The organism is Salininema proteolyticum (genome assembly GCF_042685645.1).
Lineage (GTDB): Bacteria > Actinomycetota > Actinomycetes > Mycobacteriales > Micromonosporaceae > Salininema > Salininema proteolyticum.
Genome location: NZ_JBHUNX010000001.1, coordinates 1,698,019 through 1,812,246, shown reverse-complemented (window position 1 = coordinate 1,812,246; position 114,228 = coordinate 1,698,019). Strand labels below are relative to the sequence as shown.

Genomic DNA, 114,228 nt, shown 5'->3' with positions numbered 1-114,228 from the left:
GCTGCGCGACTCGGCGAAGGCCTGAGGCGATAAGCCGACGACGACGGGCCCCGCTCCACCGTGGAGCGGGGCCCGTCGTCGTCGGCGGTGGAAGTGCGGGCCTACCATGTCGCCATGTTGAGATCTCCGTTCATCCGGGTCCTGTCGTGGATCCTGAGCGCCCTGGCCGTCGCCTTCGTCGTCATCCGCCTCGCCGGGTGGGACCGGGGTTTCGTCCTGGTCGCGCTCGTGGGGTTCGTCCCGGCCGCGGCGCTGTGCCTCCTCCTGCTGGGAGGCGGGCAGGCTCTGGCGAGGCACTGGTGGCAGGCGGCGGTCTCGGGGCTGTGCGGCCTGGCGCTGGTGGCGGTGTGGGTTCCGCGCGGGATGGAGGGTTCGCCCGCGAGCGAGGGCGATCTGACGGTGCTGAGCGTGAACCTCCTGGTGGGCGCCGCCGACGTGGAGAAGGTCGTCGAGTACGTCGAGGAGCGCGAGGTCGACGTCATGGCCGTCCAGGAGCTCACTCCGCACGCCGAGGACCGCTTCGGGGAGCTCGGGCTGGACGCGGTCATGCCGCACTCGATCAGGGAGACCGGCTGGGACGCGTCGGGTTCGGCCCTGTACTCCCGCCACCCGCTGGAGCGCCTGGAGGGGGCCGAACCCGACGGGATCTTCCACCAGTTCGCCGCGAGGGTCAGCGTGCCGGGCGAGGGGGCGTTCAACTTCATGGCCGTGCACACCGCCGCGCCGCGCTTCACCTGGCGCGTGCCGCTGTGGGAGGAGGACATGGACTCCTTTCCCGAGCCGGGCGGGGATCCGTGGATCCTCGCGGGGGACTTCAACTCCACCCTCGACCACTCCGCGCTGCGCAGGGTGCTCGACCAGGGATATGACGACGCGGCCTCGGTGACGGGCGGGGCGATGGCCGCGACGTGGCGCATGGAGGGCTATCTGGGCGGTTGGCTGCGCGCTCCGGGCATGACGCTGGACCACGTCCTGGTCAGCCGCGACACGGTCGCCGTCGCCGATTACGAGGTCCTCGACGACATCGGCTCGGACCACCGTCCGATCCTGGTGGAGGCGGCGGTGTTCTGACCCGTCCGCGGACCGGAACGGTCTAGCCGGGCGGCTAGGGCGGCGGGTAGCATTCCCACATGTGAATCACACACGTGTCGGATACCTCTACGCCTTCGCGGCGTACTTCCTCTGGGGGCTCTTCCCCCTGTACTGGAAGCTCCTGGAACCCGCCTCCCCGCTGGAGGTCCTCGCCCACCGCGTCCTCTGGTCGGCCGTCCTGGTCATGCTCATCCTCGTCACCCTGCGCCGGGTCGGCACGCTCAGGGACATCCTCGCCACGCCCCGCAAGCTCGCGGGAATCGCCCTGGCCGGGCTGCTCATCTCCGGCAACTGGGGTGTCTACATCTACGCCGTCCACACCGACCACGTGCTCGAGAGCGCACTGGGCTACTACATCAACCCGCTCATGTTCGTCATCGCCGGACTGCTCGTGTTCGGCGAGCGCCTGCGCCCGCTGCAGTGGACCGCGGTGGCCTTCGGAGCGGCCTCGGTAGCGACGTTGACGGTCGACTACGGGCGGCTGCCGTGGATCGCCCTGGTCCTCGCCGCCTGCTTCGCCCTCTACGGCGTGGTCAAGAAGCGCCTGGGCCTGCCCGCCGTCCAGGGCATGTTCTGGGAGACCGCCGCCGTCGTCGTGCCCGCGATGGCGTTCCTCGCCTGGCTCAACTCCACCGGGGAGGACACCTTCGCCCGCCTGGGCTGGGGCCACGCCCTGATCATGGCGTCGGCCGGCGTCGCCACGGCCGTGCCGCTGCTGTTCTTCGCCGGGGCGGCCAACCGCATCCCCATGGTCGCGATCGGCATCATGCAGTACATCGCGCCCAGCATGCACATGGTGATCGGCGTCGCCATACTCGGCGAGCCCATGACCCCCGTGTCGTGGGCGGGGTTCGCCCTGATCTGGACGGCCCTGGCCGTCTTCACCGTCGACGCGGTGCGCGCATCGCGGGCCGTGAGGGAGTCCACAGTGAAGATACCGGCCGCGGTCGAATAGGTGTCGAACGGCACTATCGGTGGAGCGCACGACCCCTGCTCGGATAACCTGGGGGCATACGAATTCTCTTAGATGCGCTACCCAACGATGAGGCGCGCGCCCCACCGATCCCAGTCTGGAATCAGTTTGAACACTAAGACACGCACACCTCGCTTCGCCCTGCCCAAACCACTGGTCCCGTTCGTGCGCACCGAGCTTCTGGCCGGCCTGCTCGTCGCCGTGGCGCTGATCCCGGAGGCCATCGCCTTCTCGATCATCGCCGGCGTCGACCCGAGCGTGGGACTGTTCTCCTCGGTCATCATGGCCGTCTCCATCGCCTTCCTCGGCGGACGCCCCGCCATGATCTCCGCCGCGACCGGCGCCATGGCCCTGGTCGTCGCCCCGCTGGTGGCCTCCCACGGCGTGGGTTACATGATCGCCGCGACGCTGCTGGCCGGCGTCATCCAGGTCGTACTGGCGCTGACCGGAGTCGCCAAGCTCATGCGCTACATCCCGCGCAGCGTCTTCGTCGGCTTCATCAACGCCCTGGCGATCCTCATCTTCCTCGCCCAGTTGCCGCACCTCAAGGGCCAGCCCTGGCCGGTGTGGGCGATCGCGATCGGCGCCCTGGCCGTCATCGGCCTGTTCCCTCTGCTGACCAAGGCGATCCCGGCCCCGCTGGTGGCCATCGTCATCCTGACCTCGATCACCGTCGTGTTCGCCATCAGCGTCCCGACCGTCTCCTCCATGGGCGAGCTGCCCTCCGGCCTGCCGTGGCTGACCCTGCCGGGCGTGCCGCTCACCCTTGAGACGCTCCAGGTCATCGCGCCCTACGCGCTCGGACTGGCCCTGGTGGGCCTCCTGGAGTCGCTCATGACCGCCAAGGTCGTCGACGACGCCACCGACACCCGCTCCTCCAAGACCCGCGAGTCGCTGGGCCAGGGCATCGGCAACGTGCTCGTCGGCGCCTTCGGCGGCATGGCCTCCTGCGCCATGATCGGGCAGACGATGATCAACGTGAAGTCCGGCGCCCGCTCGCGCCTGTCGACCTTCGCGGCCGGAGGGTTCCTCCTCATCCTCATCGTCGCCCTGCACGACGTGGTAGGCGTCATTCCCATGGCCGTCCTCGTCGCCATCATGGTGTTCGTGGCGTTCGTGACCTTCGACTGGCACTCCATCAGCCCCAAGACGCTGAAGAACATGCCGATCTCGGAGACGGTCACCATGGTCGCCACGGTCGCGGCCACCGTCGCCACCCACAACCTCGCCATCGGCGTGGGAGTGGGAGTCATGGTCGCCATGGTCGTCTTCGCCCGAAAGGCCTCCAACCTCGTCGAGGTCACCAGCGTGACCGACCCCGACGGCTGCACCGAGGTCTACGCCGTGACCGGCGAGCTGTTCTTCGCCTCCTCCAACCAGCTGGTCGAGGCCTTCGACTACCACTGCGAGCCCGGCACGGTCGTGATCGACCTGAGCGACGCCCACATCTGGGACTCCTCCGCGGTCGCCGCGCTCGACGCCGTCCGCGAGAAGTACCACAAGGCCGGCAAGGACATCGAGGTCATCGGCTTCAACAAGTCCTCCCAGGAGATCCACGAGAAGCTCTCCGGAGAGCTCACCTCGGCCCACTAGACGCCGATGGAGCCGGAAGGGGCCCCGCCGCGCGGCGGGGCCCCTTCCGTATATCAGGAGGCTCACCGGCCCTGCGGAGGTATTCCCATTGACGGGCCCCGGGGACCTGCCCATACTGATCCGGTGACCAATCCTTACGACGACCCCGAGATCGCCGACATCTACGACCACACCTTCGGGTGGGCGCCGGACAACGAGTTCTACTTCGCCTACATGCAGCGGGCCGACCGGGTGCTGGACATCGGCTGCGGAACCGGCCACCAGTTCCGGGGGGCGTGGGACCGCGGCTGGAGGGGCCGGGGCACCGGGATCGACCCGGCCCGGGGGATGCTCGACCGGGCCCGCCTCCACCCCCAGTTCGAGTGGCTGCAGGGCACCGCCCCCGAGTTCGACTGGGCCGACGAGTTCGACTTCGCGCTGATGACCGGGCACGCCTTCCAGTACCTGCTGTCGGAGGCCGAGATCCTCGCGACGCTCAAGGCCGTGCGCCGCTTCCTCAAGACCGGCGGCCGCTTCGGGTTCGAGACGCGCAACCCGCTGGTGAAGGGATGGGAGGGCTGGCCCGAGCGCTACGGCGGCTCCACGACCAACTCGCGCGGGGAGGTCATCGAGAAGGAGTACCGCGTCGCGAAGAACGTCGAGGACCGCTGGATCACCAACTCCTGGATCGAGACCAGTCCCGCCTGGCCCCGCCCGCTCTCCGGCAGCGAGACCCTCTACTTCGCGCGGAAGGAGGAGCTCGACCGCCTCTTCGACAAGGCCGGACTCGAACTGGTCTCCCAGTACGGCGACTTCGCCCTCAACCCCTACTCCCCCGACAGCCCCGAGATCATCTCCGTCGTCAGAAAGGCCTGACCCTTGAACACGGCCACCGACGCCGGCACCGGCGCGCAGCCGCCGACGCTGCGCCTGCGCGCCTGGAAGGCCGCCGACTTCGACGAAGTCCGCCGCTCCTTCGCCGACGACTCCATGCGCGGGCAGTTCCACGCCCGGGACACCCTGGAGGCGAGCACCGCCGCCTGGCTGGAGGGAGCCTCCAAACGCTACAGCCGCGCCGGGACGTTCTTCCACTGCGTCACCGGACCCGACGGGCGCGCGCTGGCCAATATCGCCTGCGCGCCGATCGACGAGCACGACTGCGGGTGGGTGTCCTACTGGACCGTCCCTTGGGCGCGGGGGAAGGGCGTGGCCTCGCGGGCGCTGTCGTTCCTCGTGCCCTGGTGGCACGACGAGGCCGGCGTCGCCAGGCTCGAACTGGGCCACCGCGCCAACAACCCCGCCTCCGGGGCGGTCGCGCTCAGGGCCGGCTTCCGGGAAGAGGGCGTTCAGCGAGGCAAACTGCGCTATGACGGCGTCCGCTACGACACCGTGGTCTACGGCCGGTTGAGCGAGGATCCGCGGCCCGGGACCGACGACCGCGTGGCCTTCGTCGAGGAGCCCCTCGTCTGAGTGGCGGCACGGCGCCTTGGAGCTCGCACCGGCTCCCCAATCACTGGCAGCACCCGCGAGTGAGCGCCGCCCGCGACCGGGCGGCGCTCACTCGTCGGATCCGTTCGCGGATCAGGTCTGCATGTTGTCGTGTATGGCCGTGATCAGCTCGCCGTCGGCGGTGTCGCCGGACAGCTCCCAGAAGAACGCCCCCTTGAGCCCGAGGCCCTTGAGGTAGTCCATCTTGGAGGCGACCGTGGCGGGAGTGTCATAGCCCCACCACTGGTTACCGCACTGCCCGTAGGCCGAACCGCCGATCTCGCCGGTCGCCGGGCAGCGGTCCTTGATGAGCTTGTAGTCCTCGATGCCCTGTTCGTAACGTCCCGGCGCGGGCCCGTTGCCCTTGCCGGCCCCGGCTTCGGTGGCGTACCAGCCCCTTCCGTAGAAGCCTATGCCCATGAGCAGTTTGTCCGGCGGTATGCCCAGGGAGATGTACTTCTCCAAGGCCGCGGTGGTGTGGAACTCGGGGATCGGGATCCCGTCGTAGCCCTGCTTGGGCGAGTGCGGAGCGACATCGTCGTTCCATCCTCCGAAGAAGTCGTAGGTCATGACCATGAAGAAGTCGGAGGGTTCGGCGGCCGCAGCGTAGTCGGTGGCGTCGATCTTGCCTCCGGGAGTGGCGTCGGCGGTGACCGCGGCGGTGACCAGGTCGCCCCCGAAGCGGCCCCGCAGCGCGTTCATCAGGTCGGCGAACGCGTCGGGACCGGAGTCGTCGCAGGTCAATCCGCAGGCGTTCGGGTACTCCCAGTCGATGTCGATACCGTCGAAGAGCCCTTCCCAGCGCGGGTCGTTGACCAGGTCGTAGCAGGAGTCGGCGAAGGCCTGCGGGTTCTGCGCGGCCTGCCCGAAGCCGCCGGACCAGGTCCAGCCGCCGAAGGAGTAGAGGATCTTCAGGTGCGGGTACATCGCCTTGAGCTTCAGCAACTGGTTGAAGTTGCCGCGCAGCGGGTCGTTCCAGCGGTCGCCCTCGCCGTCGACGGACTCGCCGGGCTGGTAGGTGCGTTCCATGGCGGCGAACCGGTCGCCCATGGCGCACCGTCCCCCTTGGACGTTGCCGAAGGCGTAGACGATGTGGGTCAGCTTCTCGGCCGATCCCGAGGTGACGATGTTCTTGGCGTGGTAGTTGCGGTCGTAGACGCCCCATTCGGTGAAGTAGCCGATGTTGTAGTACGGCCCCGGGTCGATCGGGTCGGGCGGGTCGCCGCCGCCGTCGTCGCCGCAGGTGCCGACCCGCTCCCACACGCCCCATTCACCGCCGGTTCCGGGCTCGTCGCCCTGGGTCCACCAGCGGGCCTGCCAGGTCGCGGCGGAGTGGCTGACCCGCTCGCCGCCGTTGTAGACCGTCGCGGCCGACCAGGCCGGGTCGGTGCACTCGGCCTCCGCTCCGGGTTGCCGCGCGCTCGCGCCCGTGGCGGCCAAGGCCGTTCCCATGATCATGAGCGCCGTGCTCAGTGACGCCAGCAGGCGTCTCGTTGTCTTCTGTCCCACCATAGCCCCCTTTTGGTTAAGACAGTTTTACACTGTGATATTTATCATTATCTATATACAGGGGCGGTGTCAAGACCTATGGGAAGGTTTCCTAAAAAGAAACGGGGGCGCCCGGGATCAGGAGGTCTCCACCCCGAGCCTCTCGGCGGCCCGGGCGAAGGCCTTCAGGGCCTTCGGGGAGAACAGGACGAACCTGACGTCAGCTACCGTGGTCTCCGACGTGGCGACGGCCTCCACCGCCACGCGGGCGGCATCGGTCAGGGGCCAGCCGAAGGCGCCGGCGGAGAGGGCGGGAAAGGCGACCGACGCGGCGCCGAGCTCGGCGGCCACGCGCAGCGACTCGGTGTAGGCCGAGGCCAGGGTGTCCGAGCGGTCCTCGGCGGCGTCGTACACCGGGCCGACAGTGTGGATGACCCAGCGGGCCTTCAAGTCCCCCGCCGTCGTCGCCACGGCCTGACCGGCGGGAAGGCCGGTCGGGAACGCCGTGGCGCGCAGTTCCTTGCAGGCGGCCAGGATCGACGGCCCGCCCGCGCGGTGGATCGCTCCGTCCACACCCCCTCCGCCCGACAGCCCCGAGTTGGCGGCGTTCACGACGGCGTCGACATCCTGCTCAGTGATGTCGCCCTCGACCAGTTGAATCCGGGCCACAGTGACCTCCCGACTCTCGAAACTCCGGCGCCGCAGGCACATCGGCGCCCCTTTGAGAGGGTACCCCAAGGCGTGCTCCCGCACACCGCCGCCGGACGCGTCCGGTCAGGCGATCCCGTCGGCGAAAGCCTCCTGGACCGCCTCCAGGTTCTCGCACCACCAGTCGCAGAACCGCGCCTCCGGGGCGAAGAACAGGTCGCAGTCGTACTTGGCGCGGTCGAAGTGGAAGACCAGCATCCAGAAGTGCGTCAGCCCCTCCCACCACTCGTGGGCCACGGCGAAGGCCAGATCCTCGGGGTCCAGCGGCCGGACGGAATGGTAGCCGCGCACGAACGCCGTCACCGAGTCCAGGTCGAGCCGGTCGCCCGGCGAGTTCATGCCGAAGTCGACCGTGCACGTGCGGGCCACCTCGTGTGAGACCGGCCCGTACTGCAGGCGGTCCCAGTCGATCACGGCCGCTACCCGGTCGCCCTGCCACAGCAGGTTCTGGGAGAGGAAGTCGCCATGGAGGAGACCCTCCTCCCGGCGGGCCGGGGCCACGGGGCGGTGAGAGGCGAAACGGTGCAGCAGCTCCCTCTTGCGCCCGATGACCTCCCGTGCCAGGGCGTCGAAATCGTCGGCTACGTCCTTGGCATCGATGACGCCCGCGAACCGGTCCAGCTGCGCCAGCGCGTCCTCCACCGCTATGGGGCTGCGGCGGTAGCGCCCCAGGGAGCCCGCGTCGAGGAACCCGGCGTCCATCTCCCGATGCAGGCCGGCCATCGCCGCACCGTAGGACTCCGCCTGGGACAGGGTCAGGGTGCCCGCCCGCCGGTGCTCGCCCTCGGCCCATTCCACCAGGTAGTGCTCGCTGTCGCCGTCGATCCAGACGTATCGCCCGTGCGCCGCCCTCCGCGGCCTCGGAACGGGGAGGCCCCGGTCGGCCATCGCCCAGGCCATGGCCAGCTTCGTCTCGACCCGTGCCACGGGCGGCCGCATCTGTTTGAGCGCGTAGGCCCCCGTCTCGGTCGTCACCTTCCAGCTGCGGTGGTAGTGGCCGTCGAACAGCTCGTCCCGGCCCAGGACCCCGCCTATCCCGTAGGCCTCGGAGAGGGATTTCTCATCGAAGGGCATTGGGGCACTGTACTACCCGTTCCACCGCGGGAAGGGCTCCGGGGCCGGGTCCGGTCCGCTCTCGGTGCGGCCCAGGCCGTCCACCACCGGGCAGGACGCCCCGCCCGGAGGCCGCCGCAGGTTCCGGAAGAACGCGTCCACATAGTCGTCGACGCACCCGCTCCCCTGCGAGTACACGGTGTGCCCGTAGCCTTCGTAGGTCACCAGCGCCGCCCCGTTCTGGTCGGCGGCCGAGACGTTCCACGGATAGACCGTGGCGTGGTCGAACCGGGTGCCGACCATGAGGATGTTCGCACCGGCCCGGGTGCTCGTCGGACGCGGCGGATTGGTCGTCTCCCCCGTGTAGCCCTGACAGATCAGGGAGTAGGAGTTGTAGGGCGTCCACTGCATCGTCGGGAAGCGCTCGGCCAGGTCGTCGCGCAGGGCCCGGAACTCGGCGAAGGTCTCGGTCGTGAAGCCCCAGTCCTGGCACCACACGGCTTGGGACACGAAGTTCGACTCCCCGCCCCGCTCGCGGTCCGCCGAGACCGACTCGGCGGGGGTCTCCCCCTCTTCCAGGAGGCGCAGGGTCTCGGCGAGGAAGGACCACTGGCCGGGGTCGATCAGGTTGGCGAAGGTCATGGTGTTGAACCAGTCGAAGCCCTTCGGCTCGCCGGTGGAGGCCAGCAGTTCGTTCCGCAGGGCCGCCTCGCGCAGGCGGCCGTAGACCGCGGTGACGTCCTCGCCGTGCAGGGCGCACTCGGCGTCCTCACCGCACCAGGCGGCGAACTCCCCGAACAGCTCCTCCACCGCGCGGGTCTCGTCGGCGGCGAACCGCTCGACGGTGTCCACCGAGTGGTCCATGTTCCCGTCCAGGACCATGGCCCCCACGTTCTGCGGGTAGAGCTCGGCGTACTGCTGGCCCATGAGCGATCCGTAGGAGAGGCCGAGGTAGTTCAGCGGTCCCTCGCCAAGGGAGGCGCGCACGGCCTCCATGTCCCTGGCGACCTGCATCGTGTCCACATTGTCGAACAGCGGCCCGGTCCGCCGCCGGCAGTCCTCCCATAGCTCGGCCCCGGCCCGGCGCCACCGGTCGAACTCCTCCTCGTCGCTCGGCGCGGTCATCCGCGAATAGCGGTCGACGACATCGGCGTCGCAGGCGATGGCCGACGAGGAGCCGACGCCCCGCGGGTCGAATCCGACCACGTCGTAGTTCTCGTGGAGCCGCTCGGTGATCCAGGGACCGGAGAGGACCATGTCCACTCCCGACCCGCCCGGGCCGCCGGGGTTGACCAGGATGGTGCCGAGCCTCTCCCCGCTCGCCTCGCGGCGGGCCAGGGCAATGGAGATCTCCCCGCCGTCCGGGTTCCCCCATTCCAACGGCACTTCCACGGTGCCGCAGTCGGCGTCGGACGCGGCTTCGCACGGTTCCCAGTCGATCGGCGCCGCGGCGGCGGCCGCTGGGGAGTCCAGGGCCAGTGTCCCGGCGGTCAGGGCGGTGGCGGTCAGAATGGCGAGAGAGGATCGTCCGGCTAGCACCGTCGGCCTTTCGGTCGCAGGGATCGGTGCCCGGATCCTAGCAGTCCGGCGGGGCCCGCCGACCCTCTAAAGAGAAAACCCGCTCCGAAACTATTTCCTCTACTGTGGATGAAACTCGGCGTCGCCGTCGCGGTACAGCCAGCGCCCTTCCTCCTTGACGAAGGAGCTGCGTTCCTCCAGGTAGCCGCGCCCATCCGAGTTTCGAAAGTAGGCGCGAAACGTAACCGTGCCTTGATCGTGGAAGGGCGACCCGTCGGTCTTGTCGACGATTTCGAGGCGGGTCCACCGCTCCCCCGGATCGAACTCCACACTGTCCGGACGGGTTCGCGGGTGCCAGGTCCGCATGACGTAGTCCGCGTCGGCGAACGCGAAGGCGCTGAAGCGCGACCGCATCAGCCCTTCGGCCGTCGCCGCCTCCCTCTCTCCCCTGTGGAGCGGCTCGCAGCACTCCCCGTAGACGTCGCCCGTGCCGCAGGGACAGCGCTTCTCCGAGCGTTCCATATCGTTCACCCGGCCAGGATACCCGGAGAAAACGGCTTGCCCCGCACCGAGCACCCGCCTAACATCGGTCCATGACCGGCATCGATGCCCGAATACGGGAGTACTACGAGAAGGGCGGCGAGACCGATAGGCTCACCGCGCACGCCCGGGGACGGCTGGAGTTCGCCCGCACTCAAGAGCTCGTGCGCCGCCACCTGCCGGAGGGGCCGGCCCGCATCGCCGACGTCGGAGGGGGCACCGGCGTCCACGCAGGGTGGCTCGCCGCCGACGGCCACGACGTCACGCTCGTCGACCCCGTGGAACGGCACGTCGAGGCCGCCTCCGCCCTCGACGGCGTCACGGCCGTCCTGGGCGACGCGCGGAAACTGGAACTGGACGACGACGCCGTCGACGTGGTCCTCCTGCTGGGCCCCCTCTACCACCTCACTGAACGCGCCGACCGGGTTCGTGCCCTGGCCGAGGCCCGGCGGGTGGCCAGGAGGCGCGTCATGGCCGCCACCATCAACCGGCCCTCGCTGTGGTGGAACCGGTTCCGCTCCGATATCAAGTCTCGACCCATGACCGTGGAGGAATCGGTCCGCGTGCTGGACGACGGCGTCCTCGACCTGCACGAGCGGGGGATCTTCACTCGCAGCTTCCTGCACTGGCCCGCGGAGATAGCCGCCGAGTCGGCCGAAGCGGGGCTGGAAGTCGCCGGGCAGTTCATGATCGAAGGAATGCTCTACGAGCATGAAAGGCTCCAGGAGGTCTGGGACTCGCCCGCCGAGAGGGAGAGCATGCTCGCCATGGTCCGGTCGGTCGAGTCCGAGCCCACCCTGCTGTCGTGCGGTCCCCACCTGCTGACCGTCGCCGACGTCTGAGCGTCGCGTTCCCACCCGCCGGCGGGGCCTGAGCGCCGTGCCGGCGCCGGGCGGGTTCCCGTGCGCTGCGCAGGTCCGGAGTCGTCGGCCCGGGCCGCAGACTCTGAACTCGACCGCGGGCGTCAGTCCACTCGCGGGAAGGCCTCGGCCAAAGCCTCCTCCACCGTCCGGTGCTCGAAGGCGAAGCCGGCCTCCCGCAATGTCTTCGGCACGACCTTGGCGCCGCGCAGCAGCTCCACGGCGGCCTCTCCGGCGGCGATCTTCGCCGCCCAGCCGGGTATCACCCACGGCGCGGGCCGTCCCAGCGCGTCGGCGAGCGCCCGGGTGAAGTGCCGGTTGGTGACCGGGGTTGGGCCGACCATGTTCACCGGTCCGTCCACCTCGTTCTCCAGGAGGAAGATCGTCGCCGACACCCAGTCGTCGAGGGAGATCCAGGGGAAGGCCTGGCGTCCGTCGCCGAAGCGGCCGCCCAGGAACAGTCGGAAGATCGGGGCCATCTTGGCCAGCAGGGGGCTGCCGCGGCCGATGACGTGGCCGGTGCGCAGTTTGACCACGCGTGTCCCGGCCTCGGAGGCGGCGTCGGCGGCCAGTTCCCACTCCGCGCAGGTGCGGCCCAGGAAGTCGGAGCCGTGCGGGGCGGTCTCGTCCACCTCGTGTCCGCCCGTGTCTCCGTACCAGCCGACGGCGGAGGCGTTGAGGAGGACGGGGACTTCGGCCTCCGCGACGGCGGCGGCGATCTCCTGGGTGGGGATGATGCGGCTGCGTCGGATGGCGTCCTTGTACTCGCGGTTCCAGCGTCGGCCCGCGATGGGGGCGCCGCACAGGTCGATGACGGCGTCGGCTCCCTTGAGGACCTCAGAGTCGAGGCCGTCTCCGTAGGGGTCCCACGGGATCTCGTCGTCGGTGCGCCGGGAGCGGCGCACCAGGCGGACTATGTCGTGGTCGTCCAGTCCTCCCCTGAGGGCCCTCCCGAGGTACCCGCTCGCTCCGGCCATGATGATGCGCATGCTGTCACTCTATGCCTTCCGGTCGCCGTTGTCCGTCTAAGCGGCCGGGCTCGGGTGGTGCGGATGGTCGGCCTGGTCGGCGGGGCGGTCGGGGGATACCGCAGGCGCCGCTGTGGCCGCCGGGTCCGGGGCGGGCCGGCTCAGCGCTATGGTGTCGTACATCCCACCATCGTACTAGAGTCGGCCCGCCTTGGCACGCTTCGGAAGCGGCTGGATCGGGCATCGGACAGGACCTCGGGGCGGGTCCGTGGGGAGGGTCATGCGAGCGTGTAGGTGAGCCCTACGATGCCGGAGTCGAGGCGTTGGAGCTCGACCAGTTCCATCGCGGCGGTTTCGATGCCTTCGAAGAGGCGTCCTCCGCTGCCGGCGATGACGGGGAAGAGCCAGAAGCGGTACTCGTCGACCAGCCGGTGCTCCATGAGCAGGCGACTGAAGGGGCCGCCGGAGCCGACCTTGAGGATGTCGCCGCCGGGGCCGGACTTGAGGTCGGCGACCGCTTCGGCGACGTCGCCTTCGAGGAGGCTGCCGTTCCAGCCGAGGTCGGTTCCGGTGAAGGTGGAGGAGGCGACGTGTTTGGGGACCGTGTTCATCTTGACGGCGTAGTCGCCGAAGGCGTCCTCCAGGCCCGGCCAGATCAGGGAGTGCTGTTCGAAGCTGACGCGTCCGTAGAGGAGTGCGTCGCAGGAGAAGAGGAGGTCCTGGGAGACCTTGCCGAACTCGCCCTCCCAGGCGGGGCCGACCCAGTTCTGGGGTGTGCTGATCTGGCCGTCGAGGGTGATCGCGGCCTGTTCGATGATCTTGCGCATGGGTGTCCGTTCTTCTCGGGGTTCTCGGCCGTCGGCCGATTCGCTTTCGGTGTGGTGACGACGTCCGCGCGCAGGATTCATCGGTGTCCGGCCATCCCGTCGGGTGCGGTGGGCTCTCGCCGGGACGCGCCGCCCCTGCTCGCTAGTACAGCGGGCGTTCGCTGACGCTGCGCTCCACGCAGAACTCGTTGCCCTCGGGGTCGGTGAGGACGACGAAGCCGGTGCCGTCGTCGGCGCGGTGGTCCCGGTGCAGTTCAGCGCCGATACCGAGCAGCCGGTCGACCTCCTCGTCGCGGGTGCGGTCGGTGGGGACTATGTCGAGGTGCAGGCGGTTCTTGACCGTCTTGCCCTCCGGCACTTGGAGGAAAAGGAGGTTCGTGCCCTTCTCGGGGTTGACGAGGTAGGCCTCTTCCTGGCCGGGGAGGTTCGGGTCGTGGTCGTATTCGCGGAAGCCGGTGACCTGCTCCCAGAACTTTGACAGCCCGTAGGCGTCGTGGCAGTCGAAGGTGACCTGGCGGATGAAGGAGACCATGGAGGTCCTTTCCTGATTATGTACACATGCTAATCCGATCATCCCAGTGTGGACGCGGGCGTTCAACACCTTTTCCCCGGGCGGCCGCCGAATTCCACTGATGTCATTACCAGCGTCCGGACGGGGTGGGGAAACACTGGAAACGCAGAGCCGAAGCGGCCGGAATCCTACGATCGGCCGTAGGGGCCGCCTCAGCCGGTGCGGACCGGATCCGAGGTCGCGGGCCTCCGCGACGGTGAATCGGCCGGCGGCGAACAGCGATCGATACTACGGAGGAACCATGTCCGCGACGCAGTACGGCCGGACGACCACCAACGCCGGCGCCCCGGCGCCGAGCGACGAGAACTCCCTGACAGTCGGGCCCGACGGCCCCATCGTTCTCCACGACAACTACCTGATCGAGAAGATGGCCCAGTTCAACCGCGAACGGGTCCCCGAGCGGGTCGTCCACGCCAAGGGCGGCGGCGCCTACGGGGCCTTCACGGTCACCGGCGACGTCAGCCGCTACACCAAGGCCGCGCTCTTCCAGCCCGGCGCGACCACGAGGATGCTGGCGCGGTTCTCCTCCGTCGCCGGGGAGCTCGGCAGCCCCGACACCTGGCGCGATCCCCGCGGCTTCGCCCTCAAGTTCTATACCGACGAGGGCAACTACGACATGGTCGGCAACAACACGCCCGTGTTCTTCATGCGCGATCCGCAGAAGTTCCAGGACTTCATCCGCTCGCAGAAGCGCCACCCGGTGACGCACCTGCGCGACAACGACATGCAGTGGGACTACTGGAGCCTCTCCCCGGAATCGGCCCACCAGGTCGCCTGGCTCATGGGCGACCGGGGCGTCCCCAAGACCTGGCGGCACATGAACGGCTACAGCTCCCACACCTATATGTGGACCAACGCCGAGGGCACCAAGTTCTGGGTGAAGTACCACTTCAAGACCGACCAGGGCGCCGACTTCCTCACCCAGGGGGAGGCCGACCGGCTTGCGGGGACCGATCCCGACCACTATCTCAAGGACTTGCACGCCGCTCTCGCGGCCGGGGACTTCCCGACGTGGACGCTGCAGGTGCAGATCATGCCCTTCGAGGAGGCGGAGGACTACCGTTTCAACCCGTTCGACCTGACCAAGGTCTGGCCGCACGGGGACTATCCGCCCATCGAGGTGGGCCGGATGCAGCTCAACGAGATCCCGGAGAACTACCACGTCCACATCGAGCAGGCCGCGTTCGAGCCGTCGAACCTGGTGCCGGGCATCGGCCCGTCTCCGGACAAGATGCTGCTGGCGCGCATGTTCTCCTATCCCGACACCCACCGCCACCGGATCGGCGTCAACTACGGCGAGCTGCCGCCCAACCGGCCGAAGGCCGGGGTCCGCTCCTACTCCAAGGACGGGGGCATGCGCCACTTCCCGGCGGAGACGGCGCGGCCCTACCACCCCAACTCGTACGGGGGCCCCGACGCCGAGGTCCAGGCCGGGGACGACCCGACCGGGTGGAGCTCCTCGGGCGACCTGGTCCGCAACGCCTATACGCCGAGGAAGGACGACGACGACTTCGGGCAGGCGCACGCGCTCGTGCGGGAGGTGATGGACGATGCCGCCCGAGACCGGCTGGTGTCCAACGTCGTGGGCCATCTGAGCAAGGGCGTCTCCGAACCGGTGCTGAAGCGCGCGGTGGAGTACTGGAGGAACATCGACGCCGAGGTCGGCGATAGGATCGCTTCGGGCATGGGAGTCTCTTAGCCTTCCCGTCAGCTCTGCGAACTGCGGAGGCCGTCGGCGGCGTCACCTCTTCCCGGGGACGCCGCCGACGGCCTCTTCGGCGAAGGACCGCCTCGTGCGCAGCGGTGTGGCCGCGATCGGCAGGCACGCGGTCAGCGCCACCGCCCCCGCCGCGCACAGCGCCGTCCGGGTGTCCCAGAGGGCCGCTATCGCCCCGCCCGACAGGGCGCCGACGGAGGCGGCGAGGGCCCCGGCCACGCGGAAGGTGGCGTTGACCCTCCCCAGGACGGAGTCGGGGGTGATCTGCTGGCGGGCGCTCACCTGGGTCACGGCGAACACCGCCGTGCAGAACCCGACGCCCGCCCCTCCCGCTCCCACGGCCCAGACCAGCCAGTCCGCGTGCACGGCCGGGACGGTCAGAAACGCCGCGGGCAGCGCCGCCAGGCCGCCCACCATGGTCGGGCCCTGGCCGTAGCGGTCGGAGAGGCGCCGTGCGGCCAGCGCGCCGAGCACGCCCCCGGCGGCGGACATGGCCAGCACCAGTCCGGTCGTCTCGGGGTCGGCGTGGAGGGTGCGGGCGATGAAGACGATGTGGACGGCGGCGTACATCGCCGCGCAGAGGTGGAGCACCATGTCCGACAGCGCCATGGCGCGCAGCGCGACGCTGGAGGCGACTCGGCGCACCCCGTCGGCGATCTCGCGGCGCAGGTCGGGGTTTTCCGTCCTGTGGCCGGTGTCCTCTTCGACCCTCACGCCAAGAAGGAGGAGGGTGGACGCCAGCGCTCCGGCGGCAGTGGCGAGGACGGCGACGGGGGCGCCGAGCCGGGCCGCCAGCTCCCCGCCCGCGGACGGGGCGGCCAGGACGGATATCTGGGCGGCCCCCTCGATCTTGGCGTTGCCCTCGACGAGGCGGCGGCGCCCGACGAGGACCGGCAGGAGGCTCTGCCGGGCGGTCTCGTAGAGGACGGTGAGGGCGCCGACCGCGAAGACCGACGCGGCCAGGTACCAGAAGGTCAGCTCGCCGATCGCCCACAGGATCGGGATGACCGACATCGCCGCCGCCCGCACGAGGCCCGTGGCGATCATCAGGGGTTTGAGCGCCATGCGGTCGGTCCACACCCCGGCCGGCAGGCCGAAGACGAGGACGGCGACGGTGCTCAGCGCGGTCGTCACTCCGATCTGGAACTCCGAGGAGCGCAGGACGTAGACGGAGACCATGGGTGCGGCGACGGCCATGGTCCGGTGTGAGAGCGATCCGAGCGCCGCGGAGAGGAAGTAGGTCCGGAAGGACCGGTCCCCCAGCAGTCGGGGGCGGGTCGTTCCGGAGGGCATAGTCCCAGTGTACGAACGCGGCCGGTACGCCCGGCACGGTGGAGGCCCTGCGGCCGGTTCCGTCACGGCGACGATGCTCCCTATAGGAGGTACCAGAAGTAACGTCCATGCATGCCATGAGTTAGAATCTTCGGCGCACGCACCGCAGACCGTCTCCCCGACCGCCCCGCTAGCAAAGGCATTCCCCCGTGTCGTACTCCCAGGCCACCGTGCCCTCCTCCCCCGCCCGCCGTTCGCCGTTCGTCCTCTTCGCGGGGGTCCTGGCCGTGCTCGCGGTCCTCGCGCTCGGGGGCAGCGTCGACCTCCGCGAACCCCCGGGAGACAACGCGGCCGGCCTGGAGCTGGTGAAGTCTCTGGACCTCGCCGGCGAGTACAGCGTCGTCCTGCACGAGCACGCCACCGGCGAGAGGGTCGTGGCCTACCGGGCCGATGAAGCGCACCCCTCCCAGTCGACGGTCAAGATCCTCATCGCCGTCGTGGCCCTCGAACAGGGCACCGATCCCGACACCGTCGCCGAGATGCTGACGGCCAGCGACGACGAGATCGCCTCGCGCCTGTGGTCGGAGTTCGGCGGCCCGGACATCGTGTCCACCATGGCCGTGCGGATGGGCTTGAAGCACACCTCCGGACCCGCCGACTGGGGCCGGTGGGGCGACACTCGCGTCTCCGCCGCGGACATGGTGCGCGTCTACGCCTTCCTCCACGGAAGCCTCGACGAAGACCTGCGGAAGGTCGTCATGGACGCCTTGGTCGGCATGGCTCCGACGGGCGCCGACGGCTTCGACCAGACCTTCGGGCTCCCGCGGGCGGGAGGGCCCGGGCCCTGGGCGGTCAAGCAGGGCTGGGCCTGCTGCGCGCCGGACCGCAACCTCGTGACCACCGGGACCCTCACCGGGGACAGGCGCTACACCGCGGCGGTCTTCGGCTCGTGGGACTCCGACGAGGTCGGTTGGGAAGAGGCCGCCGAGGAGATCTCCGCCGTCTCCGAGGCCCTCGTGGAGCGCGTTCCCGCCGTCGAGTAGACGTCTTCTAGACGCCCCTGGACTGTCACCGAATCGACAACGGCAGGTACACCAGGTATTCCATACTCCGATTCACGGGCGCCTCCGGAATCCCGGCTAGATTTCACCAATTTCACAAAACTGTGAATTATACTGGGCAACAAGGGAACGAACGCTCAATGAAGAGGAGGCACCATGTCTCAGAACACCGCGAACCCCGCCCCCGTCCGCCCGGTCGACGAGGTCTACACCGAGTTCGTCCGCGCCGGCAGCGGCAGGCAGTCGGAGGAATGGGTCCGGCTGATCCGCGAGATGGCCGCCCACGGCCCCATCGCGGACCTGGGCCGCAACCGCTTCGCCGTGATCGGCTTCGACGAGGTCGACGAGGCGCTGAAGAACCCCGAGATCCTCATGATCGACTTCGAGCACCAGCAGAGGTTCCTGGAGGACGTGCCCGACAGCGTGTCGGTGCGGGCCTTCGCCGACACCATGCTGATGCAGAACCCTCCCAACCACACCCGCATGCGCAAGGTCTTCCGCCGCGCCTTCACCCCCCGCCGCCTGAACCTCCTGCGGGACTCCATCGAGGCGATCGTCGACCGGGCGCTGGACGCGCTGCCGGAGAAGACCGGGCCGGACGGCACGGTCGACCTGGTCGACAACTTCACCTACCGCATTCCGATCCAGGTCATCTCCGACCTCATCGGGATCCCCGAGGCCGACAGGCCCCGCGTCGAGGCCGACGCCGAGCTGTTCATCAAGGCCACCGAGCTGGGCGACGGGGACGACGGAGAGCGCCGGAGGCTGGCCGACGAGGGCACGGAGCGGCTCCAGGAGTACTTCCGCGGATTCATCGCGACCCGGAGGGCCGAACCGGCCGAGGACCTGGCCAGCGAAGCCATCGCCAACTCCGACGCGATGGAGGACCCGCTCACCGAGAACGAGATGACCTCGAACTTCCTGCTGCTCTACTTCGCCGGGTTCTTCACCACCGTGCACCTGATCGGCAACGGCATCGTGCACGGGGACCGCGAACGGCACTGGATGCCGCTGGTGGCCTCCGGCGGCACCGTCGCTGACGGCTACGTCGGCGAGACCCTGCGGGCGTGGCCGTCGATCCTGTTCACCGCGCGCCGGGTGGCCGACCCCGTCGAGCTGGGCGGCACCACGCTGCCGGCCGACTCCGACCTGGTGGTGATGACCAGCGTGGCCAACCGCGACCCGGCCGTGTACCCCGACCCCGACCTCTTCGACCCCTACCGCGACCACGGGCGGGTCCTCACCTTCGGGGGCGGGGCCCACTTCTGCATCGGCGCGGCGCTGGCGAAGATGGAGGCGCGAGTGGCCCTGTCCAAGCTCTGGGAACGCCATCCCGACATGCGCCTGTCGGGCGAGCCGGAGCTCGCCCAGGTTCCCGGCGTCATCGGCTACAACCGCCTCCCGGCCCGCCTGTGAGCACAGGCCCGGCGCGTTCGTCCCATGATACGGACGCACCGGGCCTGTCCGGGCATTACGCGTGAGCAGGACCGCGGCACGATACTGAACGAAATGACGAATCCTGATCACTCAGGCGACCGCCCACTGTTGGATTTGCGCAGAAACCGCGGAAAGCATTGACAGTTGTGCCCAGCCGTGATGAAGTTTGCACATGTTCGAAGAAGCACAGTACTTCGCGCCGGTCAACACCAAAGACGACGGATCCGTCGAGGTGGAACTGGCCTCCAGCCACCCGGGGTTCTCCGACTCCGACTATCGCGATCGCCGCAACAAGCTGGCGGCCCTCGCCGTGGACTGGTCCCCGGGCAAGCCCGTGCCCGTGGCGCCCTACACCGACACCGAGCACGAGGTGTGGCGGAAGGTCAGCACGGAGCTGGCCGTCAAGCACCGCGGCCTCGCCTCGCAGGAGTTCCTGGACGGCGCAGAGGAGCTGTCCCTGCCCGGAGACCGCATCCCCCAGCTCTCCGAGGTGAGCGAGAAGCTCTCGCCCATCACCGGCTTCTCCTACCGCCCTGCCGCCGGACTGGTCCCCCTGCTGGACTTCTACGGCGTCCTGGAGGACAGCCAGTTCCACTCCACCCAGTACATCCGCCACCACTCGGTGCCCTTCTACACGCCCGAGCCGGACGTGGTCCACGAGGTCATCGGGCACGCCAACGCCCTGGCCCACCCGCGGTTCGCCGCGCTCTACCGCCTGGCCGGGCAGGCCGCCCGCCGTGTGGAGTCCGACGAGGCCCTCGAGTTCGTCTCCAAGGTATTCTGGTTCACGATGGAGTTCGGCGTCATCGGCGAGAAGGACGGTCTGAAGGCCTACGGCGCCGGCATCCTCTCCTCCTACGGGGAGATCGACGAGTTCCGCAAGATGGACATCCGCCCGCTCGACCTGCGCCAGATGGGCACTGTCGACTACGACATCACCAAGTACCAGGACATCCTGTTCAAGGCCGAGTCGATGGACGAGCTGGAGGACGTGGTCGGCACCTTCTGGGCCGAGTGCGACGACGAGAAGATCGAGGAGATCCTGCATGGCAAGTGAAGTCCTGACCGAGGACCGGTTGAAGGAGGCCCTCGCCGGCCTTCCGGAATGGCGCGTCGAGGACGGGCAGCTGCGGCGCGACGTCGAGGCGCCCTCGTTCCCCGAGGCGATCGCCCTGGTCGTCAAGGTCGCCGAGAAGGCCGAGGAGGCCAACCACCACCCGGACATCGACATCCGCTGGCGGACGGTGCACTTCGCGCTCGTCACGCACGACAGCGGCGGCCTCACAGAGAAGGACACGTCGATGGCCGCGTCCATCGACGCCCTCGCCCGCTTCTAGGCGGCGTCCCGGATCGGCGACGGCCCGAGACGGGGACCGGCCCCGCGGCGAGCGCGGGGCCGTACGGCGTGAACCGGGGCGGGAGCGGGCGGCCCGGCCCCAGGGAGGTCGTCGGGAGGCCCTAGCCCTCGGAGTCCTCTCCGTCCGACATGCCGTCGTCCATCTCGCCGTCCTCGGACATGTCGTCCTCCCCCGACATCCCGTCGTCCGACTCGTCCTCTCCCGACATGTCGTCGTCGCCGGACATGTCGCCGTCCGTCTCCCCCTGGTCCTCCATCTCGTCGGACATGTTCTTGTCGTCGTCCATCTCGGAGTCGTCGCCGTCGCAGGCGGCCAGTCCGAAGACGAGTCCGCCGGCCAGCAGTGCGGAGGCGGCGCTCCGGGCGATGGTGTGCTTCACGGTCTCTTGCCTTTCTTCTCTGCTCTCCCGGACCGGTCGGTCCGGGCAGGTCTCTTCGCTCTGCCGGGCCCTTCGTCCCGGCGTCTCATTCCGCGACGGTGACGCGGACGGTGTGCAGTCCGGTGGCCCCCGAGGGGAAGGGCTCGCTTTCCTCTTCCTCCTGGAGGTCGCCTTCGCCGTCGGTGGCGCGGACGCGCAGGAGGTGCTCGCCGGGTTCGGCCCGCCACTCCCACACCCACTGGCGCCAGGTGTCGTCGCTGGTGACGGGCGCGAGGTCGGCTTCGTTCCAGGGGCCGTCGTCCACCTGGACCTCCACCGCCGAGATCCCCCGGTGCTGTGCCCAGGCGACGCCCGCCACGGCCACGGCGCCCTGCCGGGCTTTGCTCCGGGGCGTGTCGATGCGCGAGGCGGTCTTGATATCGGTGCGTTCGGCCCATCCGCGGCGGGTCCAGTAGGCGTCGAAGTCGCCGAAGGAGGACAGTTCGATCTCGGTGAGCCACTTGGTGGCCGAGACGTAGCCGTAGTGGCCGGGGACGATCATGCGCACCGGGAAGCCGTGTTCGACCGGGAGGGGTCGGCCGTTCATTCCCACCGCGAGCATGGCGTCGCGTCCGTCGCGGCAGTCGGCGGCGGGGGTGCCGCAGGTCCATCCGTCGGCGGAGCGGCTGACGAGTTGGTCGGCGCCCTTCTCGGGGCGGGCGAGGTCGAGGAGGTCGGACAGCCGCACGCCCAGCCAGCGGGCGTTGCCCGCGAGGGTTCCCCCGATCTCGTTGGAGACGCAGGAGAGGGTGACGTCCCTTTCGATCAGGGGCATGTCCAGCAGCTGTCGGTAGGTGTACTCCAGCGGCCGTCCCACGCGCCCGCCGATGCGCAGCACGTAGTCGTCGGGATCGATGCGGGGCACCGAGAGGGCGGTGTCTACGCGGTAGAAGTCCTCGGCGGGGGTCAGGTAGGGCGTGAGTCCCTCCCGGGCGATCCCTTCGGCCTGCGGTGCCGGGGAGGCCGGTTCGGGGAGGACCACGTCGCGGCGGGCCTTCTCCACGTCGGTGGCTCCGCCCGCGGCCCAGCCGGCGAGTCCGGCCGCTCCGGCCCCGGCGAAGACGCCCAGCAGCCTCCTCCTGCCGATCCGCACGGTCCCGTCCTCCGAGTCTTCGGGGCGGAAGAGGAGGGCGAAGGCGCCCAGGCCCGTCAGCGTTCCGACCACTGCAGGCAGTGCCCATGCCGGGGACGAGCCGGGGCGGCCCAGGGCCGCGGCGCAGCCGACCGCGCCCAGCAGCGCCAGGGCCCAGTATCCGACGGCGGGGCGGCGGCGGGCCGCGATTCCGATTCCCGCGGCGAGCGTGGCGATGACGACCGCCATGCCGGCGAGCAGGACCAGTTTGTCCCGCTCGCCGAAGGTGCGGACGGCGAAGTCCTTCACGGGTTCGGGCGTCGCGTCGACGGCGGCCGCGCCGACTGCGAGGAACGGCGAGCTCAACGGGGCGAGGGCCGCGGCGAGGGCATGGGAGACGCCCAAGACCACTGCGGCGCAAGCCAAGCCGCCCAAGGCGGCGGATGTTCTTCCCTTCACGCCCCTTCATTCGCCGCCGCCGGGGCGGCGGATGGGTGGGGCTGAGGTTTTTCTTCCGGTCGGCTCAGCCGTCCATGTCGATCATGGCGACGGCGGGCATCGACGGCTCGCTGGATCCGCCCACCGGCTCGTCGGTCACGCCGACGGCGTAGCCGGGCCCGTAGTCCCCCAGCATGACCGCGGCCGAGCGCATGCCGGAGTCCAGGACCATCACCGAGTGCGCGCCGCCGTCCTTGAACTTCCAGATCTGGTAGGAGCGCGACTCCCCCATGTCGTCCATGTCGGAGAGCATGAGGACGGCCTCGCCCATCTTCTCGGAGTAGACCAGTTCGGCCATGCCACCGCCGGCCGACTCGCGCGTCTTCTCGGCGTCGTCGGCCTCCATGACGGCGGCCATGTCGTCGGGCATGTCGGAGTCGGTCTTGAGCCACTGCCATACGCCGACGGCTCCGGCCAGGGCGAGGACGAGGACGGAGAGGGAGGCGACGAGGGCGCGGCGGGTGCCGAAGCGGTGTTCGCGGCTCCGCCGCCCGGTCAGGCCGGCCCGCACGGCCGACGCTCCGCCGGAGGGCGGTTCCTGGCGGGTGCGCGACACCTCGGCGAGCACTTCGGCCTTCAACGAAGGCGGCGGCTCGGTCGCCGCGTCGTCGCTGAGGCGGGCGGCCGCTTCGCGCAGTTCCCGCTCCTCGAGCCGGCAGGACTCGCATTCGTCCAGGTGCCGTTCGACCTCGGTGCGCTCTTCCTCGTCGACCGCGTCGAGGACGTAGGCGGCGATGAGCGAATGGTTCTCGGCGTTCATCGATTCCCCTCCATGCAGTCCCGCAGGCGCGCCAGTCCGTCCCTGATGCGGGCCTTGACCGTCGGCAGCGCCGCCTGGAGCAGTTCGGCGACCTGCCGATAGGTCAGGGCGCCGTAGTAGGCCATGACGATCGACTGGCGTTGCAGCTCGGTGAGCGTTGCCAGGCAGCGGCGCACCTCGTGGCGCTCCAGGCTGAGCGCGGCGGCCTCGGCGACCTGGTCGTAGTCGGTCTCCCTCGTCGAGGCGGCCGCGCGGCGCTCGCGGTCGGCTCCGGCCTGGGAGGAGCGGACGCGGTCGACGGCGCGGCGGTGTGCGACCGTCGCGGCCCAGGCCTTGGCCGATCCCCGGGAGGGGTCGAACCGGGCGGCCGTGCGCCACAGTTCGACCAGGACCTCCTGAGCGACCTCCTCGGCCTGGGCGGGGCTGCGCAGGACCTTGAGGCAGACACCGAAGACGCGCGGCGCCATCCGGTCGTAGAGCAGGGCGAAGGCCTCTTCGTCGCCGAGGGCGGTCGCCTGGAGCAGGTCTTCGGCGGTGGCGGCGTCGGAGGCTGCCGGGGCGCGTCGGGGCCGTCGTCGGGCCGAGGCGCCGGACCGCGCGCGAGCGGTGCTGCCTGGGTCGGTCATTCTCCCTCTCTCCGGAACGGGTGCGGATGTCCCTCGTCCTTGTTCGGGGCCGCCGGGGTCCCGGATGGGCGCATCTCTGTGCGGATTCCCATCATCCCACGGCGGGCGGCCCGGACGTGCTCGGAGAGGACCCGGTGCGCGCGGGCCGTGTCGCTTTCACCGGGACGCGGGCCTCCTCAGCAGCGCCCGGAGGTCTCCGGCGATCTCGGCGGGGGTCTCCTCGGCCATGAAGTGTCCCGCCTCGGTGGTGCGGAACTCGAGGTCGTCGGCCCAGGCCCGCCACAGGGCGGCGGCGTCGTAGCCCAGCTGCGCGCCCCAGTCCTGCTGGACGACCGTCACCGGCATGGCGAGCTTCGCTCCGCGGTCGCGGTCGGCCTGGTCGTGGGCGAGGTCGACGCCGGCCGAGGCGCGGAAGTCGGCCACGATGGAGTCCACAGCGCCGGCCGAGGCCTTCAGGTACTCGCGTCGCGCTTCCTCTCCGATGGCCTCGGGGTCGCCGGCCCACAGGTCGAGGAAGTACCCGAAGAAGTCGTCGGCCGAGTTGGCGATGAGGCGCTCGGGCAGGCCGGGCGGCTGGGCCATCAGGTAGAGGTGGAAGGCGACGGCGGCGTCGGCGCCGTGCAGGATCTCCCACATGTTCACCGTCGGCGGCGTGTCGAGCATGGCCAGTCGGGTCACCGCCTCCGGGTGGTCCAGGCCGGCGCGGAAGGCGACGAGGGCGCCCCGGTCGTGACCGGCGAGCGCGAAGCGGTCGAACCCCAGTTCGCGGGCGAGCGAGACGACGTCCTCGGCCATGGTGCGTTTGGAGTACGTGTCGGGCCCGGTCGCCTCGGGTTTGCCGCTGCGTCCGTATCCGCGCAGGTCGGGGCAGATGACGGTGTGGTCGGCCGCCAGGTCGCGGGCGACGTGGCGCCACATGAGGCGGGTCTGGGGGAAGCCGTGGAGGAGGACGACCGGTTCGCCCTCCCCGCCGATGGACGCGGACAGGTCCACCTTTCCTCCGTCGACGGTGACGGTCCGTTCCGCGAAGCCCTGGATCTCACTCATACTCTGCTGCCTCTCTTTCGTCTGTCGGACCGCTCCACCGTCGCTCGGGCCGGTCAGCGTTCGATGAGCGCGCTAGATTGGGAGAGCGAATCGGAAAGCAGGTGCGTGGGATGCGTTTCGGGGTACTCGGGCCCGTGGAGGTCTGGGACGGGCGGGGAACGCCGGTCGACGCCAAGGGGCCGCGCCACCGGGCCGTGCTCGCGCGGCTCATCGCCGCCCGAGGGCGGATGGTGCCGGTGGAGCGCCTGGTCGACGACTTGTGGGAGTCTCCTCCGGAGGGCGCGGTGGGGGCGCTGCGCACTTTCGTGGCCGCTCTGCGCAAAGCGGTCGAGCCCGACCGCCCGCCCCGTCTGCCCGCTCGGGTGCTGGTCACCGAGGGGCCCGGTTACGCCCTGCGCACGCCGGTGGAGTCGGTGGACTCCTGGAGGTTCGCCGACGAGGTCGAAGCGGCCTCCACCGCCCCTCCACGAAGGGCCCTGGAGCTCCTCGACGGGGCGCTCGCCCTGTGGAGGGGGCCGGCGTTCGCGGGTTTCGAGGACGAGCCGTGGGCCCGGTCCGAGCGGCTGCGGCTGGAGGGGCTGCGCCTCACCGCCATCGAACGCCGGGCCGACGCGCTGCTGGGCGTCGGCCGACCCGCCGCGGCCGTACCGGACCTGGAGGCGCACACGGTAGAGCACCCGTGGCGGGAGGAGGCCTGGCGTCTGCTGGCGTTGGCGCTGTTCCGCAGCGATCGGCGGGCCGACGCGCTGGAGACCGTCCGGCGGGCCAGGGAGGTGCTGGCCGAACAGCTCGGCCTCGATCCCGGCGACCGCTTGGCGCGGCTGGAGACCGACCTCTTGCGGGACCGCGACTCCGGCGATGCCGCCACCCGGCTGTGGGAGGACACCGCGAGCGCCTTCGACCGCGCGGCCGCCGCCGACGCTCGCTCGCGGCTGGAATCGACGGTGACGCTCCTGAGGGGACTTGCCGTGACCGGCGGTCCCGGACTTATGGCGGCGCAGGAGAACCGGCTGGCGGCCGTCTCCGAGGCCGAAAGGCTCGGCGACCCGGAGCTCGCCGCTCGGGTGATCGGCGGCTACGACGTGCCCGCGAACTGGACCCGTCCCGACGATCCCGACCGCGCCGCCAAGGTGGCGGGGGCCGCGCGGCGCACGCTGGCCGCGTTGGGGTCCCGCGCCCACGAGGCGACCAGGGCCCGGCTCTTGGCCACCATCGCGATGGAGTCGCGCGGCACCGCGGATCCCCACGCGCGAGAGGCGGCGCGCGAGGCCGAGGCCGTCGCGCGCCGGCTGGGCGACCCCCACCTGCTGGCCTTCGCGCTCAACGGCATCTACATGCAGGCCTTCCACCGCACCGGACTGGCGTCCGAGAGGGAGGCCGTCGCGACGGAGCTGGCCGATCTCGCCGCGCGCCACGACATGCCGTCCTATGCGGTCCTGTCGCGGCTGCTACGGCTGCAGGCGCGCGGCGCTCTGGGAGACTTCGCGGGCGCCGCGGCCGATGCCGACGAGGCCGATGCCCTGGGCGAGCGGTACGACCGGCCGCTCGCGGGGGTGTTCACGGCCTGGTTTCGGGCCATGCGGAGGGCCGCTACCGGTGCGCCGGCGGAGGCGGAAGAGGCCTATCACGAGGCGGCGAAGCGCTTGGAGGGATCGGGAATGCCCGGCGTCGAGGAGGGTCTGTTGCCCCTGGCCCTGGTCTGCCTGCGGACGTGGCACGGGGTCGACCCCGGTTTCGCGGCGGCCGAGATGGGGCCGTACGAGCCGTGGGCGAAGCCGGTCCTCCTGTCGGACGCGGGGAGGGAGGCCGAGGCCCTCAACGCCCTCGACCGGTTTCCCGACCCGCCCGCCGGGTTGCTGGCCGAGGCGCTGTGGGTCTTGATCGCCCGCGCGGCGCTGCGGGTGGACCACAAGGTCGCCATGCGGAGGGCTTTCTCCGCGCTCGCTCCCGCCGTCGGCGAGGTGGCCGCGGGCAGCGGCATGGTGACCGCCGGGCCGGTCCGCGAGGTTCTCGAAGGACTGCCCGGGGGAATCCAGTCCTGAGGGGACGGCCCGGCGGCGCGGAATCGAGGAAGCCGTCCTCTTCTGCCGCAACGCCCTGCTCGGAGGAAGGTCTGGCTGTCCAGACCGGGGAGACCGTCCTCTTCTGCCCCAACGCCCTGTTCAAAGGAAGGCCCGGACGCCCAGGCCTGAGGGACCGTCCTCTTCCGCCGCAACGCCCTCCCCCGAGGGCAGTCCGGACCGGGGAGACCGGCTTCTCCGACCGGGCACTGTCCGACTTGAACGGCCGGGCGCCGCGAGTCCGGGGCCTCCGCCCTCGTCCCTCCACTCTGCACAAAACGGGCATAAAGAACGACATACTAGACACTATCGATAAATAACGGCTCGCGGCCGCGCCGGACTGGTGTCCGCGGCGCACCGCGCACTAGACTGAAACTCCCTGTTTCCCAATGGTTAAGGAGCCCGGGCCCGTGGCGCACGACTTCTCCATGGATCTGGCGGCCGTCTTCGACCGCACCGCCGACATCATCTCCCACATCGAACCCGACGAGTGGGACCGTCCCACGCCCTGCAGCGAGTGGAACGTCCGCGAGGTCGTCGCCCACCTCGTGCTCGGCAACAGGGCCTACGTCTCCCGCATGCGCGGAGAACCGCCGGAACGCTCCCCGTTCCCCCGGCCCGGGGACGACGACGTGCTCGGCGACGACCCCGCCCGGACCTACCGCTGCTCGGCCGCCTCGCTCCTCGACGAGATAGAGGCGCCCGACGCCATGGAACGCACCTACGAGCTGCCCTTCACCACCGTGACCGGCGAGGCCGCCCTGAGGATCCGCATGACGGACAACCTGGTCCACGGCTGGGACCTCTCCCGGGCCACCGGGCATCCGCTGCACTACTCCGACGATGTCATCCTGCGGCTGGCCGAAGACCTGGCGCCCATGGTGGGCCGGCTCCCTCGCGACGGAGAGTACTTCGGGCCCATCGAGGAGATCCCCGACGGCGCCCGGCCCATCGACGTCCTCGCGGCCCTGCTGGGCCGGAAGGTCGGCGCCGAGACCGGTTGACGCCGCGCCCCGCCGGCGTGCGAATCGCGGCGCACGGGCGGCGTCCGTCAGGAGTGGACGCAGAACTCGTTGCCCTCGGGATCGGCCATGACGATCCACTTGGCGCCGTGCTCGTCGTACTCGCCCAACCGCCTCGCGCCGAGGCCCTCCAGGCGGTCGGCCTCGGCCCGGTACCGGTCCGGCCCGTAGTGGAGGTCCAGGTGCAGGCGGTTCTTCCCCTCCTTCTTCTCGGGCACGAGCTGGAAGAGCACGCGCATGCCCAGTCCGACGCCGCTGTCGTGGACGGGGTCGTCGGGATTTCGCACCGCTGCGGCCGTCCTCCACGCCCTCCGGCCGTCGACCTCGACCACGTGGCCGTCGGGGACGACCCCGTCCGCCATCAGCCTTTCGATCGTCGCGGAGTGGTCCTCCACGGCATAGTCCATCGCCTCGGCCCAGAACGCCGCCAGCGCGTGCGGATCCTCGGCGTCGACGCAGATCTTGAAGTGCACGGGCATGGAACCCGACCTCGCTTCCCACTCGTTCCCGTGAGGGCCGCCCGACAACGGCGCCCCTACCGTCCCCGCATCGTAGGCCCCGGGTACGACACCCGCTCCGCATACCGGCACCCGCGCAGGTAAGGGCCCTGTGGTTCCCGACCGGCGCAACCCAGCGGACTGCGGCCGAGCCCCGACCTCCCAGCGGCGCGGCGGCTCGCGACCGCGTGGAACCGCGGCCCCGGACTCTCATCATGCGCTTAATGACTACAGAGGGCAGAGTTTCGATTTCGCCTTGCCAGCACTATCGCTCTGCTTACTTAAGCGCTATAGTCAAAGGTGGCCACGAAGTGGTGGCCATCACGAAGCGAAGCACGAAAGAAGACTTCTCATGACCGAACCCATCGACCGGCGCAGCGTACTGCGCCGCACGGCGTCCGCCTCGATCGTCGCTCTCGGCGCCGCGGCCGGGGGCCTCTCATTCGCCTCCGCCGCGTCCGCGAAGGGGCGGCCGGACCGGTGCGCCGACGAACCGAAGCGCGTCGTCTACGTCGAGGTCAACAACAACGACATGGCGAACGTCGCCGACTACACCCTCCAGGGAACGTCCCGCCCCGCCTTCGACATGGCGATGATCTTCGCCGCGAACATCAACTACGACACCGCGACCTCCTCCGCGTACCTCCACCTGAACGACCGCGTGACCGAGACCCTCGAGGACGCCGCGAACCAGATCCGTCCGCTCCAAGAGCGCGGGACCAAGGTCCTGCTGTCCATCCTCGGCAACCACCAGGGTGCGGGCATCGCCAACTTCCCCTCCCAGGAGGCGGCGGCCGCCTTCGCCGACGAGCTCGCCGGGGCGGTGGAAACGTACGGCCTCGACGGCATCGACTTCGACGACGAGTGGTCGAAGTACGGTGAGAACGGCACCGGACAGCCCAACGTTTACTCGTTCGTGTACCTGGTGAGCGCCCTGCGGGACCGGCTGGGACCGGACAAGCTGATCACGCTCTACAACATCGGACCGGCCTCCGGCTCCACCGAGTACGACGGCGTGCGCGCGGGCGACACGCTCGACTACGCGTGGAACCCCTGGTACGGCACGTGGAACGTGCCGGAGATCCCCGGCATGGAGGACTCGCGGCTCGCCCCGGGCGCGGTCAACCTGACCGCCACCTCGCCCAGCACCGCCACCTACCTGGCGAACCGCACGGTGGGCGAGGACTACGGCGCGATCGTCACCTACAACCTGACCGCCGACGACCACTCCGACTACCTCTCCCTGATCACCCAGCCGCTCACGGGACGCGACACCGTCTACGACCCCTCGTAACGGACTGTGCGGCAGCACGAGGGGCGGCGCGGTACGCAACCGCGCCGCCCCTCGTGCTGTCAGGCGAGGTCGAAGAGTTCGAGCTGGCGCAGGCCGCAGGCCTCCACGGCCCGGACCCGCAGCATCCTCGCGGTCACCGCCTCCACGAAGGCGAACGGGGTCGTGCGATCGCCACGCAGGGCCTCGACATGCGTCGTCGGGACTTCCCTCCACGCGACGCCGTCGTCGCTCGACTCCCACACGAGGGCGGACGCGGCCGTGTCATCGCCGGGTGCCGTCGTCACCGTCACGTCGGTGATCCGGCCCGGCTCGTCGAACCGCCAACCGGCCCAGTCGCCCGGCGCCAGCTGCACTCGCGAGCCCGAGGCGCCGTCGTCGAACAGCGCCGCGGACGCGGACGGCGAACCGATCGGCTCGCCGGAGCCCCCGGTGAGGTCCGGCCGCCACGGCCGCACCTCGGCCGGGCCCTGCCACAGCGGGCTCTGGTCGGCCTCGGCGGAGGAGTCGGTGAAGACCAGATCGAGGTCGGCGTCGCCCTCCAAGCGGTCCACCTCGAGAACCGGCCGGTCCAGCACCGCCCCGTCGAGACGGGCCTCGACCAGGTAGTGGGCCTCCGGCGACAGGCGGTGCGAGCGTATCCGCAGCCGACCGCCCCCGGAGCGCCGCACCGACACGTCATCGAACAGCGGACTGCCGATGCGCAGCTCGCCGGAAGCGAGCACCAGCGGATACAGCCCCAGAGCCGACCACAGCCACCACATGCTCATCTCGCCGTTGTCCTCGTCGCCGGGGAAGCCCTGGCCGATCACCGCACCGGTGAACAACCGGCGGGCGAGGCCGTGCACCGTCGCTCCGGCGCGCCACGGTTCGTCGCCGAACACGTGGGTCCACGGGATGTGGTGGGCCGGCTGGTTCGAGATCGCGCACATCCCCGACCGCAGCGCCCGCGCCTCGCGCTGCTCGTGGATGACGGTGCCATAGGTGCCGCCGAACGCCTCGTCCGCCGTCTCGGGTTCGGCGAAGAGCCGGTCGAGGTGCGCCCGCAGGCCGGCGGGCCCGCCGTACAGCTCGGCGAGGCCCGGCCCGTCGTGCACGGGGCTCACCGACATGCCCCAGGCGTTCGTCTCGACGTTGTCGCCGCCCCACACCCGCGGATCGAACGGCTCCTCGGAGAACGAGCCGTCGCCGCCGCGCCCGCGGAAGAAGCCGCGCTCGGCGTCGAAGAGACCGCGATAGGAGCGCGCCCGGTTGGCGAAGTAGCGCGCGAAGGCCCCGTACCGCGCGGCGCCTGGACCCGAAACCGACCCCTCCAGGATGGAGGCGAACCGCGCGATCGCGTCGTCGCTGACCGCGTTCTCCAGGCTCCAGCTCATTCCCTCCGGGACGTCGCGAGAGACGTATCCGGTGAACCGCGCTCGGGCAATGCCCTTGCGGCCGCGCTTCGGGTCGGCCGACGGCTCGCAGGCGTTGCGCCAGGCGCTCGCGAACGCGTCCTCGCTCGCGAACGGAACGCCCCACCGCGCGGCGTCGGCGAAGATCTGATCGCTGGAGGTGCCCACCATGCAGTCGACGTAGCCGGGCGCGCTCCACCGCGCCATGTATCCGCCCCGCCGCCACTGCTGCAGGAGCCCGTCGAGCATTTCGCCGGTCGACTCGGGGTCGAGCAGCGCGAACGCCGACCAGGACGTGCGGTAGGTGTCCCAGTAGCCGTTGTTCACGAAGAACTTCCCCTCGGCCGACGGCGGCCCGTCTGGTCCACTGGGGACCATCGGGTCCGCGAACCGCCATTCGGGCGAGGAAGCGGTGCCGGTGTTCTCCGAGGCGCTGTTGGGATAGAGGTGGAGACGGTACAGGGCGCTCGCGACGCGGTCCCGGTCCTCTTCCTCCGCCAGCGAGCGGAAAGGAAGCTCCTGCGGGTCCGGTTCGGGAAGGCCGACCGCCCCGAGCAATCGGTCCCACTCTTCGCGCAGGCCGTCGCGGAGATCGTCGAACGAGCGCTCCGGTGCGAGCTCCCGCTCCAGCGCTCTCCGCGCCTGCTCCACGGATAGGAACGACTGCGCCACACGCACTTCGACCGATTCCGGGCCGGCCACGAAGCCCGCCACACGAGGGCGGCCGTCGTCGTCCAGCCGCCCGGTTCCGGTCACCGGCGAGAGGACTCGTCCGGCGAAGTAGGTCCGCGGCGGATTGCCCCAGTCGGTGTCGCCTTCGGGCACCCACCCGTGGAAGACGCCGTCCGGAGCCAAGTCCAGGTGTCCGGCGTCCGTCAGCTGGTCCACGACGAACCCCACCGTCCGCGACGGGTCGGACGCCGTCGCGCGGAAGGCCCCGCCGTGATCGGTCGCGGTGGCCTCGATCCGCAGGCCTCCGTCCAGGTCGGCGCTGTAGGAGTGCGGACGGGCGGCCTCTGTCCCGGGCTCGATCCACCGGCGGCGCCGGGAACGCGACGAGTGCGCCGAGCCTTGGAAGGGCATGAGCTGCAGGACGCCGCGGTCGCCGATCCACGGGCTCGGCTGGTGCGAGAACTGGACCGCTTCCAGTCGGCGGCCCGGCGGGTCGTCATGCACCGACCACCGGTACGGCCAGCGGGGATCGGAGGCGTCGGTCGCCGGGGTAAGGAAGCAGAAACCGTGGGGTCGGGCCACGATGGGGATCGTGTTCCCTCGCGAGAACCGCGAACCGGAGTGGCTGCCGCGGCGGGTGTCGACCCGCTCGGCGGGAGACGGGGCCCGGCCGGTGGCCCGGCGCCCGACGACGACCTCGACGAAACCGGAGACCTCGCCGGAATACCCGCCGGACAGGGCGTCGGACCCCAGCACGACCTCGACGGCTCCGCGGCGCCCCGCCCACGCCTCCAGGGGCACCGCGTCGGCGTTCCACTGCTCGGGCATCGACCAGGCCGACTCGAACTGCGGATCCGCCGTCACGGGGAAGCCGTAGCGGTCGCGGAGGCGCGGCTCGTCGCTCATGCGCGAACCGTCGTCGAAGCGGACGTCGACCGCGACGGCCAAGGCGGCGTGCGGCGCGTGCGCGGCGTCGGGGCCGTCCGCGTAGAAGGCCCACTCCACGACCGTGTCCTCCGCGATCGTCACCCGGTCCAGGCCGGGAACCGCGAGGCGCTGTGCGCCTTGCGCCGGGTCGAAGCGGTAGGCGAAGACCTGCCCGCCCAGGACTCCCGCGTTCGGGCGTGACGAGGGCGGGTCGGCGGGGCCGTCGGCCGGAGTCAGCGAGGGAGTTCGAGCGCTCACCCTTTCACCGCTCCGTCCTGCACGCCCTTGAAGAAGTAGCGCTGCGTGATGGAGAACATCACCACGATCGGGATCAGGGCGACCATCGTGCCCGCGGCGACGAGGCGCGGGTCCGGTGAGAAGTTGCTGTTCAGGTAGGCCATGCCGACGGTCAGCGTGTAGTTGTCCGGTTCGGTCAGCACCATCAGCGGCCACAGGTAGTCGTCCCACTGCCCGATGAAGGTGAAGATGGCGACGACGCTCGCCATGCCGCGCACGTTCGGCCAGACGATGTGCCTGATGCGCTGCCAGGTCGTAGCCCCGTCGACGGTCGCGGCGTCCAGGACCTCCTTCGGGATCATCCGGCAGGCGGTCGCGATGAGCAGGACGTTCATGGCGGCGATCGCGCCGGGCAGGAACACTCCCCACAGCGTGTTCCCCAGGCCGAGCGCGTTGATCGTGAGCAGGTTGCTCGTGACCGTCACTTCGCCCGGCAGGAGCATCGTCGACAGCAGGATGCCCAGCGCGATGAACTTGCCGCGGAACCTCATGCACGCCAGGGCGTACCCGCCGATGACGGACAGGACGACGTTGGTGACGACCGACCCGAGCGAGACCAGCAGCGAGTGCAGCGCGTAGCGGTACACCGGGACGATGTCGGTGACGGTGCTGTAGTTCCCGAAGGTCGGATCCTCGGGGATCAGCTTCGGCGGGAACGAGTAGAGGTCCTCTTGCGGCCCCTTGAAGGAGGTGGACAGCTGCCACAGGAAGGGGCCGATCACCAGCGCCAGGATCCCGACCAGCAGCGCGTACCGCAGGATCAGGCCGGTCAGGGTGGGCTTGGTGAAGTCGCTGCCGCCGCGGCGCCGGTAGGGGCGCTCCCTGCGGACCTTCTTCGCCTTCGCGGGGGCCTCGGTGGCGGTGGTCGGACGTTCGGTCGTGAGGGTCATGCCGGGACCTTCGCCTTCTTCTCGCGGTTCATGAATGCGATGGCGCTGAGCGGGATCAGCGTCAACAGGAACAGCGCCACGCTGATCGCGGCGGCGTAACCCAGGTTCCCGTTGAGGCCGGAGCCGACCTGGCGGATGAGCATGACGATGGACATGTCGTAGCCGCCGGGACCGCCGGTGCCGTTGGAGAGGATGTCGAGCTCGGTGAACACGCGCATCGCCGCGACCGCGATCAGCGCGGAGACGAGCATCATCGCTCCCCGCACGCTGGGGATGGTGATGCTGACGAAGCGGCGGATCGGCCCCGCGCCGTCCACCATGGCGGCCTCGTGCTGCTCCTTGCCGACATTGCCGAGCGCAGCCAGGTACACGACCATGTAGAAGCCGAGTCCCTTCCAGACGGTCAGCAGGATGGCGGTGGCCAGCAGCCACCACCGGTCCACGAGGAAGGCGATGGGCTTGTCGGTCAGGCCCATCCACTCAAGCGCCTGGTTGAGGACCCCCTGGCTGTCGAAGATCCAGCTCCAGATGAGCGCGACGACGACCACCGACGCGACCACCGGGAAGTAGAAGGTGGTGCGGAAGAACGCGATCCCGGGGATGGTCTTCTCGACCAGGAGCGCCAGCAGCAGCGGCAGAACCGTCAGGAGGGGCACGCACACCACCACGTAGATCAGGCAGGTGATGAGCGCGTACCCGAACTGCTCGTCGGTGAGCAGGCGTTCGTACTGCGCGAATCCGACCGGTTCGGCCGGGCGCAGCGGGCGGGCGTTCGTGAAGCTCAATATGACCGTGTTGATGAACGGCCACAAGGAGAACACCAGCACCCAGATCAGGGCCGGTCCGAGGAGGAGCCAGGGGGTGAACCATTTATGGGATCTCATTGCTCTGCTTTCGTCTGGGCACTGGTGTCCTTCACGAGGGCGTCGGCCGGGGCCGGCTACTCGTCGATGCGGTTCTCGTTCGAGTACTCGGCGGTCAGTTCGAGAGCCTCCGCGGCGGAGATGTCCCCCCGCACCGCGAGCGCCAGCTGCTGGGTGGCGTAGTCGGTCATGGCGTCGGTCCACTGGAACGGCATGGCGCGAGCGCCGTCGAGGGCGTCGAACATGACGTTCAGCGCCTCGGCCTGGGCGGGTTCCATGTCCTTCGCGACGGTCTCGGCGACCTCGTCGGCGCCCTCAGCGGTGCCGGGGGCGAAGCCGGCGGCCAGCGTCGTGAACTCGACCTGGTTCTCCTGGTTGGTGACGAACTCGGCGAAGGCGAGTGCCGCGGGCTTGTTCTCCGAGGTGTTGGCGACGTTGAGGCCCTGGACGAAGAGCGGGGGCGTGCCCGGGCGGGGCGTGGCGACCGTCTTCTCCAGCAGGGACGGGGCCTTGGTCTCGAGGTCGCCGGCGAATCCGGGGCCGCCGGTGGTGTAGGAGACCTTGCCCTGCAGGTACATTTCCGCGTTGCCGGCGTAGCTGCCGGTCAGCGCCTCGGCCGGCATGGCTCCGGCGGCGTAGGCGTCGGCGTAGCCCTGCACCAGGTCGGCGGCCTCGGGGGTGTCGAAGACGAACGTCCCGTCCTCGTCCATCAGCTCGATGCCGTTGGCGAGCAGGACGTCCATGGTCGGCATGGCGGACACCAGCATGGTGTCGCCGTCGGACTCGGCGGCGACCTTCTCGCCGAGGTCCAGCCAGCCGTCGACGGTGGTGGGCAGGTCGTCCTGGGACACGCCGTAGGACTCGAGCTCGTCGAGGTTCCACCACGAGACGTCGCTGCCGAGGTACCAGGGGAGGCCGTAGGTGCCGTCGGAGCCGGTGAACTGGCTGTAGGCCTCCCAGCCTCCGGCGTTGTACTGTTCTTCGAGTTCGGGCTTGGCCTCGGAGAGGTCGAGCAGCTGGTCCGCCTGGACGAGTGGGAACGCCACGTCGGGCGGGAGGTTGAGGACGTCGGGGAGGGTGCCGGAGCTGGCCTGGCTGAGGATCTTGTCCTGGTAGCCTTCGCCGGGCTGGTCGATCCATTCGACCGTGACGTCGGGGTGCTCTTTCTCGAAGGCCGCGATGACGTCCTCGAAGTAGGGGGTGAACTTCTCGTTCTTGAGCGACCAGGTCTGGAACTTGACGGTTCCGCTGAGGTCGCCGGAGGTGTCTATGGGTCCGCCGTCGGTGGTCTCCGGGACGCCGCCGGTGCATCCGGTGAGGAGTAGGGCTCCGGCCGCGGCGACGGCCGAGGCCTTGCCCAGGCTTGTGATTGGCTTCATCGTCAACTCTTCCTTGAACTGATAATGGGGGCACTAGATCCGGATGGGGACCAGATACTACAGCGCTTTAGTCGAATCTAATCACTGCGGCCCGGCGGTTGTCAAGCGAGGCATGGTCACGATTCGGGCGCAGATGTCGACTCGCGGTGGACCACCCGGCTCTCCACCGTCCCCTGCTCCACGGGTTTTCCGGCGATGAGCTGCAGGATCTCCGCAGCGGCGGTGCGTCCGAGCGACACGGCGTCGCGGCTGAGCGCGGTGATCGTGGGGTGCAGTACCTGGCAGGTGGTGGAGTCCTCCCACGACAGCACTGAGACGTCGCCGGGGACTCGCAGGCCGAGGGAGGCGAGCGTGCTCATTCCGGCTATCGTCATCACTTCGCTGTCGTAGACGATCGCGGTGGGCGGGTGGGGCGCTCCCGCCAGCCGCGCGGTCGCCTCCCGCGCTCGCGCCGGGTCGAAGTTCCCGGCCAGCGTCTGGCCCCACACGCCCTGGTCGACGCAGAACTGCGCGAAGGCGTCCATCCGCTCGCTGATGTGACGGAACGCCTGGTCGCCGGTGATGTAGGCGACGCGGTCGTGGCCGAGGCCGTGGAGGTGGTCCATGATCAGGCGCATGGCGCCGGCGTTGTCGACCCGGACCGACCGCACCGAGCCGTGGTCGGTCTCGCCGCCCACCACCACCGTCGGGTGGTCCAGGCTCGCGAGGGCCTCGACGCGCGGGTCGTCGATGCGCGGGTCGAGGACCAGGACGCCGTCGACCCTCCCGTCGAGGATCCAGGACTGGTGGATGGCGCACTCCGCGGTGGCGTCCTCGGCCATCTGCAGCATCAGCGAGTAGCCGCGGCCGCTCAGCGTGGACTGCACGCCCGCTATGAACTTGGAGAAGAAGATCTCTTCGCCGATCACCTCCGCCGGCCGGGCGAGCACGAGGCCCACCGCCTCGGAGTTCTTTCCCATCAGCGTCTGCGCCGCGTGGCTCGGGCGCCAGCGCAGCTCCCGCGCCACGTCGAGGATCCGGGCGCGGGTGGCGTCGGAGACGCCGGGCTTGCCGTTGACCGCGAGCGAGACGGCGCCGCTGGTCACGCCCGCCCGCTGGGCGATGTCGGCGATCGTCACGCGCTTGCGCTTGCGCGGCGGTTCGGTGTGATCGTGGGTGTTGACCATGTCGGACTCCTTGACTCAACTGCTTTATCGTCCACGATAGCTTGAGCCCCGGGGCCAGGGTCGATGACACGTCACTAAAGCGCTATACTGACGGGGACAGCGATCCAGAGAGGCATCCCCATGAGGTTTGGCGTCAACTACACCCCCCGCGTCGGATGGTTCCACCACTGGGTGGACTTCGACGCCGGCGAGGTCGCCAGGGACTTCGACGCGATTTGCGAACTCGGCGCCGACCATGTGCGCGTGTTCCCCCTGTGGCCGATCTTCCAACCCAATCCCGCCGTGGTCAGCGCGGCGGCGCTGCGTCATCTCGACCGGGTCATCGAACTCGCCGCCGAACGCGGCCTCGATGTGGCCGTCGACGGACTGCAAGGGCACTTGTCGAGTTTCGACCTCCTGCCGTCCTGGCTGGTGACGTGGCATGAGCGCAACATGTTCACCGATGAGGACGCGGTCGCGGCGACCGCCCTGTACCTGGAGACGCTCGCGCGCACCGTCGCGGCGCACCCGAACGCGTTCGCCGTGACCGTGGGCAACGAGGTCAACCAGTTCACCGGCACCGTGCACCCGAGTCCCCACCCGTCGACCAGCGCACAGGTCACGGCCTGGCTGGACCGGATGCTGGGCGCGATCCGCGCCGGCGCGCCGGACCTGCTCGCCCTGCACGCCTGCTACGACGCGAGCTGGTACGACGACACCCAGCCGTTCACGCTCGACCACGTCGCCCGCCAGGGCGACCTCAGCGTCGTGCACTCCTGGGTCTTCAACGGCACCGCCCAGAAGTACGGGGCCGACTCGTTCGAGACCCGCGCGCACGCCCGCTACATGGTCGAGCTCGCGCGCGCCTTCCAGACCGACCCGGAGCGCGAGGTCTGGGCGCAGGAACTCGGCGCGCCGCGCAACGTGCTCCCGGCCGAGTCCGTCCCCGACTTCATCGACGGGACCGTCGAACAGCTCGCCGCCGCCCCGGACCTGTTCGGCATCACCTGGTGGTGCTCGCACGACGTCGGCCGCGGCATGTCCGACTTCCCCGAAGTCGAGTACGACCTCGGCCTGATCGACGAGCACGGCCGGATCAAACCCGAGGGCCGACGCGTGCGCGACGCCGTCGCCGCAGCCCGCAAGGCCGAGGCCCCGCCGGCGGCCGACGACGTGATAGACCTGAACCTGGCCGCCGTCGGCGGCCGCGACGCCCTCGGCCCCGGGGGCGGCTTCTGGACGACCTACATGGACCGGGCCCGGAACGGCGGGCACCCCCGGATCCGCCTGATTTGAACGAACACCGTTCGCGCGCACGACGGCGTGCGCGCGAGTTAGGAAGTGCCGCTGATGCATGACAACCAGGACCTGACCATAGGCCGAATCACCCGCGTGCTGGCCGAGCGCCTGCGCCCGGCGGTCTACTCCGACCCGCACCCGCTCCAGATCGCCGCCCATGTGGTCGACGGCGAGCCGATCCCCGTCGCGCAGGGCCTCGAGGCCGACTACGCCCCGGTCGCCGTCGGCGACCGCTGGGGCCGGGCCTGGGACACCACCTGGCTGCGCCTCACCGGAGAGGTGCCGGCCTCCTTCGCGGGACGCCGCGTCGAGATCGTCGCCGACCTCGGATTCGACATCAACATGCCCGGATTCCAGGCCGAAGGGCTCGTCTACACCGCCGACGGCGCGGCGGTGCGCTCGCTCAACCCCAGGGCGCAGTGGATCCCCGTCTCCCCCGAGGCCCGGGGCGGCGAGAAGATCGAGTACTTCGTCGAGGCCGCCTCGAACCCGGTCCTGCTGGACTACCACCCGTTCCTGCCGACCGAGCAGGGCGACGTGCTCACCTCCAGCGACGAGCAGCTCTACCGCGTCCGCCGGGTCGACGTGTGCGTGTTCGAGGAGGAGGTCTTCGAGCTCGTCCACGACATAGAGGTCCTGCACCAGCTCGCGGCCGAACTGCCCGAGGACTCGGCGAGGCGCGCCAAGATCCTCCGGGCCCTGGACGCCGCCCTCGACCGCGTCGACCTTCGAGACATCCCGGCTACCGCGGCGGACGGCAGGGCCGAACTGCAGGGGGTCCTGTCGAGCCCGGCCGAGCCCAGCGCCCACCGGATCTCGGCGGTCGGCCACGCGCACATCGACTCCGCCTGGCTGTGGCCGCTGCGGGAGACGGTGCGCAAGGTCGCGCGGACCTCCAGCTCCATGGCCACGCTCCTGGACGAGGACGACGACTTCGTGCACGCGATGTCCAGCGCCCAGCAGTACGCCTGGGTCAAGCAGGAGCGGCCCGAGGTGTTCGCGCGCATCAAGAAGGCCGTTGAGTCCGGCCGCTTCGTGCCGATCGGCGGCATGTGGGTCGAGCCCGACGCGGTGCTGCCCTCCGGTGAGAGCTTCATTCGGCAGATCAGCCAGGGACAGCGGTTCTTCCGCGAGGAGTTCGGGGTCGAGTGCAAGGGCGCCTGGCTTCCCGACAGCTTCGGCTACTCCGGCGCCCTGCCCCAGATCCTCGTCGGCGCGGGCTTCGACTGGTTCCTCACGCAGAAGATCTCCTGGAACCAGGTCAACCGGTTCCCGCACCACTCCTTCCTGTGGGAGGGCAACGACGGCAGCCGGATCTTCACCCACTTCCCGCCGATGGACACCTACAACGCCCAGTTGTCGGGCGAGGAGGTCGCCCGGGCGGCCCGCCAGTTCAAGGAGAAGTCGGTCGCCCGCCACTCCCTGGCGCCGACCGGCTGGGGCGACGGAGGCGGCGGCGCCACCCGCGAGATGCTCGCGCGCGCCAAGCGCATGGCGGACCTCGAAGGCAGCCCGCAGGTGGTCTTCGAGTCGCCGAACGACTTCTTCGACAAGGCCATGGCCGAACTGCCGGACCCCGGAGTGTGGCGCGGGGAGCTATACCTCGAGCTGCACCGGGGCACGTTCACCACCCAGCACCTCACCAAGCAGGGCAACCGCACCAGCGAGCGTCTGCTGGCCGAGGCCGAGCTGTGGGCCGCGGCGGCCGCTGTGCGCGCCGGCCGCGAATACCCCTACGACGAACTCGACTCGCTGTGGCAGGAAGTCCTGCTTCTCCAGTTCCACGACATCCTCCCCGGGACCTCGATCGCCTGGGTCCACCGCGAGGCCGAAGAGCGGTACGAACGAGTCGCGACGGCCCTGAGGCGCATCATCTCCGAGTCGCTCACCGCCCTCGACGCGTCGGCCGGAGCTGACGGCCTCGACGCCGCGCCGGTCGACGCGGAACTGGCAGTGAACGCCGCACCGGTCGCACAGCGCGGCGTGCCCGCCGGAGCGGTCGCCGTCGCCGAGCCCGCAGCGCCGTCCTCCGCACGCGCCGAAGTCGGGGTTTTCGTGCTGGAGAGCGAGTCCGTTCGCGTAGAGGTCGACGGCAGCGGCCACGTGCGCAGCCTCGTCGACCGCGCCACCGGGCGCGAGGCGATCGCCCAGGGCAGGGTCGGCAACGCACTCCAGCTGCACCAGGACTTCCCGAACATGTGGGACGCCTGGGACGTCGACGCGCACTACTTCGCCATGCGCGAGGACCTGGACGGTCCGGCGGAGGTGACCGTCGACGGCGACGCGATCGCGGTGAAGCGCGAGTTCGGAAACTCGTCGATCACGCAGCGCCTCTCGCTTTCCGACGACGGCCGCGTGCTCGTGGTCGACTGCGACATCGACTGGCAGGAGGAGGAGAAGTTCCTCAAGCTCGCCTTCCCCGTCGAGGTGTTCACCGACGAGGTCGCGGCCGAGACGCAGTTCGGCTACCACCGCCGCGCCAACCACACCAACACCTCGTGGGAGGCGGCGCGGTTCGAGACGCACGCCCAGCGGTGGTTCCTGGTCCAGGAGCCGGGCTTCGGCGTCGCGTTCCTCAACGAGTCCAGCCACGGGTTCGACGTAGGCCGCGAGAGCAATGGCCGGGAGGTCGTGCAGAACGCCCGCTTCTCCCTGCTGCGGGCCCCGAAGTTCCCCGACCCGCGGGCCGACCGCGGCCGCCACCGGATGCGCTTCGGCGTGCTCGTCGGCGCCACGCCCGAGTCGGCCACCGAGGCCGGCTGGGCCCTGCAGGCTCCGCTGCGCGCGGCGACCGGCTCCGAGGTGCCCGCCCTGGCGAGCTCGCTCGACCCGGCAGTCATCGTCAGCGCCGTGAAGCTGGCCGACGACCGCTCCGGCGACGTCGTGGTGCGCGTCTACGAGTCCTCCGGCTCGCGGGTGTCGACCTCGATCGAGCTGGCGGGCCTCCCGGTGGGCACCGTCGTCGACGCCGACCTGATCGAACGCCCCGGAGAGGCGACCGAAACGACGCAGACGCCGGAGGGCACGGTCCGCGTCCCGGTCACGCTCCGCCCGTTCGAGGTCAAGACGTTCCGCGTCCAGCGCTGAGACCCCCGGGGGCGGCTCCGACGGGGCCGCCCCTGACTTGTTGAAAGGACGGATTATGACACCACGACCGGGAACACCCGCCTGGCTGTCGGCCGAGTACGACCGCCTGATGTCGTTCGGAGCCGACGGCGACCCGGGCAGCTACCTCGACGACCGCGGACGGACCGACACGCGCTCCTCCACGTTCACGTGGATCGCGGCGCGCATGACGCACGTCCACTCCCTCGGCGCGATACGCGGCCGGGACGCCGGCCGCGCCTACGCGCAGGCGGCCCTGGACAAACTGCGGACCGACCTCCACGACGACCGGCACGGCGGCTGGCACCCCGCGATCCGCCCGGACGGCACGGCCGAGGCCGGCAAGAGCTGCTACGACCACGCCTTCGTCATGCTCGCCGCCTCCTCCGCGCTGACCGCCGGCCTCGAAGGGGCACAACAGCTCCTCACCGAGTCCGCCTCCGTCTACCTCGACAAGTTCTGGGACGCGAGCGTAGGGCGCCCGCGCGACGCCTGGGACTCGTCGTTCTCCACCTGCGAGGAATACCGGGGCCTGAACTCCACCATGCACTCGGTGGAGGCGCTGCTCGCCGTGGCCGACACCGTCGAGATATCGAAGACACCGGCGATGTCGGAACTCGGCGGAGGCGCCGAGGCCTGGCGCGAACGCGCGCGCACCGCCTGCGAGTTCGTCATCGACCTCGCCCGAGCGCACGGGAACCGCCTCCCCGAACACTTCGACGCCTCCTGGAGCGCCGACCTCGAGTACAACAGCGACAAGCAGGACGACCCCTTCAAACCCTATGGGGCCACCCCCGGCCACGGTTTCGAATGGGCGCGCCTGCTCCTCCACGCCGAAGCGACGGGCGAACCGGACGACCGCACCCTCGCCGCCGCCGTCGCACTGTTCGACCAGGCCCGAAAGGCCTGGGGCGCCGACGGCCACGACGGGTTCGTCTACACCACCGACTGGGACGACCGGCCGGTCGTCACGCGACGGATGCACTGGGTGGCCGTCGAGGCGATCAACACCGCCTACGCCCTCCACGAACGCACCGGGGACTCATCCTACGGGGACCTGTACGACGAATGGTGGGCGTACGCCGCCGACGCCTTCATCGACGCCGAGAACGGATCGTGGCACCACGAACTCGCACCGGACGGCACGCCGGAGGCCACCGTGTGGCCCGGAAAACCCGACCTCTACCACACGGTTCAGGCCACGCTCCTGCCCGTGGCGGGGTTGAAGCGTTCCTTCGCCCGCGCCCTCCGCCAGACGGAGGGATCGTAATGGCCGCCGACCGCATCCTCGTAGCGGGCGAAGCGCTCATCGACATCGTCGTGCGCCCGGACGGGACGACCGCCTCCCACCCGGGCGGGAGCCCCGCCAACGTCGCCCTCACCCTGGGACGGCTCGGCCACCGACCGACCCTCCTCACCAGCATCGGAGCCGACGCCCACGGGACCGCTATCCGCCGTTGGCTGGACGAGTCGCACGTACGGCTCGCGAACGTCCCGCCGGCCACCGGACGAACGTCGACTGCCCGCGCCGAACTCGACGCGAACGGATCGGCAAGCTACGACTTCGACCTCCACTGGGACCTCTCACTCGAGCAGGCGGGGACGGCGCTCGAGGGCGGCGACGCCCCCGCCTTCGTCCACATCGGTTCCATCGCCACCGTCCTCGAACCGGGCGCCGACGCCATCGCCGACCTATACCGACGGTCCCGGCCGACGGCTCTGCTCAGTTTCGACCCCAACGCGCGCCCCGCCATCACCACCGATCGCGACCGGGTACTTCCGCGCGTCGAAGAGCTGGTCGGCTTGAGCGACATCGTGAAGGTCTCCGACGAGGACCTGTCGTGGTACTACCCGGAAAGGGACGCGCTCGCGAGCGCTCGCCAGTGGGCGGAGCGGTGCCCCGGGGTCTTGGTCCTCACTCGGGGCAGCGCCGGGAGCACGGCGTTCCTCAACGGTGAGGAGATCGAGGTGGCCCTGGCTCGCGCCGAGGTCGCGGACACGATCGGCGCGGGTGACTCCTATATGGGCGCTTTGATCGACGCGGTCGGTCGGGTCGCGCGGGACCGGTCGGGTCTGGAGGCGATGACGTCCGATCAGTGGCGTGAGGCGATGGAGTTCGCGGCCGAGGTCGCGGCGGTGACTGTGTCGCGTGCGGGGGCGAACCCTCCGTGGCGGAAAGAACTCGCTGGCGACCGGAAGCCGGAGGTCGACCGGGGTTAGTTCGATCGAGCGTGCACAGTGTCATCGACCCGGCCGGCGGTGGCGATTGAGCCCGGCCTGACGCCGTACCGCAAGACCGCCGTCCAGCGTTGTGTCGGCGGTCTTGCGGCGTTCAGGCCCTGTCGGGCGAGGGTTTCGGCCGGTGGCGCGGCGCGGATCAAGCCCTGCCGTACTGGATCGGCGGGGTCAGCGGGCGGTCCTCGACGTCCGAGCCGAGCTCGCGGGCGGCATGGCGGGCCCAGTAGGGGTCGCGCAGCAGTTCACGCCCGAGGAGCACGGCGTCGGCCTCGCCGTCGGCGATGATCTTCTCCGCCTGTGCCGGCTCGGTGATGAGCCCGACGGCCGCGGTGGGCAGTCCGGTTTCCTTCCGGACCCTGGAGGCGAAGGGCACCTGGTATCCGGGGCCGACGGGGATGTCGGCGCGCGGGACGTTGCCGCCGCTGGAGTTGTCGAGCAGGTCGACGCCGTGCTCGGCCAGGAGCGGGGCGAGGCGGACGGTGTCGTCGTCGGTCCAGCCGTCGGTCCCGATCCAGTCGGTGGCGGAGATGCGGAAGAAGACGGGGAGGTCGGAGGGCCAGACCTCGCGGACGGCGTCGACGACGGCGAGGGGGAACCGCGCCCGGTTCTCGAAGGAACCGCCGTACTCGTCGGTGCGCCGGTTCGCCGCGGGCGAGAGGAAGCTGGAGATCAGGTAGCCGTGGGCGCCGTGGATCTCGACGGCCTGTATGCCCGCGCGCAGGGCCAGGCGGGCCGAGGCGGCGAACTGGTCGATGATCTCCTCCATCTGGGCGTGGGTGAGTTCGTGAGGGACGGGGTCGCCCTCCGCGAACGGCACCGCGCTGGGCCCGTAGGGCCTCCAGCCGCCCTCCTCCTCGCTCAGCGGCCTTCCGCCGCGCCACGGGGTGTCGGTTCCGGCCTTGCGTCCGGCGTGTCCGAGTTGGATCGCCGCCACCGATCCGGCTTCGCGGACGCCCGCGACGACGCGGGCGAGCGCGTCGGCCTGGGCGTCGTTCCACAGTCCCAGGTCGTAGGGGCTGATGCGGCCTTCGGGGGAGACTCCGGTCGCTTCTACCATGACCAGGCCGGTTCCGCCGACGGCTCGGGAGACGTAGTGCTGGTGGTGCCAGTCGTTGGCCGCTCCGGTGAGGGGTCCGGAGGAGTCGGCGGAGTACTGGCACATCGGGGACATCCAGATCCGGTTGGGGATGTCCAGGTTCCGCAGGCGGATCGGGGTGAACAGGTCGGTAGACACAGAGGCGTCCTTCCAGTCGTTCGTCGGGTGGCCCCGGGGCGGTCGGACGCCCCGGGGCGCTGGCCTCTGGTCGAACGTTCTTGTCGGGACGGCTATTCCGTTAAGGATTCATGTCACAGTTCTCTTCCGTCCCGCCGCTCTTCCGGGCGCGGGCATAGCGTTCGGACAGGATTCGGAAGGCCTCCTTCGGTTCCCAGTGCCAGTCGCTCTCCGGGTCACGGAAGTCGTCGAAGACCGGTTTGACCAGTCCGTAGGAGACCGTGTCGAGGTCGTATACGGGTTCGTCGGGGACGTGCGGCGAGGCGGGTTCGACGAAGTCGAAGGCGTAGGCGCCCCGAAGGCCCGCGGCGGCGGCCGCGTCGGCGATCTCCCCGACGTAGTCGGCTTGGGCGCGTTCGCTGCGGACCGGGTCGCCGGTGATCATGGGCGGGTCGACGGTGTAGTCGACCTGGTTCCACCCCATGCCTCCGTCCTGGGGCGCTCCCTCGTAGGTGACGCAGCCGAACTCGGCGAGCACGACGGGTTTGCCGCGGCCGTGGTAGCTCCGCATCTGGCGGACGTACTTCTCGTGTTCCGGGAAGTGGGCGTAGTAGTCGATTCCGATGATGTCGAAGAGGTCCCAGTCCACGGCGTCCCCTTGGGCGGAGGCGTAGCTGAGGGGCCCGTCGAAGACCGACCGGCCGGTCCGGGCGGCGTCGGCGATGAAGGCGGCGGTCTCGCGGTCCGCCTCTTCGGGGTCGTAGTTCCCCTTCAGGAGGTTCTGCACCCTCTCCAGGGCGTTGGAGCCGGGGATGATGCCCGGGACGAAGAGGTAGAACTCGCAGCCGACGCTGAACTCGACGCCGGCGCCCTGGCGGCGCAGTTCCCGCGCGTGCGCGCCGACCTCGGCGAGGTGGTCGAGGATCTCTTGGCGGGGCCGGTCGGCGAGGGTGGGTTCGATGCGCAGGTGGAGGCCTCGCTCGGCGGCCGCCTCGGCCGTGGCCGCCAGCCTCTCGACTCCGTCGCCGGTGACTTTGACGGCGTTGGCGTGCAGGTCCTCGTCGACGGCCCGGATGTCCTCGCGCATGCGCTCGGCGCTCCAGGCCGTCGAGGGAGTGTCGCCCTTCTTGACTGTGTAGCAAACTCCCCGGTCGCGGAGTCCCGGCTCGGGGTCGGGTTCCTCGTCACGTCGGCCTGCCGCTTTCGCGCCGAGGGAGGCCAGTGGAGTGGTCGCTCCAATGGCTCCGAGCACCAATGCCCCGGCTAGCGCTCCTCTGCGGGTCCATATCGGTCGTGTGCTGCCGGGGCGGTGGTGTTTCCGTGGCATGGTCGCCTCCTTGCGATGGTCGATGGACCCTCACAATAACAGAGTGATTGCTCTATTAAAAGACCGCCGGTCAGGCCCTGCCAGTGAGCCAGGCCGTTATCCGCCGCAGTTCCCGCAGGTGGGACTCGGGGTCGAAGTCCTCCTCCATGGCCGACAGGAAGAGCGAGTCGATGATCGAGGCGACCCATCGGGCCACCCGGGCGGGAGGGAAGGGCAGGTCGGCGCCGTCCTCCGCCATGCGGTCGAGCAGGGCGGTCAGCGTCGTCAAGGTCTGGCGCTCGTCGGCGGCCATGAGGGCGGCGAATTTCGGGTCGCGGTTGACCTGGAGCATCGCGGCGGCGGCGAGCCCCGGCACCAGCGGGTCCCCCAGCTCCGACACCAGATGGGCGACGAGGGAGTCCAGCCCGGAGGCGGGGGTCGCGGTCGGCCAGAGCCCGGCGGCAGGCCTCCGTGTTGGTCGCCAGGTCGTCGGCGAACAAGGCGTGGAAGAGCGCGTTCTTGGTGGGGAAATAGTGGAACAGGGTGCCCGATCCTATGCCGGCCCGGCGGCAGATCGCCGCCGTGGAGGCTCCGTCCACCCCCTTCTCGGCGAACTCGACGGCCGCGGACTCCAGGATCGCCGCGCGCTTGCGGGCGTGCTGCTCGGGATTGACGGTGCGCATGGGTCCCGAGGATACCCCATTGACCGAGCGATCACTCGATCAATGGGGTCTCTTCCGGGCGGGCGGCCCTTCAATCGCGGTCCGACCCGCCTCCGGAAGTCATCCCGTCCGACGGCGCGACTCGGCCAGGGCCAGTCCGACTATCGACGCCAGAAGCAGAGCCGTCCCCGTCGCGGTGGCGGCCGTGAGCCGTTCCCCGAGGAAGGCGACGGCGAGCAGGGCCGCCGTGGCCGGTTCGAGGAGCATCATGACCGACGCCGTCGCCGCGCACACCCGTGCCGTTCCCGCGAAATACAGCGGATAGGCCAGGGCAGTCGTGAACAACGCCATGTAGAGAAGGACTCCGGCCGTCGGCCAAAGCCCTTCCCCCTGCGGGAGAAGCCCCTCGAGCCAGGCCAGAGGGAACAGCACTGCCGCGCCCACCCCGAACGACCAGAGCGTGAGCGCGGCGGGGGCGACCGCGTCGCTTCCCCGTCCGGCGGACCGGCTCAGGAGTGTCACGGCGGCGTAGCCGCCCGCCGACAGCAGTCCGAGGGCGACGCCGGAGGGCCTGACGACCCCCTCGGCGTTGGCGCCCACCAGGACGCCGAGTCCCAGAAGGGCTCCGGCCATGGCGGCGGCGCCGGCTCCCCCGACGCGCTCGGCCAAGAGCGCCCTGCCGCCGAGGGCCGTCAGAACGGGACCGCTGCCCAGCGTGACGATGGTGGCCACCGCGACGCCAGTGGCCTCGACCGCGGCGAAGTACGCGGTCTGGAACACCGCCATACCGACGCCGATGGCGATCAGGAGGCCCAGCCGACGGGGCGGCGTCCGCAGCGGGCCGAGGCCCTGTCGTCCGGTCGCTCCGGTCGGCCTGCCGCCCCGTCGCGGGCGCAGGACGGTGAAGGCGCCGAGGAGGACCAGTCCTCCGAGGTGGCGCCAGAAGGACACGGCCGCCGGCCCCATGTCGCCGAGCCGGTAGACGAGGTCGGCCGCGGCGCCGGTGGTCCCCCAGGACAGTCCGGTGGCGGTGAGGAAGAGCAGCCCGCGGCGGGCGGAATCGTGCCCGCGCAAGGGCGTGGGAATGCGTGTTGATGTGGACAAGGTGCGGTCTCCCTGAGAACGAAAGGTCAATGCGGTCTTTCGTCGGCGGGCACGGCACTGGGACGCGGGGCGCGAGCGCGCCGCGTCGGTGGAGGTGGACCCGCCTTAGGAGACCGGCGGGGAGAGCTGTCCGGAACGCATGCGGCGAGTCTAGCCGACGGCGGCCGTGCCAAGCCTCCGGGGACGAAGAGCGGGAATGGGACCGCGCCTTTGCCGAGGCATTCGCGGCCACCGCCGCCTTTGCCGGCGGGGCTCCGCCGAAGAAGCTGGAGCGCTTCCTTCAGTCCGTCCAGGGCGACCCGGCTCACGCCTCGGCGTTCCTCGGCTGCTACGCGGGGCGGCTGTCCTTGAGGGACCTCATCGGCTGACGGCGCGGACGGACCGGGCCACTCGGAAGCCGAGGTCCTCGATGCGGAGGTCGGGGTGGGTCCGGCGGCGCACGGAGGCGCGGCAGCTCCAGTGCTCGTCGAACCAGCCGCCGCCGCGCAGGACGCGGTAGGAGCCGTAGACCTCGGGGTCGTAGATGTCCCAGGTCCACTCCCAGACGTTCCCGAGCATGTCGTGGAGCCCCCATCCGTTGGGCGCCTTCCGCCCCACCGGGTGCGGCCGCTCCCCGGAATTGCCGCGGTACCAGGCGATGTCGTCCAGGTTCCCGTAGCGCGGACCGGTGGTCCCGGCTCGGCAGGCGCGTTCCCACTCGGCTTCGGTGGGAAGGCGGTAGCCGTCGGCGGCCGGGTCCCAGACGGCGTCGCCGCCGTCGAGCGCGTAGGCGGGGCAGAGGTCCTCGCGGGCCGACAGGGCGTTGCAGAACTCCAGGGCGTCGGGCCAGGAGACGCTGTCGACGGGGAGGTCGCGGTCCGTCGCCGCGCCGGTGCCCTCCCCCAGCGTCTCGGCGTACTGTGCCCGAGTCACCGGGCAGACGGCCAGGTCGAACTCGGCGACGTCGACGTCCCAGGACGTCCGGGTCCGCCTGTCCGACAAGGTCACCGGGCCGGCCGGTACGCGCGTGAAATCCATGCCCCGATCGTACACAGTGGCCGTCCGGGCTCAGGCGCTGCCGCGCTCCACCAGGTGGGTCCCGAGGATGGTCACCAGCGGCCCGGTCTCCTCGCCTCGGATGCGCCCGATGAGGAGGCGGGCCATCTCGCGGCCCAGGGTCTCGGTGGGCTGGTGGACGGTCGTCAGCGGCGGTTCGCTCATCTCGGCCAGGGGCGAGTCGTCGAATCCGACGACCGCGAGCCCGGAGGGGACGTCCCGTCCCCTGTCTCGGGCCGCGCGGATGGCGCCTATGGCGAGCGGGTCGGAGGCGGCGAACACGGCGGTGACGCCGGGGTCGGCCTCGAAGATCCGGCGCATGGCCGCGACTCCGGCGGCCTCGCCGAACTCGTCGGCCACGGCGATCCGCTCTTCTACGACTTTCAGCCGCCTGCCGCGCAGAGCGTCCCGGTATCCGGCGAGGCGGTCGACGCCCACCGACATGTCCTGCGGCCCGGTGATGCAGGCGATCGCCTCGTGTCCGCGGCGCGCCAGGTAGTCGGTGGCCTCCCGCGCCCCGGAGCGGTTGTCGCAGTCCACGAACGACACCGGCGAGAGCCCGATGGGCACGCCGCACAGGACGGTGGGGACGCCCGCGTTCTCCAGCCTCTCCGGCAGCGGGTCGGCGCCGTGGCCGGAGACCATCATGACGCCGTCCACGTGGTGGCCCAGGAGGTAGGACTCGAGCTTGGCGCGGCTGCCGTCGCGCGGTTCGAAGGTCAGCATGAGGCGGATGTCGTCCTCGCCCAGCTGCTCGGTGATGCCGCGGACGATTCCGGCGAAGTACGGTTCGCTCCACAGCCGCTCCTGGGACTCCGTGACCACCAGGGCCACGGCCCCGGTCCGCCGGGTGACGAGGCTGCGGGCGGCGTGGTTGGGAACGTATCCCAGCTCCTCGACGGCGGCGAGGACGGCCTCGCGCGAACGCTCGGAGACCGACCCGGTCTCGTTGACGACGCGGGAGACGGTGCCTCTTCCGACGCCCGCGTGCCGGGCGACGGTGTCGAGGGTCGGCCGTTCCCGGCGCGTGGCCCGGGCGGTACGGGGGCCTCCGGGGTCCTTGGCGGCCTGGGCGGGCGAGTCCGTCATGGGGTGTGCTCCTTCCGGGGCGGGAAGCCGTCGCTTCATTATCGCGAAGTCGTTTCGCATGGGGCGCGGCGCGGGAGCCGGTCCAGATACTGAGACATGCTCACTCGTCACCGCGGGCGGACCGGACCAGGGCGGCGTACCACTCGCCCGACGCCTTGAGGGTCCTCGCACCCGACGCGAAGTCGGTGTAGGCGATGCCGAACCGCTTGGTGTAGCCCCATGCCCACTCGAAATTATCCATCAGAGACCATACGAAGTAACCCCTCAGTCGGACCCCTTCCGCGATCGCCGCGGCGCAGGCGTCCACATGGTCGGCGATGTACCGCCGCCGTTCCCGGTCGGCCACTCGGCCGTCGGCGCCGGGCACGTCGTCGAAGGCCGCCCCGTTCTCGGTGACGACCAGGTCCGTCCCGGGGTAGCGGTCGCGCAGGAGGGTGAGGATGCCGGTCAGGCCCTCGGGGTCGATCTCCCAGTCCATCGCTGTCGTCGGCCGGCCGGTCCGCACGAATCCGACGTGTTCGCTGCCGGGCCAGGCCGAGGCGGTGTCGGTCGGGGCGGCGGAGGCCGACGGCGCTCCGGCGCGGCCGGAGACGGTGAAGCTGCTGTAGTAGTTGACGCCCAGGAAGTCCAGGGGCGCTTGGACGGTGCGCATGTCGCCGTCGGCGACGAACGAGAAGTCCGTGACCGATACGAGGTCGGCCACGACGTCGTCGGGATAGGAGCCCTTGATCGCGGCGTCGGCGAAGAGGCGGTTCTGCAGGCCGTCGATGCGGCGGGCCGCGTCGCGGTCCTCCGGGGATTCGGTCGCGGGGCGGACGGGGTAGAAGTTCGGACCGAGCCCGGTCTTCGCGGCGGGGGCGGCGTCCTTGATCGCGCGGGCGGCCAGTCCGTGGGCCAGCATGAGGTGGTGGCCGGCCGCGAGGGCGGCGGCGGGTTCGCGGCGGCCCGGCGCGTGCTCGCCGGAGGCGTACCCGAGGAATGCCGCGCACCAGGGCTCGTTGACCGTCATCCACCGGGTCACGCGGTCGCCGAGGGCGTCGGCCGCGACGGCGGCGTACTCCGCGAAGCGCTTCGCCGTGTCGCGTTCGGGCCAGCCCCCGGACTCCTCCAGGGCCTGCGGCAGGTCCCAGTGGTAGAGCGTCACCCAGGGGTCGACGCCCCGCTCCAGGAGGCCGTCGACGAGGCGGTCGTAGTAGGCCAGGCCCTCGGGGTTGACGCGACCGCTCCCCTCGGGGCAGACGCGGGGCCAGGAGATCGAGAAGCGGTAGGCGGTGAGCCCGAGGCGGTCGACGAGGTCGAGGTCGGCCTCGGGGCGCCGGTAGGAGCGGGCGGCGGCCTCCCCCGTCGAGGCGTCGACGACGCGGCCGGGTTCGGCGGTGAACGCGTCCCAGATCGACCGGCCCCGTCCGCCTTCGCCGGGCGATCCCTCGATCTGGTAGGAGGAGGTGGCAGCGCCCCAGGCGAAGTCCGAGGGGAAGCGCGCGGCCGGGTCGGTGTGCTCTGCGGTCATCTCTATGGGCCTTCCGTTCTCCGCGTTCGGGGTACTCGGTCGACGGTCCCGCCGGCCTTCGGCGCGGTGCCCTCGCGGCCGGGCGGAGCGGGTCCCGTGCGGCGGGCCCGCCCCGCCCGGCCGCCGGGGCCCTTCCGGGGAGGAGGTCGGAAGGTTCGGGCGTCGCGAGCGGGGCGGGATGCCGTGGCCCCCGGTCCCGTCGCCGGTTTGGGAGCGCTACCAATAGCCTAGTGCCTGACCGGACCCATGGCAATAGTCAATGTCGATCTTTACACATTCATTATCTTCGGCATCAAGAGAGCACAGAACGTGCCCTCCGGTCAATGGGAGCGCTTCCAAGAATAATGGGACGCGCCCCGAGTCCGCGCCCCTTCACCATGCCCGATTAAACGGCGGATTCCCTCCGGAAACCGGAGAGTCCGTGCGCCGAAATGCAATGCGCGCCAATTCCCCCGACGTCCCGCGGCGCCATTCCCACGGTATAGCCGATATTGAATATCTAATGGTGGGAACCTGCGTGAACATACGCGGTGGGTGCGGATCGGAATGTCCCCCGTTACGACGGTCGAGCCATTGTCACCTTCCATTCACCAGAACGATATGATTTGGGAGTCTCCGCGACGCGGCGCCGACGCCCTGCAATTCCGCGCCGTGTCCGGTGGCCTCGACCCGGTCCCCGCCCCGAGACCTGTCGAGCCGTGCGGGGGCAGCGGCGACGGAAGGAAGACTGTGAGAGCTCCGCAATGGATCACCACCCGCAACGAGGTCTGGACAGTGGTGGAGCAGCTGGCCGACAGCGGCGAGCACCGCGCCAGGAACGCCAACTTCCTCGCCGACGGCGCCGAGACCGTCCGAGTCGCCCTCGAACGCGGCTGGCGCCCTGCCGCGCTCCTGTTCAACAGCGGACCCGGCCTCACCGAGGACGCCCGCGACATCCTCGACCGAACCGAAGCCCCTATCTACGCCGTCGCCCCCGAGCTGATGGCACAGTTGGGCGGGCGCTTCGGCTCCATCCCCGAGATCGTCGCCGTCCTCGTCTACCGGCCGATCGACCTCGGCCAGATCCGGCCGCACGACGAGTTCACCGCCGTCGTCTGCGGGCCGGTCGCCGACCCGGCCACCGTCGGCGCGACCATGCGGACCGCCCACGCCCTCGGTGCCGACGCGGTCTTCATCGACCCGACCTCCTACGACCCCTACGCGCCCCGGGCCCTGCACGCGGCCGGCGAGGCCTTCTTCACCCTCCCGCCCGTCATCGGCTACGGGCGCGAGCAGATCCTCCACTGGGGCCGCAGCGTCGGCGGGCTCACCGTCGTCGCCGTCGCATCCCAGGGCTCGACCGGCCTGGCCGAGGTGGACGTCAAGGGCCCCAAGCTGGTCGTCGTCGCCGACGAGCGCCTCGGCATTCCCGAGCCCTGGCTGCGGGCGGCCGACATCGTCGTCTCCTCCCCCGCCGCGGGGGCCGGGCTCGACGCCACCGCGCTGACTGCCATGTGCCTGCCGGAGGTCAAGAAGCAGCGTCAGGCCGCCCCGGCCGCCCCGCCGACGGCCTTCCCCGAGCCCGACGACGCCGACTCCGCGGTCGAAGACGCCGACGGGACCGAGGACGAGTACCGCAGCGTCAACTACTACGCCAAGTTCCGCCGCAACTGATCCCGGTCCCCGCCGCGCCGCCGGAGCGCGGAGCCCGACGGCGGCTCACGCGTGCTCGGCCAAGAGGTCGTCCCCGGCCTTCTCCGAGATCATCGCGATCGGGGCCCAGATGAACAGGCCCGGAATGCGCGGGAAACTCGACGCGTCGACCACCCGCAGTCCGTCCACGCCCCGCACCCGGAACTTCGCGTCCAGCACCGCCCCGCCGTCCCCGTCCGGTCCGATGGGATTGGTGCACGAGGCGTGGTGCCCCCACGACTCCTTGAGGATCCAGTCGCGCAGCCGCTCGCCCTCGACCTCGGGTCCCGGCCAGACCTCCGTCCCCACGCCGGCCCGCTCGTTGACGCGCCGCACCATCTCCACGCACTCCACCATGGCGTCGAGATCGGCCTCCCCGCCCTTGCCGTCGTCGAACTTGCGGTGGACGACCGACGGCGAGTGCGACGGGTCGGCCGAGCGCAGCCGGACCGTCCCGCCCCGGGACTCCGTGTAGCCCTTCAGGATCAGCCAGGTGAACTTGTCGTGCACGTAGCCGTCGTCGTAACCGGGCCGGTAGCCGCGGAAGTCGGCAGGTAGCCCGAAGGCGTAGACCTGGGCGCGGGGGTCTTCGCCGATGCGGCGCTTGATCCCCGCCAGCGCCCCGTTCGTCCCGTAGAACGACACCCCGCCGGCCGGCGTGGCCTGCATGGCCTTCCACTGCGCCAGGCACGGGTCCACCAGACCCTCGCCGAAGGTGCAGCCCGCCAGCAGCATGAAGTCGGGGTGGTCGGTCACGACCGGGATCTCGTATCGGTCCTGGAGGTTCGCCCCCACGCCCGGCAAGTCCACGGCCGTCCGGATCCCGAAGGCGGACAGGTGGTCCCCGGGACCGATCCCGGAGAGCATGAGCAGCTGCGGGCTGTTGTAGGCCCCGGCGGAGACGATGACCTCGCGGCGGGCGCGGACGGTGCGCCGCGCCTCCTCCCGCGCGCCCTCGCGCAGCGACTCGTAGAGCGGTGAGGCCGAGTAGAGGTGGCGGCCCTTGAGGAACTGGACGCCGACGGCCTTCGGCCGGTCCGAGCCTTCGAGCACGATCTTCTCGGCCAGGGCGTCGGTGGCGACGAAGAGGCGATCGGGGTGCTCGTCGCGGACGGCTTCGAGCCGCTCCCTCATGCTCCAGCGCCGGGCGTTCTCCGTCGACAACTCGGGCGGGTAGAAGCCCTGGTTGTGCTCGTAGACATTCGCGCGGTCGTTGAGGCCGCGCCACTGGTCGGTGACACCCCCTCCCGGCAGGGCGGAGACCTCTTCGAGGGTGGCGTCGACGATCGCGCCCACCTGCGGATCGAGCGGCGTCAGCTCGTTGAGGGCGTAGTACTCCATCGGCTGCCAGGAGCGCAGGCGCTCCCAGCGCTCCCACATCGGCTCGGCGCCCCAGTCCGCGTCGCCGGTCAGCTCCCGGACGTGCTCCCAGTCGGAGGGTTCGGGGCACATGGTGACCATGGCGTTGTGGGCGGTGCAGCCGCCGAGGGTCGAGGCGCGCGGGTAGAGGACACCCTGCTGCTCGGGCACCCACTGGCTGGAGGCCTCGTTGAGCTTCTCGTCGGTGTAGTGGCGGACGTAGAAGTCCCAGCGGACCTGCTCGTCGCCGGCGCCGATGCGGTGGTGCAGGGCGGGGACCTCGTAGAGCGTCCGGTCTCCCTCGGGCGGTCCGGCCTCCAGGACGAGGACGGTGAACCCGGCCTCCACCAGCCTCGTCGCGAGGGGCACGCCCCCGGGACCCGAGCCGATGACGACGAAGTCCACTTCGCCGGGGGCCTCGTCCTCGTCGTCGTCCCCGATGATGGGCAGGTCAAGTGCGGCGAGGCCGGCGATTCCCGCCGAGCCGAGGAGTGTTCGTCGCCCGATCTCCATAACCGTGGGTGCTCCTTTCGTAGCGATACACCCAGACGATACCAATGTAGACGCTTCGATCCGGTCGAATCGGACATCGGTGGACGACGGGGCCCGGACCGTCTACACGCCCATAAGAGAAGAACATTCGCATTTTAGGCCTGAGTCTGGAATCGTGGAGGGCATGGAAAGCACTACTCCGCCGCCGCAGGACAATCCGCTCCGACGGCTCACCATCGACCAGCTGCGCCGCCGCACCAGCGTCAAATGGAGGATCCACCCCGCCGACGTCCTCCCCGCCTGGGTCGCCGAGATGGACGTGACCCTGGCCGAACCGGTGGCCCGGGCCGTCAACGAGGCGATCGCCCTGGGCGACACCGGGTACGCGACGGGCGACGGGTTCGCCGAGGCGCTCTCCGGGTTCGCCGCCGAGCGCTGGGGATGGACGGGCATGGACACCGCACGCACGGCGATCGTCCCCGACGTCATGCAGGGCGTGGCGGAGGTCCTCAAGCTCCGGACCGAACCCGGCGGCCCGGTCGTCGTCAACAGCCCCGTGTACACGCCCTTCTACCAGTTCACGGCGAACCTGGGCCGCAAGGTGATCGAAGCGCCCCTGGGCGCGGACGGGCGGATCGACCTCGCGAACCTCGAATCGGCCTTCGCCCGCGCCTCGGCGCGCTCGCGACGCCCGGTCTACCTCCTGTCCAATCCCCACAACCCGACCGGGGTCGTCCACACCGCCGCCGAGCTGGAGGGCGCCGCGACGCTGGCCGGAGAGTACGGCGTGCGGGTCGTGGCGGACGAGATCCACGCGCCGCTCACGTACGCCGGAACGCCCTTCACCCCCTACCTGACCGTTCCCGGCTCCGAGCGCGGCGTCTCCCTCATGTCGGCTTCCAAGGCGTGGAACCTGGCGGGGCTCAAGGCGGGTCTGGCCGTCGCCGGCCCGGAGGCCGCGCACGAGCTGGGGGACATTCCCGAAGAGGTGACCCACGGGGCGAGCCACCTCGGCGTCCTCGCCCACACGGCCGCCTTCGCCGAGGGCGGGGCGTGGCTCGACGCCCTGCTGGCGGGCCTGGACGAGAACAGGCGGCTGCTGTCCGCGCTCCTCGCCGAGCACCTGCCTTCGGTGACGTGGACGCCCTCCGAGGGCACGTACCTGGCGTGGCTCGACTGCCGGGGGACGGGGCTGGGCGAGGATCCCGCCGCGGTGTTCCTGGAGCGCGGACGGGTCGCGGTCAACAGCGGGCTGATCTACGGCAGCGGCGGGGAGGGTTTCGTGCGGTTGAACTTCGCCACCTCGCCCGAGATCCTCACCGAGGTCGTACGGAGAATGGCCTCGGCGCTGGACTGAACGGGCCCGGCCCGGCGCCCGGCGGGGAGACTCAGACCGGCTCGAGGGTGTCGGACATGTGCTCCTTCCACGACACTACGAGCGACTTGTCGTAGGGCACTTCGGGGAAGGCGTCCTCCAGGCGCGCCCAGTCACGCGGCGCGGTGTTCCGCTTGACCACCGGGGTGCGGATCAGCTTGCCGTCGGGCCGCTCGACGTAGAGTCCGTCGCGGGTGATGACGAAGCGCTGCCCGTCGGTCAGGCGGCGGTTCTGCAGCGACTGGTGCCCCAGGGCGTTGACCGTGAAGGAGGTCTCGGTGACCGTCGCCCACGCGACGACGCACAGGACGAGGATCCCGGCGAGGCAGGCTCCGGCCAGCACCGAGAGGCCCACCGCGACGGGGAGGACCGTGTCCGGGGCCGAGGCGGTGTCGATGAACGGCAGGGGCGCGAGCGTCAGCGCCAGGAGCGTGGCGGCGACGTAGGCGAGCTTCGCGGGGAGGCGGACTTTCACGGTGAAGTCCTGTGCGGGACCGCGGCCGGCGGCGGAGCTACTCATACGTACAGTGTATCGGTGCGTCCGGCCGCCGTCCCACGAGCGGAGGGCGTTCCCCGCCTCACTCGTAGGACCGCGCCGGCCGATTCCCTCCGGACGGCGCGCCGCCCGGCTAAGGTGTCGGACATGAGCGCGCAGAGGGTATTGGTCGTCGGGGCCACCGGCTACGCCGGCCGGCACATCGTCAGCGAACTGAAGCGGCGCGGGAACCGGGTGCGGGCGCTGGTTCGGGCACGTCCCCGCGCCGAACAGCCGGGGGCGTTCGGCGCGCCGGCGCTCAAGGAACTGGTCGACGAGTGGGTCGCGGCCGACATCGGAAGGGAACGCGAGATACCCGGGCTGTGCGAGGGGGTCGACCGAGTGGTGTCCGCCCTGGGCGTGACGCGGCAGAAGGCCGACCCGTGGACCGTGGACTTCCGGGGCAACCTGCGGGTCCTGGAAGCGGCCGAGAAGTCCGGGGTGCGGTCCTTCCTCTATGTGAACGTCATGCACGCCGACCGGGGGACGTCGCTGCTCATGCGCTCCAAGACCGCCTTCACCGAGGCCCTGCGCCGCAGCCCCGTCGCCTCGCAGATCGTCGACCCCTCGGGGTACTTCTCCGACGCGACGGACTTCCTCTCCATGGCCCGCAGGGGAATCGGTATGCGCCTGGGCAAGGGGCGCACGCGGCTCAATCCGATCCACGGTGCCGACCTGGCCTCCTTCTGCGCCGACCGCATGGAGGAGGGCTCCGGCGAGTGGACCGTCGGCGGCCCGGACGTCTTCACCTACCAGGAGATCAGCGACCTGGCCTTCGCCGTGCTGGACAAGAGGCCCCGGCTCGTCACGATCCCCGGAGGAGCGGCCGGGCCCGTCGTCTGGGTCGCCGACCGCCTGGGGCCGAGGGCGTCCTCGCTGACCCGCTTCTTCGTCGAGGGCCTGCAGACGGACGCCGTCGGCACGCCCGTCGGCACCCGCCACCTGGCCGACCACTACCGGCAGATAGCCGAGCGCTGGGCGGTCGGCGCCCGCTGAGAGCGCCTCCGCGGCTCAGTACAGGGAGCCCGCCCGCAGGACCCGGCCGCTCCACCCGTCGACGACCATCCGGCCGTCCAGGGGCGACTCCAGCGGCAGCGCCACCTCTTCGTAGCGCATCATCATGTCGCAGACGTCCTCCTCGCTCTCGGCGGTGCCGTAGACGATGACGATCTCGCCGGTCTCGGTGACGCTGGGAACCACGTCTCCATCGCAGCTGGAGACGCCGTAGGCGACCGACAGCCCCTTGTCGCCGGCCTCGGCGATATAGGTCGCCGGGACGCTGCCTTCGGGCGGTTCGCCGCCGCCGACCTCCAGCGTCGGCGCCTCGTCCGGTTCGGGGAGATCGACGGCGAGCGCGGTGAAGCCCTTCGCGGCGTCCTCGGCGGTGAAGGTCCAGACCGGGACCTCGGCCGGGCCGTCGTTGGTCCACCGCACGTCGGTCTCCGCGGCGATCTCGGTGATCGTCACCGTCTGGCAGTCGGCGACGGCGGACGCGACGCCTTCCTCACCCTCTTCCTCAGTGCTCGTCGCCTCTTCGCCTTCGTCCGGGCAGGGGTCGGGGGAGTTCACCCCGAACACGAACCGCTCCAGGGAGTCCTCGGCGCCGAGGGCGGGGAAGTCCTCTTCCAGGGACTGTCCCGCGACCGTGGTGTCTCCGTGCTGTCGGGGGAAGTCGATGTCAACGATGTACTCGACGGTTCCCCCTCCGCGGTCGCCGTCGAACCGGTAGGGCGAGTCCATCAGCCGCAGTCCGTCGTCGAGGAGGTCGGACCGCTGTTCCTCCCAGGCCGCGATGACCTTCTCGTCGTGCGGGCCGTAGTCCGCGGGATCGCCGGCGTCGCCGGCCGTTCCGGGCCGGTCGGCGCCGCACCCCGCGGCGGCCAGGCCCGCGAGTGCTATCACAGAAAAATATCGCTTCATGAATACTTAGACGCCGACGGCCGGAATCGAGTTCCCGGCGGGACCGATTCCGCCGCCGCCGTGCGTGCTCGGGCCTCTCGGTCCCCTCATCCTTCGGACGGCGAGTCGGCGGGACGGGCGAAAATCCGCCGTTCGCCCCCGCGCGGCCGAAGGAACCGCCACTGTGGATCCATAGTCGAGCAGTGCCGTGCCGCGTCCGCGGCGAAGGGAGGACGCCGTGTCGAACCGTCCGGAGCCGGATCCCGTCCCCGCGAGGGTGCCTGGAGCGCTCATTGCCGCCGCCCTCGTCATCGTCGTGGCCGGACTCAAGGCGGCCTCCGGGATCGTGGCGCCCATAGCGCTGGCCTTCGTCCTCGTCATCGCCGTCAGCCCCTTGCAGAGAAGCCTCCGCCGCCACGGCTGGCCGACCTGGCTGGGCGTGCCGGTCCTTCTCGTCGCCCTCTACGCCCTCCTCATCTCCTTCGCCGTCGTCGCCGTCGCCTCCGCAGGGCAGCTGGTCTCGCTGCTCCCCCAGTACGAGAGCCAGGCCGACGCCGCGCTAGACTCGCTCCAGGGCCGGTTGTCGGACTTGGGGTTCGACTCCGACTGGGCCTCCCACGCGCTCTCTCAGATCGATCCGGGCCAGATCATCACGGTCGTCACCTCCGTACTGAGCTCCTTGAGCGGCACCCTCACCGGATTCCTCTTCCTCATGGGGCTGCTGCTGTTCACCGCCGTCGACGCCGTGGACTTCCCCGACCGCCTGGACGCCGTCGCACCCGGGCGTTCGGCCATGGTGCGCACCTTGCGCCGCTTCGCCTCCGACACCCGCCGTTATCTCGTCGTCTCCACGGTCTTCGGGCTCGTCGTCGCGGTCGTGGACGGGATCGGGCTGTGGTTCTTCGGAGTCCCTCTGCCGATCCTGTGGGCGCTGCTGGCCTTCGTCACCAACTACATCCCCAACATCGGTTTCGTCATCGGGCTGGCGCCTCCGGCGCTCCTGGCCTTCCTCGAGGGAGGCGCGGGGACCATGCTCGGGGTCATCGCCTTCTACAGCGTCGTGAACTTCGTCCTGCAGTCGGTCGTCCAGCCCAAGGTGGTCGGCGACAGTGTGAACCTCTCGGTCACCCTGACCTTCATCGCCCTCATCTTCTGGACGTGGGTCATCGGCGGCCTGGGGGCCGTTCTCGCGGTGCCGCTCACTCTGCTGGCCAAGGCGCTGCTGGTCGACTCCTCCCCTTCGGCGTCCTGGATCGCCACGCTCATGCGGTCCGGCCCCCCTCGTCCGCGGCGTTCCGCCGATGCGGCGAGTTCCGGTGCGCGGCAGTGAATTCCGCCCCGGACTGTCCTTGATAGAGGCGGCGGTACCGAGTACCCTTTCGGTGGAAATCCACCGCACAGAAAGGCACCCATGCAAAGACGCCATGTATTCACAGTAGGCGCGGGGCTCACCCTGGGCGGCGCCGCAGCGGCCGCCGTTCCCGCCGTGGCCGGGGCCGAACCGGCGCTCAAGCGCCGGCCTGCCGACACCGCCGAGGCCGCCGAGCGGATCGCCGAGGCCTTCGCGACCGAGTCGGCCGCCGCGGGCGGCGAGTGGCAGGCGCGCATCACGCTCCTGGACGACTCCGGGCCGCCGACCGTGGCCGTGGACCGGGACTCCCGGGCCGTCAAGTCGGCCGCCAGCGTCAACAAACTGGGCATCGCCCTGGCCGTGCTCGACAAGATCGACCGCGGGGAGCTGGCGCTGGACGACCGCCTCACCCTCGAACCCGACATCATCCTGGGCGGCAGCGGCTTCTACTTCCACCAGACGGTCTACGGCGACGAGCTCACCGTGGCCAACATCCTGGTGGCCATGCTCATGCCCTCCGACAACACCTCCGTCCGGCTGTGCGGCCTGCTCAGCGACGCCTATGAGATCAACGGGGTGCTGGAGGCCAAGGGGTTCACCGACACACGCGTGATCCCCAACGAGGAGAACCCCAACCGCATGTGGCTGGGGGGACACCACCGCCTACGAGACCAACGACCTCCTGCACCGCCTGGCGGCGGGCGAGCTGCTGTCGGAGGAGAGCACCGGCTTCTTCCTCGGCGTGCTCCGCGGGCTCAGCGGCTACCACGACGGGTTCCGCCGGAGCATGTCCTCGGCGGAGCGGTCGCGCGTGGCCGTGAAGTACGGCGCGTACGCCGCTAATCGCAACGAGTCCGGCGTCGTCTACGACTCCGCCGGAGAGCCCGCGCTCGTCTACTCTCTCATGGCTCAGACAGAGGGCCACGACGACAACTACGGCGCCACGCACCCCGTCGTCGAGGCCCACGCCCGCATGGGCCGCGCCGTCTTCGACATCGTGGACTCTCTGCCCCGGTAGAGGCGCCGTTCCCCTCCCCCGCCCCTTCTGCCCGGGCCTGACCGGTACCGACCGGTCGGGTCCGGCCCGCCCCGCCGCCTCGGAGGTGCGCGTTCGCGCCATTCCCGTGCGGCGCTCGCGCAGGCGCCCTTTCGCTCCGTGATCGTTCGAGCAGATCCGCCCCCATAATGCGAATACTCCTCGCCATAGCTCCCGTCCGGGGGAGACTGGCGCCATGACACGCCTTCGGACCGCGGTCTCGGTACTGCTCCTCGGCCTCCTCGCCGCCTGTGCGGACACCTCCCCTTCCCAGAGCGGGGCGCAGGAGGAAGAGGACGACCGCCGCCACTCCCGGCAGCGCGAGGATCCCGCCGCGTCGGCCTGCCGCTACCTTCTGGACGAGAAGATGCTGAACCTCGGCGCCGACTCCTGGGTCGGACGGCGCGAAACCCTGGACCAGTGGTCGCAGACCATGGCCGACCTGGCCGACTTCGCCTCCGGCTCCGAGGCCGAGTCCGTCGCCCCCGCCGCCGGGGCCGTCGTCGACTTCGTCCGCGCCGGAGAGGGCACCGTCGACGCCTTCGAACTGCACCGTCTCTCCCACGGCCTGTGGACCGCCTGCCAGCGCGACGGCTTCGTCCCCGCCGACGTCGTGGCCCTGCCCTTCCCCTCCGACGTCGAGCTCACCGCCTACTCCGAGGGGCTCAACCGCGTCGAGGGAGAGGGGATCACCCCCGACGCCTGGCTCGTCATCGGCCTCGACGTGTGCCAGAGGATCGTCGACGAGCACAACTCCTCCGGCGAGGTCCCGACGGTCGCCTGGGTCCTCGACCAGGTCGACGACGTCGGGCGGGACCACGGCATCGCGTCGCTCGACGCCGCCTCGGCGGCCGGCGGGGCCATGGGGTCCCTCTGCTCGGACTACGGCGTGATCCTCGAGGGCGACTCCGGCGGTATGACGGCGTCGTCCCCGCGGTGAGCCCCGGGGCCGCTACCAGTCGTCCCGGTGCCGTTCCAGCCCTTCGAGGACGAGGTCGAAGCCCACCGCGAACTCCGCCGCGAAGTCGGGCCCCGACGCGAAGGCCCGGTCGGCCACCATCTCACGGAGGTGCGGGTACTCCTCGGCCGAGAGTCCGTCCAGGATCGACTCCCCCACGTCCTCCAGTTCGCCCGGTCCGGACGGCAGTGCCGCCTCTTGCAGGACGAACCCGTAGACGTAGCCGTCCATGATCAGGGCCGCACGGGCCGCCCCCGCGATCGAAAAGCCCCCCTCCCTCAGGCCGCCGATCACCGCCTCGTGGTGGCGCAGCGTCGCGCGGCCGGGGTTCTTGCGGGAGTCCATCAGGCCGACCGCCCACGGGTGGCGGTTCAGCGCGTCCCGCATCGAGCCCGCCCGGGCGCGCATGCCCGTCCTCCAGTCGACGCCCGGCCGCGGCAGTTCGACCTCCCCGAACACGGAGTCGACCATGCCGTCGAGGATCAGGTCCTTGCTGCGGAAGTGGTGGTACAGCGACATGGCCTCTATGCCGAGGCGGGCGGCCAGCTTGCGCATGCTCGGCACCCCGGACCCCGCCTCGTCGGCCAGCGCGACCGCCGCTTCCAGGACCTTCTCCCTGCTGACCGTTCTCCGCCCGCCTCCGGGCCCCGTCTGCCTCTCCGCCACGGACTCCTCCTCGTTCTCCTCCGACGACTTGACAATCTTACACCGTAAGGGTAAACCTTACAGTGTAAGCCATCCCTCCTCCGGAAAGGACCTCCGATCATGAACACCGATCGAACCGACCGACCCCCCGCGGCCAAGAAGGTCTGCGTCATCGGCGCCTCCGGGAAGCTCGGGCGCCACATGGTCCGCCACGCCCTGGAGCGCGGGCACGAAGTGGTGGGAGTCTGCCGCCCCAAGAGCGTTCCCAAACTCGCCGAGTTCGAAGGGCGCATCACCGTCATGCCCGGGGCCACCGACGACCGAGCCGTCATCGAGGAGGCCGTCCGAGGCTGCGACGCCGTCCTCACCGTCCTGGTGCCCTGGGGAACGCACCACTACGCCACCAACACCGCCCGGGCCGTCCTCGACTTCGCCCCTCCGAAGGCCCGCCTCGTCTTCTCCTGCGGATGGCACATCTCCCGCGACGGCAAGGACGTCTACACCCGGAAGGCCAAGATCCAGGAGGCCGTCCTCGGGCGTCTGGCCAAGCTCCTGCGGGTCGTGGACCTCGACGACCAGATCGAGGCCTGCCGCCGCGTCTTCGACAGCGACACCGACTGGACCGTCGTGCGCGGCAGCGACCTGAAGGAGGGGGAGAGCCAGGGACTGCCCGTGTGGGCCAGGCACGTCGGCGACCCCGTCCTCGACAGCAACCTGACCCACCGGGTGGACTACGCCCTCTTCATGGTCGAGGCGGTCGAGAACGACGCGCTCATCCGGGAGGCGCCGGCCATCGTCGGAAGGCTGACCCCGTCGGCTCTCGCCCATGCGGAGGACCGAGGCCGCTGACCGGGCCCGCCCGTCCGAACGCGTCGCCGCGCCCATGCGGTTGACGCGCGCTCCGCCCTTAGGAACAATGATGAGCCGCGTCCCCGCCGCTCGGCGGGCCGTCCGCACCCGGGGAAAGGTGGCACGTCCATGGGAACTCACGGTGAAACGCGTCCCGACGCGCTCGGCCGGCGCTACGACGAGGTGCGGTCCTACACGGAGCGCCTGGCCGCAAAGCTGTCGCCGGAGGACCAGACTGTCCAGTCGATGCCGGACACCTCCCCCACCAAATGGCATCGCGCCCACGTCACGTGGTTCTTCGAGACGTTCGCGCTCGCGCCCGCCGAAAGGGACTTCGCCCCCTACCAGGACGACTACTGGTTCCTTTTCAACAGCTATTACGAAGCCGTCGGCCCACGCCACGCACGCCCCATGCGCGGCGTCATCAGCCGTCCCGGCGCCGACGAGGTGGGCCGCTACCGGGCCGTCGTCGACAAAAGGATGCGGGAGGCGCTCGCGGACGAGGAGGCCCTGGCCAAGACGGCCGGCATCGTCGAGATCGGCCTCCACCACGAACAACAGCACCAGGAACTGCTGCTCATGGACATCAAACACGTCCTCTCGCTCAATCCCCTCCGCCCTGTCTACGACGGCGTCCGCCCGCCGCGAGGGGCGCCCGGAGGCGTGGGCTGGAAGGAGTACGAGGGCGGACTGGTGGAGATCGGGCACGAAGGCGACGGTTTCGCCTTCGACAACGAACTGCCCCGGCACCGTCAGTGGCTGGAGCCGTACCGGCTGGCAGACCGGCTCGTCACCAACGGCGAATGGCAGGAGTTCATGGCCGACGGCGGCTACCGGCGGCCCGAACTGTGGCTCTCCGACGGCTGGGCCCATGTCACCGGAGAAGGCCGACGCGGTCCCCTCTACTGGACCGAGGTCGACGGCACCTGGTACGAGCACACGCTGCACGGCACCTTCCCAGTCGACCCCGACCTCCCGGTGTGCCACGTGAGCCACTACGAGGCCAACGCCTACGCCTCATGGGCCGGCAAGAGGCTCCCCACCGAGGCCGAGTGGGAGCACGCCGCCTCGCTGGAGCCCGTAGGACCGGCCAACCTAGCCGACACCGAGTCCTTCCACCCGCACGCCGCGAGCGGACCCGACGGGAGCCTGCGGCAGCTGTTCGGTGACTGCTGGGAGTGGACGACCTCGGCCTACCTCCCCTACCCTGGATTCCGCGCCGCCGAGGGCGCCATCGGCGAGTACAACGGCAAGTTCATGTCCGGCCAGATGGTGCTGCGCGGCGGATGCGCGCTCACGCCGCCGGGCCATGCCCGCGCGTCGTACCGGAACTTCTTCCCCGCCGGCGCCCGCTGGCCGATGACCGGGGTCCGTCTCGCCGATGGAGGAGCCTCATGAATTCCCTCCCCCTGCCGCACAACCGCATCGAGGTCCTCCTCCGACCCGGCGCCCTGCGCGAGGGTCTGATCCGAGACGTCGCCTCCGGCTTCGGCGCCTCCCCCAAACGGCTGCCGCCGAAGTACTTCTACGACGACCGCGGCAGCGGCCTGTTCGAGGACGTCACCCGCCTGCCCGAGTACTACCTCACCCGCGCCGAACGGGCACTGCTCGAAGCGCACGCCTCCGAGATCGCCCAAGCCGCGGACGCACGGGTACTGCTCGAGCTCGGTTCCGGCTCCAGCGCCAAGACCCGCCTGCTCCTCGACGCCATGGCCGTCGACGGGCTCGCCGCCTACGTTCCCGTCGACGTGAGCGAAGGAGCTCTGCAAGGCGCCCTGGCCGACCTCGCCGCCGACTATCCCGCACTGCCCACGCACGGCGTCGTCGCCGACTTCGAAGACCGCCTCGTCGACCTCCCCTCCCCCGGCCGCCGCCTCTTCGCCTTCCTCGGCAGCACGATCGGCAACTTCGCGCCCCCGGAACGGGCCGACTTCCTAGACCGCCTCGCCGATGCGATGGCACCCGGCGAGACGCTCCTCCTCGGCACGGACCTGGTCAAGGACCCCGCCCGCCTCGTCCGCGCCTACGACGACGCCGCCGGCGTCACCGCGGAGTTCAACCTGAACGTGATCCACGTGTTGAACCGCGAGCTGGACGGCGACCTCGACCCCGGCGACTTCCGGCACCGCGCCGTCTGGGACGCCGACCGGGAGTGGATGGAGATGAGCCTGCGAGCGCTCCGACCCGTCTCCGCACGCCTCCAGGCGATCGGCCTCGATGTCGAGTTCGCCGAAGGAGAGGAGGTGCGCACCGAGATCTCGGCGAAATTCCGGAAGGACCGCGTCACCACCGAGCTGAAAGAGGCGGGCCTCGAACTCGAAGCCTGGTGGACCGACGGCGACTTCGCCCTGTCGCTCGCCCGCCGCGTCTGACCGGCGTGCGCCCTCCCGTCCGGGATCGGGCCGCCACGGGAGCCGATGCGATAATGAACCCACCATGACTGCATTGCGACGCGAAGAGGCCGAAGCGCGAGCTCGGGCGCTCTACATCGACCTGTACACCGTTCACCTCGACCTCACCCGCGGACACCGGACCTTCGGATCGCGGACGTCGATCGAGTTCCGGGCCCGGGAAGACGTGGAGACGTTCCTGGAGATCGATCCCGTCTCCCTCGAATCCCTCGCCCTGGACGGCACGGAGCTCGACACCTCCCTCCTGGCGGGCAACCGCTTCCCCCTGACGCTCCCCGCCGGGCCGCACCGCCTCGACATCGCGGCGACCATGCCGTTCTCGGACTCCGGCGAAGGCCTCCACCTCTACACCGACCCGGTCGACGACCGCACCTACGTCTACACGATGTCGTTCCTCGACAACGCGCAGAAGATCTTCGCCTGCTTCGACCAGCCGGACCTCAAGGCCGCCTTCGACCTGACCGCCGATCTCCCGGAAACGTGGAAGGGCCTGGCCAACGGAGTGCCGTCGATTACCAATGGTTCGACCTTCGGTTTCGCCACCACGCCCCGCATCAGCCCCTACCTTTTCGCCTTCGCCGCCGGCCCCTGGCACTCCGTCACCGCCGAGCACGCCGGCCTTCCCTTCGGCCTGCACTGCCGCCGCTCCCTCGCCGAGCACCTCGACGCGGAGGACCTCTTCGCCCACACCTTCGACTGCTACGACGGCTACGCCGAACTGTTCGACGAGCCCTACCCCTTCGACTCCTACGACCAGGTGTTCGCCCCCGACTTCAACCACGGGGCCATGGAGAATCCGGGAATGGTGGTGTTCCGCGAGTCCATGGTCTTCCGCGACGAGCCGACCGAGTCGGAGCGGCGCGCCCGCAACATCACCGTCGCCCACGAGATGGCCCACATGTGGTTCGGCGACCTCGTCACCATGCGCTGGTGGGACGACCTGTGGCTCAACGAGTCGTTCGCCGACTTCATCTCCTACCGCCTCAACGACGACTGGACCGACTTCACCGTCAAGCGCGTCCCCTGGGGCACCGACTCCGACCAGTACCGGTCGACCCACCCGGTGGTCCCGCCGAGCGTCGAGGACTCGGCCCGGGCCTTCGCCAATTTCGACGGCATCTCCTATGCCAAGGGCGCCACCTGCCTGCGCCAGCTTTCCACGCGGCTGGGCGAGGAGGCGTTCTTCGCCGGCGTGAACGCCCACCTGACCAGGCACCGCTTCGCCAATGCCACCCTGGAGGACTTCCTGCGGTCCCTCGACGAGCACACCGACCAGGACGTGCGCGCCTGGGCCGGGGAGTGGCTGCGGACCACCGGAGTGGACACCGTCTCGGTGCGCAAGAGCGCGAGCTCGGAAACCTCCGAGATAGTCAGCGAGAAGGACCACCGCCTCGCGATCGCCCATTTCGTGCCCTCGCCCGACTCCCGGCCCTCGGACGGCCGTACTCCCCTGGTCCTCGAGCGCAGCGACGACGTCGGCACCCGCGATCTGGAGGGAGGCCACCACCGGTGGAAGCCGCTGGTGCTGCCCGACCACAAGTGCCAGACCTACGCCAAGATCCGCCCCGACGGCGACAGCCTGCGCCTGGCGAAGGAGCGACTGAGCGATGTAGACGACGGACTCTCCCGCGCGGTGCTGTGGCGTATTTTCCGCGACCTGGTCCGCGACGGCGAGTTCTCTCCCCGGGACTACATCTCCATGGCCGCCGCCCACTTGCCCGGCGAGGACCCCATAGTCGCCGAGTCGGTACTGGCGAACGCCCGGCGCGTGGTGGCCGACCTCTACCTTCGGGGCTCCGACAGGGAGGAGGCGCTCGACGCGCTCGCCAGCGTCAGCCGCTCCCTCCTCGAGGACAAGAACCTGTACCTCCCGGCACTGCGAACGCTCATCGACTGCTCGACCGACTCGTTCCCCTCCGTTCCCGCCGACAACCACGACCTGGCGTGGCGCGTCCTCCTGAGGCGCTGCGTCCTGGGACAGGCGGCGCCGCGCGACATCGACGAACGGGAACGGGCCGACTTCTCCAAGTCCGGAACCGAGTGGGCCGCCAAGTGCCGTGCGGCCCTGCCCGATCCGGCCGCCAAGGAGGCCGCGTGGAAAACGATGTTCCACAGCGGTGCGACCCCCTACCTCGTCGCCGCCGTCGGCCAGGGGTTCTGGCAGCCCGAACAGCGCGAACTCGTCTCCGGATTCGAGGAGCGGTGGCTCGACGAAGCCTCCAACGTGAAGGGGACGGCCATGGCCATGACTCTGGCCCGCCAGGCCTTCCCCCTGAACACCGCAGGGAAGTCCATGGTGGACAGGACCGGGGCATGGCTGGCCCGTCCCGACCTCAACCCCTCTCTGCGGCGGGGAGTCTCGGACAAGCTCGACGAGCTCGAGCGCGCCGTGGCCGTCCGCGGCGGCGAGAGTCGGGGTACGGATTCGAGCGGTTCCGCCACCCCGCGATAAGAAGGCGGGACGGCAAGCCCTCGGCGGCGGGCCGGTTCTCCGCGACCATCGGCGAGGGGCCCGCTGCCTACGGCAGCGGGCCCCTATGTTCGTCATAGGCTACGGCCGCGCTCTTCGCGGGTAAGCGTCGGCCGTTCTCCCGTCCGCTCGAGCGCCCTCCACCGCACTCCATGTCGATGCGCCGCCCGGAAAGTCAAGCGCTCGGGGAACCCAATCGGAGCGGCGACCGCGCGGTCCGGCGAGATTCCCGGAAATCCGTCTTGCCTCTGACGTGGCGTCAGCGTGCAAGCTGGTGGAGAAAAGTAGGAGGCGCCATGAGGGCATTGACGATTTCGGAGGCGTCCGAGCTTCTCGGGCTCACCGTTCGCACGATTCGGTACTGGGAGGCCGAGGGCGTCTATACGGCGCCCCGGACGCGGTCGGGGCAGAGATACTACACGCCCGAGGTGCTGGACGTCGTTCGCGACGCGATCGAACTGAAGAGCTGGGGACTGAGCACCGTCGACGTGCGAAGGACCCTCTCGGGCAACATATCGCGGGCTGAAGCGCTCGAACTGGCCTGGGAAACGCTCTCCTCCGACGAGCACAGGCTCACAGCCCGGAGGCGCCTCCTCGAAGAAGCGAAGAAAGGAGCCTCCATGGCCGAGGTGGAACCGCATCAGCGTGAAGAATGGGACCAGGAAGCGCGCCGCCGCTACGGCGACGAGGCGGTCGACGCGGGAAACGCGCGGTGGAACAGGCTCAGCGACGAGCAGAAGGCGCACTACCACGAGGAATGGAAGTACATCACGACAAGGGCGGCCGAACTGAGGAGGGGAACAGGCGGTTCCTCCGAAGACAGGCGCGAACTCACGGAGCGATTCGTCCGGTTCCTCAGTCTCGTCATGCCGGTGTCGCGCGAGTACGTCGTCGGCCTGACTCAGATGTACGAGCTCGACACCCGCTTCGGCTCGCATTTCGACGACCATGAGCCCGGGACGACCAAGCTGTTCCAGGAGATCGTCGCGGAGAACGTGGACGCTGCAATGGAGTCGGGACTCTGACGTCCGAAGGCCCCACAGCGCGTTCCCACTAATCGGGACCGCTTGAGCCGGTCGAAGAACCGGTCAGGCGGTCCCGTCGACTACGACGGTCCGCGCCACAGATCGGGTGCCTGATCCGGCCCGGCGCGATGTAACGATGGCGGAACTCGCGGACGGAGCCGGATTCACGCGTCGTGGCGGAAGGCCGTGACCGCGACTGTCGTATACCGGACGGTGAAAGCGCCTCCCGCCCGGTCGATCACGTCTCCAACCGCTTCCAGCAACCGGTCGAGTCTCGACTTCGGAAGTCTGGTGTAGATCCCGCCGGTCGGCAGTTGATCGAGCCACTCGTCCCGGGTGTACTCGCGGTCCCACGTGGTCCGCCACTCCGCCGGATCGGTGAAACGGCCCGAATCCCGAATGCCTTCCGCCGCGCTGTCGAACATGGGCCGGTAGCCCTCCATCGCGGTCTTTTCGGGTCCCGCCTTCTCGAGCATCGCGGCCGTCTCCGGCGGCGTCGCCCGGCGGCTCGCTTCAGCGAAGGCCCTGCTCAGATCGGGCGGCGGCTGCGCGACGTTCCACACGGCCGCCAGGATACCGCCCTGACGCAGTAGCCGCGCCGCCTTCGCCGCTCCCGCGCCCGGGTCGATCCAGTGCCAGGTCTGGGCGGCGACCACGGCGTCGAAGTCGCGGCCGTCGGACTCCCATTCCTCGAATCTCGACACTTCGACTTCGAGGCCCTTCCTTCTGGCGACATCGGCCATGCGGTCGTCCACGTCCAGGCCGAGCACACGACAGCCGGCCTCCTGGAGTCCGCGCGACGATATGCCGGTCCCGCAACCGACGTCGAGGAAGTCGCGGCCGGGTGCCGCGGCGATGACGCGGTCGATCATCTCGACCGGGTAGCCGGGCCGGGTTCGGTCGTAACGCGCGGCGTCGACGCCGAAGGACTCGGCGGCCTCGCGCGCTTTGTGAGGCTCGGGAGGCTGATTCGGTGAGGCGGTGGTCATCTGCCCACTCTAAACCGGCGAGCGCCCGGTCGTCTCCGTAGCGGCGGCGCACCTCCATCTCTCGTCCACCGGCCTGCACGCCGGCGCCACGTCAGAGGCGAGACCCGTCCACGGAAAGCCCGTCGGCCCGTGCCGTCAGCTCTGTCGCCGGGCCACTGAACAGGTAATGCAATTCTCTCCGCGAATATCGAGCACGACGGGTCGTTGAGGCCGGCGGCGATCTCCTCTCCTTCTTCCGCGTTCGTTCCGCCCATTCGGTCAGACGACGGTGGACAGGTCGCCGGTGTCCTCGGCTCCGGCGAGCAGTCGCCGGTAGTCCTCGTTCCCCTCCACCAGGTCCCGGTGGGTTCCGGTGGCGGCTATGGCACCGTCCTTCAGGAAGAGGACCCGGTCGGCGCGTCGGATGGTGCTGACGCGGTGAGCGATGACGAGCGTGGTGCGGCCCCTCATCGCTTCGGCGACTGCTTCGGTCATTTCTTTCTCTCCGATGGCGTCTAGGTGGGCGGCGGCCTCGTCGAGGATGAGGACGTCCGGCTCGCGCAGGAGGGCCTGCGCGATGGAGAGGCGCTGGCGCTGGCCTCCCGAGAGCGAGGCGCCGTTCTCGCCCACCGCCGTGTCCAGGCCTTCGGGGAGGTCGGCGACGGTGTCGGCCAGGCGGGCCCGGTCGAGGGCGCGCCTGACCTCGGCCGCGCTCGCGTCGGGGCGCGCCAAGAGGAGGTTGGAGCGGAGCGTTCCGCGGAACACGTACGGGTTCTGGGAAACGAGTCCGACTCGGCGGCGCAGGGCTTCCGCGCCCAGGTCCTTGAGGTCGTCTCCTCCGAGGAGGACGCGTCCTTCCACGGGGTCCCAGAAGCGGACGAGGAGGTGCGCGGCGGTGGTCTTTCCCGCTCCGGAGGCGCCGACGAGCGCGACGTGCTCCCCCGGCCGCACGGTGAAGTCGAGTCTTCTCAGGACCGGAATGGCATCCTCGTACTGGAACGACACGTTCTCGAACCGGATACCGGCGTCCCCATTCGGATCGACCGAGTCCCGCGGATCCGCCGTGTTCGCGGGCGCGTCGACCACACCGAGCACGCGGGCCGCCGCCGCGGACATCTCCCCCAGGCGCTGGAACATGGGCAGGACCGAGGCGGCCGGGGCGAACGCGGCGGCGAGGAGGACCATGCCGGCCGGGAAGAGAGCGGCGGGAACGTCCCCCGAGCGGACGGCGGCCGCGAGTACCAGGGCGAAGGCCACCATGGAGGCTGCCGCGACGAATTCGGCGGCGGCCGCCTCCGCTCCGGCGCGGAGGGCGAAGGCGCGTTTGCGCCGCTGGATGCGGGCGGTGGCGTCCAGGATGCGGCCGCGCTGGCGGTCTTCGAGGCCGAGCGAGAGCATCTCGCGAAGACCTTCGGCCCCTTCGAGGGATACCGCCTTCAACTCGCCGATCTCGTCGCGCACGGCTTTCCCTTGGCGGGCCTGGACCGGTCCGGCGAGCCACGGGACGGCCAGGAGGAGCACTACTCCGGCGAGCGCGATGAGGCCCGACGGCGGATGCAGGGCGATCAGCGCGCCCGTCACCGCCAGCGGGACGGCCACGGCGTTCATCGCGGCGCCCACAGTATGGGCGTAGAACCACTCGAGGCTCTCGATGTCGGCCATGGTGGCTCCGGCGACCTCGCCGGCGCGGCGGCGGCGCATCCCGTTCGGGGTGAGTCGCTCGATGGCGTCGTGGAGCCGCAATCGCAGGCCGTCCAGGACCTTGTAGGCGAGGACGTGGGCGAGCCAGGACTCGATCCAGACGAACACTCCGTGGGCGATGAGGGCGATGCCCAGGCCTCCCAGGAGGATCCAGGCGAGGTCGACGCCGTCGGGGCCGGTGGCGGCAGTGGCGGCCGCGTAGGCGCTCAGGGCCGCTGCCGCGGCGGCGGCGAGCTGGAACGCCGTCATGCTGAGGGTGGAGCGGATGAACATGGGGCGGTGTCCGTCCAGAGCGCCCAGCAGGCGAAGGACGGGGCGCAGCAGCTGCGCGCTGGTTCCGGGGGTTTCGGCGGGGGCGGTCATCAGAGCGTCACCTCGGTGGTCTGGGCTCGGTGCAGGCGGGAGAAGAGGCCGTCGGCGGCGACGAGGTCGTCCCAGGTGCCCTCTTCGGCGAGGGTTCCCTCGTCGAGGACGAGGATGCGGTCGGCGTGGCGGACGGCGGAGAGGCGGTGGGCGATCATGACGGTGGTGACGGGCTCGCCGCTGGCGGTGGAGAGGCCGGTGAGACGGTCGAACACTTCGGCCTCGCGGCGGGCGTCGAGGGCGCTGGAGGCCTCGTCCAGGACCAGGACCGTTGCGTTCTTGAGGAGCGCGCGGGCGATGGCGAGGCGCTGGCGCTGCCCGCCGGACAGCAGTGCTCCGCTGTCTCCGACGGGGGTGTCCAGTCCGCCGCGGCGTGTATCGTCCAGTTCAGACGCTCCGGCGGTGTCCAGTGCACGGCGCAGCTCCTCGTCGGCGGCGTCGGGCGCGACGAGGCGGAGGTTGTCGCGGACGCTGCCGGCGAACAGCAGCGGTGTCTGGGATACCAGGGCTATCTCGCCGGTGCAGTCGTCCCGCGTCAGGTCCTCGGTGGGGACGCCGTTCAGCAGCAGGCGCCCCCTGCTGGGCAGTCCGAGCCGCAGCAGCAGCGCCGCCAGTGTGGACTTCCCGGAGCCCGAGGGGCCCACGATGGCCGTGGACGAGCCCTTTTCCATGCGGAAGTCGACGTCCTTCAGGGCGTACGCCTCGCTGCCGGGGTAGCGGAAGGCGAGTCCGTCCGCCTCTATCGCGGGGCCTCCGTCGTTCGCGGTCTTCGCCTGGCGTTCCGGCTGCGGTACCGGCTCCGCCTCCAGGGCCTCCAGCACCCGCCTGCCGGCGGACACTCCCATGTACCCGGCGTGCCAGTGGTTCGACAGCTCCTTGAACGGCCGGAAGGCCTCGAAGGACAGCAGGACCACCAGGAACAGGTCCACCGGGTCCAGGGCGCCCGACTGGACGCGCGCTATGCCGGTCGCCAGGGCGATCGCCGGTCCCGCCACGAGGAACAGGGCGGTGATGCCCGATTCGAGGAGCGATACCCGCAACTGTCCCAGGGTCGCCGAGAGGAGTCCGCGCGAGGTCTCCCGAAAGGCGTCTCGCCGCCGCCGGGCCGCGCCCAGCAGCTTGAGGGTCTCCATGCCCCGCAGTGAGTCCACCACGTCGGCGTTGAGGTCCTCGTAGGCCTGCCAGTGCGACGCGCCCCTGTCGGCGAGGATCCTGTCCCACAGGCGCGGAACCAGCGGAACGGCGAGCGCGACGGTGCCGGTGACCGCGCCGACGACGGGGTCGATGAGCACCAGGAGGACCACGACCGCCGCGGATGTCAGGGCGGTGACCGCCGTTTGGGGGATGTAGCGGGCGAAATAGGGCTCCAGGTTCTCCACGCCGTCGGTCTCCAGCGACTGGCGGTGTCCCGCGCGGTCGCCGGCCCGGGCCAGGATTCCGGCGTCGGACTGGGCCCGGAACAGCCTCTCGCGCAGGGACGTCTTCATTCGTCCGGCGGCGAAGTGGACGGTGGTCTCTCGGGCGAAGTTGAGCACCGGGCGGGCGCCGAGTGCCGCGGCTAGGGCGCCGAACCAGGGCGCCAGGTCCGCCGGGGACAGCCCCGTCAGCACTCCGGCGAAGATCTGCGCGGTGGCGTAGGCCTGGCCCATGGCGGCGGCGCTCAGGGCGAGCCCGAGGGCGATCACTGCTGCCAATGGGGTGAAGGCGCTGCGCGCCAGGGAAAGAAGTCGGATATGAATCATCGGTTCGCGGCTCCGGGGTGGTCGGTGCGTCGGGTTCGCGACCGATGGTAACCTATTGAAAATGAAAGTCAATAGCATTAGATCGGGGCTCCGCCCATGACCGCCACCGCCGAACGCGCCCGAGCCGAGGCCGCCGATCTACCGCGAAGACGACGGCGCCCCGTCCTCTTTCTGGCGGCCCTCGCCGCCGCGCTCTCCGCCTCCCTGCCCGTCGCCACCGGGCTGGGACCGGTGTCCGTCCCCGCCGAGACGGTGACGAGGATCATCGCCAACGGGCTCTTCGGATTCGGCGAAGCCGACTGGGCCCCGTCGGCGGAGAACATCGTCTGGAAGCTGCGCGTCCCCCGCGTCCTCCTCGGGGCCTTCGTCGGAGCGGCGCTGTCCCTGGCCGGGGCCGCCGTTCAAGCGCTCGCGCGCAACCCTCTCGCCGACCCCTACCTCCTCGGGATCTCCTCCGGCGCCTCCGCCGGAGCCGCCGCCGCGCTGCTCTTCGGATTCGGTTCGGGAGCGGGAGTCTTCGCACTCACCGGCAGCGCCTTCCTCGGCGCGGTCACGGCCGTCGCCCTCGTCTTCGCCGCCGCGCGGGCGCGGGGTCCCCTCGACGGAGGCCGTCTCGTCTTCGCCGGCATCGCCGTCGGGTTCGCCCTGACCGCCCTGACCAACTTCCTCGTCTTCACCTCCGATTCCCGCGACGGTGCCCGGGCCGTCCTCTTCTGGACGCTCGGATCGCTCACTCGCGCCCGGTGGGAGTCGGTGCCCATCGCCGCCATTGCCGCGGCCGGCGCGTTGGCCGTCCTGTTCCTCTGGGCCCGGAAGCTCGACGCGATCGCCATCGGCGACGAGACCGCTCTCAGCCTTGGCACCGACCCCTCCCGCTTCCGCGCCGCGGCCGCCCTCGTGATCGCCCTGGCAGTCGCCGCCGCGGTGGCGGTCTCCGGTGCGATCGGCTTCGTCGGCCTCGTCGTCCCCCACCTGGCGCGCCGCGTCGTGGGATCCGCCCACCGCCTCGTCCTGCCCGCCTCCGCCCTCCTCGGCGCGCTGCTCATCGTATGGGCCGACGCCCTGGCCCGCACCGCCTTCGCCCCTCGCGAACTCCCCCTCGGAGTCCTCACCGCCATGCTCGGAACACCTCTGCTCATCGTCCTCGTCCGGCGCCTCCACCGGAACGCCTGACACCCGACCGACCCACCGACAAGGAGTCACCATGCGCCAGCGCACCAAACCAGCCCTCCTCATGGGAGCCGTCCTCGCCGTAACAGCCGCCGGCTGCTCCGCCCCCGAGTCCAGCCCCGACTCGGACGCCGAGTTCCCCATGACCGTTGACAACTGCGGCGAAGACCTCGTCATCGAGTCGCGCCCTGAGCGGGTCCTCACCATCGGCCACTCCGCCGTCGAACTCCTCGACGCCGCCGGAGCGTCCGACAAGATCACCGCCCGCGCCGGGGAGTTCGGCGCCGACCTCCCCGACGGCCTGGACACCCCGCCGACCGACGTCGACATCATCGACCCCGCCGACCCCGGCGCCGAGAAGATCATCGGCTCCGGAGCCGACATCGTCGTCGGTTACGGCCTCTTCAACGCCGAGCCCGCCGACCTCCGGGAGATGGGCGTCCCCAACCTCGTCGTGCACGGAGAGTGCAACCACGACGACCGCGTCACCGAACCGGTCGACTTCGGCACCGTCATCGACGACATCGAGCGCCTCGCGGCCGTCTTCGGCACGGAGAAGGCCGCCGAGGAGAACGTCTCCGCGATCTCCTCCGAGATCGACGCCCTCAGCGGCACCGCGCCCGGCGACCGCCGCTCAGCCGCCGTCGTCTACTACTTCTCCGCCGCCGGCGACATGAGCGCCCAAGGGACCCTGCACATCTCGAACGACGTGCTCGACCTCGCCGGCTTCGACAACGCCTTCACCGACGAGGCCAACTACGTGCCCTCCAGCCTGGAATCGCTCCTCGACGCCGATCCCGAGGTCATCGTCCTCTCCTACGGCGTCTACGGCGAGGACTTCGCCACGGCACGAGCCAAGCTCCTCTCCGAGCCCGGCGCCGAGGACCTCCGCGCCGTCCGCTCCGGCGACATCGTCGGCATCCCCGCCGCCGATCTCGCCCCCGACCCGGGCGCCGTCGACGGGCTCGCCTCGCTTCTGGAGCAGACCAAGCCGTGATCACCGCCGACGAGATCACCGTCCGATACGGCAGGTCGCCCGCGCTCGACCGCGTGTCCCTGGCCGTCGCCGACGGGGCCATGACCGGGCTGGTGGGCCCGAACGGAAGCGGCAAGTCGAGCTTCCTCCGGGCCCTCCTCGGCGCCGTCGACCGCGCCGGCGGGAAGGCCTTCGCCGACGGCGACGAACTGTCCGTACTGTCCGCGCGGCAACGCGCCCTGCGCCTGGCCGCCGTGGCGCAATCCGAGGACTCCGGCAATCCGCTGACCGTCGCCGAGTCCGTCCTCCTCGGCCGCTCCGTGCACCGCCGCGGATGGGAACCCTACCGCGCCGAGGATCGGGCCGCTGCCGCGGAGGCCATGCGTGCCACCGGAGTCGACGGCCTCGCGGACAAGGCGTTCACCGCCCTCTCCGGCGGCGAGCGCCAGCGCGCGCTCATAGCCCGGGCGCTCGCCCAGAGATCCACGCACCTCCTGCTCGACGAGCCGACCAACCACCTCGACGTCCGGTTCCAACATGAGGTCCTGGAGCTCGTACGAGGACTGCCGCTCTGCACCGTCGTCGTCCTCCACGACCTCAACCTGGCCGCGCGCTACTGCGATGAGGTCGTGCTACTGGACCGCGGCCGGGTCACGGCGGCCGGGAAGCCCGACCACGTGCTCACACCGCCGGTCCTCGAACCCGTCTACCGGATAGGCGTCCGGCGGTTCACGGTCGACGGCGCGCCCCACCTGGCGTTTTCGCCGCGCGGCGTTCGCTGACGCCCGTCGAGCCGTTCGTTGCGTTTCCCTGTCGGCATATAAGCGTCCCCGTCCCGATGGGGTCGGTAACGTGATTCGCACCGGGCCGCCGGGGGCTTGCCTGAATAGGGCTTGCGTCCTACCGCCTTTTCGGCGGCTCGGCACTCCGTTCGCGGTGTGATCTGGTTGATGATGAAAAGGTGCCGGGGCCGCCCCTCAACGGGGCGGCCCTTTTCGCGCTCGCGGGCTCCCTCGGGCCTTGACGAGGCGAACAAGGCCGATGTCCTGCCCCGTGACCTCCCCGTCATCGTTCTCTATCCCGACGCGGACCATGCCGGCGGCCGAAGCGTCTCACCACCTTGATCGGAGGCCTCTGATGTGGCGCTATGTCGCGCCGGAGAACTGTCAGCGGCCACGTCGAGATCCCATGTGGAATGCGCATAAGCGTCGGGAGTTCAGCGGACGGTCCTGAATGAACCAACGGCGATGTCGGCATGCACGACAGAACTGAGATTTGATCAGACGTCACTCCTCAACGGGCGGACGAGAGGTTCCATCGGGTCGGCTCTGAATACGGTAGCGGGGCTGTAGCAGGCGGTCTCACCTTCCACAGCCCCGAACTCACAGTGTGGCGTCAACCCACGTCGCGTCGTTCCCTCCTGGTCCTGGCGACCGTCATCAGGGCAAGGCCCAGCACGACGGTGCCGACCGCTGCGACAACTGCGGCGGTCAAGCTACCGCCCGTCGTAGGCAGAACGGCAGCACCATCATCGCAACCCGGCCCGCCTTCGACGACAATGGCGTAATCTTCGTCGTCGTTGTTCGACAGGTCCACATCCTCGTGGCCTTCGGCGGTGCGGACCGTGGCCGACGTCGAAAGGCGTTCGTCGGCCACGCGGCACATCGAGGCCGTCTCGACAGGGATGCTGATCTGGATTTCATCATGCGCGGCCTCGGCGAGGACCACCGGGGAAGCCGCTTCGCCCTGCGGTGCGAGAACCTCACCGAACTCACAGACGGCCGTGCCGCCCTGAATGTCGCAGTCGGCGCCGACAGAGTCCCCGGCGGTGGTCAGGCCGTCGGGGACTTCGATCTCGATGACCCCGCCCCGTGCGGGGTGCGGACCGTAGTTGACCACGGTCGAGGTGATCGTTCCGGTGTGCGTGATCCGGTCGTCGGCCTCATGCGCCACGGCCAGGTCGACCTGGTTGGGCTTGATGATCGGGAACACCGGGTCGGTGCCGTCGGAGTCTCCATCGGTGCTGGAGTCGGTAGCGACCGAGTTGCCCAGGTCCGAACCGTCACCGGTGTAGGCGTCGTCCAGCTGGACGGTGAACGTCCACGACTTCTGCGCCCCGACCGGAAGCGTCGCTTCCGGGCCACAAGTCACCTTCTGCTCTTCAGCGGCGCATCCGTCACCGGCGGTGAACGCCATCGGCGCCGGAAGCTGGTCAATGGCCTTCACATCGGCCGCGGTCGACGGACCGAGGTTGCCCACCGTTACGGTGTAGTCGATCTCGTCGCCGGCTGTGACACCGTCTCCGGAGTCGACCGTCTTCGTCACCTGCAGGTGCGCGTTCGGCGGCAGGATGTCCGGCGGGTCGGCCTCCTCGCTCTCGTCATTGTCCGGATTACCGTCATCGGTATCCGAGTCCGCCGAGGCAGTGTTGCCCAGGTCAGAGCCGTCACCGGTATAGTCCGGCGACAACATTGCGGTGAATGTCCACGATGTCTGCGAGCCCGTTGCGAGAGACGCACGATTGGCACATGTAACCGTCTGGCCCTCGGCGGAGCAATCCTCGCCCGACACGAACGTCAGACCTGAGGGAAGTTCGTCCACAGCGGACACGTTCTGAGCCGACGACGGCCCCGCGTTCGAAACCGTAACTGTGTATTCGAACTCCTCCCCCGGAGCGACCGGACCTCCAGAAGCGGTCTTCACCGTCGACAGGTCGGCCTTCGGCTCGATGACCGGCGGGTCGGCCTTCTCGCTCTCGTCGTTGTCCGGATTACCGTCATCGGTATCCGAGTCCGCCGAAGCGGTATTGCCCAGATCAGAGCCGTCACCCGTGTAGGCCGAGTCCAACTCGACCGTGAACGTCCACGAGGTCTGCTCTCCGACCTCGACCAGCGAGACAGGGCCACAGGTCACCGTCCGGCCTGTGGCATTGCAGTCGTCTCCGGACACGAACGTCAGACCGTCGGGCAGGTCGTCGATGGCTTTCACGTTCTGAGCCGACGACGGGCCGGCGTTCGAAACCGTAACCGTGTAATCGAACTCCTCCCCCGGAGCAACAGGACCCAGCGACGCAGTCTTAACCGTCGACAGATCGGCCTTCGGCTCGATGTCAGGCGGGTTGACAGGGTCGCTCTCGTCGTTGTCCGAGTTGTCATCGTCAGTGTCAGAGTCGGCTGAAGCGACGTTGCCCAGGTCCGAACCGTCACCCGTGTAGGCGGAATCCAACTCGACGGTGAACGTCCACGCCTTCTCCGACCCCGAAGCCAGGCTCTCCTCCGGACCACACGTCACCGTCCGCCCCTCCGCAGAACAGCCCTCACCCGACACGAACGACAACCCCGCAGGCAGTTCATCCACCGCAGTCACATTCTGAGCCGACGACGGGCCCGCGTTCGAAACCGTAACCGTGTAATCGAACTCCTCCCCCGGAGCAACAGCACCGCCAGAAGCGGTCTTCACCGTCGACAGATCGGCCTTCGGCTCAATGACCGGCGGATCGGCCTCCTCGCTCTCGTCATTGTCCGGACTACCGTCATCGGTGTCCGAGTCCGCCGAAGCGGTATTGCCCAGATCAGAGCCGTCACCGATATACGCGGAGTCCAACTCCACAGTGAACGTCCACGCCTTCTCCGACCCCGAAGCCAGGCTCTCCTCCGGACCACACGTCACCGTCCGCCCCTCCGCAGAACAGCCCTCACCCGACACGAACGACAACCCCGCAGGCAGTTCATCCACCGCAGTCACATTCTGAGCCGACGACGGGCCCGCGTTCGAAACCGTAACCGTGTAGTCGAACTCCTCGCCCGGAGCGACCGGACCTCCAGAAGCCGTCTTCACCGTCGACAGATCGGCCTTCGGAACTCGGACTTCGACGGGCCAGTCTTCGACTTCGCCGGCTCCTCCGAGGCCGTTCGGCGTTGGGTCCGATCTATCGCCCTGGTACAAGCGCAGTCTCAGGTGCGTGGTCCCATTCTCTTGAGGGAGTTCCAACACGTTCCAATTGAGCTCGACGGTACCTTCAGTGCCGTTCGGGACCGAAGCGATGACTCGCTCGTCCTCAGAGAAGGACCCATCCTGGTTCATGTCCGACCACGCGGCCAGAGTCGCTGGTCCGCCGGTCGAGTTGATCACGGTCGGAGCGATCGTGTACGTCCGATCCTGAACGGCCGGCACTTCGTCTAGCCCGTCGTCGCTGTCACCGGTCCCGTCCAGCTCACCGAGGCTTCCGTCGTCAAGAATCGAGTGACGCGCGTCCCCTTCCAGGTCGATGGCCTCCCCGATGGTCAACCCTGTGAGTTCGTCGTGGTGGGGCCCATCGTTCGAGTAGCTCGTCATGTAGGAATCCGGAGCGTCGCCGAAGTCCTTCGCCAGAATGCAACCTCCTGCGTCAGTGGCTCCCTGCGATGCCCCCGAGACGATGCCCACCTTGGACGTGCTGCCGATTTTGTCAGCGGTGACGGGCTTTTCAGGGGTAGAGTCGCTCAGATCCAGGCTCTGCACGTTTCCATTGGAGTCAATGGCGTACATGATCCCCGTTTCTCCGAAGAAAACACCGTTGTACTGGCTTCCCGTAGGCCATACGTTGTTCTTCAGGACGACTTTCATCGGACTCGACGTGCTGTCGACGGTGATGAGGTCCCCATTGCGACCGTCGGCCGCATAAAACCGGCCGTCAGCCGGGTTCAACGCCCAGTCATACCAGCCGCCGTAGCCGGGATCGGGCAGACTCGTGACCTTGACCGGATCGGAGTTCACGTCGAGGATCGCCGAACTTTCTACGGCCTCTCCCGCAATCCACAGGCTCCCTTCCGCGTCGAAATCGCCCAGAGACCAGCTTCGGTTCCTGGTAAGGCCGTCGATTTCCCTGTAGGTGACGGTCGAAGTCTGCGGATCGATGATCGCGAGGCGGAACGGGTTCTTGGAAATACCGTAAAGGTTGCCGTCTGGACCCACGCCGATCGCGTCCAAACCGCTCGGTATTGTGATCCCGGTGTTCTCCGACTCGCCCGAGAACGGATAGAATCGGTAGATCACGGTGGGTGCGGAGCCCACGGACACATAGGCGAAGTTGGTGCAGGACCGCCTCTGTTCGGGTGGACGATAAGACTCTGAGGCGTCCTGCGATGCGGTCGGGCCCGGGTTCTTCTCGTTCGCATGCCCTGATGCGCCTTTGTGAGATGGTTGCGACTCGTCTAGAGAACCGACCTCGGTCTGCGGCGGGCCACAGGACTGACCGGACATCCGTGGTTCAGGGAGCACCGGAACTTCTTCGGCCGAAAGACCGTCGATCAGTCGAAAGGAGAACATCCGGTCCTCTTCCGCCGACAGGTCTCCCGACCAGGTGAACTGGCCATCGAGTAGTTCGACCTCGCCACCGTCCGGCCTGATAACGCCATCCCAGTCCCAATCCCGGAGAATTTCTTCCAAGTCATAAGAGACGGTGAGTTCCCTTAGGCTGACTTCCCCGGGATTCGAGAGTGAAACCCGACCGACGAGACCCCCTGATTCGGTCGTCCATTCCACTGGTGCGACGGTCAAACCATCCACCCCGTCAGTACAATTCTCAGCTGTGGCCTGACCGGCGAAGGCCGGCGACGCACTCCACGCCAGGGCGGTCGCAACACCCATCGCCAGAACGCCGGACGGCCTAACATATCTAACCTTCATTTTTACAAAAGATTCCTTTCGCCATTGGCTTGGAAATGAGACTTCCAATGCGACAGAAACTTTCCTCCATCTATAATGAACCGGGTATCCCGTCATTCTCGACCGCCGGCAGCCTTCACCAATGGCCTAATAGGTCGTATAATCCCCATATTCGGCTACGCGAGAACACTGCCCCTGAACGGATAGAGCCTCTCCATACCCAGCCCTCGAGCGCATCGGTCAGATCGCGTTCAATCGTGATGTGGAACTGGGCGGCGAGTCCGGTATTGACACTGATGCCATTGGGCCCCACAAGTCTTGACAAAGATCCTTGTGCCTGAGGTGACGCCGGCCCCTCCGTCTGCCCCTTCAGCCCCCGCGGAAGCCGAGGCGGGCCCAGGTGGCATTACCGTCCTCCTCGGGATGGATGCCACGTTCAATGCATCCAGCAGCACCATCCGATCTAATTGTTGTATGACCACTTCCTTTCATAGGCCATGAAGAACAGTAGTACCCCTTAATCGACTTTGATTGTTATATAACTCATTAGAAAATAATGACACAATTGTTCTATTGTAGACTTAAGAAGAACGATTCTGTCCTACATAGGCGAACGAAGGTGCCCGCTCGACTCTCCAGAATTGGACGCACTTCCACTGCCGATCCAAGAAGCGCGTACTACGCACCCACCGAGCCTCGAACAGTCGTACAGACGACTGTCCCGCCAACGCCGCCTGACGTTAATTGACGGCGATAACCATGCGACGTCTGGTGGTGATCGGCAGCACCTCGTAGTTTCGACCATTCATCGCGCCTTGGAATTCCCGTACTGCAGAAGGACGATTTCCATGGACTCTTGACAGGACTTTCGCGTCGTTACCCGGTTTCAGCGCTCTTAGATTTTGTATTCGCGTGGGTTCGACTACTGTGGCCGGTCGAATTTTAGCGCTTGCTGTTCAGAGCAGTAACGATGGCCGTCGGTGCCGCAGTGGCGGCTCCGACGGCCGCGGGCGGGACCGATATCACGTGCGAGTCCGGCGTTCCGGGCATGGCCCGGGGCCCGGACAGCGCTCGTGTCGCGTGCGGAACGGCGATCGAACACCCTGAAGGCGGTGACCTCGTCGGCTCCGACACAGCCGTCTTCAGCGGAGTCGGCGTGCCCGGCGAAACGGTCTACGTCGTGCAGAGCGAGGGCGTTGAAGTCTGCCGCAACGAGGTGAACGGCCTCGGTCTGTGGGCTTGCCCGACCGACTGGGAGCTACAGGTCCGCGCCGACGAGCCGTTCACTCCGTTCCAGACTTCGGCTGAGGAAGAAGGCGACCTGGTCGAGGGCGAGGCCGTCTACGCCGACGTCGCCCAGGGCAAGGGTGTGTTCCGCCGGGACATCGGAGCGCATACCCGTCGGGACGAAGAGTGACCGTTCCGGCGGGGTGCTCACGACCAGTTTCGGCGCCGCCCTCGTCCATGTGCGTCCCGACGTCGAGGTGGGCGTCGAGTCATGCTCGAGGACAAGGCGGTCTGGACGGCGTTCGGGCCTTCCTCCAATAGTCGAAGCACGCCGTGCCGCCGCTTCGGTGGCGCCCGCGCCGCTGGGCAGTCGTGTGGGTGAATACGCGACTGCGCAAGCTTTTCTCCCCGCAGGGGCGGATGTGCTCAATCGCGGCGTGGCCCAGGGTCCTGAGGCGGGTCTTGGGAGCCGATCCTCTAGCTCCTTGCGCCACACCGCGAACTATGAGGAGGCGGGAATCATGATGGCGTCGATCCACGAACGTGAGGGATCTCGGCCACTGTGGCTCATCCGCAGTGGACCCTTTCCATCCTCCTTGCGACCCACGTACCGTTGGGCAGGTCGATGCGGCCTTGGATGCTGATGCACTTGCCGGTCATGTCCTTGCCCCGCGGAGTGTAGACGGGCCCGGCGTAGTACGAGTACTGTCCGCTGTCGTAGGCGACCGGGCTGCCCACACCGCGATCGTCCCACAGCCAGGCGACTTTCAGGTCCTTGTACCCGTACGCCGCACCGTAACCGTTGACGACAAGGCAATTGCGCTTGGTGCTCGAAGACCAGTAGACATCGAGGTGTCCGACGGTTCCGTATGGGCTCTTGGTGATCTTATGGTGCCCGACATGGGAGTACGACGACCCGCACGGGCCGGCTAGAGTTCCGGCCTCGTCGGCCTGGACGGTCGACGAGCCGGCGAATACCGCGACGACGACTGCAAGGGCGGCGAGCGCACGAACGAAGACTGGTTTCCTGGACATGTCATCCTCTCTTCGGAAGGGAGTCTGCGAAGTGTTCGGGTGGCGCCAACACTAGTTACTAGTTCTAGACATGTCAATATATAATCACTATGAGTGGATCTTCGTACGGGAGGCCGCAACGCGCCGCCGCAGAGAATTCCGCGCCAAGAACCGATCGACAAATACCCCCGGCCCTAATCCCTGTTGGAGCGACGGGTCGTGTTCGCCCCGCCAGCATCCTGTTCGCTGTCCGCGCATGCCACCGTTCGGTGGCCGACCAGGTGGATGAGGAACGCTGCGATCACGAACGTCAAATGCCGGTAGGTGGACTTCCAGGTCCTCACTTGGTGGTGGTCGAGCCTGTGGCAGCCCTTGGCCTGCTGAAATGTCCCCTAAACCGCCTACCGTGACCCGGCGACATGAACGAGCTGGGCGAAGGTGGCCGGCCTCGGCCACCAGACGTGGTGGAACGCCCGCTCACCGGTGTCGAGATTCTCCCGAACCAGCAGGTAGTGGTGACCTGCCTCGTAGCTGGGGTCCTCGAAGGCGACCATCTGGCCCTTGGTGGCGAAGGCGACGTGTTCAGGGATTTCGGACTGTTCGCGGCGTTCGGGGCCGGAACACCAGGATGCCGCCGGTGCCGAGCACGTCGATGGTGACCTTCCCGAGAGCTTCGCGGGCGGACGCCTCGTCCCAGCGGGCGCGTTCCAGCAGGTATTGCAGCCGGTCAGGAGTCGGGTGTCCCGCCCATTCGCTGATCGTCCAGGTGTTCTTCGAGGCCAGTTCCGTCATCAAGCCCTTTGTGTAGGTCTGAACGTTCCAGAACGCCTCCGGCCGCCCGAACTGTGACGAGAGGGCAGAGAACACCCGGTGGGAGGCCTCCTCATGGGCGGCGATGATTTTGCTGGACTGAGCGGCTGCCGTCTGGTTTTCCTGTCTCACAACAGAAAACACCGACAACAGCAGTCTTTGGTTTCACGGACATCTCCAGCGTCACAAGGCTTCTGCCGACAACCGCAGTTCCCTAATACAAGAACCATGGCTGGAGCACTAAGGCTGGTTAGAACCCTGGCGATCGTTCGCCGGGCGCTGCGAAGGCGACACGATCGATAGTCGGTCTTGACGCGGGTGACCAGGCTCCTCACCTCGTGAGGGTCGACCGGACGATCCTCTACGTCGCCTCTGAGATCGGCGAACAAGAGCTCTGACAGCGGTATCCCGCCGGGACTGGTCGCGGTAGCGAACAGAGCTCCCCAACCTGTTGCCCCGGTCAGTAGAGTCCGGCGGTTCATTGCGATCCCTGCTTCGTCATCTTCACCAAGGTATTCCAGCTGTGGCACTTCGGAGACGGACGTCGCCTCAGCGCGTCCGGACTCCCCGGAATTGTCCGGACGGGCTCGAACGAGCGGTAGCGCTCGGCATCGGACGCCTCCAGTGTCGAGCGCCTGGCCAAGGTTTCGGGCGAGCGCTTCGACGCAGGGGCGTTCGCTTTTTCGATCTTGCCGATCAATGACTCGGAGACATAGATCAGGCAGGCGAGCAGGGCGAGAGATCGGCAGCTGATCGGTGGTGGCGCGTTCTCTTGCGGCCGTCCGCCCGACGGCCTCGGTTTCGCCACGGACAACGGCCACTTCTCGATTCCCTTGCCCGGAGTGGCCGTCACAACCGCCGGCTCCGAGGGAACCCCGAGCACGGCACTGCACTGGTCAGCGGCGCCGACGCCCCGACCTGGTTTTGTCGTCATGACGACTGGTACGCCATGGGCGAGCGTAACAACAGTACGCTGGGAGTTCTACGTTCGCACCCCGGCGGACACCCCGCCATCGAACCGCGGAGGTACGCCCATGCCCCACTGTTCCTCGACCATCTACGACGTGGTCCGCGACGTCGTCGCCGACACCGCCCCTGAAGAGCTGCCCGTCGTGCAGGGCCTGGGCGAACTGAGGGAGGCGGCCGTCTCCCGACGTCTGCGACGAGCCGCCCCACGGCGCGAACCGCTGGGCTTCGGCATCGGCGAGATCGCCGTCCTCATCGCCCCGGTCGTGTGGGTCGTAGTCGAGCACGCCGCCAAGGGCGCCACGGACTCACTGCTCGACCGCGCCGGAAAGTGGATCGGGTCGCTGTTCCGCCGGTCCCGGACTCCCGTCCCCGGATTCACAAAGGAGCAGCTGGCCGAGATCTACCAGGCCTTCCTCGACGAGGCCCGGAGACGAAAAGTACCGGACGAGTCGGCGATCGCAGCCGCCGACGCGCTCGTCCGCCGACTGGCCGAGGCGCCACCCGACGAACTCGACCGATGATCGGCACCGGAAAGCGGGACCGGCCGGCACGGAGGCCGACCGTCGTGCCGCACCTCGCCACCGCCACGACCCTGCGCTTCCTACAGCTGGTCGCACTGCTGACGGTCAGCGCGGCGACCATGATCCTCGAAGTGCGCAACCTCCTCGATGCCGAGACGGGGCGTGAACGGTGCTTCCGCGCCGCGGGAGTGAACTTCGAGCTCGACGCTCCAGTCAACGCCGCCGCGAACTACGCCCGCAACGCCGACATGATCGCCACCTGCGTGGAGCGCTATCCGTCGCCGACGATCTGGGTGGGGCTCGTGTGGACGGCCCTGCTCGCCTTCGCCACGTACTCTCTGTTCCACCTGATCCCCCTCTGGAAGTCGCGGCGGGCCCTCGTCGTGCCGTTGAAGAGCGTTGACCAGAACGGCGCCATGGACCGGCATCTGCGGTCCCTGGCCGAGCACGCCGGACTGCGCCGCTTCCCGCGCGTCTACGTCGACCCGGCGAACCCGTCGACGGACGCCCTCGTCTACGGCACCGACCGGCATCCCCGCCTGCGCCTCCACGCCGGTCTGTTCGAGTTGCGCCGCAGCGACCCCGACGCGTTCGAGTCGGTCGTCCTCCACGAGTTCGGCCACATCCGCAACCGCGACATCACCATCACCTACACCGTGATCGCCCTGTGGCGCGTCTTCCTCGTCCTCGTGCTCCTCCCCCACCTGGCGGTGCGCGCGTACTCGCTGCGCACGGCGGTCGTGGACTACGCGTGGGCGGAGAACCTGGTCGGCATCCACACCTTCAACATGGTCTCGACCGGACTCATGACCCTGCTGATCTACCTGGCGCGCACCGACGTGCTGCGCGCCCGCGAACTCCACGCCGACTTGGCGGCGATCGAGTGGGGCGGCGATCCACACCGCCGCACCTCGTCCGACAACGAGGAGGGCCAGGAGAGGAAGCATCAACGGCGACGAATCCGCGCGCGCTTCCTCGACCTGTGGCGCAACCATCCCCACGTCGATCTTCGGGCCGCGGCGGCACGGGAACCCGCTCTGGCCCTGCGGATCACACCCCTCGCGATGGTCCTCACCGGCTTGGCCACGAGCATCATCTTCCTGCGCGTCTACTCCACCCTCAACGCGGCCACCGTTCCCGACGTGGTCTCCACCGGCCTCGCCGCGCTCGTCGGTGCTGCCCCGGCGGCGGGCATCACCGCGATCCACCTTTGGCAGTCCGCCCGCCTGCCAGAGTCCTCGGGAGTGCGCCGCCCGTCGGGAGTCGCCGTCGGAGCATGGCTGGGACTCGGCATGGCCGTGGGGACGGCCCTCCTGGACGGAAACATCTCCCTGACCAGGCTGCCGTCGCACCCCGAGGCGCCTCTGATGCTGGTCCTCCTGGGAACGCTGTTCGGATGGTGGGCGGCCCAGTCGGTCCGCGTCTGGGCGGCCTCGCGCGGCGACCGTTTCCGCTGGGCCAGTCCCACCGCCGCACTCGTCTCCTTTTGGATCGCCTTGACCGGGCTCCTGGTCGTGTGGAGGTTCGCAAGCGGCTACTACCATGGCCCGATCAACTTCTTCGACGCCGAAGCACTGAGGCAGAGTTGGGAAGACATCATCGTTTCCAAAGGAGGCGAGGCCGACTCCTTCGTGACGGCCATGTGGGTGTGGCTCTTCCCGGTCTCGATGGTCGCCCTCGTGCCGTATCTGTGGACCGCGATCGCCGCGCTCTGGGGCGTTGTCCTCCTCCGGCCGCACGGACGGGACGCCGAGGGGCCGTTGCGGTTCTGCCTGAGACCCGCTCTCGTCGGATTCGGGGCGGGAACAGCACTGATCCTGACCATCCGGTTCTTCACGGACGGAGGCGAATCGGCCAAGTTGGGCGACATCGAGCACGCGGTGTTCTACTACTGGAGTGCCGCGGCCGTCTTGATCGGAGTGACGATTGCCGCCGTGGGAGCCGCCAGGAGAGCCGACGAGGCTCGCCTGTTGAACGCGTTGACAGCGTCTCAGCTGGCACTCTGGAGCGGCGTCGCCGCGTTCGTGCTTCTGACCTCGGCGGACGGCTGTCTCGGGCCTTTCGACACGTTCGCCACGGAGTGCTCGCCGCCGCAACCGGTGGCGTGGACGGAGTTGCGCGGCCTCTTGGACGTCGTCATGATCGCCTGTCTCCTGGTCGCCTTGCTGGCCGCTCCGGTAGGGCGGGCGGCCTCCCGTTTCCGTCCCGGCCCGAGGACCGCGGCAGGTTCCGGGAGTCGAGTCCGGACGGCGTTTCTCGCCGTCGTCTTCCTTGCCGTGGTCGTCACCTCCGCCGCCCGGGACCTCCACTATGCGAAGACCCTGGCCGACCCCGACTACGCCCAGCTGGACGGGCTCATCACCACACGGGACTCGAAACCGAGGGAACTGGTAGAGACGCAACTCTGGGCCTGGTACGAGGAGGGCGGCGAAGACCTCGTCGTCCGATTCGCCACCGAGTGGAGCGAAATCTACGACATCCTCGGCGAATTGAGGGACGCGCCGGAGGACGAGCGCACACAGGATCGGCACTATGAGATCGCCATGGCCTGCTACGACCTGTGGGGTGCGGTCGACGAGGCCTACGATTACTTCTACTACCCCGACCCGGATCTGGAGGAGGCGTGGGAAGACCTTCTCGGCGACCTGTTCTCGGACGCTTCGGACTGCGTCGACGGATACAACGCCTACCGTGAAGGAGAGAGCGGTGAACAGTACGCCGACGCGGTGAGACGGCTGACGCAGGTCACGGCAGAGCAACTGCTCGTCTTCATGGAAGAGGCGAAGAAGCACCGCGGCTGACGCACACGGCCGCCGGTCCTCCGACACAGTTGAGACGTCCCGTCCGGAAGAGGTCCGCCAATCCGACTTCGGCCTAGGGCAGACACCCGAGCCTGTCTTCAATGAGCCTTTTCCAACTACCCCTTCGATCGGGGTTCCACTATGACAATATGGACGATTATTGTCCTTCATGGATGTTGAGGGCGAGCCATGTGTGAGAAGCCGTCTCTGCGGTCATGATTCCATTTTGGAGATCTGCCGTGCCATGACGAAGATGCTGGCGACCAGCACAAACCCCTCGGCGTGTTCGGGCTTGCGCTCGTAGTCGCGGCAGAGTCGGCGCCGGTGCATGAGCCAGGCGAAGGATCTCTCCACCACCCAGCGTCGAGGCTGTACCACGAACCCTTTCTGGCCTGCGAGTTTAGAAACGATCTCGACGACAAATCCATAGAGCTCTCGAGCGAGGTCGGCAATCGGGCTCTGGTAGCCCCCATCGGCCCAGACTCGGGCGATGGTCGGGAACCGCTGGGAGAGAGCGAACAGGAGGTCGCGGGCGGCGGTACGGTCCTGAACGCCGGCGCCGGTGACCATCACGACCAGGATCAGGCCCATAGTGTCGACGGCCAGGTGCCTTTTGCGGCCGTTGATCTTCTTCCCGCCATCATAGCCCCTCCGGTCGCGGCCGGAACGGTCATGTCAGCCTTGACCGACTGGGAGTCGATGGAGGCCGCTGAGGGTTCGGCCTTCCGCCCGGCGGCGTAGCGGAGCTCTTCACGAATGACGGTGTTTATGCGGTCCCACACACCGGCTGATACCCAGCGCGAATAGAAACCGAACACCGTCTTGAACGGAGGGAAGTCGACCGGGAGGCTGCGCCATTTCGTGCCGGAGTCGGCGATGTACCGAATGGCGTCGACGATCGCCCGACGACAGTGGTGTTCATGCCCGCCACGTCCGGTTAAGGCGGCCGGGACTGGCAGGAGCGTGGCGATTAGAGCCCACTCGGCATCGGTGCAGCCTAACGGATAGGTGGAAGTGCGGGTATTGTGACGCCATGGATCGCAGGCACGATGCAAGAGGGCCTTCGGTGGTAATCTGACCTGTAACTAAGAAGACTGATACCAGAGGCTCTTTTTCTATGCGCTGCAGGGGCTCTGACCCAACCGACAGCTACTAACTGAGCATGACTCATGTTATGAATCCTATCCGACCGTACTGGAGTTCCATGTGCCGACCTACAGCAACAAATCCATCATGGAGCTGGAGTCCGACCGTTGGGAAGAGCCTGGCCCGGACGCGTCGTACCTGATCCGCACCTGTCACCGGCTCCGACAAGCTCCTCTCCGCGACCTTGAAGCTGAGGACCTTCGGATGCTCATCGGCCAAGGCATCGGATTGCCGTGGATCATCCCTATCGCGCTCGACATGCTCGAAGTCAATCCATTGAAGGAAGGCCACTACTTCCCTGGAGACCTCCTCGTCGCCTGCCTTGGGCGGCACCCTCGCAACTTCTGGGTGTCGAGGCCCGACCTTCGCGACAGATTGGCACGGATCGCGAACAACATAGACCGGCTGCAGCTCACAGAGGCTCCGCCCTCTCTTTCCGAAGTGATCCCACAGTGGATCGAGGCGACTGCCCACTGACCGCAACTCAACTGTCCAAGTTCAGCAGTTCAAATCGCCCCGATTAAACCGTTACGAGCCGCCACGGCCAGGATCAACCCGCGACTCGCCGTCGCCTACATCGCCGGGGAATTAGGTGTAATGCCCTGCGAGGTGGGGCGCCGAGTAGGCCGCCGGGGTGGTTCCGCGCCCTCATCGTCGCCCCGGCGCGTACAATTGATTTCAGCTACGATGCCCACGATTGAAGATCCCTGACCACCGGCGAGACATCGCGTGACGCTGCTGGACCACGGTCCCAACCTGGTCTGGCTCCGCCCGGTCGAATATGTCAATGAGTTCATTGCTCACTGGTTCGAGAACACCTTGTTTGAATTCGTAGACTTCTCGCCCGTCTCCCATCTGCAGACACATCCCCGACGGTTGGGCTTCGGGACGGGCTCCTTGGCAACACAGAATCCAGCCGTGGGCCTCCAGATCTTCTCGGGCCGCGATCAGGCTCTCCCAATAAGTTGCTTCGTTGTAAACGCAGGCAATACCTGCGCTAGCCCAGCGCACGGCTATCACTGGCGGGTTCATCTGGACGGAAACCTCAATATTGAGCGTAGAGCCAGTGTTGGTGACTGCAGCCAGTGGCCGCACCTCGGTGGGACGATCGTCAGACGTCATTGCTACCCGACCTCCCGGGCTCAGAAACCAGCCGTACCTTCCGGCCAGTCAGGTCGACGCCTGCAACCCGAACTCGTACTTGTCGACCTTCGACGAGTTCCGTCGAGAATTCATTGAAGGGAAGCAATCCCTCGATGCAGTTGCTGATGTGAACGAACGCGCCGATAGGAGTGAGTTTGGTGACGGGGCCGTCTATGGTCGCGCCGACCGAGCCCGCGATCTCCGGCCACCCATCGGGGTGTTCGGCCCATTCATCGAGTTGGATTTTAACCTGATATTTGTGGTCGTCGAGCCAGATAACGGTGCCGTTGACGCGTTCACCTCCATGAGGCAAGTCGGGTGGCGCGGCGGAACCTCCCCGCCGCGCTCCCACAGATCCGGACGTGACACTCTCGCGTCATCCGGCTCCTGCAACACCGGTCAGCGTGCCATTCTCGTCACCCAACGCCAATGCTCGAAATAGGCGGGGTACTCCTCGACGACTTGACACCAGCGGCGGATAAACCGCTTCCAGCTCCGAAACCGTCGATACTTTTTCCTCACCCACTTCGCCAGCATCGCGTTCAACTGTCCCAGAAGCGGATAGAGCTCGGAGCGACCGAATGACCCGTAATAGTTCATCCAGCCCCGAACGATCGGGTTGACCAACCGGGCGATCTCATCGAACCCCCGATCGGTTCGCCTGCCGATCCGCCAAGACCGCATCACCTGCGACATCCGTTTACGCGCCGCTCTACTGACAGCAGGCGAAAACGTCGTCATCCGCTCCCCGTCCCGGCGCCATCCTCCCGGCCTGCACCGGAAATCGAACCCCAGGAAAGTAAACGACCGCGGGCCACTCCATCGAACGTCGCGGTCATTTCCGCAGTAGACGATACGAGTCTTCTCCGGATGGAGCCGCAAACCCACCTCGGTCATCCTCACCTCCAGCGAAGCCAGGACTTTCTCCGCCTGACGCTGCGAAACGCAGTGAATCACCACGTCATCGGCGTAACGCTCGAACATGACCATCGGATGGGCACGTTCCAGCCAGGAATCCAGCGCCCAGTGCAGGAACAGGTTCGCCAACACCGGCGAGACCGGTCCCCCTTGCGCCAGCCCCCGTTCACGCGGTGCAACATCCCCGTCGGCATCGATGACCTCGCAGGCCAGCCAGCGGCGCACATAAAGCACCACCCAAGACGGAAGCCCAAGGGCCTCCACCGCCTTCACCAGCAGGTTCCAGTCCACCTCGTCGAAGAACGAGGCGATATCAACATCGACCACCCAAGACCGTGACCAGCACCGATCCCGGCAAACCTTCACGGCCTCCTTCGCTGAACGGCCCGGTCGAAACCCGTAGGAGTCGGAGTGAAACAGAGGTTCCACCACCTCCTCAACACGCTTCGCCACCACCGTCTGAGCGATCCTGTCGGCCACAACAGGTATGCCGAGAACCCGCCGACCACTGCCTGCGGGCTTCGGTATGGACACCGACCGAACCGGCTTAGGGAAATACGATCCCGACGCCATGCGATTCCAGATCTTGTACAGGCCTCCCTGCAGTGTCTTCGCATCACGACCGAAATCGTCGATCCCCACGCCGTCGGCTCCGGCGGCTCCGCCGTTACGGGCCACCGCCAACCAGGCGGCCCATACCTCCTCCCGGGACACGTCAAAAGGCTTCCCGGTCGCTGACCGTGATTCACTCACGGGGTTCCTCCCATCGCTGGTTGACCCAGTAATCTGAATCTGTATTGCCGGTCCCCTTCGCTCCACTCCCACCGCGCCAGCAAGAGGTTCGCCACTACTACGAGACCGTCCGCAATCCCCTGCCCGCATCGGTACTCGATTCCTCGCCGGCTAAGGCTCGGAACACTCCCTTCGCATCGAGCGAGGATCTTCCCACGTTCCATGCAGCCGCAGCAGACTGCGTTCACGCCCCCTTTACGCCGGATGCCGCCTGGCCAGTAAACGGGTTTCTGCCAGACTCCTCCCAGCCTCTTTTCGACAGGCCGGTTTTGACATCAGTTCAACGCTTTTCGACGCTTCAAACAGGGCCCCAGCCAGAGTCTCTGACACTGGATTTCACGCAACGTCTCCGCAGTCCCCACCTGACAGCTCAACGCTGCCTTCTAAACGTATCGCTCACCACAGTCCCGTTACCGGTCATGCAGCATACGCCGGTTTGAGACCCCCTCCCGAAAGGCGATCTCGGAGGGCCAACCTCCATCAGCTACACAGCACCTCGAAAACAGTTACATCACCACCTTCGAGTCCGTGGCACACCGAAAAGCAGCGGCATGTTGGCATGGCCGTGATCTGTGCCAGACCGATCGCCTGTGGATGGCCTTCGAGTCGAAGGAACACACCGAACGGTTGACGGCCGATGACTTCGCCCGCGACATCTGTTCCAACCGGCAGCGCCGTGACCATGTTCGGCCAGGCTTCTCGGGCATCCTGTTCACGGTCTTGATAGGCTCCCCAGTCGGGCCAGTAATACTCTTCCACGCAAAAATAGTCTCACGTTGGATTCAACCGTAGGTGCGGCGCACCGTCCCGCAGGATGGAGGATGTAGTCCTACTGGGTCTTCCACATCGGGATCCGCACCAGTTGGCCTACTGCAGTTCCCAACCGTTCACAATTGAGAAGAACTTCTCGTCATTGCCGACGCGTTGGATCGCGTTCCACCATCCGAACCCTACGTACGTCACTTCGCCGTTAGGTTACATCCCTATGCTCTCCTCCGCCTCTCACACCCCATGGACATCCAGGTTCAAACGCGGAACTGGTGCCGCCCTCCTCAGCGGAGTATTTCTGATCGGTCAGTGCATGCTCGCGACATGGGAACTGGCGCAGTCACCCTGCCGCAGCATGTTGACCGTCGACTGCGCCGCCGATCCTGGACCCCACCACACCCACGGGTGGGCACTATGGCTCGGGCTCCCTTTCGCTACCCTTTTCATTGCCCCCGCCGCGGTCTGGGCGGCAACTAACTTGCCTTGGCAAGCAGCCATGCTGACTGTCGTGGGACTGCACCTCACCCCGGTCACTGCCATGTACTTCACTCCGCTGGGCATGTTCTCGTTTGCCGTCTGTGGAGTCCTCGCACTGTGCTGCGCCACTGCCATCTCCAGTTTCCGACAAGGGCCGACCGAGAGCTCACTGGTCGATTCAGACCACAATAGAGACATTGACTAACGCACCTAGTGTGCCGGTGGCACTGGTGGCGACGCGACATGCGCCCTGAATGGCCGATAGTACTCACGCGTCTGGTCGGTCGGCGGAACATTATCTGGCAGGCCACGTCGCACCTACTGCCTAGACTGATCTCATGACGCTCAAACTCCCCTACGCCCCCACCCCGGCTGTTGAGGACCTCGAACACGCCCGTTTGATCTGGGAGGCCCTCCGCTCCCCCGCCATCAGGAACGTCCGCCGGCACTATGACGCGATGATAGTGGCCGGGAGCCATGACGTTCGAGTCGCCGATGCCGCAGTCCAGGCCTGGACGGACGGCGCGTCGTCCCGGATCGTCGTCTCCGGTGGGAGCGGGCGCTTGTCGGAAGTCGTTCTTCCGGAAGGTGAGGCGCGGGCCTACCGTGCACGGATGACCGCGCGCATCCCTGCGTTGGGACATGTCATCCGGTTGGAGACCGAAGCGCGGAACACGCAACAGAACCTGGAGTTCTCCCGGTGGATTCTTACTGAGGAAGAAGTCGATCTCAAGGCGGTGCTGCTCGTGTCGCTGCCTTACATGGCTACCCGGATTATCGCCACAGCACGCCGATTGTGGCCGGAGATGCCGGTGGTCGAATCGTTCGTCGGGTCAGCCGGCTTCGACGAATACTTGCTGAACCTCGAGAGCGACGGAGTGAAACCTGGGCTCGTTGTTGCCCGCCTGGTCGGGGAACTTGATCGCGCCGTGCAGTACCCGGGCCGCGGATTCATGACGCCTGTCGAAGTTCCCGAGTCTGCACTGGCCGCTGCGGACGCTCTCGTACAGGCAGGTTATACGTCGCAGCTGCTCCCGCCCGCGGACCCGCGAAAGCCGAGCCTGCCGGCAGCGAACGCGACGTCTGCCGATCCGCCGGCTTCGAATTCAACCCAGCCTCGTCCTTTACGCAATTGCTTTCGGTGTGCATGACCCTTAGAAACCGAATATCCGCAAGCGATTCGAGCTCTGTGATGGCGTTCAAACTTGGAGCGTTTCATTCGCCCACCGTAGTCATTTTCAACAGCGTTACGTATCGGCCAAGCCCTTCTGCCAGGGAAAGGTCTTAATCGCCAGGTTTCCTTCCCCAGATCCACGGGCCCGTAGTCGCCAGTTCCCATCACCACGAGTATGCCTTCTGTTCGAAGCCGATCTACAGCTTCTCGGCATGGCAGCCGATTTGCCAGGGCCTTGTTGACGAGGGGGATGACGGTGGTTGGAATCCCGGCGCCGATGGACTCGGTGACGATTTCCAGAGCGCAGTTATCCGCGATACCTGCCGCGAGTCTGCAGATCGTGTTCGCGGTTGCCGGAGCAATGATGATGGAATCAGCAAGTGGTCGATTTCAGCGCGGCTCGCTTGGATCACGGTGTTCGGAGATAGCGGCGTTGCCGGTGAGGTGCTCCAGAGCCGGCTCGTCGATAAATTTGCGAGCTCCCCCGGTTCCGCGCCATCGAACTCGAACTAGCACTGGCCGACCACTACACCGCGATGGCGAACTCCGATGAGGACCGTGACGATCTGGGGCTAAGATCTTGCCCAGAGGATCAATGACCACGCCACTCTCGTCGTGAAGGCGACCAAGCGGATCAAGGGTGAGATCACCATGCCGAGTACCTTCGAGGGCCAGTAGATGGGACTCCTCGGCCACGCTGACCGGCCGACCGAGAAGCGCACCGGAGGACCGAAATCCGTCCGACTGGAGAGAGACAGACTCCGCCACACGTTCCGGACCCGAACCCGACGCCTTCACCACCGTCCACGGACGTGTAGACGCCCTCACCGCGGACTCCCGGACAACCCTAAGGGGCTCTTTCAGAGGATTGATGAGACGGGGCGGAAAACGCTCAACACGATCTGGTTCGCCAGGGCCGTGGGGTCGACAGCGAAGACCGGAACGGGGACTTCGGGCAGAACAGCCGGTTCGGGGCCTACATCGAGCCGATCCGCGACCCCCTAGGAAACGAGGCCCGGACAGCAAGGAACCCCGGCCCTGAAAAGGACCGGGGTTCTAACAAGCACTCTATGGTCGGGCTAACCGGATTTGAACCGATGACCCCCTCACCCCCAGTAAGGTGCGCTACCAAGCTGCGCCATAGCCCGTCCCGGGAATTTCAGGCCGTATGACCTGGTCTTTCCCAGTTCCGCCGGTTGTCCCGGCGACGTGTACTAATATAGCGCACCGTTCAAGGGGCCTTGAAGGCGGGTCCGCCTCAGCGTTTCCGGCCCTTTTTGGACTCGCGGGGCTCGCGCGGCTTGATGACCAGGTCGATCGGGCTGCCGGTGAAGCCGAAGTCCTCGCGGAGGCGACGGGTGATGAAGCGCTGGTACTGCTTGTCGAAGGGTCCTGTGGTGAACAGCACGAAGCGTGGCGGCTCGATGCCGACCTGTGAGGCGAAGAGGACCTTGGGGATCTTGCCGCTGCGCCCCGGGTGGGGCGTGGCCGCTTGCAGATCCGAGATCCACTTGTTCAGTTCGCCGGTCGTGATGCGCTGCGTCCAGCCCTCGAGAGCGGTGCGGGCGGCGATGGCCATCTTCTGCACGGAGCGTCCGGTGAGGGCGGAGATGTTCACGCGGGGCGCCCAGGCGACCTGGGCCAGTTCGCGATCGATCTCCTTCTCGAGATAGTAGCGCCGGTCCTCGTCGACGAGGTCCCACTTGTTGAAGGCGAGGACGAGGGCGCGGCCGGCCTCGACCGCTTGGCTGATCACCCGCTGGTCCTGTTCGGAGAGGGGCTCCGAGGCGTCGAGGAGGACGATGGCGACCTCGGCGGACTCGATGGCCGCCTGGGTGCGCAGGGAGGCGTAGTACTCGGCGCCCGAGGCGAACTTGACGCGCTTGCGGATACCGGCGGTGTCCACGAGGGTCCAGTCCTCGTCGTCGATCGTGACGATCGAGTCGACGGGGTCCACGGTAGTGCCGGCGGCGTCGTCCACAACGGAGCGGGCGGAGCCGGCGAGCTTGTTCAGCAGGCTGGACTTGCCGACGTTGGGCCGCCCGACGAGGGCGATCCGGTGGGGACCCTCCTCCTTGAGCGATCCGGTCGGCTCCTCCGGGAAGGCCTCGACGATGTCGTCGAGCAGGTCGCCCGCACCGCGCCCGTGAAGGGCGGAGAGGGGGCGCGGCTGCCCGAGGCCGAGGCTCCACAGTTCGGCGATGTCCGCCTCCTGCTTCTCGGAGTCGGCCTTGTTCGCCACCAGGATGACGGGCTTCTTCGCACGGTGGAGGATGCGAACGGCCTGCTCGTCGGCGGCGGTGACGCCCACGCGGGCGTCGAGGACGAAGACGATGACGTCGGAGGTCCTCATGGCCAGCTCGGCCTGCGCGGCGATGGCGGCGCCTATGCCGTCGGCGTCGGGCTCCCAGCCTCCGGTGTCGACCAGGCTGAAGTTCTTGCCCGCCCATTCGGCGTCATAGGCGATCCGGTCGCGCGTCACGCCCGGCTGGTCCTGAACGACGGCGGCGCGGCGGCCGAGAATGCGGTTGACCAGGGTGGACTTGCCAACATTCGGGCGTCCGACGACCGCTACGGTCGGGACGGGTCCGTTCTCGCCGTCGGTCCAGGTTTCGTTATCCATCAATGTTCCTGTTGTTCAGTAGGGCCAGAATCTTGGCGACGACCTCGACGATGGGCAGCTCGGTGGAGTCGATGACGTGCGAGCCCTCGGGCGCCTCCAGCGGACGGGTGGTCTTGGAGTCGGCCTTGTCGCGCTTGTCAATACTAGCCTGGGTGCTCGACTCGTCACCGTCCGTCTCGGCGGCCCGGCGGCGGGCGCGCTCGGCGGGGTCGGCGGTCAGGTACACCTTGAGGTCGGCGTCGGGGGCGACGACCTCGGCGATGTCCCGGCCTTCGACGACGATGCCGGACTTCGCCTTGGCGATGATGCCGCGCTGCATCTTGATGAGGTTCTCGCGCACCGCGGGTTGGGAGGCGACGGCGGACACGGCGGCGGTGACCTCCTCGGAGCGGATCGCCGCGGAGGCGTCCTCTCCCCCGACCACGGTGAAGGGGTCCTCGGGCTTGGTGCCGAACTTCAGGTCGGCGCCGGTGGCGGTCTTGACCACCTGGTCGGCGTCGGACGTGTCCACGCCGGCCTGGATGACCGCGTACGTCGCGGCCCGGTACATGGAGCCGGTGTCGAGGTAGGCACTCTCCAGGGCTGTGGCGAGTGTCTTCGAGACGGTGGACTTGCCGGAACCGGAAGGCCCGTCGATGGCGATGACTGGTTTCTTGGATGCCTCAGACACGGTTACGCTCCCATCTGATTGTCGTAAACCACGCCAACTTAACATTCCCGACAAGCGCCGGGTGCTGCGGATAGAGGGTGTTTGTGAGGTTCAAGGCTTGTCGACGATCCGCGCCCCGAGCGGCCAGAGGGCGAGGGGGACCATCTTCCAGTTGGCAATGGCCAGCGGGATTCCGATGATCGTGATCGCCTGGAGCAGGCCGGTGATCAGGTGGGTCAGCGCGGTGGCCAGGCCGCCGAAGACGAACCAGAGGATATTCCCCAGAAGCGTGAAGACACCTGAGGAGGGGTCGCGTTCGACGGTGCGCCCGAAAGGCCAGATGACGTACCCGGCCAGGCGGAAGCTGGCGATGCCGAAGGGGATCGTGACGATGAATATGCAGTACACGATCCCGGCGAAGAAGTAGGCGATCGCCAGCCAGATCCCGGCGAGCACGACCCAGACGATGTTGAGAAGAGTTGTCATGTCCTCTATTGTGGCCGAAGGCCGTCAGCGCTTCTTGGGGCCCTTGGCGCCCGGGTTGGGCTCGGTCATCTTGTACAGCTCCCCCACCTCGTCGGGGGTGAGCCGCCGCAGGGTGCCGGGCTTGAGGTTGCGCAGGTTGACCGGGCCGATGGACGTGCGGACCAGGCGCGAGACCGGGTGGTCGACGGCGTCGAACATGCGGCGGACGATGTGCTTGCGGCCCTCGTGGATGTCGATCTCGATGAGGGTCTGGCCGGCGGCCTCGTCGATGATGTGCAGGCGGTCGGCCTTGGCCGGGCCGTCGTCCAGTTCGATGCCCTTGAGCAGTTTGTGGAACGTCGGGCGGTCGAACTCGCGGGCCACCTGGGCGCGGTAGGTCTTGACCAGGCCGTGCGAGGGGTGGGTGATGCGGTTGGACAGCTCGCCGTCGTTGGTGAGCATGATGAGGCCCTCGGAGTCGGTGTCGAGGCGGCCGACGTGGAAGACGCGCACCGGGATGCCCTTGGTGTACTCCGTGAGGCTGGTGCGGCCGTGCTCGTCCTCCATGGTCGAGACCACACCGCGGGGCTTGTTTAGCACGTAGTAGACCTTGTCCACGTCGGTGACGACGCGGCGCCCCCGCACGGTCACGATGTCGGAGACGGGGTCCACCCGGCGGCCGAGTTCGGCGACCTCGCCGTTGACCTTGACCTTCCCGCGGCGGATCATCTCCTCCGCTTCCCGGCGGGAGGCGATTCCGGCCCCGGCTATCACTTTTTGGAGTCGAACGCCGTCGTTATTGCCGGGTCGCTGCATCTTCTTCTACGTCCTTCAGGTCGTCGGGCAGGAACGGGGCGAGCTCGGGGAGCGAGTCCAGCGAGTCGAGCCCCATCTTCTCGAGGAAAAGCGTGGTGGTGCGGTACAGGAGCGCCGGGGAGTCCGGATCGGTCCCGCACTCTTCGACCAGTCCGCGGGTCAGGAGGGTGCGCATGACGCCGTCGCAGTTCACGCCGCGGATGGCCGAGACGCGCGTGCGCGTGACCGGTTGCCGGTAGGCGACGACGGCGAGTGTCTCCAGGGCGGCCTTGGACAGCCGGGCCGTGGCCCCGTCGGTGACGAACCGCTCCACATAGGCGGCGTAGTCGCCGCGGGTGTAGAGACGCCAGCCTCCTGAGGTGCGGCGCAGGTCGAATCCGCGCCGGTCTCCAGTGTATTCGGCCGCGAGCGTCGTCAGCGCGTGGCGGACCTGTGAGACTGGACGCCCCATGAGGGCGGCGAGCATCTCCTCGGAGACCGGCTCGGCGGCGACGGTGACGACGGCCTCCAGCGCGCCCGCGAGGTCCTCGTCGGGGACGGCCTCGAACTTGTCGGGGACGGGTTCGGGCGGCGGAGCCGGCTCGGGCGCCTCGACCAGCGCCTGGGAGTACTCGTCGGCCTCCACCGGCTCGTCGACGGGCTGGTCGGCCTTCACCTGCTCCGGCGGCCGCCACTGTGCGATCTCCTCGTTCATTCGTCCCCCTCGTTCGAATCTGCGGTTCCGGCGTACTCGTCGACGTCGATGGCGGCGGAGGCGTCCTGGCCGCCGATCCAGCGGACGGACAGCTCTCCGAGGGCCTGGACCTGGTCGAAGCCCACCAGGGCCTCGCGGTACAGCTCCAGGAGGGCGAGGAACCGGGCGACGACCTCGAGGCGGTTCCCGCAGTCGGCCGTGAGGGAGGCGAAGGTCGCCGTGCCGGTCTTGAGCAGGCGCCGGGAGATGATGATGGCGTGCTCGCGCACCGACACCTTCGGGGCGTGGACGTGGTCGACGCCGACCAGCTCCACCGGCTTGGGCTCGTGGGCCTTCGCCGCCAGCTGGACCAGCTGGTCGGGGCTGAGGCTGAAGTCCAGGGGCGGCAGCAGGCCCTTGAACCGGTCGTCGAGGCCGACGGTGCGGGCGTGGACGCCGCGAGCGCGCACGGCCAGGTCGGCCAGGTGCTCGGCGGCCTCTTTGTAGGCCTTGTACTGGAGGAGGCGGGCGAAGAGGAGGTCGCGGGCCTCCAGGAGTTCGAGGTCGTCCTCGTCTTCGACCTCGGCGCGGGGCAGCAGGCGGGCGCACTTGAGGTCGAGCAGGGTGGCGGCGACGAGGAGGAACTCGCTGGTCTCTTCCAGGTCCCAGGCGTTGTCCAGGGCCGTGGTGTAGGCGATGAACTCGTCGGCGACCTGGTGCAGGGCGATGGTGGTGACGTCCAGCTTGTGTTTGGAGATCAGCTGGAGCAGCAGGTCGAAGGGGCCGGAGAAGTTCTCGAGGGCGAGGTGGAAGCCCTTGGCGGGCTCTTCTCCCCCGAGCGGGAGCTGCTGCTCCTCCATCGGTGTCGTCGTCACAGTAGTCAGGTTACGGCTTCGGTGTCTCGCGGGCGGTCAGGGAGGCGGTTTACTTACCGGTGGTGTGAATGAGCTCGCGTGCCAGCTGCCGGTAGGCGCGCGCGCCCGAGGAGGCGGGCGCCCAGGTGGTGATGGGCTCTCCGGCGACGGTGGTCTCGGGGAAGCGGACCGTGCGGCCGATGACGGTGGAGAAGACCTTCTCTCCGAAGGCTTCCACGACGCGCTGCAGGACCTGGCGCGAGTGGGTGGTGCGCGAGTCGTACATGGTGGCGAGGATGCCGTCGAGTTCGAGGTCGAAGTTGAGGCGTTCGCGGACCTTGTCGATGGTGTCGAGCAGCAGGGCCACACCGCGGAGCGAGAAGAACTCGCATTCCAGGGGGATGAGGACGCCGTGGGCCGCGGTGAGCGCGTTGATGGTCAGCAGGCCGAGGGAGGGCTGGCAGTCGATGAGGACGTAGTCGTACTCGCTGAGGACCGGCCGCAGGACGCGGGAGAGGGTCTGCTCGCGGGCGACCTCGTTGACCAGTTGGATCTCGGCGGCGGACAGGTCGATGTTGGCCGGCAGCAGGTGCAGTCCGTCGACATTGGTCTTGGCGACGACGTCGTGGACGTTGATGTCCTTCTGCATGAGGAGGTTGTAGACCGTCAGCTCCAGGGTGTGGGGGTTGGAGCCGAAGCCGACCGACAGGGCGCCTTGGGGGTCGAAGTCGACCAGGAGGACCTTGCGGCCGTACTCGGCGAGCGCGGCGCCGAGGTTGATGGTGGTGGTCGTCTTTCCGACGCCGCCCTTCTGGTTGGCCATCGCGATGATCCGTGCCGGCCCGTGGCGGTCGAGGGGGCGGGGCGCGGGGATGTCGCGTTTTCCGGTGTAGGTCTCAGGGTCCGGCGAGGAGAAGTCGCCCTCGGAGTCGTTGGGCGGGACCTGTGCCTGCCTGAGGGCAGCCCACTTGTCGTTGTTGTCCACACTGGTCATAGCTGGGGCCTCCGGAATGTCTGGTGTCTGACCGCCTGATCAGTCTTCTACTGTAAGTCAGTTTAGCCGCAGCGTCGAGGATTCGCGGGCGCCCGTGCGCTTTGTTGAGACGACCGGCCCACCGTACGAGGTCCGCGGGCCCGCCGAGCGATTCGGCGGGCCCGCGGATCGCGGGCCTGAGCTCTTGTGCGACATGTGGAAAGAGCTATTTCATCAGTGCGGCCGCGCGATTGCGTCGCGGCGGTGGCGCTGGAAGGAGCTCAGGCAGCCACCGAAGGCGGCCAAGGGCCCCGCGCAGTGCGTTAGATCGTGCCGTTCTCGGGGCCCGATGGGCGGAAGCCCTATCGGGCCCCGAGAACGGTGCGAGATGACGTGCTGCGAAGGGGCTGAGGGTCACCCACCCACTTAGGCTTTGGCCAGGATGTCCTCGACGGGCAGCAGCGGCAGGCCGAACGCCTCGGCGACCGGGCCGTTGGTGACCTGTCCCTGGTAGGTGTTGAGTCCTTCGGCAAGGGCCGCATCGGACTTCAGCGCCTCGACCCAGCCGCGGCCGGCGATCTTCATGACGTAGGGCAGGGTCGCCGACGTCAGGGCGTGGGTGGACGTGCCGGGAACGGTGCCGGGCATGTTGGCCACGCAGTAGAAGATCTTGTCGTCGACGGTGAAGGTCGGGTCGTCGTGGGTCGTCGGGCGGGAGTGCTCGAAGCAGCCGCCCTGGTCGATGGCGATGTCCACGAGGACGGCGCCGGGCTTCATGACGTCGAGGACTTCCTGGGTGACCACCTTGGGCGCGCGGGCGCCGGGCACGAGGACGGCTCCGACGAGGAGGTCGGCCTCGGCGGCGAAACGCTTGACCTCGAAGGAGTTCGACACGACGGTACGGATGCGGCCGCGGTACAGGTCGTCGGCGGCGCGCAGCTTGTTCTTGTCGAGGTCGAGGAGCGTGACGTCGGCTCCCATGCCCACGGCGATGGCGGCGGCGTTCATGCCGGAGACGCCGGCGCCGATGATGACGACCCTGCCGGCGGGCGTGCCGGGGACGCCGCCGAGGAGGGTGCCGCGTCCGCCTTCGGAGCGCTGCAAGTGGTAGGCGCCGGCCTGGACGGAGAGGCGCCCGGCGACCTCGCTCATGGGAACGAGGAGGGGGAGGGCGCCGCCCGCGGTGCGGACGGTCTCGTAGGCGATGGCGGTCGCGCCGGACTCGACGAGGGCGTCGGTGCAGGGGCGCGAGGCGGCCAGGTGGAGGTAGGTGAAGAGCGTGTGGTGGCTCTTGATGCGGTGGTACTCGGCCTCGATCGGCTCTTTGACCTTGAGGACGAGCTCGCCGGCCTCCCAGGTGGCGTCGGCGTCGGCGCCGATCCGCGCGCCGGCGTCGGTGTACTCCTCGTTCGGGATGGCCGATCCGAGTCCCGCGTCGTTCTCGACGGTGACGTCGTGGCCGGCCTTGACCAGCTCGTGGACGCCCGCGGGGGTCAGGGCGACACGGTTCTCATTGTTCTTGATCTCCCGGGGGACGGCTATTCTCACGATCCCTACTCCTATTCACTGCCCTGTCCGAGCATGCGGGCGTTCGTCGGTCCGCCGGGTACGGTCCCGGCGGCGCCGTGGCACCTGCGGTGGCAGGCGCCACGGCCGCTTACAACCCTCACTTTAAGCCATTGATTCCATCGGGATAACGCGGGGCCGACGATGTTACTAAGGAGTTTTGACAATTTCTCCTTTATTTCGAAGACAGGAGGTGACCGTATGTGAGCTGCAACGCCAGAGCGGTGACGCCATTGCGTATCTCACCGGCGGCGACGGCTTCCAGGGCCTTGTCGAGGTCCCACCAGCGCAGCTCCATGTCCGCCTCCTCGTCCTTGCGCGCGTGCCGCTCTCCGTGGGGGACGAGGGTCAGGTCGCGGGCGAGGTAGTGGTGGATCCTCTCGTCGGTCATGCCGGGGCTGGTGTAGAAGGCCCCCAGCTCGTCCCAGCGGGCGGCCCTCAGGTCGGTCTCCTCGGCCAGTTCCCTCCGGGCGGTGGCGAGCGGGTCCTCCCCCGGCTGGTCGCGGAGCCCGGCCGGAGCCTCCCAGAGGTACTCCCCGGTGCAGACGCGGTACTGGCGCACCAGAGCGACCTGGCCGGCGTCGTTGAGAGGCACGGCGACCACGGCCCCGACGTGGTCGAGGATCTCGCGCCGGACGGTGTCTCCGGAGGGCATGCGGACCTGCGCGACCTTCAGATCGTAGGCGTAGGCCCGGTAGGCGGTCTCGGTTTCGGTGATGGAGTAGTCCATGGTCCCCATTGTCCTCACTTCTCTCCCACGAGCCGGTCGATGATCTGGGAAACCAGCTCTTCGCTCGGCAGCGGGAGTCCGGCGAGCGCCGAGAGGTAGACGCCGTCGCCGATGAGGCGGACGGCCTCGGCCAGGACCGGGTCGCCCAGGGAGTCGCGCAGCACCTCGCCCCATCCCTGGAAGGTGTAGGCGATGTCCTCGCGGGCCTGGTCGGAGAGCTCCTCGTTGCCGCGGAGGAAGGTGAATATGGCCCAGAGGTTGGCGGCGTCGCTGTCGGGGGCGGCCGAGCCGCGCATGAACAGCTCCACCGCGTCGCCGTTGCGGGCCTCGTCCAAGTAGTGCTGCTCCCGTTCTCTCAAGCGGGCCACCACCCCGTCGTAGAGCTCCGACTTCGACCCGAAGTGGTAGAGGAGCCCGCCCTTGGAGACCCCGGCCGAGGCGGCCACGGCGTCCAGGGTCACGCCCTTCGAACCCTGCTCTTTCAGCAGCGACTCCACGGCGTTGAGAATTCGATCACGAGTACTTATTTCCTGCTTGCTCACTGTGCAGTCCTCTCTTAGGATGGAATAACTATACCGTCTAGACGGTTTAGTCGATGGGCGGATCCCGCCCCTTTTCGCACCATTCGATTGTCCAAGGAGATGAGACCATGGCGACCAACCGCCCACCCATCACCGGCCGCCAGTGGGCGGCCCTGGCCGTGCTGACACTGCCGGTCCTCCTCATCGCCGTCGACATGACCGTGCTCGGCTTCGCCGTGCCGTTCCTGTCCGAAGACCTCGACCCGTCCGCCGGACAGCTCCTGTGGATCGTCGACGTCTACGGCCTCGTCCTCGCGGGACTCCTCATCACCATGGGAGGAGTCGCCGACCGGGTGGGCCGGCGGAAGCTGCTGCTCATCGGTTCGGTCGGGTTCGCCGCCGCCTCGGTCATCGCAGCGTACTCCACCAGCCCCGAAATGCTGATCGCCGCGCGGGTGCTGCTCGGCGTCGCCGGCGGGACCCTCATGCCCACGACCCTGGCGAGCATCCGCCACGTCTTCCCCGACGACCGCCAGCGCATCCTCGCGATCGCCGTGTGGGGCTCGGCGTTCTCCGCCGGGGCCGCCGCCGGCCCGATCATCGGCGGCTGGCTGCTGACCCACTTCTGGTGGGGCTCGGTCTTCCTCATGGCCGCGCCCGTGTCGCTGGTGGTCGTCCTCGCCGCGCCGTTCGTCCTGCCGGAGAGCAGGGACCCGAGGCCCGGACCGCTGGACTTCCCCAGCGTCGCCCTGTCGTTCTTCGCGATGGTGCCCTTCGCCTACTCGGTCAAGCACTTCGCCACCGACGGATTCAACCTCGTCTCGGTGGCCGCGCTGCTGGCCGCGGTCGTGTCGGGCTACCTCTTCGTCAAGCGGCAGCAGCGCCTGGAGCACCCGCTGATGGACCTCGACCTCTTCCGGGTCCCGCGGTTCTCCGCGTCGGTGGCCACGAACTTCACGTTCGTGTTCGCCCACATCGCGGCCATGTTCCTGCTGACGCAGTACCTGCAGCTGGTGCTCGGCTACTCGCCCATGCAGGCGGGGGTCATCCTGATCCCGGGCCTGGTGCTCGCGGTGGCCTCGCACTTCGTCGCCGTGCGCCTGTCGCAGAGGCTCTCCCTGGCGACGATCATCGGCTGGGGCACCGCGCTGGCGACGATCGGCTTCCTCGTCATCACGCAGACGTCGGTCGACAGCGGGGCGGCCCTCGTGGCGCTGGCGTTCGCCGCCGTCGGCACGGGTCTCGGCCTCGCCGAGACGGTCACCAACGACGCGATCATGACCGCCGCCCCGGCCCACCGCGCCGGAGCCGCCTCGGCGATCTCCGAGACCGGTTACGAGCTGGGCGGAGCGCTCGGCGTCGCGGTCTTGGGCTCGGTGGCCACGGCCGTCTACCAGTCCGAGCTGGCCGACGCTCCGGCCTCGGCGCGGCAGACGCTGGCCGGAGCCCTCGAGACCGCCGGGGGCATGGAGCCCGAGGCGGGCGGCGAGCTCGTCTCGCGCGCCCAGCAGGCGTTCACCGACTCGCTGGACGTCGCCGCGTTCATCGGGGCGGGCCTGCTGATCGCCGTCGGCACGGTCGTCGTCCTGGTCCTGCGCCGCGACGCCCGCCGCCGCCAGGAGACGGAGACGGCCGCGGCCGAAGAGCCCAAGGCTCCCGTGGGAGTCTGAGCACGGGCAGAGAAGAAGGCCGCCACCGGAGAACCGGTGGCGGCCTTCTTCTCTGCGCCGATTTGGGCGCGGAGAGCGCTAACGTGCGTCGATGGCGGCCTTGACCAGGCCGTCGAACATCGGGTGCGGCTTGGTGGGACGGGACTTCAGCTCCGGGTGCCCCTGCGTCCCCACGTAGTACGGGTGCTGCTCGCGGTCCAGCTCGACGTACTCGGCCAGGCGACCGTCCGGGGACAGCCCGCTCAGGTGCAGCCCGGCTTTCTCGAGGGCGTCGCGGTAGGCGTTGTTGACCTCGTAGCGGTGGCGGTGGCGCTCGGAGACCTCGGTGGTCCCGAACAGCTCGGCCAGGATCGAGCCCTCGGACAGGACGGCCGGGTAGGAGCCCAGCCGCATGGTGCCGCCCATGTCGGCGTTGCCCGCGACGATGTCCTCCTGGTCGGCCATCGTGGAGATGACCGGGTGCACGGCGTCCGGGTTGAACTCGGTGGAGTCGGCCCCGACGATGCCGCCGACATTGCGCAGCACCTCGATGGCCATGCACTGCATGCCCAGGCAGATGCCGAGCGTCGGGACGCGGTTGGTGCGGGTGTAGGTGAGCGCGCCGAGCTTGCCGGCCACACCCCGGGTGCCGAAGCCTCCGGGGATGACGACCGCGTCGAGCCCGCCGAGGGCGGACTCGGCGCCCTCCGGCGTCTCGCAGGTGTCGGACTCGATCCACTCGACCTTGACCTTCGCGTAGTGCGAGAAGCCGGCGGCGTGCAGGGCCTCGACGACCGACTTGTAGGCGTCGGGCAGCTCCACGTACTTGCCGACGATGCCGACCTTCAGGTGGTGCTCGGGATTGTGGACCCGGTCGAGCAGCGCGTTCCAGGTCGTCCAGTCGACGTCCTTGAACGGCAGGTCGAGGCGGCGGACCACGTAGGCGTCCAGGCCCTCGGCGTGCAGGGTCTTGGGGATGTCGTAGATCGACGGGGAGTCCGGCGTGGAGACCACGGCGGCGTCCTCCACGTCGCAGAACCCGGCGATCTTGTGCTTCATCGACTCCGGGACCGGGCGGTCGGAGCGGCAGACGATCGCGTCGGGCTGGATGCCGATGGAGCGCAGCTGCGCCACCGAGTGCTGGGTGGGCTTGGTCTTCATCTCCGAGGAGGCGGCCAGGTAGGGCACCAGCGAGACGTGGATGAAGAAGCAGTTCTCCCGGCCGATGTCGTGGCGGAACTGGCGGATGGCCTCCAGGAACGGCAGCGACTCGATGTCGCCGACGGTGCCGCCCACCTCGGTGATGACGACGTCGGGGATCCGCCCGCTCTCCGGCTCGGCCTCGGCCATGGCCGCCACCCGGGACTTGATCTCGTTCGTGATATGCGGGATGACCTGCACCGTCGCGCCCAGGTAGTCGCCGCGGCGCTCCTTGGCGATGACGTCGGAGTACACCTGGCCGGTGGTGACGTTGGCGTACTTGGAGAGGTTCCTGTCGAGGAAGCGCTCGTAGTTGCCGATGTCGAGGTCGGTCTCACCGCCGTCCTCGGTCACGAAGACCTCGCCGTGCTCGTAGGGGTTCATGGTGCCGGGGTCCACGTTGAGGTACGGGTCGATCTTCTGCATCACCACGTACTGGCCGCGTGCCGAGAGCAGGTTGCCCAGGCTGGAGGCGGTGAGCCCCTTGCCGAGGGCGGAGGTCACCCCACCGGTGACGAAGATGTGCTTGGTGTGCCGGACTTGGCCGTTGACGACGTTGCTCAATGCGAACTCCCGTGGTTGCGCCTCTGTTTTGGAGCTGGACGATGCGGTATAACCCACGGGATTCCACACTAACACTTCACCGGTCGAGATCGCCGTCAACCCACGACGGTGCGTCGACCGTCATGTCGGCGAACTGGCCCTCCTTCACGTGCGCCCGGGCGAGCACCCGGTGGGCGACGATGACCGACAGCGGCACGATCACCGCCAGGGACACCCCCAGCACCATGAGCCCGCGGCCGGCGAGAATGCCCGTCACCAGCGATGACACGACGGCCGCGGTGAAGGCGGCGCGCAGCGGCGGGTGGAGCCCGAAGCTGCGGCGCAGGCCCCCGCCGGGGCGCAGCAGCACCATCCAGCAGTAGAGCCCGGCGATGAGCGCCACCACGCTCAGCGGCGACGTGAACACCGCCACCAGGTTCGACCCGGTGGCGTCGCTGATCACCCCGTTGGATTCACCCAGAAGGTCGGTCACGACCTCGCCCAGCGGACCCTGCTCCCCCGTCGGGCGCCGGTAGTCCAGCCACAGCACCAGCAGGAGCACCGCCCCGCCGGCCAGCAACGACCACAGCAGTCGCATGGCCGTCATCCACCCGCCGTAGGCGAGGGCGGCGGCCAGGCAGGTGCCGACGATGAGCGCCACCGCGGTGGCCGAGGAGTTCCCCAGGACGGGCGTCGCCGCCCCGGCCACCCCGAGGCAGCCGATGGCCGCCATGACCGGCGCGTGGTAGCGGCGGTGCAGGTTCCACGCGATGGCCGCCGCGAGCATCCACAGCGACCCGATGTAGATCCCGGCGACGGCCGGCCCGATCGCCTGGCTCGTGGTGCGCGCGATCGAGGCGTCGCCGAGCAGGGTGCCCATGGCGAGCTTGTAGTGGACGGCCATGGCGGTGAGGCTCACGGCCACTCCGAGCGCCGAGACGATCGCCAAGAGCGTCGAGGGCGAGTGGCGGCGCGGCAGCAGGGCCGCGCCGACCGCGAGGACGCAGGCGACCAGCAGCGCCAGGAGCGGCCCCAGCACGGTGGGCGCCGGGAGCGCCCACCACTTGAACAGGTCGGTCAGGAGCGTCGCGGTGGAGAACAGCGCGCACACCAGCGCGATGAGGATGTCGGCGCGCATCAACCAGATGCTCGGCGGCTTGACGCCCGGCTGCCCGGCGCGGCGCAGCAGGCGCATGAGCGGGAGCGCGACGGCCGCCAGGGCGATGAGAAGGGCGGCCTGCAGCCACTGGGCCCGCGAGGAGGCCTCGGGGGCCACCGAGAGGCGCTGGTCGGAGTCGCTGAACGAGGCGAGCCGGTCGGGGAAGTCGTAGGGGTCGTCGATGAAGCCGGCCGGATTCGCGGCCAGGTAGTCCGGCTGGGGCGAGCCGAGCAGGGCGATGAGGGTCGCGGTGAGGTCGGTGAGTTTGAGGTGTCCCGGGCGCTCTCCGGCCGTGTCGAGCAGGCCGTTGTCTCCGCCGCTGTCGATCATGAGCGTCTGGAGGCGGTTGCGGTCGTCGGCGGCCCCCAGGCCGGCGACGACGAGCGCGCTGCCCTCGCTCCGGGCCTCGTCCAGGCGCCCTGCCAGGGCGTCGAGCTCGGCGAGCCTCTCCTCGTCGCCTCCTTCGGAGAACGACCCGTCCACCAGAGTCAGCGGGCAGGAGGCCAGGAAGTCCGCGAGGTCGTCCTCGGGCAGCGAGTCGCGGTACTGCTCGATGCGCCCGACGCCGTTGGCCGCGCCGTAGGCGGAGTAGGTGCCGACGGCCGCGGTGCACTCCCCGGAGGCGGCGGCCAGGGTGCCCAGGCGCGTGTTCTGCTCCATGGTGCGGTTGAGCTCGTAGAGCTCGCTGTAGCCCACGATGGAGGCGCCCTCGCCGTTGGCCGACAGCTCCGGCGCGGACTCCTCCTCTCCGCAGGACTCGGAGGGCAGCGTCTCGGCCACCGCCGGCGCGCCCGCCGAAAGCGTCAGCCAGCCGGCGTCGGTGCAGGTGATCCGGTGGCCCGAGTTGAGCTCCAGCTCGGCGAGGTCGGAGCGGGAGGCGATCCGGTAGAGGTTGGGGGTGTCCTCCTCGGTGATGTCGCTCCAGGTGAGCCCCTCGGCGCCGAGGACGATGACCTCGTCGGCGCGCTCCGTGACGGCCTCCTTGACCGGGCGGGGCAGGACCTGCCACGCGGCGAACGCCGCGAGCAGGGCGACCAGTCCCCAGGCGAGGAGGAGGTCGCGGTTGTTCCCGGCCCACCTGCCGAGCCGGCCGGGAATCGATTGCAGTCGTTTTCGGCTGATCACCGGTTATCTCCCCGACAGTTCACGGTAGAGGGCGTCGAGGGCGGCGACGGTGTCGTCCTCGTCCGGCCAGGTGGCGGCCTGCTCCAGGCTCTGGGAGGCGCGCGCCTTGCGGGCCTCCGGGTCGTCGAGCAGCCCGCGGACGGCGCGGTCGAGCGCGTCGACGTCGCCGACCTCGAAGAGGAGGGCCGCCTCGCCGACCAGTTCGGGGATCCCGCCGGTGCGGGTCGCGACCAGCGGAATGCCGGCCTGCATGACCTCCTGGGCGAACAGCTGGCGCGCTTCCCACCGGCTGGTGACCACGGCGAGGTCCGCCGCGGCGAGGAGGTCGGCCACGTCGGTGCGGTGGCCCAGCAGGCGCACGTCCGCCCCGGTGGAGTCGATGAGCGACTGGAGCCCGTCGTGCTCCGGGCCGGATCCGGCGATGGCCACGATCGGCCGCGGGTCGACGTCCTTCCACCGCCGCGCGGCGGCGACGAGCGTCTCGTAGTCCTTCTGCTCGTGGAGGCGGCCGACCGACACGATGACGGGGCGCGGCCCGCTGCCCAGCTCCGAGCGGATCGCCACGGCGTCGCCCTCGGCGCGGCGAGGCGGGGCGGCCACCGGCGCGAGGCGGGCGTCGCGCGCCCCGATCTCGGTCAGGTGCTGCTGCAGGTCCGAGGAGGCGGCCAGCGCGACGTCGACGCCCCGGGCCAGACCGGTCTCGACGGCGTCGGAGACCTTGCGCTTGAGGCCCGAGGTGATCAGCTGGTTGTGCCAGGTGGTGACGAACGCCGCGCCGCGGGGGCGGACGGCCATGGCCGTGACGCCGGCGGTGAGGCCGTGGGCGTGCACGATGTCGAAGCCGCGGCCGTTGGCCCCGTGCAGGGCGCGGTGGGCCGAGGCGAGGGAGAGGCCCAGCCCCGGAGAGGGCTTGGCGGCGATGGGGACGGGAAGGAAGCGCACGCCGGAGGCGCGGAAACCGAACCGCTCGTCGGTCTCCTCCGGTCCGACGACGGTGACGGCGTCACCGTGCTCGGCCAGTCCCTTCGCGATGGAGGCGACGTGGGTTCCGATGCCCCCCGTGGAGGGACCGAGGACTAGGGCTGTGCGGCGGCGGTTCACCGGCGCTCCTTCCGATCGGTGGTCTCAGCTGTGGACGTGGTGGAGTTCTTCCTGCGGCGCAGGACGGCCCTCAGGTCGCGGGCGTCGCACGCGGCGGCGACGAGACCGTAGACCACGAGGATGACCAGTCCCCCCGTGAACCCCTTGAGGAGGGCCTCGGTCGCCCGCGCCGGCTCGCCCCAGAGGTCGAGCAGGTAGCGGGCGGCGAGGATGGACAGGATGGTGGCGGCCCCCGCGGACAGGAGCGCGCGGGGAAGCTTGCGCAGGGTCGCGCGGCCGCAGGCGCGCACGAGGACGGCCAGGAGCGCGACGCCCATGACCGTCATGCCGATCGACCAGCCGAGCGAGAGCGCCAGGGGGCGGTCCTCCAGCGGCATCGCGCCGGAGAGCGCGAGCCCCGCCGCGATGGCGGCGGCCCAGCCCACGGCGGTGGCCGCCGACGAGCGGATCGGGTGGCCCACGGCGTAGAGCGCGCGGGAGAGGATCGCGAACAGCGAGTACCCGACGAGTCCGAAGGAGAACCCGGTGAGGGTGGCGGTGAAGGCCTTCGCCGTCTCGGCGAGGTCGTCGGCGTCCCCGGCGGCGATCTGGGTGAGCACCACCGAGATCGGCTGGGCCAGGCCGGCCAGGGCCGCGACTCCCAGACCCGAGAGGAGCACGATGGAGCGGGTGGTCTTGGCGGTGGTCGTGGCGAAGCGCCCGCGGTCGCCGAGCGCGGCGGACTCGCTGAGAGCCGGGTAGGCGGCCGTGGCCAGCGGGACGGCGAGCACCGCCCAGGGCAGCAGGAAGAACGTCTGGCTGAAGGTGAAGACCACGACGACCCCCTTTCCCGCCTCGTCGGCCCTGTTGGCCAGGTGCATGAGGACCAGCTGGCAGACCTGCTGGGCCCCCAACGTGATCGCGCCGGCGATGGCCAGCGACTTGACCGCCCCGGTGACGTGGTCGTCGAAACGCAGGCTCGGCCGCAGCCGAAGGTGGAGCCCGCGCAGCGGGAAGAAGAGGCAGCCGGCGAGGACGAGGACGCCGAAGGTCGTTCCGAGGCCGAGGAGGACGATGCCGACCTGGCCGGCCTCACCCGGCTGGTCGGCGTGGTCGGTGACGACGCCGTAGGCGTAGTAGACGGCCATCATCGTCAGGCTCGACAGCAGCGGCGCCAGTGCCGGCCAGGCGAAGCGCCGGTGGGCCTGGAGGACGCCGGTGAGGACGACGGCGATGCCGTACAACGGCAGCTGCGGGGCGAAGAACGCCAGCATCTCG

The 114,228-nt window shown here is 68.9% G+C and carries 98 protein-coding genes, 1 tRNA gene and 3 pseudogenes (2 of these 102 cut by a window edge); 40 read left to right on the top strand and 62 right to left on the bottom strand.

All coding sequences use genetic code 11. The features are described 5' to 3' along the window. From ACFTE1_RS08455 to ACFTE1_RS08430, 6 genes are all read left to right on the top strand, one after another. Positions 1–25: the final stretch of an HdeD family acid-resistance protein gene (locus ACFTE1_RS08455; protein ID WP_380617984.1), read on the top strand. Its footprint begins 515 nt before the window's first position; 25 of the gene's 540 nt are visible here — the last part of the coding sequence; its start codon lies off the left edge, out of view; its stop codon occupies positions 23–25. A gap of 89 nt (positions 26–114) precedes the next feature. Beyond that, positions 115–1,071, top strand: a complete 957-nt coding sequence (locus tag ACFTE1_RS08450; protein ID WP_380617983.1) for an endonuclease/exonuclease/phosphatase family protein — start codon at positions 115–117, stop codon at positions 1,069–1,071. A 61-nt stretch (positions 1,072–1,132) separates the two neighbouring features. After that, entirely contained in the window at positions 1,133–2,047 is a 915-nt protein-coding gene (gene rarD / locus ACFTE1_RS08445) for an EamA family transporter RarD (protein WP_380617982.1), read from the top strand. Between the two features lie 87 nt (positions 2,048–2,134). Further along, positions 2,135–3,658 carry a SulP family inorganic anion transporter gene (locus tag ACFTE1_RS08440; RefSeq protein WP_380618068.1) on the top strand — a complete coding sequence of 508 codons (1,524 nt, stop codon included), beginning with the start codon at positions 2,135–2,137 and terminating at the stop codon, positions 3,656–3,658. Positions 3,659–3,781: 123 nt separating this feature from the next. Further along, entirely contained in the window at positions 3,782–4,513 is a 732-nt protein-coding gene (locus ACFTE1_RS08435; RefSeq protein ID WP_380617981.1) for a class I SAM-dependent methyltransferase, read from the top strand. A gap of 3 nt (positions 4,514–4,516) precedes the next feature. Further along, entirely contained in the window at positions 4,517–5,107 is a 591-nt protein-coding gene (locus tag ACFTE1_RS08430) for a GNAT family N-acetyltransferase (RefSeq protein WP_380617980.1), read from the top strand. Positions 5,108–5,218: 111 nt separating this feature from the next. On the opposite strand, the gene ACFTE1_RS08425 is transcribed toward ACFTE1_RS08430, so the two are convergent. The 5 genes from ACFTE1_RS08425 to ACFTE1_RS08405 form a co-directional block, all read right to left on the bottom strand. Further along, entirely contained in the window at positions 5,219–6,634 is a 1,416-nt protein-coding gene (locus ACFTE1_RS08425) for a glycosyl hydrolase family 18 protein (RefSeq protein ID WP_380617979.1), read from the bottom strand. Positions 6,635–6,751: 117 nt separating this feature from the next. Continuing rightward, positions 6,752–7,324, bottom strand: a complete 573-nt coding sequence (locus tag ACFTE1_RS08420; protein ID WP_380617978.1) for an O-acetyl-ADP-ribose deacetylase — start codon at positions 7,322–7,324, stop codon at positions 6,752–6,754. Positions 7,325–7,387: 63 nt separating this feature from the next. Beyond that, on the bottom strand, positions 7,388–8,395 hold the full coding sequence (locus tag ACFTE1_RS08415; RefSeq protein WP_380617977.1) for a phosphotransferase: 1,008 nt from the start codon (positions 8,393–8,395) through the stop codon (positions 7,388–7,390). 12 nt (positions 8,396–8,407) lie between these two features. Further along, the gene (locus ACFTE1_RS08410) at positions 8,408–9,913 is read right to left on the bottom strand and encodes an alpha/beta hydrolase (protein ID WP_380617976.1); all 1,506 of its coding nucleotides are present in this window, start codon (positions 9,911–9,913) and stop codon (positions 8,408–8,410) included. A 99-nt stretch (positions 9,914–10,012) separates the two neighbouring features. After that, positions 10,013–10,414 (bottom strand): YchJ family protein, encoded by a 402-nt coding sequence (locus tag ACFTE1_RS08405; protein ID WP_380618067.1) that lies wholly within the window; start codon positions 10,412–10,414, stop codon positions 10,013–10,015. Positions 10,415–10,485: 71 nt separating this feature from the next. Here ACFTE1_RS08405 and ACFTE1_RS08400 point away from each other — a divergent pair, with 71 nt between their 5' ends. Continuing rightward, positions 10,486–11,274, top strand: a complete 789-nt coding sequence (locus ACFTE1_RS08400) for a class I SAM-dependent methyltransferase (protein ID WP_380617975.1) — start codon at positions 10,486–10,488, stop codon at positions 11,272–11,274. Between the two features lie 122 nt (positions 11,275–11,396). Here the strand turns inward: ACFTE1_RS08400 and ACFTE1_RS08395 are convergent, their stop codons facing one another. The 4 genes from ACFTE1_RS08395 to ACFTE1_RS08380 all read right to left on the bottom strand — a co-directional run bounded on the left by ACFTE1_RS08395 (position 11,397) and on the right by ACFTE1_RS08380 (position 13,619). Then, entirely contained in the window at positions 11,397–12,281 is an 885-nt protein-coding gene (locus tag ACFTE1_RS08395; RefSeq protein ID WP_380617974.1) for a TIGR01777 family oxidoreductase, read from the bottom strand. A gap of 36 nt (positions 12,282–12,317) precedes the next feature. Continuing rightward, entirely contained in the window at positions 12,318–12,443 is a 126-nt protein-coding gene (locus ACFTE1_RS08390; protein ID WP_380617973.1) for a hypothetical protein, read from the bottom strand. Between the two features lie 95 nt (positions 12,444–12,538). Continuing rightward, positions 12,539–13,087 carry a dihydrofolate reductase family protein gene (locus tag ACFTE1_RS08385; RefSeq protein WP_380617972.1) on the bottom strand — a complete coding sequence of 183 codons (549 nt, stop codon included), beginning with the start codon at positions 13,085–13,087 and terminating at the stop codon, positions 12,539–12,541. A gap of 142 nt (positions 13,088–13,229) precedes the next feature. Beyond that, a complete protein-coding gene (locus tag ACFTE1_RS08380) occupies positions 13,230–13,619 on the bottom strand; it encodes a VOC family protein (RefSeq protein ID WP_380617971.1) in 390 nt (129 codons plus the stop codon). 280 nt (positions 13,620–13,899) lie between these two features. Between ACFTE1_RS08380 and ACFTE1_RS08375 the strand changes: the two genes are divergently transcribed. Further along, the gene (locus ACFTE1_RS08375) at positions 13,900–15,357 is read left to right on the top strand and encodes a catalase (RefSeq protein ID WP_380617970.1); all 1,458 of its coding nucleotides are present in this window, start codon (positions 13,900–13,902) and stop codon (positions 15,355–15,357) included. Positions 15,358–15,399: 42 nt separating this feature from the next. Here ACFTE1_RS08375 and ACFTE1_RS08370 read toward each other — a convergent pair whose 3' ends face one another. Next, entirely contained in the window at positions 15,400–16,668 is a 1,269-nt protein-coding gene (locus ACFTE1_RS08370; RefSeq protein WP_380617969.1) for an MFS transporter, read from the bottom strand. Positions 16,669–16,856: 188 nt separating this feature from the next. Here ACFTE1_RS08370 and ACFTE1_RS08365 point away from each other — a divergent pair, with 188 nt between their 5' ends. The 4 genes from ACFTE1_RS08365 (at position 16,857) to ACFTE1_RS08350 (ending at position 20,482) form a co-directional block, all read left to right on the top strand. Further along, complete coding sequence (locus tag ACFTE1_RS08365) at positions 16,857–17,690, top strand: hypothetical protein (protein WP_380617968.1); 834 nt, start codon at positions 16,857–16,859, stop codon at positions 17,688–17,690. Positions 17,691–17,864: 174 nt separating this feature from the next. Then, positions 17,865–19,124, top strand: a complete 1,260-nt coding sequence (locus ACFTE1_RS08360; protein WP_380617967.1) for a cytochrome P450 — start codon at positions 17,865–17,867, stop codon at positions 19,122–19,124. A 193-nt stretch (positions 19,125–19,317) separates the two neighbouring features. After that, on the top strand, positions 19,318–20,202 hold the full coding sequence (locus ACFTE1_RS08355) for a phenylalanine 4-monooxygenase (RefSeq protein WP_380617966.1): 885 nt from the start codon (positions 19,318–19,320) through the stop codon (positions 20,200–20,202). Continuing rightward, on the top strand, positions 20,192–20,482 hold the full coding sequence (locus ACFTE1_RS08350; RefSeq protein ID WP_380617965.1) for a 4a-hydroxytetrahydrobiopterin dehydratase: 291 nt from the start codon (positions 20,192–20,194) through the stop codon (positions 20,480–20,482). The genes ACFTE1_RS08355 and ACFTE1_RS08350 overlap by 11 nt, the downstream gene beginning before the upstream one ends. 121 nt (positions 20,483–20,603) lie before the next feature. Here ACFTE1_RS08350 and ACFTE1_RS08345 read toward each other — a convergent pair whose 3' ends face one another. The 5 genes from ACFTE1_RS08345 to ACFTE1_RS08325 form a co-directional block, all read right to left on the bottom strand. Then, the gene (locus ACFTE1_RS08345) at positions 20,604–20,882 is read right to left on the bottom strand and encodes a hypothetical protein (RefSeq protein ID WP_380617964.1); all 279 of its coding nucleotides are present in this window, start codon (positions 20,880–20,882) and stop codon (positions 20,604–20,606) included. 85 nt (positions 20,883–20,967) lie between these two features. Next, positions 20,968–22,452, bottom strand: coding sequence for a molybdopterin-dependent oxidoreductase (locus tag ACFTE1_RS08340; RefSeq protein ID WP_380617963.1), 1,485 nt, complete (start codon positions 22,450–22,452; stop codon positions 20,968–20,970). A 64-nt stretch (positions 22,453–22,516) separates the two neighbouring features. Continuing rightward, positions 22,517–23,251: an anti-sigma factor gene (locus ACFTE1_RS08335; protein WP_380617962.1), complete on the bottom strand. Its 735-nt coding sequence runs from the start codon at positions 23,249–23,251 to the stop codon at positions 22,517–22,519. Then, positions 23,248–23,877 carry an ECF RNA polymerase sigma factor SigK gene (gene sigK / locus ACFTE1_RS08330; protein ID WP_380617961.1) on the bottom strand — a complete coding sequence of 210 codons (630 nt, stop codon included), beginning with the start codon at positions 23,875–23,877 and terminating at the stop codon, positions 23,248–23,250. The genes ACFTE1_RS08335 and sigK overlap by 4 nt, the downstream gene beginning before the upstream one ends. Positions 23,878–24,033: 156 nt before the next feature. After that, positions 24,034–24,924 carry an alpha/beta fold hydrolase gene (locus ACFTE1_RS08325; RefSeq protein ID WP_380617960.1) on the bottom strand — a complete coding sequence of 297 codons (891 nt, stop codon included), beginning with the start codon at positions 24,922–24,924 and terminating at the stop codon, positions 24,034–24,036. A gap of 110 nt (positions 24,925–25,034) precedes the next feature. Between ACFTE1_RS08325 and ACFTE1_RS08320 the strand changes: the two genes are divergently transcribed. Both ACFTE1_RS08320 and ACFTE1_RS08315 read left to right on the top strand, forming a co-directional pair. Next, complete coding sequence (locus ACFTE1_RS08320) at positions 25,035–26,966, top strand: BTAD domain-containing putative transcriptional regulator (protein WP_380617959.1); 1,932 nt, start codon at positions 25,035–25,037, stop codon at positions 26,964–26,966. Between the two features lie 428 nt (positions 26,967–27,394). Next, a complete protein-coding gene (locus tag ACFTE1_RS08315) occupies positions 27,395–27,988 on the top strand; it encodes a TIGR03086 family metal-binding protein (protein WP_380617958.1) in 594 nt (197 codons plus the stop codon). Between the two features lie 47 nt (positions 27,989–28,035). On the opposite strand, the gene ACFTE1_RS08310 is transcribed toward ACFTE1_RS08315, so the two are convergent. Then, positions 28,036–28,485, bottom strand: a complete 450-nt coding sequence (locus ACFTE1_RS08310; RefSeq protein ID WP_380617957.1) for a VOC family protein — start codon at positions 28,483–28,485, stop codon at positions 28,036–28,038. A gap of 370 nt (positions 28,486–28,855) precedes the next feature. Between ACFTE1_RS08310 and ACFTE1_RS08305 the strand changes: the two genes are divergently transcribed. Next, complete coding sequence (locus tag ACFTE1_RS08305) at positions 28,856–29,797, top strand: endo-beta-N-acetylglucosaminidase H (protein WP_380617956.1); 942 nt, start codon at positions 28,856–28,858, stop codon at positions 29,795–29,797. Between the two features lie 59 nt (positions 29,798–29,856). On the opposite strand, the gene ACFTE1_RS08300 is transcribed toward ACFTE1_RS08305, so the two are convergent. From ACFTE1_RS08300 to ACFTE1_RS08280, 5 genes are all read right to left on the bottom strand, one after another. Further along, on the bottom strand, positions 29,857–33,045 hold the full coding sequence (locus ACFTE1_RS08300) for a glycoside hydrolase domain-containing protein (RefSeq protein WP_380617955.1): 3,189 nt from the start codon (positions 33,043–33,045) through the stop codon (positions 29,857–29,859). Further along, positions 33,042–33,974 (bottom strand): carbohydrate ABC transporter permease, encoded by a 933-nt coding sequence (locus tag ACFTE1_RS08295; protein ID WP_380617954.1) that lies wholly within the window; start codon positions 33,972–33,974, stop codon positions 33,042–33,044. The genes ACFTE1_RS08300 and ACFTE1_RS08295 overlap by 4 nt, the downstream gene beginning before the upstream one ends. Continuing rightward, entirely contained in the window at positions 33,971–34,858 is an 888-nt protein-coding gene (locus ACFTE1_RS08290) for a carbohydrate ABC transporter permease (protein WP_380617953.1), read from the bottom strand. Before ACFTE1_RS08290 ends, ACFTE1_RS08295 begins: the two co-directional genes overlap by 4 nt. A 56-nt stretch (positions 34,859–34,914) precedes the next feature. Then, positions 34,915–36,216, bottom strand: coding sequence for an ABC transporter substrate-binding protein (locus ACFTE1_RS08285; protein WP_380617952.1), 1,302 nt, complete (start codon positions 36,214–36,216; stop codon positions 34,915–34,917). Between the two features lie 116 nt (positions 36,217–36,332). Beyond that, positions 36,333–37,382, bottom strand: coding sequence for a LacI family DNA-binding transcriptional regulator (locus ACFTE1_RS08280; protein ID WP_380617951.1), 1,050 nt, complete (start codon positions 37,380–37,382; stop codon positions 36,333–36,335). Between the two features lie 120 nt (positions 37,383–37,502). On the opposite strand from ACFTE1_RS08280, the gene ACFTE1_RS08275 reads away from it, so the two are divergent. Genes ACFTE1_RS08275 through ACFTE1_RS08260 form a run of 4 tightly spaced genes read left to right on the top strand, consistent with a single transcriptional unit; the run spans position 37,503 to position 43,985 of the window. Further along, positions 37,503–38,657 carry a glycoside hydrolase 5 family protein gene (locus ACFTE1_RS08275; protein WP_380617950.1) on the top strand — a complete coding sequence of 385 codons (1,155 nt, stop codon included), beginning with the start codon at positions 37,503–37,505 and terminating at the stop codon, positions 38,655–38,657. Between the two features lie 54 nt (positions 38,658–38,711). Next, on the top strand, positions 38,712–41,747 hold the full coding sequence (locus tag ACFTE1_RS08270; protein WP_380617949.1) for an alpha-mannosidase: 3,036 nt from the start codon (positions 38,712–38,714) through the stop codon (positions 41,745–41,747). Positions 41,748–41,802: 55 nt separating this feature from the next. Beyond that, on the top strand, positions 41,803–43,035 hold the full coding sequence (locus ACFTE1_RS08265; RefSeq protein ID WP_380617948.1) for an AGE family epimerase/isomerase: 1,233 nt from the start codon (positions 41,803–41,805) through the stop codon (positions 43,033–43,035). Then, a complete protein-coding gene (locus tag ACFTE1_RS08260; RefSeq protein ID WP_380617947.1) occupies positions 43,035–43,985 on the top strand; it encodes a carbohydrate kinase family protein in 951 nt (316 codons plus the stop codon). Before ACFTE1_RS08265 ends, ACFTE1_RS08260 begins: the two co-directional genes overlap by 1 nt. Positions 43,986–44,142: 157 nt before the next feature. On the opposite strand, the gene ACFTE1_RS08255 is transcribed toward ACFTE1_RS08260, so the two are convergent. From ACFTE1_RS08255 to ACFTE1_RS08220, 8 genes and pseudogenes are all read right to left on the bottom strand, one after another. Continuing rightward, positions 44,143–45,237 (bottom strand): NADH:flavin oxidoreductase/NADH oxidase, encoded by a 1,095-nt coding sequence (locus ACFTE1_RS08255; protein ID WP_380617946.1) that lies wholly within the window; start codon positions 45,235–45,237, stop codon positions 44,143–44,145. A gap of 100 nt (positions 45,238–45,337) precedes the next feature. Then, positions 45,338–46,543: an abortive phage infection protein gene (locus ACFTE1_RS08250; protein ID WP_380617945.1), complete on the bottom strand. Its 1,206-nt coding sequence runs from the start codon at positions 46,541–46,543 to the stop codon at positions 45,338–45,340. 70 nt (positions 46,544–46,613) lie between these two features. Next, complete coding sequence (locus ACFTE1_RS08245) at positions 46,614–46,922, bottom strand: hypothetical protein (RefSeq protein WP_380762960.1); 309 nt, start codon at positions 46,920–46,922, stop codon at positions 46,614–46,616. Positions 46,923–47,079: 157 nt separating this feature from the next. Then, a pseudogene (locus ACFTE1_RS08240) lies at positions 47,080–47,205 on the bottom strand (TetR family transcriptional regulator); the annotation flags it as partial. 99 nt (positions 47,206–47,304) lie between these two features. Further along, the gene (locus ACFTE1_RS08235; protein ID WP_380617943.1) at positions 47,305–48,288 is read right to left on the bottom strand and encodes a DMT family transporter; all 984 of its coding nucleotides are present in this window, start codon (positions 48,286–48,288) and stop codon (positions 47,305–47,307) included. 357 nt (positions 48,289–48,645) lie between these two features. Beyond that, positions 48,646–49,305, bottom strand: coding sequence for a formylglycine-generating enzyme family protein (locus ACFTE1_RS08230; RefSeq protein WP_380617942.1), 660 nt, complete (start codon positions 49,303–49,305; stop codon positions 48,646–48,648). A gap of 30 nt (positions 49,306–49,335) precedes the next feature. Continuing rightward, positions 49,336–50,412 carry a LacI family DNA-binding transcriptional regulator gene (locus ACFTE1_RS08225; protein WP_380617941.1) on the bottom strand — a complete coding sequence of 359 codons (1,077 nt, stop codon included), beginning with the start codon at positions 50,410–50,412 and terminating at the stop codon, positions 49,336–49,338. Between the two features lie 100 nt (positions 50,413–50,512). Beyond that, entirely contained in the window at positions 50,513–51,922 is a 1,410-nt protein-coding gene (locus tag ACFTE1_RS08220; RefSeq protein WP_380617940.1) for a GH1 family beta-glucosidase, read from the bottom strand. A 729-nt stretch (positions 51,923–52,651) separates the two neighbouring features. On the opposite strand from ACFTE1_RS08220, the gene ACFTE1_RS08215 reads away from it, so the two are divergent. Then, positions 52,652–53,575 (top strand): TrmH family RNA methyltransferase, encoded by a 924-nt coding sequence (locus ACFTE1_RS08215; RefSeq protein ID WP_380617939.1) that lies wholly within the window; start codon positions 52,652–52,654, stop codon positions 53,573–53,575. Between the two features lie 45 nt (positions 53,576–53,620). Here the strand turns inward: ACFTE1_RS08215 and ACFTE1_RS08210 are convergent, their stop codons facing one another. Next, the gene (locus tag ACFTE1_RS08210; protein WP_380617938.1) at positions 53,621–55,465 is read right to left on the bottom strand and encodes a GMC family oxidoreductase; all 1,845 of its coding nucleotides are present in this window, start codon (positions 55,463–55,465) and stop codon (positions 53,621–53,623) included. Positions 55,466–55,628: 163 nt separating this feature from the next. On the opposite strand from ACFTE1_RS08210, the gene ACFTE1_RS08205 reads away from it, so the two are divergent. Then, the gene (locus ACFTE1_RS08205; protein WP_380617937.1) at positions 55,629–56,801 is read left to right on the top strand and encodes a MalY/PatB family protein; all 1,173 of its coding nucleotides are present in this window, start codon (positions 55,629–55,631) and stop codon (positions 56,799–56,801) included. A gap of 31 nt (positions 56,802–56,832) precedes the next feature. On the opposite strand, the gene ACFTE1_RS08200 is transcribed toward ACFTE1_RS08205, so the two are convergent. Continuing rightward, positions 56,833–57,339, bottom strand: coding sequence for a hypothetical protein (locus tag ACFTE1_RS08200; RefSeq protein ID WP_380617936.1), 507 nt, complete (start codon positions 57,337–57,339; stop codon positions 56,833–56,835). 123 nt (positions 57,340–57,462) lie between these two features. On the opposite strand from ACFTE1_RS08200, the gene ACFTE1_RS08195 reads away from it, so the two are divergent. Beyond that, positions 57,463–58,350: an SDR family oxidoreductase gene (locus ACFTE1_RS08195; protein ID WP_380617935.1), complete on the top strand. Its 888-nt coding sequence runs from the start codon at positions 57,463–57,465 to the stop codon at positions 58,348–58,350. A 15-nt stretch (positions 58,351–58,365) separates the two neighbouring features. Here ACFTE1_RS08195 and ACFTE1_RS08190 read toward each other — a convergent pair whose 3' ends face one another. Further along, the gene (locus ACFTE1_RS08190; RefSeq protein WP_380617934.1) at positions 58,366–59,256 is read right to left on the bottom strand and encodes a hypothetical protein; all 891 of its coding nucleotides are present in this window, start codon (positions 59,254–59,256) and stop codon (positions 58,366–58,368) included. A gap of 235 nt (positions 59,257–59,491) precedes the next feature. Between ACFTE1_RS08190 and ACFTE1_RS08185 the strand changes: the two genes are divergently transcribed. The 4 genes and pseudogenes from ACFTE1_RS08185 (at position 59,492) to ACFTE1_RS08170 (ending at position 62,580) form a co-directional block, all read left to right on the top strand. Next, the gene (locus ACFTE1_RS08185) at positions 59,492–60,583 is read left to right on the top strand and encodes an AI-2E family transporter (protein ID WP_380617933.1); all 1,092 of its coding nucleotides are present in this window, start codon (positions 59,492–59,494) and stop codon (positions 60,581–60,583) included. Between the two features lie 81 nt (positions 60,584–60,664). Further along, a pseudogene (locus ACFTE1_RS08180) lies at positions 60,665–61,237 on the top strand (serine hydrolase); the annotation flags it as partial. A 49-nt stretch (positions 61,238–61,286) separates the two neighbouring features. Further along, positions 61,287–61,622, top strand: coding sequence for a serine hydrolase (locus ACFTE1_RS08175; RefSeq protein WP_380762926.1), 336 nt, complete (start codon positions 61,287–61,289; stop codon positions 61,620–61,622). Positions 61,623–61,836: 214 nt separating this feature from the next. Then, the gene (locus tag ACFTE1_RS08170) at positions 61,837–62,580 is read left to right on the top strand and encodes a hypothetical protein (protein ID WP_380617931.1); all 744 of its coding nucleotides are present in this window, start codon (positions 61,837–61,839) and stop codon (positions 62,578–62,580) included. A gap of 12 nt (positions 62,581–62,592) precedes the next feature. On the opposite strand, the gene ACFTE1_RS08165 is transcribed toward ACFTE1_RS08170, so the two are convergent. Next, entirely contained in the window at positions 62,593–63,264 is a 672-nt protein-coding gene (locus tag ACFTE1_RS08165; protein WP_380617930.1) for a TetR/AcrR family transcriptional regulator, read from the bottom strand. A gap of 99 nt (positions 63,265–63,363) precedes the next feature. Here ACFTE1_RS08165 and ACFTE1_RS08160 point away from each other — a divergent pair, with 99 nt between their 5' ends. The 5 genes from ACFTE1_RS08160 to ACFTE1_RS08140 all read left to right on the top strand — a co-directional run bounded on the left by ACFTE1_RS08160 (position 63,364) and on the right by ACFTE1_RS08140 (position 69,998). Beyond that, positions 63,364–64,092: an NAD(P)-dependent oxidoreductase gene (locus ACFTE1_RS08160; protein WP_380617929.1), complete on the top strand. Its 729-nt coding sequence runs from the start codon at positions 63,364–63,366 to the stop codon at positions 64,090–64,092. A gap of 129 nt (positions 64,093–64,221) precedes the next feature. Further along, complete coding sequence (gene egtB, locus ACFTE1_RS08155) at positions 64,222–65,490, top strand: ergothioneine biosynthesis protein EgtB (RefSeq protein WP_380617928.1); 1,269 nt, start codon at positions 64,222–64,224, stop codon at positions 65,488–65,490. Next, a complete protein-coding gene (egtD, locus tag ACFTE1_RS08150; RefSeq protein ID WP_380617927.1) occupies positions 65,487–66,464 on the top strand; it encodes an L-histidine N(alpha)-methyltransferase in 978 nt (325 codons plus the stop codon). The genes egtB and egtD overlap by 4 nt, the downstream gene beginning before the upstream one ends. A gap of 64 nt (positions 66,465–66,528) precedes the next feature. Next, positions 66,529–68,955: an aminopeptidase N gene (gene pepN, locus ACFTE1_RS08145; RefSeq protein WP_380617926.1), complete on the top strand. Its 2,427-nt coding sequence runs from the start codon at positions 66,529–66,531 to the stop codon at positions 68,953–68,955. Between the two features lie 314 nt (positions 68,956–69,269). After that, entirely contained in the window at positions 69,270–69,998 is a 729-nt protein-coding gene (locus tag ACFTE1_RS08140; protein WP_380617925.1) for a TipAS antibiotic-recognition domain-containing protein, read from the top strand. A gap of 164 nt (positions 69,999–70,162) precedes the next feature. On the opposite strand, the gene ACFTE1_RS08135 is transcribed toward ACFTE1_RS08140, so the two are convergent. The 3 genes from ACFTE1_RS08135 to ACFTE1_RS08125 form a co-directional block, all read right to left on the bottom strand. Beyond that, positions 70,163–70,987: a class I SAM-dependent methyltransferase gene (locus tag ACFTE1_RS08135; protein WP_380617924.1), complete on the bottom strand. Its 825-nt coding sequence runs from the start codon at positions 70,985–70,987 to the stop codon at positions 70,163–70,165. Positions 70,988–71,245: 258 nt separating this feature from the next. After that, complete coding sequence (locus ACFTE1_RS08130; RefSeq protein WP_380617923.1) at positions 71,246–73,030, bottom strand: ABC transporter ATP-binding protein; 1,785 nt, start codon at positions 73,028–73,030, stop codon at positions 71,246–71,248. Beyond that, complete coding sequence (locus ACFTE1_RS08125; RefSeq protein ID WP_380618066.1) at positions 73,030–74,715, bottom strand: ABC transporter ATP-binding protein/permease; 1,686 nt, start codon at positions 74,713–74,715, stop codon at positions 73,030–73,032. The genes ACFTE1_RS08130 and ACFTE1_RS08125 overlap by 1 nt, the downstream gene beginning before the upstream one ends. 153 nt (positions 74,716–74,868) lie before the next feature. On the opposite strand from ACFTE1_RS08125, the gene ACFTE1_RS08120 reads away from it, so the two are divergent. The 3 genes from ACFTE1_RS08120 to ACFTE1_RS08110 are packed head-to-tail and all read left to right on the top strand — an operon-like array spanning position 74,869 to position 77,700. After that, positions 74,869–75,945 carry a FecCD family ABC transporter permease gene (locus ACFTE1_RS08120; protein WP_380617922.1) on the top strand — a complete coding sequence of 359 codons (1,077 nt, stop codon included), beginning with the start codon at positions 74,869–74,871 and terminating at the stop codon, positions 75,943–75,945. 31 nt (positions 75,946–75,976) lie between these two features. Next, on the top strand, positions 75,977–76,939 hold the full coding sequence (locus ACFTE1_RS08115; protein ID WP_380617921.1) for an ABC transporter substrate-binding protein: 963 nt from the start codon (positions 75,977–75,979) through the stop codon (positions 76,937–76,939). Continuing rightward, positions 76,936–77,700 carry an ABC transporter ATP-binding protein gene (locus tag ACFTE1_RS08110; RefSeq protein ID WP_380617920.1) on the top strand — a complete coding sequence of 255 codons (765 nt, stop codon included), beginning with the start codon at positions 76,936–76,938 and terminating at the stop codon, positions 77,698–77,700. Before ACFTE1_RS08115 ends, ACFTE1_RS08110 begins: the two co-directional genes overlap by 4 nt. Positions 77,701–78,313: 613 nt before the next feature. Here the strand turns inward: ACFTE1_RS08110 and ACFTE1_RS08105 are convergent. Beyond that, positions 78,314–82,441, bottom strand: coding sequence for a GEVED domain-containing protein (locus ACFTE1_RS08105; RefSeq protein ID WP_380617919.1), 4,128 nt, complete (start codon positions 82,439–82,441; stop codon positions 78,314–78,316). 1,072 nt (positions 82,442–83,513) lie between these two features. On the opposite strand from ACFTE1_RS08105, the gene ACFTE1_RS08100 reads away from it, so the two are divergent. Beyond that, positions 83,514–83,981, top strand: coding sequence for a hypothetical protein (locus ACFTE1_RS08100; protein WP_380617918.1), 468 nt, complete (start codon positions 83,514–83,516; stop codon positions 83,979–83,981). Positions 83,982–84,358: 377 nt separating this feature from the next. On the opposite strand, the gene ACFTE1_RS08095 is transcribed toward ACFTE1_RS08100, so the two are convergent. The 4 genes from ACFTE1_RS08095 to ACFTE1_RS08080 form a co-directional block, all read right to left on the bottom strand. Then, complete coding sequence (locus ACFTE1_RS08095; RefSeq protein ID WP_380617917.1) at positions 84,359–84,826, bottom strand: hypothetical protein; 468 nt, start codon at positions 84,824–84,826, stop codon at positions 84,359–84,361. A gap of 380 nt (positions 84,827–85,206) precedes the next feature. After that, complete coding sequence (locus ACFTE1_RS08090) at positions 85,207–85,359, bottom strand: hypothetical protein (protein ID WP_380617916.1); 153 nt, start codon at positions 85,357–85,359, stop codon at positions 85,207–85,209. Between the two features lie 28 nt (positions 85,360–85,387). Beyond that, entirely contained in the window at positions 85,388–85,765 is a 378-nt protein-coding gene (locus tag ACFTE1_RS08085; protein WP_380617915.1) for a hypothetical protein, read from the bottom strand. Positions 85,766–86,093: 328 nt separating this feature from the next. Beyond that, a complete protein-coding gene (locus ACFTE1_RS08080; protein ID WP_380617914.1) occupies positions 86,094–86,549 on the bottom strand; it encodes a hypothetical protein in 456 nt (151 codons plus the stop codon). Positions 86,550–86,649: 100 nt separating this feature from the next. On the opposite strand from ACFTE1_RS08080, the gene ACFTE1_RS08075 reads away from it, so the two are divergent. After that, entirely contained in the window at positions 86,650–87,105 is a 456-nt protein-coding gene (locus ACFTE1_RS08075; protein WP_380617913.1) for a hypothetical protein, read from the top strand. Beyond that, complete coding sequence (locus ACFTE1_RS08070) at positions 87,102–89,906, top strand: M48 family metallopeptidase (protein ID WP_380617912.1); 2,805 nt, start codon at positions 87,102–87,104, stop codon at positions 89,904–89,906. Before ACFTE1_RS08075 ends, ACFTE1_RS08070 begins: the two co-directional genes overlap by 4 nt. A 213-nt stretch (positions 89,907–90,119) precedes the next feature. On the opposite strand, the gene ACFTE1_RS08065 is transcribed toward ACFTE1_RS08070, so the two are convergent. Both ACFTE1_RS08065 and ACFTE1_RS08060 read right to left on the bottom strand, forming a co-directional pair. After that, complete coding sequence (locus tag ACFTE1_RS08065; RefSeq protein ID WP_380618065.1) at positions 90,120–90,512, bottom strand: transposase; 393 nt, start codon at positions 90,510–90,512, stop codon at positions 90,120–90,122. Further along, positions 90,488–90,961, bottom strand: coding sequence for a transposase (locus ACFTE1_RS08060; RefSeq protein ID WP_380617911.1), 474 nt, complete (start codon positions 90,959–90,961; stop codon positions 90,488–90,490). The genes ACFTE1_RS08065 and ACFTE1_RS08060 overlap by 25 nt, the downstream gene beginning before the upstream one ends. A gap of 151 nt (positions 90,962–91,112) precedes the next feature. Here ACFTE1_RS08060 and ACFTE1_RS08055 point away from each other — a divergent pair, with 151 nt between their 5' ends. Further along, on the top strand, positions 91,113–91,529 hold the full coding sequence (locus tag ACFTE1_RS08055; RefSeq protein WP_380617910.1) for a contact-dependent growth inhibition system immunity protein: 417 nt from the start codon (positions 91,113–91,115) through the stop codon (positions 91,527–91,529). Positions 91,530–92,163: 634 nt separating this feature from the next. Here the strand turns inward: ACFTE1_RS08055 and ACFTE1_RS08050 are convergent. From ACFTE1_RS08050 to ACFTE1_RS08040, 3 genes are all read right to left on the bottom strand, one after another. After that, on the bottom strand, positions 92,164–92,547 hold the full coding sequence (locus ACFTE1_RS08050) for a S1 RNA-binding domain-containing protein (protein WP_380762667.1): 384 nt from the start codon (positions 92,545–92,547) through the stop codon (positions 92,164–92,166). 47 nt (positions 92,548–92,594) lie between these two features. Continuing rightward, positions 92,595–93,827 carry a group II intron reverse transcriptase/maturase gene (ltrA, locus tag ACFTE1_RS08045; RefSeq protein ID WP_380618290.1) on the bottom strand — a complete coding sequence of 411 codons (1,233 nt, stop codon included), beginning with the start codon at positions 93,825–93,827 and terminating at the stop codon, positions 92,595–92,597. 558 nt (positions 93,828–94,385) lie between these two features. Then, a complete protein-coding gene (locus tag ACFTE1_RS08040; protein ID WP_380621739.1) occupies positions 94,386–94,664 on the bottom strand; it encodes an RNA-binding protein in 279 nt (92 codons plus the stop codon). A gap of 824 nt (positions 94,665–95,488) precedes the next feature. Between ACFTE1_RS08040 and ACFTE1_RS08035 the strand changes: the two genes are divergently transcribed. Beyond that, positions 95,489–96,301 carry a YdcF family protein gene (locus ACFTE1_RS08035; RefSeq protein ID WP_380621741.1) on the top strand — a complete coding sequence of 271 codons (813 nt, stop codon included), beginning with the start codon at positions 95,489–95,491 and terminating at the stop codon, positions 96,299–96,301. 269 nt (positions 96,302–96,570) lie between these two features. On the opposite strand, the pseudogene ACFTE1_RS08030 reads toward ACFTE1_RS08035, so the two are convergent. The 12 genes and pseudogenes from ACFTE1_RS08030 to ACFTE1_RS07975 all read right to left on the bottom strand — a co-directional run. Beyond that, positions 96,571–96,690: pseudogene (locus ACFTE1_RS08030) on the bottom strand (flavoprotein); the annotation flags it as partial. A gap of 705 nt (positions 96,691–97,395) precedes the next feature. Then, positions 97,396–97,472 (bottom strand) — tRNA-Pro (locus ACFTE1_RS08025). 110 nt (positions 97,473–97,582) lie between these two features. After that, positions 97,583–98,947 carry a ribosome biogenesis GTPase Der gene (gene der, locus ACFTE1_RS08020; protein ID WP_380621743.1) on the bottom strand — a complete coding sequence of 455 codons (1,365 nt, stop codon included), beginning with the start codon at positions 98,945–98,947 and terminating at the stop codon, positions 97,583–97,585. Then, entirely contained in the window at positions 98,940–99,617 is a 678-nt protein-coding gene (cmk, locus tag ACFTE1_RS08015) for a (d)CMP kinase (RefSeq protein ID WP_380621745.1), read from the bottom strand. Before cmk ends, der begins: the two co-directional genes overlap by 8 nt. 90 nt (positions 99,618–99,707) lie before the next feature. Then, on the bottom strand, positions 99,708–100,082 hold the full coding sequence (locus ACFTE1_RS08010; protein WP_380621747.1) for a YccF domain-containing protein: 375 nt from the start codon (positions 100,080–100,082) through the stop codon (positions 99,708–99,710). Positions 100,083–100,106: 24 nt separating this feature from the next. After that, entirely contained in the window at positions 100,107–100,877 is a 771-nt protein-coding gene (locus ACFTE1_RS08005) for a pseudouridine synthase (protein WP_380621749.1), read from the bottom strand. Then, positions 100,858–101,571, bottom strand: a complete 714-nt coding sequence (scpB, locus tag ACFTE1_RS08000) for an SMC-Scp complex subunit ScpB (protein ID WP_380621751.1) — start codon at positions 101,569–101,571, stop codon at positions 100,858–100,860. The genes ACFTE1_RS08005 and scpB overlap by 20 nt, the downstream gene beginning before the upstream one ends. Then, positions 101,568–102,425 (bottom strand): segregation and condensation protein A, encoded by an 858-nt coding sequence (locus tag ACFTE1_RS07995; protein WP_380621753.1) that lies wholly within the window; start codon positions 102,423–102,425, stop codon positions 101,568–101,570. The genes scpB and ACFTE1_RS07995 overlap by 4 nt, the downstream gene beginning before the upstream one ends. Positions 102,426–102,474: 49 nt before the next feature. Beyond that, entirely contained in the window at positions 102,475–103,398 is a 924-nt protein-coding gene (locus tag ACFTE1_RS07990) for a ParA family protein (protein ID WP_380621755.1), read from the bottom strand. A gap of 405 nt (positions 103,399–103,803) precedes the next feature. Beyond that, positions 103,804–104,925, bottom strand: coding sequence for an alanine dehydrogenase (gene ald, locus ACFTE1_RS07985; RefSeq protein WP_380621757.1), 1,122 nt, complete (start codon positions 104,923–104,925; stop codon positions 103,804–103,806). A 193-nt stretch (positions 104,926–105,118) separates the two neighbouring features. Beyond that, positions 105,119–105,673, bottom strand: a complete 555-nt coding sequence (locus ACFTE1_RS07980; protein WP_380621759.1) for an NUDIX domain-containing protein — start codon at positions 105,671–105,673, stop codon at positions 105,119–105,121. A 14-nt stretch (positions 105,674–105,687) separates the two neighbouring features. Then, positions 105,688–106,215, bottom strand: a complete 528-nt coding sequence (locus ACFTE1_RS07975) for a TetR/AcrR family transcriptional regulator (RefSeq protein WP_380621761.1) — start codon at positions 106,213–106,215, stop codon at positions 105,688–105,690. 107 nt (positions 106,216–106,322) lie between these two features. Here ACFTE1_RS07975 and ACFTE1_RS07970 point away from each other — a divergent pair, with 107 nt between their 5' ends. Then, entirely contained in the window at positions 106,323–107,864 is a 1,542-nt protein-coding gene (locus ACFTE1_RS07970; RefSeq protein WP_380621763.1) for an MFS transporter, read from the top strand. Positions 107,865–107,942: 78 nt separating this feature from the next. On the opposite strand, the gene ACFTE1_RS07965 is transcribed toward ACFTE1_RS07970, so the two are convergent. The 4 genes from ACFTE1_RS07965 to murJ all read right to left on the bottom strand — a co-directional run. Next, entirely contained in the window at positions 107,943–109,607 is a 1,665-nt protein-coding gene (locus ACFTE1_RS07965) for a CTP synthase (protein ID WP_380621885.1), read from the bottom strand. A gap of 76 nt (positions 109,608–109,683) precedes the next feature. Next, positions 109,684–111,870: a hypothetical protein gene (locus ACFTE1_RS07960; protein ID WP_380621765.1), complete on the bottom strand. Its 2,187-nt coding sequence runs from the start codon at positions 111,868–111,870 to the stop codon at positions 109,684–109,686. Positions 111,871–111,873: 3 nt separating this feature from the next. After that, positions 111,874–112,971 (bottom strand): glycosyltransferase family 4 protein, encoded by a 1,098-nt coding sequence (locus ACFTE1_RS07955; RefSeq protein ID WP_380621767.1) that lies wholly within the window; start codon positions 112,969–112,971, stop codon positions 111,874–111,876. Then, positions 112,968–114,228: the 3' portion of a murein biosynthesis integral membrane protein MurJ gene (murJ, locus tag ACFTE1_RS07950; RefSeq protein WP_380621769.1), read on the bottom strand. It continues 425 nt past the right edge of the window; only the last 1,261 of its 1,686 coding nucleotides appear in the window; its start codon lies beyond the right edge, outside the window; the stop codon is at positions 112,968–112,970. The genes ACFTE1_RS07955 and murJ overlap by 4 nt, the downstream gene beginning before the upstream one ends.

What these genes read in the sequence shown, in the direction of transcription:
- ACFTE1_RS08450 (WP_380617983.1), top strand. Translation starts at nt 115, where the DNA reads ATGTTGAGATCTCCGTTCATCCGGGTCCTGTCGTGGATCCTGAGCGCC.
- ACFTE1_RS08440 (WP_380618068.1), top strand. Translation starts at nt 2,135, where the DNA reads ATGAGGCGCGCGCCCCACCGATCCCAGTCTGGAATCAGTTTGAACACT.
- ACFTE1_RS08420 (WP_380617978.1), bottom strand. Translation starts at nt 7,324, where the DNA reads ATGTGCCTGCGGCGCCGGAGTTTCGAGAGTCGGGAGGTCACTGTGGCC.
- ACFTE1_RS08415 (WP_380617977.1), bottom strand. Translation starts at nt 8,395, where the DNA reads ATGCCCTTCGATGAGAAATCCCTCTCCGAGGCCTACGGGATAGGCGGG.
- ACFTE1_RS08405 (WP_380618067.1), bottom strand. Translation starts at nt 10,414, where the DNA reads ATGGAACGCTCGGAGAAGCGCTGTCCCTGCGGCACGGGCGACGTCTAC.
- ACFTE1_RS08400 (WP_380617975.1), top strand. Translation starts at nt 10,486, where the DNA reads ATGACCGGCATCGATGCCCGAATACGGGAGTACTACGAGAAGGGCGGC.
- ACFTE1_RS08395 (WP_380617974.1), bottom strand. Translation starts at nt 12,281, where the DNA reads ATGCGCATCATCATGGCCGGAGCGAGCGGGTACCTCGGGAGGGCCCTC.
- ACFTE1_RS08390 (WP_380617973.1), bottom strand. Translation starts at nt 12,443, where the DNA reads ATGTACGACACCATAGCGCTGAGCCGGCCCGCCCCGGACCCGGCGGCC.
- ACFTE1_RS08385 (WP_380617972.1), bottom strand. Translation starts at nt 13,087, where the DNA reads ATGCGCAAGATCATCGAACAGGCCGCGATCACCCTCGACGGCCAGATC.
- ACFTE1_RS08380 (WP_380617971.1), bottom strand. Translation starts at nt 13,619, where the DNA reads ATGGTCTCCTTCATCCGCCAGGTCACCTTCGACTGCCACGACGCCTAC.
- ACFTE1_RS08375 (WP_380617970.1), top strand. Translation starts at nt 13,900, where the DNA reads ATGTCCGCGACGCAGTACGGCCGGACGACCACCAACGCCGGCGCCCCG.
- ACFTE1_RS08370 (WP_380617969.1), bottom strand. Translation starts at nt 16,668, where the DNA reads ATGCCCTCCGGAACGACCCGCCCCCGACTGCTGGGGGACCGGTCCTTC.
- ACFTE1_RS08360 (WP_380617967.1), top strand. Translation starts at nt 17,865, where the DNA reads ATGTCTCAGAACACCGCGAACCCCGCCCCCGTCCGCCCGGTCGACGAG.
- ACFTE1_RS08355 (WP_380617966.1), top strand. Translation starts at nt 19,318, where the DNA reads ATGTTCGAAGAAGCACAGTACTTCGCGCCGGTCAACACCAAAGACGAC.
- ACFTE1_RS08350 (WP_380617965.1), top strand. Translation starts at nt 20,192, where the DNA reads ATGGCAAGTGAAGTCCTGACCGAGGACCGGTTGAAGGAGGCCCTCGCC.
- ACFTE1_RS08335 (WP_380617962.1), bottom strand. Translation starts at nt 23,251, where the DNA reads ATGAACGCCGAGAACCATTCGCTCATCGCCGCCTACGTCCTCGACGCG.
- sigK (WP_380617961.1), bottom strand. Translation starts at nt 23,877, where the DNA reads ATGACCGACCCAGGCAGCACCGCTCGCGCGCGGTCCGGCGCCTCGGCC.
- ACFTE1_RS08325 (WP_380617960.1), bottom strand. Translation starts at nt 24,924, where the DNA reads ATGAGTGAGATCCAGGGCTTCGCGGAACGGACCGTCACCGTCGACGGA.
- ACFTE1_RS08320 (WP_380617959.1), top strand. Translation starts at nt 25,035, where the DNA reads ATGCGTTTCGGGGTACTCGGGCCCGTGGAGGTCTGGGACGGGCGGGGA.
- ACFTE1_RS08310 (WP_380617957.1), bottom strand. Translation starts at nt 28,485, where the DNA reads ATGCCCGTGCACTTCAAGATCTGCGTCGACGCCGAGGATCCGCACGCG.
- ACFTE1_RS08305 (WP_380617956.1), top strand. Translation starts at nt 28,856, where the DNA reads ATGACCGAACCCATCGACCGGCGCAGCGTACTGCGCCGCACGGCGTCC.
- ACFTE1_RS08295 (WP_380617954.1), bottom strand. Translation starts at nt 33,974, where the DNA reads ATGACCCTCACGACCGAACGTCCGACCACCGCCACCGAGGCCCCCGCG.
- ACFTE1_RS08290 (WP_380617953.1), bottom strand. Translation starts at nt 34,858, where the DNA reads ATGAGATCCCATAAATGGTTCACCCCCTGGCTCCTCCTCGGACCGGCC.
- ACFTE1_RS08285 (WP_380617952.1), bottom strand. Translation starts at nt 36,216, where the DNA reads ATGAAGCCAATCACAAGCCTGGGCAAGGCCTCGGCCGTCGCCGCGGCC.
- ACFTE1_RS08280 (WP_380617951.1), bottom strand. Translation starts at nt 37,382, where the DNA reads ATGGTCAACACCCACGATCACACCGAACCGCCGCGCAAGCGCAAGCGC.
- ACFTE1_RS08275 (WP_380617950.1), top strand. Translation starts at nt 37,503, where the DNA reads ATGAGGTTTGGCGTCAACTACACCCCCCGCGTCGGATGGTTCCACCAC.
- ACFTE1_RS08270 (WP_380617949.1), top strand. Translation starts at nt 38,712, where the DNA reads ATGCATGACAACCAGGACCTGACCATAGGCCGAATCACCCGCGTGCTG.
- ACFTE1_RS08265 (WP_380617948.1), top strand. Translation starts at nt 41,803, where the DNA reads ATGACACCACGACCGGGAACACCCGCCTGGCTGTCGGCCGAGTACGAC.
- ACFTE1_RS08260 (WP_380617947.1), top strand. Translation starts at nt 43,035, where the DNA reads ATGGCCGCCGACCGCATCCTCGTAGCGGGCGAAGCGCTCATCGACATC.
- ACFTE1_RS08250 (WP_380617945.1), bottom strand. Translation starts at nt 46,543, where the DNA reads ATGCCACGGAAACACCACCGCCCCGGCAGCACACGACCGATATGGACC.
- ACFTE1_RS08230 (WP_380617942.1), bottom strand. Translation starts at nt 49,305, where the DNA reads ATGGATTTCACGCGCGTACCGGCCGGCCCGGTGACCTTGTCGGACAGG.
- ACFTE1_RS08225 (WP_380617941.1), bottom strand. Translation starts at nt 50,412, where the DNA reads ATGACGGACTCGCCCGCCCAGGCCGCCAAGGACCCCGGAGGCCCCCGT.
- ACFTE1_RS08220 (WP_380617940.1), bottom strand. Translation starts at nt 51,922, where the DNA reads ATGACCGCAGAGCACACCGACCCGGCCGCGCGCTTCCCCTCGGACTTC.
- ACFTE1_RS08210 (WP_380617938.1), bottom strand. Translation starts at nt 55,465, where the DNA reads ATGGAGATCGGGCGACGAACACTCCTCGGCTCGGCGGGAATCGCCGGC.
- ACFTE1_RS08205 (WP_380617937.1), top strand. Translation starts at nt 55,629, where the DNA reads ATGGAAAGCACTACTCCGCCGCCGCAGGACAATCCGCTCCGACGGCTC.
- ACFTE1_RS08200 (WP_380617936.1), bottom strand. Translation starts at nt 57,339, where the DNA reads ATGAGTAGCTCCGCCGCCGGCCGCGGTCCCGCACAGGACTTCACCGTG.
- ACFTE1_RS08195 (WP_380617935.1), top strand. Translation starts at nt 57,463, where the DNA reads ATGAGCGCGCAGAGGGTATTGGTCGTCGGGGCCACCGGCTACGCCGGC.
- ACFTE1_RS08170 (WP_380617931.1), top strand. Translation starts at nt 61,837, where the DNA reads ATGACACGCCTTCGGACCGCGGTCTCGGTACTGCTCCTCGGCCTCCTC.
- ACFTE1_RS08160 (WP_380617929.1), top strand. Translation starts at nt 63,364, where the DNA reads ATGAACACCGATCGAACCGACCGACCCCCCGCGGCCAAGAAGGTCTGC.
- egtB (WP_380617928.1), top strand. Translation starts at nt 64,222, where the DNA reads ATGGGAACTCACGGTGAAACGCGTCCCGACGCGCTCGGCCGGCGCTAC.
- egtD (WP_380617927.1), top strand. Translation starts at nt 65,487, where the DNA reads ATGAATTCCCTCCCCCTGCCGCACAACCGCATCGAGGTCCTCCTCCGA.
- pepN (WP_380617926.1), top strand. Translation starts at nt 66,529, where the DNA reads ATGACTGCATTGCGACGCGAAGAGGCCGAAGCGCGAGCTCGGGCGCTC.
- ACFTE1_RS08140 (WP_380617925.1), top strand. Translation starts at nt 69,270, where the DNA reads ATGAGGGCATTGACGATTTCGGAGGCGTCCGAGCTTCTCGGGCTCACC.
- ACFTE1_RS08135 (WP_380617924.1), bottom strand. Translation starts at nt 70,987, where the DNA reads ATGACCACCGCCTCACCGAATCAGCCTCCCGAGCCTCACAAAGCGCGC.
- ACFTE1_RS08130 (WP_380617923.1), bottom strand. Translation starts at nt 73,030, where the DNA reads ATGACCGCCCCCGCCGAAACCCCCGGAACCAGCGCGCAGCTGCTGCGC.
- ACFTE1_RS08120 (WP_380617922.1), top strand. Translation starts at nt 74,869, where the DNA reads ATGACCGCCACCGCCGAACGCGCCCGAGCCGAGGCCGCCGATCTACCG.
- ACFTE1_RS08115 (WP_380617921.1), top strand. Translation starts at nt 75,977, where the DNA reads ATGCGCCAGCGCACCAAACCAGCCCTCCTCATGGGAGCCGTCCTCGCC.
- ACFTE1_RS08095 (WP_380617917.1), bottom strand. Translation starts at nt 84,826, where the DNA reads ATGTCCAGGAAACCAGTCTTCGTTCGTGCGCTCGCCGCCCTTGCAGTC.
- ACFTE1_RS08090 (WP_380617916.1), bottom strand. Translation starts at nt 85,359, where the DNA reads ATGGTCGCCTTCGAGGACCCCAGCTACGAGGCAGGTCACCACTACCTG.
- ACFTE1_RS08080 (WP_380617914.1), bottom strand. Translation starts at nt 86,549, where the DNA reads ATGACGACAAAACCAGGTCGGGGCGTCGGCGCCGCTGACCAGTGCAGT.
- ACFTE1_RS08075 (WP_380617913.1), top strand. Translation starts at nt 86,650, where the DNA reads ATGCCCCACTGTTCCTCGACCATCTACGACGTGGTCCGCGACGTCGTC.
- ACFTE1_RS08070 (WP_380617912.1), top strand. Translation starts at nt 87,102, where the DNA reads ATGATCGGCACCGGAAAGCGGGACCGGCCGGCACGGAGGCCGACCGTC.
- ACFTE1_RS08035 (WP_380621741.1), top strand. Translation starts at nt 95,489, where the DNA reads ATGACGCTCAAACTCCCCTACGCCCCCACCCCGGCTGTTGAGGACCTC.
- der (WP_380621743.1), bottom strand. Translation starts at nt 98,947, where the DNA reads ATGGATAACGAAACCTGGACCGACGGCGAGAACGGACCCGTCCCGACC.
- ACFTE1_RS08010 (WP_380621747.1), bottom strand. Translation starts at nt 100,082, where the DNA reads ATGACAACTCTTCTCAACATCGTCTGGGTCGTGCTCGCCGGGATCTGG.
- ACFTE1_RS08005 (WP_380621749.1), bottom strand. Translation starts at nt 100,877, where the DNA reads ATGCAGCGACCCGGCAATAACGACGGCGTTCGACTCCAAAAAGTGATA.
- scpB (WP_380621751.1), bottom strand. Translation starts at nt 101,571, where the DNA reads ATGAACGAGGAGATCGCACAGTGGCGGCCGCCGGAGCAGGTGAAGGCC.
- ACFTE1_RS07990 (WP_380621755.1), bottom strand. Translation starts at nt 103,398, where the DNA reads ATGACCAGTGTGGACAACAACGACAAGTGGGCTGCCCTCAGGCAGGCA.
- ACFTE1_RS07980 (WP_380621759.1), bottom strand. Translation starts at nt 105,673, where the DNA reads ATGGACTACTCCATCACCGAAACCGAGACCGCCTACCGGGCCTACGCC.
- ACFTE1_RS07970 (WP_380621763.1), top strand. Translation starts at nt 106,323, where the DNA reads ATGGCGACCAACCGCCCACCCATCACCGGCCGCCAGTGGGCGGCCCTG.